We start from the raw sequence: 83,133 nt of genomic DNA on the forward strand, positions 1-83,133 counted from the left end.
CCTTATAGAGCAGCGACTAATAACAAAGGGGTGCTAAACGGTATTGACCCTATATTATTAGCCACAGGTAATGATTGGAGAGCCGTAGAAGCAGGCATACACAGCTATGCTAGCGCCTCTGGAAGTTATAGTTCTATTACTAAATGGAGAGCAAAAGGAGATACACTAGAGGGAACTTTAATAGCTCCTATTGTTGTGGGAACAGTGGGAGGGGTAACGCGTTTACACCCTATGGCCAAAATGAGTTTACAAATTTTAAAAATATCTTCTTCGGAAGAACTATCCAAAGTTTGTGCTGCCACAGGTTTGGTGCAAAATTTAGGAGCATTAAAAGCTTTAACTACAGAGGGGATTATTGAAGGGCATATGAAGTTACATATTAAAAATTTAGTAATGTCTGTGGCTGAAGTAGAAAAGTTAAATAGCAAAGAATCACAATTATTGCATAAAAATTTAGAAGAGTTGCTTATAAAAACTAAGCGTGTTTCGTTACAACATGCTAAAACACTTTTAAACGAAATTCGCTCTAGTTAATAAACCCGTTATTTTTTACAATAACCAACTTTGGAGTGAGTTATTTTTAACAACCTTAATAAATATTTAATAAATATTTATATTCCTAGTAAAACTTTTTTGTTAGGGGAGTACTTAGCTTTACAAGGTGGGCCTAGTTTATTAATAAATACACCCAAAGCTTTTGTGTTAAGCATTGCCTCCACCGGTGAGGCCTCTTTTTTTAAAAGAATTAGTTCTAAAAAAACACATCCTGCTTTTTTACTTCTAGAAGAGTACAGAAAAAGTCTTAGTGCTAATAAAGCCGTGGTGTTTAAAAAATTTTTAAAGAACTGTTATTTTAAAGACCCTTATAAAGCTAGTGGTGGTTTTGGTTGTTCTGGAGCAGAATTTTTGTCGGCATACATTATTACTAATTTACATAAAATGCTTTGTAAAGAAAAAGAAATTACTAAAACACAATGTACAAAGATATGGAATAATTTTTTAAGTGTAGAAAAAAAAGAATTTACAGCCTTTCATAAATTTAAAGAATTTACAAACTGGGGTAGTGGGTTTGATATACTGTCTCAATTACTAGGATCTATCGCCTCTATACAAGTTGTGGATAATACAAAAAATTTTTGTGTTACATATAAAAATTTTTCTTGGCCATTTTTAAAATATAATTTTGCAATATTGAAAAGCCAAAATAAAATAAACACTCATGAACATTTATCTCAATTGTCTGCCGAAAAATTAAATATTTTGGTAAAAAAATTAAAACCTATAGTAGAAAAAGGGATTAGCTCTATACAGGCTTCCAGTATAGATGATTTTTTATCCGCAGTGCATTTACAACAAAGCCTTTTAGAACAAGAAGGTTTTGTGTGCTCCTCCTCTATAAATAAAATAAAAGCCTTTGGAAAGATAAAAGAAATTTTAGCTAGTAAATCTTGCGGTGCTTTGGGTGCAGACACTTTTTTAATCGTTTACGCCAAAGGGAATGAAAATTTAGTAAAAGAAAAAATAAAAATTAGCCAAAACTTATCTTCTTTATTGTGGGTGACAGAGGATTGTTTGTATGATGGTGTAAATTTAGAAATTAATAATAGCTAGTGCAAAGCTATATAAGAGTTATTAAAAAAAGAAATGAAGTACTATATAACAAGGTTATTAACTAATGGTAGATTTAAATAGTAAATATTCTCTATTAGAAAAAGCACCTTCTAATATTGCGTTAATTAAATATATGGGCAAGTTGCCAGGTACAGGCAATTTACCTGCAAACCCTTCTTTGTCTTACACTTTAAATCATTTAACCACTTCTGTGGCGATAAAAGAAAATAAAACAAGTAATGTGGACAAGTGGGAAGCTTTAAATGCTCAATTTCAATTAACAAAAAAGGCTCAAGAAAAATTTTTAAAACATTGGCAATATTTAAAAAATTATTTTTCCATTAAAGGCAATTATACAATTTTTTCTGCTAATAATTTTCCCACTGCTTGCGGGTTAGCTAGTTCTGCCTCTAGTTTTGCAGCTTTAACAAAGGCAGCTTATAAATTGGCTTTAAATCAAGGCTCAGAAAAGTTAAGTGTAGCTCATTTAGCCAACTTAAGCAGAAAAGGCTCGGGCTCTTCTTGTCGCTCTTTACTTATGCCTTGGGTACAGTGGCAAGAAGCAGCAATTAAAACAGTGCCAACTCATGAAGATTATAAGGATATAAAACACAATGTTTTGTTAATTTCTACAAAAGAAAAAGAAGTAGGTTCTTCTGAGGCTCATCGCAGAGTTTTAAAACATTCTCATTTTTCAGAGAGAATAGAAAGATCAGAAAAACGATTTATTCAATTAAAACAATTATTACTTCAACCCAATCAATTTTTAGCGATAAAAGATCTTGTTTGGAAGGAATTTATGGATATGCACCAATTATTTGAAACTTGCCCTAAAGCTTTTTCTTACTTTACTCCCGTGGTAAGCTCTGTGTTAAACGATTTAAATGCTTTTATTACAAAAGAAAAAATAAATTTATGGGTTACTATGGATGCAGGCCCAAACATTCATTTATTGTATAAAGAAAAAGAAGAAGAAAGAATAAATATTTATTTAAGCCAATTAGTTAAACAATACGCAATAATGGATTTATTAACTTTAAATAGAGAAAAAAATGTTTGAAATTACCACTTATAGTAAATGTATTATTACAGGAGAGCATTCGGTATTAAGAGGTAAATCGGCTATTTCTGTTCCTTTAAAAGATAAATTTTTAAAATTTATTTTTAAGCCGGGTGGAAAAAAATTAGATATTACTTTTAATTCTCATTCTAAAATAATGCAATTATTATTTAACAGTGTATTTAATGTTGTTTTAAGTAAAATTTCAGAAAAAGTGATGGACATAAAAGGTAAGCTTATTGTAGAAAGCACTTTGTCTTTTGGAGTGGGTCTTGGTAGTTCTGCAGCTTTATGTTCGGCGGTAAGCCTATGGTTAAAAGAATTAAAAGTAATTAACGAAGATCAAGTTTTTAACTTTGCAAAATCTTTAGAAGATTCTTTTCATGGATCCAGTAGTGGGGTAGATATTGCAGCGTCTTTATCGAATGCAACTATTTTGTTTAATATGGATTCTGGTTTTAAAAAAATTACTTTTAAAAGTTCTCCTTTTTTAGCTTTAAGTAATTCTGAGTCAAAAGGCTCTACTAAAAAAGCAGTATTACAAGTGCAAAATTGGATCAAAAATAATCACAAAATATCTATAACTACCGATAATGAAATGCAAAAGGCTACAGATTTAATTTTAAAAACAAAAAACTTAAGCAAAGCACAGTCTATTCCTTTTTTTATAGAAGCTTTTCAATTATCCACAAAAGCCTTTAATCGATGGGGCTTAATCACTCCAGAGCTAAAAAAACATATATCAGAGGTAAAAGCCATGGGCGCAATAGCCACAAAACCTAGTGGAGCAGGTTTAGGAGGTTGTGTATTAAGTTTGTGGAAGACAAAACCTAAAGATAAAAGCCTAAGTCTAATTAAAATGTAAGTAGTAATTGTATTTATTAAAAGCTATTTTAAATATTCTGAATTTATTGCTTTTAATTGACTATCTAGATGATATAAAATGGGTTCCCCAGTAGGAATGTTTAAGTTTAGCAAATCTTTTTCACTTAAATCTTCTAAATGTTGAATAAGTGCTCTTAAACTATTGCCATGAGCTACTATTAAAACCGTTTTATTTTTTTTAATTTGTGTTGCAATATTAGTATCCCAAAATGATAGAACTCTATCTTGAGTGTCTTTTAAAGATTCTCCTAAAACAGGAGTTTTTATTTCTTGATATTGTGGCAAACCTTTAAAAGTATTTTCTTTTAGCAGGGGAGGAGTTGTCTTATAACTTCTTCTCCATATATGAACCTGTTCTTCTCCATATTTTTTTCTAGCCTCATCTTTATTCATTCCTTGTAAAGACCCATAATGCCTTTCATTAAGTTTCCAAGTTTTTTGAATGGGTAGATAGCACATATCCATAGCCTCTAAAGTATACCAAAGGGTTTTTATGGATCGTTTTAAGATCGAGCAATAGGCTAAATCAAAGTGTAAATGATGTTTTTTAAGTGTATTTCCCGCAGCTTTGGCTTGCTCTATACCTAGAGGGCTTAAATTAATATCTTCCCATCCAGTAAAACGGTTTTCTTTATTCCATAAACTTTGTCCATGGCGAAGTAAAACCAATTTGTAAGAACTGTTCATAGTATCACTCGTTTTATAGGCAAACCCTTGTATTCTCTGTACCACAACTTGTGTCTTCACAAAAGGGGTCACCCTCTACAGTACATGTTGTACTTTTACTGCTCTGGTCTTCTTTTATATCTTTGTTTACTAAATTTAGGGCTTTATTTATTTGTTTGTATAAACTAGTAATTTTAATTACTCCCTCTCCAGAGCAATTGTTTTCTTTAAGGCAAGTGTTTACCACATAACAAGAATTTTTTGAATTATAAGTGTAATCTGTTTCTCCTCTCGCTAATATGCCTTCTACTTCGTTAGTTTTTGAATGGAAAACAGGAGAGCCAGAGTTGCCTTGAAAGGTGTCTAAATTGGCTAAAAAATATGTATTTTCTACTTGAGAAACCTTTGCTCCTTTTTGTGTAATTTTTAAAGGAAGCCCTGAAGGATGCCCTATAACAAAAACACTAGTATCCTTTTGTATTTCCTTAATTTTACGAATTTTAAGAGGTTGTCTATCCGTTACTGGGCGGTCTAATTTAATAATACTATAATCTGTAATGCTTTCTTCGCGAGATATTAATTTATCACAAGAGTACATCGAGCTTGAGGAAATTTGTATTGTTGTTTGCCCTTTTTTAGTTAGTTTGTAATCAAAAACAAATTGTGTGTCTTCGCAATCAAATTGGCTAGTAATGCAATGCCCAGCCGACATAACTAATTGGGGAGCAATTAAAAAACCAGTACAAAAAGCACCAGTGGGTTGAGCTAAATATTTTTCTGTAGAGCATAATTGGTAACTTTCTTCTAAAGTTTCTGCATCAATATCAAATAATGTTTCTGTAGCATTGGTAGACAGTAAAGAGGCTGTACTAAATAAAGCAACAGTAGACAAAGAAAGATCTTTAATTGTTTTATTTTTAACTTCATAAAATTCTTTTCGGTTATCTTTACCGTAAACCACTTTTGGTTTAAGAATATTTAGTGCGTTTTTAGAATTTTTAGCAAAAGAAAGATTTAAGTTAAAAAAGTTTACAAACAAAAAAAACAGTATAAAGCGAAGCATTATTCCTCCTTGAATAATTGGATTTAAAAAAATTTTGTTGTAAACGTCATAATGCAACTTGTTTTACAACAATAGCATTTTCTTAATTGAGTGAAAAAATTTTTTAAAAAACCCTGACCAAAAAAAGCCGTAAGGCTAGAATTATAAATATAGCTTTAAAGGCTTAAGGCTGGTTTTTGCCATCCATAAAAAAATAAATAGGTAGTATTGTTTACATCAGTTAAAAATGTAAAGCTTCTCCGTGAGGTGTTTGGTCTACTAGTTGGTTATTTTGTACTATAATAGATCCATTAATAATGGTATGCACTGGCCAACCTTTAATATTTTTATTTACAAAGGGAGAAGGCGCCAATGATACTAAAAACTTTTCTGATAAACGGTTTTCTTTTTTTAAATCCACTAAACTAAGGTCTGCGTCAAAGCCAGGAAATAGTAAACCTTTGTTTTGTATATTATAGCGCAGACTAGGGTGAAAGCTCATTAGTTGCACTAATTTTAAAAAAGACATTTTTTTTTGATTAATAGCATTAAGCAACAAAGGGATACTGGTTTGCACTCCAGGAATTCCAGAAGGAGAAGAGGGGTATTTTTCTTGTTTTTCACTGATGCTGTGCGGGGCGTGGTCTGACCCAATAATATAAATTTGATCATTTTGAATAGCTTTCCACAAAGCATCTTGATGCTTTTTATCTCTAATGGGAGGGTTCATTTGTGCAATAGACCCAAACTGTTTGTAACAATCTGGAGAGTTTAGTGTTAAGTGTTGTGGAGTAGCCTCTAAGGTAATTAATTTAGGATATTTTTTTTGCACAGCTTTTATAAATAGTAATTCTTCTTTTGTACTAATATGAAGAATGTGTATAGACCGTTTGTTTTTGATAGCCAAGGTTACAATACGCTTTGTTGCAATAAGAGCTGTTTGTTCATCTCTTAAGTAAGGATGGTGTAATGGGGTTAATTGATCTTTGGGTATTAAGTTTTTTCGTTGTTTTAATCGTTGCTCATCTTCGGCATGAATAGCTACTGTTTTTTTTCCATTTTGCAATACTTGATTTAAATAGCGTTCATCATCTAAAAGAAGGTCTCCTGTGGAAGAACCCATAAAAATTTTAATTCCACAGCAGTGTTTTAACTGTTCTAGTTTTTTTAAATGCATGGAATTTTCTGCAGTAGCTCCTAAAAACAAACCATAGTTACAAAAACTTTGCCCTTTAATTGTTGCTAATTTTTGGTTAAAGGAAGTTTCGTCGGTGGTGGAAGGTTTAGTGTTAGGCATATCTAAAACACTAGTAATGCCTCCTAGCACTGCGCCTAAACTACCATTTTTAAAACCTTCTTTGTAATCAAGCCCAGGGGTTCTAAAATGCACTTGAGTATCTATAAACCCAGGGCTAATGTGCAAGTGTTTTGCATCTAAAGTTTTTTTGGCTTTAGTAGAAGAAAAAGAACCAATGTCTATAATCTTTTTACCTTGAATTAAAATATCTAACTTTTCTAATTTCCAATTTTTACTTTTTGGATGTTGAATAGCTAAGGTGCCATTTTTTATTAAAAGATCTGGTTGCATAGTATTAATTAGAGTTTAATTGTTTATATATTTTAAGTTCTTGAATAATTCTATATAAAATAATTTTCTCTTCTATAAAATTACTAGAAAGGTTAACTTCTTCACTAAAAAAATTTTTTTTATTTTTAATTTGTTTCTCTATACTTATTGTTGTTGTTTTATTTTTTAAATTTTTTTTCAAATAAATACGAATTTTATATAAAGGTTTTTGATTTTTTATAGAAGGGTCTTTCCAAATACTATTTAACCTAATCCATGGAGTAAAAACAAATCCTTTTTCATAATTAGAAGTGCTAACAGGGTATTTTTGAATGGACTGTTGAGTAACTTTCCATAAAATAGCATAATCTTCTGCAAAGATCTTTTTAATTTTTTTTTGTGCAGTTACAGACGGCGGTTTTTGAGGTGCTAAGGTACAAGAAAAAATAAAAAAACCAAAAAAGCTAAGTGCAGATAAAAAACTTAGCTTCCTTAGATATTTAAAAAAGCTCTTGAAAACTACGGGTAGCATGGCTAGGTGTATGGGATTGGCCAGTTGTGGCTAAAAAAATAATTTGCAAAGCATATCGTTTGTTTGTATCTTTTTTAAAATTATTAACAAAATCAGTATTAAAAGTATTGGTCCAATTAGATACTCCAACCTCTTCTAATACTTTGGTTGTTAAAATTTTATGTTTTTTATTTTTATCCATAAAAATTTCTTTTATTTCTACTAGTTGTAATACACTAGAGTGAGGTTTGAAGTCTGCACTCATTTTCGGTGGATTTAAATGAATAGAATTTTTGTTAACTTTAGGTGTCTTAAGTAGAGGTAAAAATTTTAAATCTACTTTTCCACTAGTAGCTTGTTGTAAAGCAATACTCATTTTTTTAGCAGTTAAAAATTTAGACTGTGTTTTTACAGAAATTTTTAATGGGTTAATGCGAGCCATGACTGTATATAAATCTTCGTATTTTAGCATCTCGAAATTTTCTATATTTAAATTTTCGAAAAGCAATTTTGGTGTTTGCGTATTTAAACGATCGTCTTCAACTTCTTCGTCGGGTTTATTCGTTAATAGACCAAGTACACTTTTATTTAAACCTTCTTTAGGAATTACTAATGTTGACCCAGAAGAGGTATAGCGTTTTATATCAAAAGGAAGATATTGACCTTGTTTTTCCAGTAAAGAGAATAATAAAATTTCTTGAAAAGATGTATTGGTATTAGTAGTAACCTGAAGACTTCCATTTATAGTTTTTTTAGATAAATCAAAATCTATGTTTTCGTCCTTTTTTTTAGTAAAAGATTTTTCTTGAGAAGCATAGGCTTTAAATTTAAATAAATTAGCTAAAGAAATAAAACTACTTCCTCCTTGAATTTCATTAATAGCGGCTTTTAAAGGAAATTGTCCATGCAAAGTATGGGCAATATACTTTTTCTTTTTTGGAGCAGTAAATTCATAGTTTTCTTTTTTTAATCGTACAGAAATCCAGTAGCGCTCTGTTTGTTCTGGCAAACTTACATTAGAAGGCACTTTGGCTTTAGAAAAAGAAGGTACAGAAACTATTTTAGGACTAAAAAAATTAGCAGCAGTAATGTTCCATAGTTCTGTTAAATTGAAACTAAATAAAGTTAAGCCAAAATCAATTAATCCGTCTCGTCGTACATTAGAAAAATTAAGAGCCTTTCCTTTTAAAACATTTTCATTAAAGGTTTTCTTAGTTAAAAAAATAACAAGATGATTTTGTTTTTCCGAAATACCCAAAAGTGTTTTTGTTATAAAGTTTGGAGCAGAAACAACTAGCGTCCATGGAGCATAAATGGACGATGGAATTTCTTTTGTAACCATTCCTTTAGAATCAGAGATTAATTTTTTGTTTATTGTTTTTTGTTTATTGTGAACTATAACAACGGCATTCTTAATAGGTTGTTTAGCATTATCTAGAATTTGCCATTGCAAAGTGGTGCCAGCAAATGCGGTTATAGAATTAATTAAAAAAGTATAAATAAAAACACTGGTATAAAGTAATGCAGATTTCATAGTAGTCTCCTTATAGGTTCACCAGAACCAGTCTTAAGTACAGCCTAATTAAGCCTTAATTCTTTGTCAAAAAATATTATAAGTATTTTGCTTTTATAAAAGAATAGAGCCAAGGAAGTGTCTTTTTATACAACGCGTTACAGTTGTTTAAAATATAAGGGATTTAATAAGGAAATAATGCTTTTTTTCTTTTTTTATTTATTAAAATAGCTATCTTTTCGTTGAATTGATTTGTATTTAATTGCATAACTAAAGCTATATCTTGATGGAGAAGTATCATTTTTTTATCAAGACTTTGTGGCGAGGTAGCTCAGGTGGTTAGAGCAGCGGAATCATAATCCGCGTGTCGGGGGTTCAAGTCCCTCTCTCGCTACCATTTTTTATACAATATTTTTTTTTGAATTATACCTTTAAAGTGCAAGCGCAATTTTAAAGTGCAAACGCAATTTTAAAGTGCAAACGCACCTAGTCTTTACATTATCTTGACGCTTAACCTGTTTCTTTTCTAGAATTTAGTACATTACAAATTTTACAAAAGAAGGTTATGTGTATTTTTTACTATTATTATTTGCATTTTTTCCAGTTCACGCAGAAGCCATTGGCTTACTTCCTGGGTTACCAGGAAAAAAGTTGCCCAGTTTTGATCAAAATTTTTCCTGCATCGATTCTTATAAAGCAAAATCTTACATCAAAGAATACAACATTGATGTAGAATCTTTTGGAGGTTTAGAATTATGCGATAACCAAGTAGAAACAAAAAAATTATTTAATGATTTAAAAATTATCGAAGAAGGGTATTTTTCTGGAAGTACAACCAATACATTTATCCGTGATTTTGTAAAAGCTTCTGAATATGACTACTGGATGAAAACAATGACAAAAGGAATAAGAAGAGGTCATGATATTCCTTATGCTACCGCTTATAACAGAGGTGGTTATTTTACTATGCAAAATGGGTGGAGTAAATTATCCACTCTAGGAAGGGTTGGAACCATTATTCATGAAGCTCGTCATACTGCTGGATATGGACATCGTGCTTGCAACCATGGACCCTATAGCGAAAGTCAGCTTTCCGGCTGTGATGCTTCTGTGGAAGAAGGGGGTAGCCACGGCGTAGAAATGGAATACTATTCTCGCGTAGTACTGCGAGGACAAAATTTTCACCCCGCATACACTAGCATGGCTAGGTTAATGAACTTAGCTCGCGCCAATTTTGTTTTTAATAAATATCCAATGAAACAAAAAGAAGCTTTATTGGTGTTAACAGACAAAAAAGCTGTAGTTTTAAAAGACAATAATAAACGCGATATTGCTTTATCAAAAGAAATGTTATCAAAGTCTAATTCGTTGCAATTAAAGCGAAGTTCTTTTGGAGCTACTTTAGTGGGAGAAAAAATCGCATTAGCTTTTGATTTGTATTCTTGGGCCAAAAATTTACAAACGGATTTATTAGAAGATGTTTATTCTTATTATAAAATGTTAAAGCAAAATAGAAGCTTTCGTATTATAGATTTAGAAGAAGTGGATTTTGGTAAAGTAAGACATTTAGTGGCTTTAACAGACAATAATGAATTAAAATTTTATAATTTTCCAAAAGGCGAATGGTTTTCTGGAACTTCTATTCCTGCAAAGGCCACTTTAAAAACCGTAAGCCCTGAAGGGAAAAAGGGATTATTTGTAGTAACTAAAGAAGGGTTGGTTTACCCTGTGGACCACGCTTCTTTGCGATTAAAACCGGCTTTGCCTAACAAATGGCCCGCAGATGTAAAAACCTATGGTTTATGGAATGCAACACTTTTAGAATTAAGAAAAGATCAAAGGATGTATGAAGCTAAATCGGGAACTCCTTTTACTGAGTTAAATGCTTCGAAAAAAATTATAGATTTTGTAAAAGTGCCTTTATACAATGCTTTTGATTTATAAAAAAAATATTTTTGTAAAGTAATATATTAAGTAACGAGGGTTGTATTTTTAAAAGTATAAATAAAAGTCTTTTTTTTGTTATTGCCGTAGGGGTTTTGTATTTTTTTAACCATTATTTTTTTAAAAAAAACAATACCTATTCCTCTAAAATACAAAAAGTATTTTTAAAGCAAAAAAAGCATACAACTTCTGTGGCAAAAGGCAAAAAACCTTTTACCTCTTTATCAAAAAGACTAAAGGCAAATAAACTAAAGCCAAGCAAATTAACTTTTGTAAAAAATCTTTTGCAAACAGAGTCTGTTCGTATGGGAAGTATAGAGCCCCATCCTAAAAGGCGATTAGAGCATTTAAAAAAACAATCCTTGTTGTTAAAGGAGGCCGATTTTGCTTATTTATTTAAAGAAGTTAGTAATACGCAATCCAATGGTGATCGTCGATTTTTAAGCGTATATTTATTATCTTTATCGCAAAATAGTAAAGCCAAACCGTATTTAGAAAAAATCATTTCTGCCTCTATTAATCAAAAAATAGCAGCTCCACGCTTATACGAGCAGGAGTTAGTTATAAAAATGCACGCTATTAAGGGGTTTTTGCCCATAATAAAGGCAGAAGGCAGTTATCAGGCCCAAGCCAAACAGTTGCTACAACGGCAAGAAAATCCTTTTTTGGTAAAATTTATTCGTAATTTACTGTAAAAAAAGGGGTTTTTCTCGTAAATCTGTTTAAAATATAGACAGTTATACTGGTACTTTTGTATGAAATTGACTACAACCACTATCATAATTGCTTTATTTCTGTATAACTATAAGTAATTATTTGTTTTTTACTTAAATAAAAATTTTGGTATCATTTTTGCTTTATGGATTGTGTAAATAAGTTTATTAAGTGAATTTGTGTAAAGGGGAAAATATGAAAATTTATAAACGAAATCTATATTTTTTTAGTCTAATGACTATTGTAAGTTTATTAGTAACTAGCAAGCTTTATGCTTTAGAATCAAAATCGCTAGATAATGAAGTAGAATTCAGCGCACAAGAAAATAGTAAATCTAAGAAAAAACAATCTGCAGAACTTGCTAGTGATAATAGCTATAACTCTCAACCGGTTGTTGAGGTGACAGCCAAAGCTGTAGTAAAGTCTGAAGCAGATAGAATATATGATCGTCGTTCAGAAGAAGAAATGAAGACAATTAACAGAATTAACGAACAGTTGGAAAAAGAGAGACTGGAGGCAGAAAAGCGTAGATCAGAAAGAATACGAAAAAAATTATTTGGTGAGCCTGCAGCTCCGGCAGCAACTCCTCCAGCAGTGAAACCTGCTCCTCAAAATAATTCTCGATTAAGAGCTATTGAAAATAGTTTATCAGATATTAAAACCAATTTATTTAATCAAGAGTTTGATAAAATAGAACAAAACAGTGGTAAGTATGTGGGATTGGATTTAGGAACTGGTAAGTATGCTGTAGAGAGTAGTCCTGATGTAATAACCAAAAGTGCTTTTGGTATTAGCACGGGTATGCGTGTAGAAGATAATCCTTTTATTACTTTAGAGGGTCATTTTGTACTTTCTGAGCACCAATATGCAACAAATTCTAATAATGGTTCAAATAATTACTTCCCTCAAGCTAAGCAATACAATGCAGGCTTAGCTTTAAAATATGATATTATTCCGTTTGTAATTACTCCGCGATTAGGGGGTACTGTAGATTATACTTTCCGCCAATACTCTATGGGAAGTTCTTATAGAGATAATTCAAAAAAGTTAGATACGCATTCTGTGGATGTAGGTTTAATTGCTGGTGGTTATATTCAAGTCTCTAAATATTTAGGAATTGAAATTAGTTATAGACAAATGATGAATGTATCCACTAGTGCTAGAGACAGTAAATATCGCCCTAGGGGTGGTAGTGTTGTAGGTAATAATACTGTAACTTTACTAGATAAGTCTTCTTATGGAATATTTATGCTTTCTATACAAATGGGTTTTAGATAATATTTAAAAACATAGAAAGCTTGCTTTTTTAGTAAGCTTTTGTTAGAAGAGAGGTGTAAAGAGAGCTTTTTAGCTCTCTTTTGTGTTTTTAAAAGGGCAATTTAAAGCATTTTTGAATATTTAAGCAAGAGATTATTTTAAGTATGGAAACTTCCACTGATATAAAACAATTAGATACAATGGAAACCTTAGTAAAAGAGGTTGTAGAAAGAAAGGGCTGTATTTTTTACGCTTTAGAACAGTTTCGTAGAGGCCAGAGTTTAATTTTAAGAGTATTTATTGATCATAAAGAAGGCATTAATGTAGATCATTGCGAAAGCGTTTCGCAAGCTTTAAGTTTACAGCTAGATGTTGCTGACTTTATAAGTCAGGCTTATGAATTAGAAGTTTCTAGTCCAGGATTAGATAGAAAGCTAATAGAGCCGTGGCATTTTAATAAAGTGGTGGGTCAGTCTATTAAAATAATTTGCGAAAAAGAAGCTAATAAAACCGCTAAGGTAAAGGCTACTCTTTTAAATGTAAGTAGCGATGGTGTTTGTTTAGATAAAGAGGGTTTTGAAGATGTTAAATGGAAACAAATAAAAAAAGCAAATTTAGTATATTAAGTAAAACGGAGGAAGGTTATGTCAGCAAGTGCAAATTTATTTTCTAATATTGGAAGATTAATTGATCAAATTCATAAGGATAAAGGCGTAGAACGCAATATCGTGGTGGATTCGATTATTCAAGGAGTGGGGGCAGCGATTCATAAAACCTACGGCACTTATCGTGATATTGAAGTTCAGTATAATGAAAAATCGGGTGAGGTAGAAATTTTTGAATTTAAAGAAGCTGTTCAAGATGCAGATTTTATTGATGAAGAAGTAGAAATTAAATTATCTAATGCGGTTAATTATGACCCCAATGCACAGGTGGGCGATTCGGTAGGGGTTAAAATTGAAATTAATGAATTAGGGCGAGTAGCGGCTCAGTTGGCTCGACAAGTGATTGTTCAAAAAGTGCGTAATGCAGAATCAGAAGTCATATTTGCCGAGTTTGAGCAAAGAAAAGGAGAAGTGGCTTCTGGTATTGTTCGTAGAGTGGAAAGAAGAACCGTAGTTGTAGATTTGGGAAGAACAGAGGCTTACATGCCTTATAGAGAACAAATTCAAGGCGAAATGTTTAAAGCGGGTGATCGAGTACAGGGTTATATTGCTGATGTTCGTTTAACTGGTCGTGGCCCTCAAATTATTATTTCTAGATCTCATAATGATTATTTGCGCAAATTATTTGAATCAGAAGTTCCTGAGGTTGCAGAAGGAATTATTGAAATCAAAGCCATTGCTCGTGACCCTGGTAACAGAGCTAAGGTGGCCGTTTACACAGCAGATTCTGCCATTGACCCTGTGGGTTCTTGTGTAGGGGTAAAAGGAAATCGTGTACAAAACATTACTCAAGAATTAAGAGGGGAAAAAATTGATATCATTTTATGGATAGATGATATTGCTCAATTTGTGTGTAAAGCTTTATCTCCTGCAGATATTACTAAAGTAGTTTTAGATGAAAATAATAATCAAATGGAAGTAATTGTTCCTGACGATCAACTTAGCTTAGCCATTGGAAGAAGAGGAATGAATGTTCGATTAGCTTCTCGATTAACAGAGTGGCATTTAGATATTTGTTCAGAGTCTCAATTATCGGCTAGAACCGCAGAAAGTTTAGTACAGCTAATGAGTTTAGATGTTTTATCAGACGAAGAAGCAAGGGTGTTAAATAATTCCGGTATTATTACTGTGGATATGTTAGCAGAATCCAATGTGGATATTATTACTAATCTATTGGAATTAGAAGATGATAAAAAGGCAAAAAAGATTTTAGATACGGCTATTAAATTTAAAGGTAAGTTTGCTAATTTAAGTGAATTAAAATTATCTGTTAAAGAAAGTTTGGGTAATCAAAGCTTAAAAAAATCTGCAGAAGATGTTTTAAAAGAAGAAATGAAAAATTTAGAAACTGCTCAAAAAGAAGAGAAAGCAGAGGAAAAATCTGAAGAAAAATCTGAAGAAAAAGTAGAAGAAAAAGTAGAAGAAGAAACTGCAGAAAAGTCAGAAGAAAAGTCAGAAGAAAAAGCAGAAGAGAAAGCAGAAAAAAAAGCAGAGTAAAGTAAATAGTCAGTAAAATTAGTATTTTAAAGTAGGAAAGGAGCAAGGTTTTGAAAGTTTTTGAATTAGCTAAAGAATTAGGTATAGAAACCCTAAGCTTAATGGATGAAATTAAATCAGCAGGTTTTGTAGTAAAAAACCATATGGTAGTCTTAGATGACCAGTTAATTTCTGATATTAAATCTTGGTTAAGTAAAAAATCAGAGACAGCATCTGCTAAAAAAAAGAAAAAAGTAACTAAAAAGAAAGCAGCTTCTAAAAAAGTAGTTACAAAAAAAACAACAAAGAAAGTCACAAAAAAAGTTACTAAAAAAAAGCTAACTAAACAATCGGTAAGTAGCAGCATTGAAAAACCCACAGTAAAGAAAAAAACACAAATAAAAAAAACGAATAAGATTTCTGCAGAAAAAGATTTAAAAGAAAATAAAATTATTTTAAGAAGAAAGTCAGAAGTGGTTATTAAACCACTAAATATAAATACAAAAGAAAGCACTTCTACAAGCATTATAGACAGTGATGTGAATAAAGAAAAATTCTCTGGGGCAAAGGTTTTAGGAAAAATAGATATTGCCAAAAAATCTACTACAAAATCACCTACTACAAATCAACCATCTTCTTACTCTGCGCGCTCAAGAGGTTTGCGGCCTGGGTTTTCGCCAGATAATTCTGTTCAATCTACGGTGCCTTCTGTAAATTCTTTTGATAAAAAAAGAGAAGTAAAAATAGTAAAAAAAGAAGTACCAAAAACCACTACTGGTTTGGGTGAGGTGCCTAAGTTTAGTGTTTCTGATTTTAGAAAAAGAGAAGTGGTATTTCCACAGCGCCGTAAAAAAATTCTTTCTCATAAAGACTTTAAAAAAACACTTATTACAGAAAGTAAAAGTTCAAAGCGGGTAGTAGAAATGGGAGCAGAAATTAATATTTCTAATTTAGCTGCTCAGCTTAATATAAAACCAGGAAAGTTAATTAAAGTTTTAATTAAAAATGGTATTGCAGCAAATATTAATATGAGTATTGATTTTGATACAGTTAGTTTAATTGTTCCAGAATTTAATTTTTCTGTAAGAGCTCATGTAAAATCTAAAGAAGATGTGTTATCGACTATTCTTACTACCGACTCCGCAGAGTCTGCGGCAAGACCTCCTATTGTTACAGTAATGGGGCATGTGGATCATGGAAAAACATCTTTATTAGATATTATTAGAAGCACTAAAGTTACAGAAAAAGAGGCTGGAGGAATTACTCAACATATTGGAGCCTACAAAGTAAAAACCTCTTCGGGGGCAGATATTACTTTTTTAGATACTCCTGGGCATGCGGCCTTTACAGCCATGCGAGCAAGAGGGGCTCAACTTACCGATATTGTTATTATTGTGGTAGCGGCAGACGATGGGGTTATGCCTCAAACTATTGAAGCTATTAATCATGCATTGGATGCTCAAGTTCCTATACTGGTTGCTATTAACAAAATAGATGCTCCAGGGGCTAATTTAGATAAAGTAAAAAAAGAATTATCAGAACATAATTTAGTATCTGAAGATTGGGGCGGAGAAAATATTTTTTGTGAAATATCGGCTTTAAAAAATATAGGAATTGATTCTTTATTAGATAGTTTAGCTTTAATGGCAGAAATGTTAGAGTTAAAAACTTTTCCTAAAAACTCTGGTCAGGGTGTGGTTATCGAAAACTTTTTATTAAAAGGTTTAGGTAATGTCGCTAATATTTTAGTAAAAGATGGTAGTGTTAAAGTGGGGGATTATTTAGTAGTAGATACCTTATGTGCTAAAGTTCGCCGCATATTAGATGATACAGGAAAAGTAATAAAAATAGCACAGGCTGGAGACCCTATTCAAATTACAGGCTTTGATTCAGGAGTGGGTATTGGCGAAACTTTTTATGTTTGTAAGACAGAAAAAGAGGCAAAATCTTTAATTGAAGCCATAGAAAATACAAAAACTAAAGAATTTAGCTCGTTGTATTCTTCTGATCCAGAAAGTGTTTTAGCTCAATTAGATAAAAATAAGATTACAGAATTAAAAGTAATTTTAAAAGCAGATGTTGGAGGAAGTTTAGAAGCAATTAAAGCGGCTTTAGAAAAAATGAAAACCGACGAAGTGGCTATTAAAATTTTACATTCAGGGGTGGGAGATGTTACAGAAAGCGATGTATTATTAGGAAGCACTACAGATGGTGTAAATATTATTGGTTTTAATGTAAAGGCAAACAGTGCTGGACAAAAATTAGCAAAAGAAAAAAATATAGAAGTAAAAATTTACAGTATTATTTATGAACTTTTAGATGATTTAAAAGAAAAATTAAGTGGGTTGTTAACTCCTGATAAAGTAGAAAAAATTATAGGACAAGCCGAGGTACGAGAAGTCTTTAGTGTGTCTAAGGTGGGAGTAATTGCTGGGTGTATGGTCACCGATGGAAAAGCAAAAAGAAATAATAAGGTTAGATTAGTAAGAGAAGGAAAAACCCTTTATGAGGGCGAAATGTCTAGTTTAAAACGATTTAAAGATGATGCTAAAGAAGTGGCTCAAGGTTATGAGTGTGGTATTGGTCTTAAAGATTTTAATGACATTAAAAGTGGAGATACTATGGAGTTATTTACCATGGAAGAAATTAAAAGAAAATTAGTTTTAGAACAATTGTAATTGGTGATTTTATAATGGGTGAACATCGTATTCAAAAAGTAAACAAAGAAGTTAAGCAATTAATTTCTAGTTATATTTCTCAAAATCTAGCTAGTCAATTTTCTGTAATTATATCTATAAATGTTGTTATAGTTTCTAGAGATTTAAGAACTGCTAAAATCTTTGTTTCTTTTTTAAATAAAGATTTAAATTTAAAACCTAAAGAAGAAAATCAACATATAGAAATTCTTCAAAAACATGCTGCCGAAATACAATTTTATATTAGCAAGCGTCTTAGGATGAAATTTAATCCTAAATTAACATTTTTTTTAGATGATAGTGTTCAACAGCAAATGTCTGTTCAAAATTTATTAGATTCTTTGTAAATTTTATGTCTATTTCCAAATATTCTGGTCTTTTATTAATAGATAAGCCTGTAGATTTAACCAGTCATGATGTGGTTTATAAAATACGAAAAAAGTATAAAGTTAAAGTAGGGCATTGTGGCACTTTAGACCCTTTTGCTTCTGGATTATTGGTTTTAGTATTAGGAGAAGCTACAAAAATTGCTTCTTATATTAGTTCAAACAATAAATACTATAACTGTGAAATCTTATTAGGACAAACTTCAGATACTTTAGATATTACAGGGGAGTGTAAAACCACTGCTTTGCAAAAAGAGTTATTATTTTCCGAAATGGATATAAAAAAAGCTATTAAAAAATTAACAGGAAAAATCTCTTTAGAAGTTCCGATGTATTCTGCAGTAAAAGTAAAAGGAAAAAAATTGTATGAATATGCAAGGGAAAATAAAAATTTAGAAAAAATTCCCATTAGAGAAATGAATTTTTTAGATGTGCAGTTTCTTTCTTATAAAGACAATATATTAAAAATCACTATGAAAGTGAGTTCTGGAACTTATGTTAGGGCGTGGGCTAAAGCTTTAGGAGAATATTTAAAAGTGGGAGGTTTAGTTAAAAGTTTACGACGCGTCACTTCTTCTCCGTACAATTTAAATCAAGCCATGGATTTGCCAACAGCTTTACATTTAAATCTATCTGAAAACAATAATGAAGACAGTTGGAACAAAGCCTTTATTCCCATAAATAAAACTTTATTAGAAATGGATAAAATTTTTTTCTCTAGCAAAGAAGCCCATTTATTAAAAAATGGCCAAATTCCTCATAGCGTGGAAAATGCCTTAGTGGTGGCTCAAAGGCAGGCCCAGAAATTAAAAGAAAGCCACCTGTATGTGTGTTTAAATAAAGACGAAGAGCTACTAGGTATTTTAGAAATAGCCATATCTGGTAAGCTGTCTATTAAGCGGATAATGGCTAATTAGTCTTTTTTTACCTCCTAGGGGCTAAAAAATAGTTTTCCTTGACGAAATACCCCTTGTTCAGTAACACTTTTTAAGTATTTTCAATAAGTTAAACAGAAAAAAAGACCATTATTTAGGAGACCGAATGCCGCTACAGAAAGAGATAAAAAAGAATATTATAAAGGAATTTAAAACTTCCACTTTAGATACAGGAAGTGAAAAAGTACAAGTGGCTTTATTAACTGGTCGAATTAAAATGTTAACAGAACATTTCAAAATACATAAAAAAGATAATCATGGTCAGAAGGGTTTAAAAACACTTATTAACCGTCGTAGTAAATTATTAAAATATATAAAATCTAAAAGCATCGAAAATTATACTAACCTAATTAAATCTTTAGGTTTAAGACGATAATAGTTCTTTACTGTAAAAGTATTCAATAAAAAAATAAAAAATAAAGGTAGTTATTTATGAAATCAGTGAGTTTTAATTTACAAGGTAAAGAGGTTATTTTAGAAACTGGCCGTTTGGCAAAACAATCCGACGGTGCTGTTTTAGTAAAGTGTGGAGATAGCCGAGTTTTAGTTACAGTAGTTTCTGATAAATCAGCATCTACAATGGATTTTTTTCCACTAACTGTTGAAGTACAAGAAAGATTTTACTCTGTAGGTAGAATTCCTGGTGGTTTTTTTAAACGAGAGGGGCGCCCCAGCGGTGACACTATTTTAAATTGTCGCTTAATTGATAGACCATTAAGACCATGTTTTCCTGATGGATATAAAAATCCTACACAAATTGTTTCTACGGTTTTAAGTAGTGATAATGAAACCTCCCTTACCAGTCTTGCTATTATCGGCGCATCTGCAGCTTTAAGTGTTAGTGATATTCCATTTAGTGGACCTGTGGCTGCAGTACAAATTGCTAGAATAGATAAAGAGTGGAAGTTAAACCCAAGCTCTAGCGCTTTAAAGAAAGCCGATTTAAGCTTGTTTGTGGCTGCTCGTAAAGAAGGTATTTTAATGGTTGAGGGTGAGGCTGACTTTGTTTCTGAGGCCGAAGTTTTAGAAGGTTTAAAATTTGCGTATAAAGAAATGGAAGTCATTTTTAAGGCGCAAGAAGATTTAACCACCCAAGCTAGCAAAGGGAAGAAGCGTAGCTTTACTGTAGAGGAAAAAAATGAAGAGTTTGCAAAAAAAGTAAAAGAGGTAGTAACTCCATTAATTAAAAAGGCCTTATCTTGTAAAGACAAAATGCAAAGGTATGCAAAATATGCAGAATTTAAGTCACAAGCCAAAACACAATTACTAGAAAATATTTCTGAAGATAAAGAAAAATTAGAAAAACAATTTTCTTCTGTATTTGAAGAAGTAAAATACACTATAGCTCGTAATATGATTTTAGAAGATGGCCAGCGTATAGATGGTCGTAATATGGTTACCGTTAGGCCTATTGATTGTATCGTGGGTGAATTACCTCGTGCTCATGGTTCTAGTGTATTTACCAGAGGCGAAACTCAAGTCTTAGCTGCTGTAACTTTAGGAACTCAAGATGACGAGCAACGATTAGAAAAGCTAGAAGGGCCCGCAACAAAGAAATTTATGCTGCATTATAATTTCCCTCCTTTTTGCGTTGGAGAAACGGGAAGATTGGGTGGACAAAGTCGTCGTGAAGTAGGGCATGGCATGCTGGCAGAACGCGCTTTACAAGCTATTATTCCAAAAGGAGATAATTTTCCTTACACCGTTCGCTTAGTTAGTGAAGTTTTAGAATCCAATGGCTCAAGCTCTATGGGAACAGTGTGCTCGGGCTCCTTGGCTTTAATGGACGCAGGGGTGCCTGTACATACTCCTATTGCAGGTATTGCTATGGGGTTAATTTCTGAAGGCGATAAAAATATTATTTTAACAGATATTTTAGGTGATGAAGATCATTTGGGTGATATGGACTTTAAAGTGGCAGGAAGTGCAACAGGTATTACGGCATTACAAATGGATATAAAAGTAGAAAGTTTAAGTTTTGCTATTTTAGAAAAAGCTTTAGCTCAGGCTAAAGATGGGCGTCTTCATATTTTAAAAGAAATGGAAAAGGCTTTGTCAGAACCTCGTAAAGAGTTTTCTATTCATGCTCCTAAACAAAAAAGTTTAAGAATTCCTGTTAAAAAAGTAAGAGATGTTATTGGTTCTGGTGGTAAGGTAATTCGCGGTATCATTGAAGCCACAGGAGCAAAAGTAGATATTGAAGACGATGGTTTGGTTACAGTGTTTGCTGTAGATAAAAACTCTTTAGATGCAGCCATAGAAATGATTGAATCTATTATAGCAGAGGTAGAAGTGGGTAAAACTTATCCTGGAAAAGTGTTAAAAATTACAGACTTTGGAGCTTTTGTTGAAGTTTTACCTAATACTAGCGGGCTTTTACATATTTCTGAGTTAGCTCATGAAAGAGTAAAAAAAGTAGAAGATATTTTGTCTGAAGGGGAAACTTTAGATGTAAAAGTCTTAGATGTAGATCATTCTGGAAGAATTAAATTAAGTCGCAAGGCTTTGTTAAATTCTTAAGTAGAAAAAATATAATAATAGATTTTTAAAAAATAGCATTTAGAGGTTAAAAATGAACTCTCACCCTTTAGTAAATGTAAAAGTGAAAACTTTAGAGCATTTTAAAGGAGAACTTCCCATTTATCATAGTTTATTAGCTAGTGGATTAGATGTTAGAGCGCAAATAAGCCAAGCATTGCTTGTTGCACCCTTAGATAGAGTTTTAGTTTCTACGGCTTTGTGTTTTGAAATTCCTTCTGCTTATGAAATTCAAGTTCGTTCTCGTAGTGGTTGGGCTTATAAAAAAGGCATTAGTGTTTTAAATAGTCCAGGAACTATTGATGCAGACTACAGAGGAGAATTAAAAATTATTTTAGTTAACTTATCTAATCAAGAGGTAAGTATTTCTCCTCAAGACAGAATTGCTCAGTTAATTTTAGCACCAGTGGTACAAATTAATTGGAAAATGGATACAAATCTTTCTGCGACACAAAGAGGAGAGAAAGGTTTTGGAAGTACTGGCTTATCTCATGACTAAAAGTATTTTTATAGTTATTTCTTTGTTTTCCATAGTGGTAACTGCTGCTCCAGCTAAAATTATTACAGAAACCGCTTTATATGAAAGCAATGATTTTGATGCAGATATTATTACTTATTTGCCTGCTAATAAAAATATTCAAGCTTCTAAAAGAATTTATAAAGGAAAGAGTTTTGGTAGTTTTCGAAAAGTAAAAATAAAAAAATCTACATACGGTTTTGTTTCTGATGTGGATATTAAATTATTAACAGAGTTAAAGCGTAGGAAAAAAAAATTAAAAAAAACATTAACACGATTTAAAAAAGAACAATTAGAAAGTAGGTATGTGTATATAAATAATTATATAGGCTTAGGTTTTTCTTTTAGTAGATTTACAGAAAAAAATATCGTTGATGAACAAAATAGAAATTCTCCTTTAACAGCTATTAACTTTCAGCTAATAGGGCCAGGAAGCCTAATCCCTAAACTACCTTTAAATTTTAATTTTTCTTATGCAAAATTGCCTTCTTATTATAAAGATCTTAATACTGATCAAACTAAATCTTTATCAGGTTATACTATGTTTGGAGACATTAGTTACCCCATTGCTCTTTCTGATTTAGATAATGTACTAATTTATTGGAGTATAGGTGCATCGTTTAGATTGGTGAAGGCTACTGTTTATAAACAAGAAATTTCTGGAAAATCCTTTCATAGTGTAAAAATGAACCATTTTTACTGGGGGAGCCTGTTAAGTGTTGGTGCTTTATGGGAGGTTTCTAAAAATTTGGCGGCTAAAATAGATGCCCGTTACCATTATAATGGTGGAGTTTTTTTTGAAGAGATGCAAACCACTTTATTATTTAAATACTAAGCGCTATGAAAGAAAACATTAAAATTTTATCCAATCAAACTGTTAATCAAATGGCCGCTGGCGAAGTGGTAGAAAGGCCTGCTCATTTAGTTAAAGAATTAATAGAAAATAGTTTAGACGCTAAAGCTACCTCTATTGAAGTGGTAATTGATGATGGTGGACAGTTTGTACAAGTTATAGATAATGGAGCAGGTATACAAAAAAATGATTTAGCTTTAGCACTAACTCCTCATGCCACCAATAAAATTAGCTGTATAGAAGACTTATGGAAATTACATTCTTTTGGTTTTAGAGGAGAAGCTTTAGCTAGCATTTCGTCTATTAGTGATTGCAAAGTGTCTTCTTTTTTTGAAGGACAAAAAAAGGCTTACAGTATTGATTCTAGTTTTGGAGCTATTTCTTCTCCGCAAATATCTGGAAATCAAATTGGAACCACGGTAGTTATTAAAAACTTATTTAAAAATTTACCAGCAAGATTAAAGTTTTTAAAATCACCCGCTGCAGAAGTTACTAAAATTAAAGCAATGTTTAAAGCTTTAGCTTTGTCTTATTCTAATGTCAGTTTTAAATTAAAAACAAAAAAAGAATTAGTATTTTTATTTTCTGCTCAAAAAAACTCAATAGATAGAGTGAAAGAGATTTTTAGTTTAGATTTTATTTATGAAGCCAACTATAAGGATGAAGAATTTACAGTGCAAGCCTGGTATGCTAGCCCAGAACATACACAAAAAACTAGTAAGCAAATTTGGATTTTTGTACAAGATCGGTGGGTAAAAGATAGAGCCTTACAAAAAGCCATTACCGATGCGTATCGGCAGTTTTTAATGCACGGCGAATATCCTATGGTGGTTTTAAAAGTATTTTGTAAACCCGAGGATATTGATATTAATATTCATCCTTCTAAAGCAGAAGTAAAATTTCAAAACCCTGGAGGAGCTTATAAAGCGGTTTTACGGGCGTTAAGATCTAGCATAGAACGGGCCCCTTGGTTGCAAGACATATTAAAAGATAAAGGAATGAGTACTGTGCAAGAAAGTTCTTTATATAGTAGTTCTAATTATTCTGTTAAAAAAAATTCACAAAAAATAGAAAATCTTTCTTTTAAAAGTGATAATTTTTTAAGTACCCAATATAATCAGTTACCAAAACATAATACGGTTGTTTTAGAATCAGAAACCAATTACGAACCTATCTCTGTAGATTGCAAAGACGATTACAAAAAAGATTTTGTAAAAGATTCTTCCAACTCCTTTAATAAAGATTCTAAAGAAAAACTTAAGTGGAAAAATTTACAAGTTTTAACACAGGTGGACTCTACTTATATTGTAACTCAATCTAATGAAGCTATTATTTTTATTGATCAACATGCAGCTCACGAAAGAGTTTTGTTTGAAAGGCTTTACAAAAATTGGAAAGCTTCGAAAATTGTTAGTCAAAATTTATTAATTCCCATAGAGCTAAAATTTTCTAAAGAAAAAAATCAATTACTATTTGAGTATAAAAACGATTTAAAAAAATTAGGAGTATTTTTAAAAAAAATAGATAATACAATCACTTTAGCGGCTGTACCTCAATTTATAAAAGAGTCTTCTATTTTGGAGGCTTTTTCTTTAATGTTAGAGGAGTTAGAAGAGCAATCAGATTCTTTTGTATTAGAGCAAAAAATTAGTCATATATTTGCTACAATGGCTTGCCATTCTGCCATTAGAGCTGGAAAAATTTTAAACATAGAGCAAATGAAAGATTTGTTAGTGCAGATGGATGAAAATCAATCTAGTTTTTGCCCTCATGGTAGGCCTGTGTTTGTAAAATATCCTTTTTCTAAATTAGAAAAAGATTTTGGTAGAACAGTATAATTATTTATATTGAAGTTAATGTGTATTATTACCTCGATATAATAAAAATTATTTTTTCCTAAAGTTAAGGAGTATGCAAAATCAATGAAGAAAACTATTTTTATTCTAGGTTCCACAGGAGTTGGAAAAAGTCATTTAGCTTTAAAAATTAGCAAACAATTAAATATCAGTGACACCTCCACAGCTATTGTTAATGCAGACAGCTTACAGTTTTATAAAAATTTAAATATTGGTACTGCTAAACCCACTCAAGAAGAGATGCTTTCTGTTCCTCATTTATTATTTGATTGTTTAAATTACCCAAAAGAAGCTACGGTGGCGTGGTATTATAATCATTTTTTTTCTAACATAGAACAGCATAACTATAAAAATTTTTTTATAGTAGGGGGTAGTGGTTTTTATATTCGTGCTTTAGAAAGTGGTTTGTATCCTAATTATGAAGTTAGTAGCCTCATTAAAAATAAATATGAAACAATGGGTAAAGAGAAAGGTGCTTTACATTTACATAAAATCTTAAAAGAAATAGACGCTAAAAGTGCCGATGCCATTCATGGCCAAGATACTTATAGGCTAGTAAGAGCCCTATCTGTAATAGAAGCTAGTGGAAAAAGCTTATCAGAAATTAAGGCTCAATTTGCCATAGAAAAAAAGGAATTTCCTTATCCATTTAAAAAAATAGCGTTATTTGTAGAAAGGGAAGAGCTTAAGAAAATCGTTTTAAAGCGTATCCAGTTTATGCTTAAATCTGGGTTTATTGAAGAGGTAGAAGATATATTAAAAAAAGGCCAAGCCCATTGGAAACCTCTGTCTAGTATTGGATATAAAGAGGTTCAAATGTATTTAAGGGGAGATCTAGATAAAAAGGGCCTTGAAGATTTAATATTAAGGTCCACTATGGCTTTGGCGAAGAGGCAAAGAACCTGGTTTAAAAAAGATAAAGATATCCAGTGGTTTCATGCCATTAATGAAATTAAGCAGGCTGAAAAAAGTATTTGTATTTTTTTACAAAAGGGTTAAATAAATAAATTATGCAAAAAGCATTTTTTCTTATTGTTGGACCTAGTGGAGTGGGCAAAACGTCTTTAATTAAGCGTCTTTTAGCGGATTTTCCTAATAAAATTTATGATACTATCACTTGTACTACGCGCTCTATGAGGCCTGGAGAGCAGGAAGGACAGCCTTATTACTTTTTAACAGACCAACGCTTTATGGAGTTAACCAAAGAGTCCTATTTTGCAGAGTGGGCTGTTGTGCATGGTTATAAGTATGGAACGCCTAAGGAAGAGCTAGAGAAAGCTTGGAAAAAAGGCTTTTTGATTATTATGGATATCGATATCCAGGGTGCTCAAACTTTAATGAAAAATTACGACTTGGTTAGCATTTTTATTCACCCCCCTCATATAGATTCTTTAATTAAGCGTTTAAATCAACGAGATGATGGAAAAGCGGCTAATTTAGAAAAGCGTATGGAAACGGCGATAAAAGAAATCGATTTGGCGCATAAATGTAGCTACGAAATCGTTAATGACAACTTAGAAGATGCCTATGCTCAGTTGAAAAAACTGGTTGAAGAATCGTTAAATAGGCTTTAAGGTATAATACAAATACTGATAATCAGAGGATTAAATTATGGCTCGTGTAACTGTTGAAGATTGTTTAGCTAAAATTCCTAACCGTTTTGCTTTAGTGGTTTTAGCAGCAAAAAGAGTAAGACAGATTTTAAAAGGAGCAGAGTTTACCGATGTGGCAGAGCCTAAAAATAAAGAAGTGGTTAACTCTTTAAGAGAAATTGCTGCTGAAAAAGTTTATAATAAAATTGACGAATCACAAGATGTTGCATCTAGGCAAATTGAGTCTGATTTAGTTTAGTCTACAAAGTTCAAAATTCTTTTTTTTTTTACCAATCTGACTAATTTTTGCCCTATTTTATGTTAAAAAGGCCTATTAGCTATGCATATTTATAATACTCACAGTAAGCGTAAAGAAGTTTTTCAGCCCTTACAAGAAGGGGTGGTTAAAATGTATATTTGCGGGCCTACGGTGTATAATTTTTTACACATAGGTAATTTTAGAGGCTTAATTTTTTTTAATACAGTGGCCTATTGGTTTAAGCATTTGGGTTTTAAAGTAGAATTTGTTTATAATTATACCGACATAGATGATAAAATCATTCAAGCTAGTATTGAAGAAAAAAAGACTCCTTTACAGTTATCCGAACATTACATTCAAGAATTTGAAAAAGATAAAAAGCAGTTAAAACTATCTTTTCAAGATATTCAACATCCTAAAGCTAGTGAGCATATAATTAATATGATTACTTTTATACAAAATTTAGAAAAGAAAGGTTTTGTGTATGTATTAAACGCAAGTTTGTATTTTTCTGTAAAAAATTATTTAAATTATGGGCAGCTAAGTGGCCGTAATTTAGAAGATAGTCAAATGGGAACTAGAGCTAAAACAGAAGAAGGAAAAAAACACCCTGCAGATTTTGTATTATGGAAGGCGTCTAAAGACGGTGAACCTTCATGGGATTACAAAAGCCTAAAAGATAATAAGATATATCCAGGACGGCCGGGGTGGCATATTGAATGCTCGGCCATGTCTAAAGCATTATTAGGAGAAGAGTTAGATATTCATGGAGGAGGAATAGATTTATTATTTCCCCATCATGAAAATGAAATTGCACAAAGTGAGTCGTGTAATGACAAAACTTTTGCTAAGTATTGGATGCATAACAATATGATTAATTTTGGTGACAAAAAAATGTCTAAATCTTTAGGGAATATCATATTAGGCAAAGATTTTATTAAAGAACACACAGGAGAAGTGCTAAAATTTTTAATGTTATCTGTTCATTACAGAAGCGAATTAAATTTTAATCAAAAAAGTATTGCTAGTGCAACTTATAACACGGCGAAATTTTATTCTGTATTAAATAAAGCAAATATTTTATTAGAAGGAAAGAAAGGGGATAGCAATCTTTTGTCCAAAGAAGATAAAGAGTTTTTTGCTACTACAGAAAAAAATATTACAGAAGCTTTTTATGATGATTTTAATACCCCTATGGTCTTTGCCGAATTATTTAAAATATTAAATGCTTTTCATGTAAAAACTTCTGAAGGAAAGCTAAAAGAAAAGCAAGCTTATGCTAACGCTTGTAAAACACTGCTTGTAAAAACAGGAAAATTTTTATCTTTATTTCAAGAAACTCCCAGTAGTTTTTTAACCGAATTGGATAATTTATTACTCAAAGAACAAAACTTAAACCCTAAAGATATTGATCAGTTAGTAGAACAAAGAACTACCGCGCGTAAAAATAAAGACTTTTCTTTGTCGGATAATTTACGAAAAGAATTGTTACAAAAAGGCATTCAGGTTCAAGATTTAGCCAATGGCACTAGTATTTGGGAAGTAAATAAAAATAGCGCAAAATAGAAAGTAAACAGTGCTTTAAAACCTATTTTAGTGTATTTTTAAACAGGTATGCCTAAAAATAACTTTAAATTACATTCTGAGTATAAGCCAGCAGGCGATCAAGTTAAAGCTATTAAACAAATTAATAGCAATATTAAATCCAATATCAAAGAGCAAACTTTATTAGGGGTAACGGGGTCAGGTAAAACCTTTACCATGGCTAATATTATAGAAAAAACAAATATTCCTAGTTTAATTTTAGCTCCCAATAAAACTTTAGCAGCACAATTGTATGAAGAATTTAAAAATCTATTTCCCGAAAATGCCGTGGAGTATTTTGTGTCTTATTATGATTATTATCAACCAGAAGCCTATATGCCTACTAGAGATTTATTTATAGAAAAAGACTCTAGTATTAATGAACAAATTGATTTAATGAGACACTCTGCAACCCATTCTTTATTGGCAAGAAGAGATGTTTTAATTATTTCTAGTGTATCTTGTATTTATGGTTTAGGTTCTCCTGAAGTTTACGAAGATATGGTTGTACAATTAGAAGTTAATCAAAAATATAATCGCAACGATTTTTTAAAAGAACTTATTCGTATTCAATATAACCGTTCAGATAATGATTTTCATCGAGGAACTTTTAGAGTTAGGGGAGATGTGGTGGATGTATTTCTTCCTTATGACGATCAAAAAGTTGTGCGTGTAGAATTTTTTGGCGATTTTATTGAAAGTTTATCTTTGGTAGCTGTTTTTGGAGGAAAATTGGTTAAAGAGTTAGACAAAGTTGCTATTTACCCAGCCTCTCACCATGTAACCAATGAAGAGAAAACTAAAAAGGCTAAAAAAACTATTGAAGAAGAGCTAAAAACAAGAATTAAATTTTATAAAGAACAAATGCACTATACAGAAATGGATCGTATTGAAAAAAGAACAGAATATGATTTAGAACTTATGCAAGAAATGGGTTTTTGTCCGGGAATAGAAAATTATTCTAGGCACTTTACTGGTAGAAAAGAAGGAGAAGCTCCTCCTACATTACTAGAGTACTTTCCTAAAGATTTTTTGTGCATTATTGATGAAAGCCATGTAACAGTTCCTCAAATTGGAGGAATGTATAGAGGGGATAGAAGTCGTAAAGAGACTTTAGTAAACTACGGGTTTCGACTACCTTCGGCCTTAGACAACAGGCCTTTGCATTTTACCGAATTTAAAAATTTAACTAATAAAGTGATTTATGTTTCCGCAACGCCGGGAAATTATGAACTAGAGCAAAGTAACGATAAAATTATTCAACAAGTAATTAGGCCTACGGGTTTATTAGACCCTGCAGTAGAGGTGAGGCCTGCTAGTAACCAAATAGACAACTTGCTAGAAGTTATTAAAGACATTATTAAAAAAAAAGAAAGAGTATTGGTAACCACTTTAACGAAAAAAAGTTCAGAATCTTTACAAGCTTATTATGAAAACCAAGGTTTAAAAGTAAAGTATTTACATAGTGAAATTAAAACAGTAGAGAGAACAGAAATTATTAGAGAACTACGCTTAGGGGTTTTTGATGTACTTATTGGCATTAATTTATTAAGAGAAGGTTTAGATATTCCTGAGGTAAGTTTGGTAGCCATTTTAGATGCTGATAAAGAAGGCTTTTTACGATCAGAACGTTCGTTGATTCAAATCATCGGAAGAGCAGCTAGAAATATAAATGGTAAAGTAATTTTGTATGCAGATACTATTACCAAATCTATGAAAAAAGCTATGGAAGAAACGCAGCGCCGTCGTCATATTCAAGAACGCTATAATGTAAAAAATAATATTACTCCAAAAGGAATAACAAAAGCGGTAGGAAAAAGTTTATTAGACATGTACGCTAGTATTTCTTCACAAGAGTATGCAAATACGAAAGCCGTTCAATCGGTGTCTGAAATGCATAAAAAATACGAAGTAAATACGGATTTAAAAAACACCTCCAATGCAAAAATTTTAAAACAGATAGTTAAGGATAAGAAAAAATTAAAAATACAGATGCAGCAAGCCTCAAAGCATTTGGAATTTGAAGAGGCGGCTTTATTAAGAGACCAGATTAAAAAGTTAGAAGTATTAGAATTAAAAATTTTAGAATAATTCTATTTAAAATACGAGTGACTATTGCAATAAGTTATATATATTCACACTTGTATAGAAAAGGATACAATATATAAGGAGTAGTAATGTCCCCTAGAGTTCGTGAAATTTTGTCATGGTATAATTCTGAAAACCCAGGTGTTTTAAATAACTTAGCTAGATTATTTAATCAAGGAGAACTGTCTGGTACAGGAAAATTAGTGATTTTACCTGTGGACCAAGGCTTTGAACATGGGCCCGTTCGTAGTTTTTCTAATAATCCAGATGCTTATGACCCTGATTATCACTTTGGATTGGCTATTGAGGCGGGTTTAAGCGCCTATGCCGCTCCTTTAGGCTTTTTACAAGCTTCTAGCCCTCGTTTTGCTGGCGAAATTCCTTTAATTTTAAAAATGAATAATTCAGAAAGTTTATGGAGTGATGCAACAGCACCCATTCCTGCTATTACAGCCTCTGTGGATGATGCGTTACAATTGGGCTGTGTGGGCATAGGTTTGACCATTTATCCAGGCAGTGCAGATCGTAAGCAAATGTATGAAGAGGTTGCAGACATTTCTAAACAAGCCCGTGATAAGGGTTTAGTGGTGGTTATTTGGTCTTATGCTAGAGGTGAAGCTATTTCCAAACCTGGCGAAACTGCTATTGATGTTATTGCTTACGCGGCTCACATTGCCGCCCAATTGGGAGCACATATTATTAAAGTAAAACCTCCCACAGAACATATAGAGCAAGAAGCCGCCAAAAAAATGTATATAAAAAATGCTATAAAAATATCCTCTTTAGAAGATAGGGTTAAGCATGTTTTAGATTCTAGCTTTAACCAAAAGCGTATTGTTATTTTCAGTGGAGGGGAAGCAAAATCTGTGGAAGATATTTTAGCAGAAATTCAATCTTTGGCCTCGGGAGGAAGTTTTGGAAGTATTATGGGAAGAAATGCATTTCAAAGACCAAAAAGTGAAGCTTTAAGTTTATTAAAAAATATAATAAATATTTATAAAGGAAAATAAATTAGTAATCAGTAAAAGGTAAGAGAACTATGAAAGAAAATCCGTTAAAACTAGAGAAGCAAAAAAAATTACAAAGGCTAAAAGAAGCAGGCATTAATGCTTTTCCTCATAATTTTTCTAAAACCCATATGACTAAAGCGGTTTTTGATAAATATAGTGATATTCAAACAGGAGAGTCTTTACCAGAGGTGCGATTAGTGGTTGCAGGCCGAGTAATGACTAAAAGAGATATGGGAAAGGCTGCGTTTTTTACTATTCAAGACGATAGTGGAAAAATTCAAATCTATATAAAAGTTACAGAATTAGAAAGCAGTCTAGCCACCAATTTAGATTCTGAAAAACAGCAATTGAGTTTTAAAAACTTAGACATTGGCGATATTGTGGGTATTGAAGGCTATCCTTTTAAGACAAAAAAAGGAGAACTTTCTGTTCGTGCTAAAAGTTTTCAAATTTTATGTAAAAGCTTAGAACCTCTTCCAGAAAAATTTCACGGTTTAACAGATATAGAATTAAAATACCGTTACAGACATTTAGATTTAATTATGAATGAAGAATCTAAAGCGGTTTTTAAAACTAGATCTAAAATTATTAAAGAAGTAAGAAACTTTTTAGATAGTCGTGGTTTTTTAGAAGTAGAAACTCCAGTGCTACAACCTATTTATGGAGGGGCTGCAGCAAAACCGTTTTCTACTCACCATAAAACATTAGATATGGAATTATTTTTAAAAATTAGTCCAGAATTATATTTAAAGCGATTAGTTGTTGGTGGTTTTGAAAAAGTTTATGAAATTGGTAAAAATTTTCGTAATGAAGGAATGGACAGAACTCATAACCCAGAGTTTACCATGTTAGAATATTATGAGGCTTACACCGATTATAATGATCAGATGAAGCAATTTGAAGAACTAGTTAGCACTGTGGTAAAAAATATTACGGGTAGTTATAAAGTTATGTTTCAAGATAAAGAAATTGATTTTACTCCTCCATGGGCAAAACTAACCGTTTATGATGGTATTAAAAAATATGCTAAATTTAATCCTGAAGATTTAAGTGATAAAGAGTTATTTGCAAAAATAAAATCTTTAGGTAGTGATTTAAAACCAAATATGTCGCGAGGACATATGATTATGGAAGCTTTCGAGTTAACTGCAGAAGAGCATTTATGGCAACCCACTTTTATTATGGATTTTCCTAAATCGGTTTCGCCTTTAACAAAAACTCACCGTAGTAAAAAAGATGTGGTCGAGCGTTTTGAACCAATGGTGGCTTGTATGGAATTAGGTAATGCTTATACCGAGTTAAACGACCCCGAAGACCAATTGGCTAGATTAAAAGAGCAAGAAGCTTCTCGTGTAGTTGATGACGAAGCCCAACCTATGGATAAAGATTTTTTACACGCTATTGAAGTGGGAATGCCTCCCACAGGTGGAGTGGGTATTGGTATTGAAAGACTGGTTATGTTAATTACTGGTCAAAGTAGTATTCGTGATATTTTACTTTTCCCTACTATGAAAAAAAACTCTTAAAAAAAGTATTTGTTAAAAAACTATAATGGCTAAATTGTATGCAGACACTAACCTTCAGTATATAAAAGGGGTAGGTCCTAAAACTGCAGAAGCGTTTTATGAAAAAGGCATTACCAATTTAGAAGAGCTTTTACAATTTTATCCAAGAACTTATGAAGACAATAGAATTGCTACCAAAATTTCTAGTTTAAAATCGGGTTCTAGAGTTTCTTTAATTGCAGAAATTTATAGTATTCAATCTAGTTCTCATTCGCGTAGGCATGAACTCGTAATTCAAGATAGTACGGGGCGTATTAGTTGTTCTTTTTTTAGACTACCTTACAGAGGCTATTTTAATCAATTTCAAAGAGGTTTTAAAGTTAAAGTCAGTGGAGTAGTTAGTCTTTATAGGGGCAGTTTGCAATTTAATCATCCACAATTATCTTTATTGAAAAAAGGAGAAGTGTTAGAAGATAAACTTATTTCTGTTTACCCCGAGCTAAGCATATCGGCTATGAAAGTGCGGGCCATTGTAAGCTCAGCTCTTACAGCTTTTAATAATAACGAAAATACGATTGAGTTAAAAGAAGTATTTCCACCATGGCTGCTTAAGCAGTTTACTATTTTGGGTTTAGAAGAAACTTTACTAAATATTCATCAACCCAATATCAAAGAAGCAGAAAGTTTTTTACATTTTAAAACGCCTTATCAAAAACGAATTATTTTTGAAGAGTTTTTTTATTTGCAATTACACTTAGCTTTAAGAAAATATGGTTTTGTAGAGAAAAAAGTAATTACTATGAAGAAAAAACCAGAGCTGGTTTCTGCTTTTTTAAAATCTTTAGGCTTTGAATTAACCCATGCACAAGCTGTAGCCTTTAAGGAAATGGAATTAGATTTATATGGGCAAAAAGTTATGCACCGTTTATTACAAGGCGATGTAGGTAGTGGAAAAACACTAGTGGCTTTGTTGTCTGTGTTAACAGTAGTTGCCAATGGGTATCAAGCGGTTTTAATGGTTCCCACAGAAGTTTTAGCTAAGCAACATTTTAAAACGGCTTTTACTGTATTAAATAATTTAGGTTTTAAAACGGTTTTATTAACGGGAAGTATAAAAGCGAAAGAAAGAAAACCCATTTTAGAAGGCCTAGCCAATGGCGAAATTTCTTTTTGTATTGGAACTCATGCCGTTATTCAAGATAGCGTTGTGTTTAAAAATTTAGCCTTAGTTATTGTTGATGAACAACATAGGTTTGGGGTTGACCAAAGAAATAAATTGTATGCTAAAGGTAATAACCCCCATTTTTTAGTAATGACGGCCACTCCCATACCAAGAACATTATCTATGACGGTTTATGGTGATTTAGACACCTCTATATTAAATGAAAAGCCTAAAGGAAGACAGCCAATTGTTACTCGAGCTATATATGAAAATAAAAAAGAAAAAGTATGGGAATTTGTTTTAAAACAAATTAAGCAAGGCAGACAGGCTTATATTATTTATCCACTAGTTGAAGAAAGTGAAAAAATAGATTTACAAAATGTTACCGATGCTTATAAAAAATTAAAAACTATTTTTCCTAAATCTATAAATTTGGGATTGTTGCACGGAAGAATGAAGTCAGAAGAAAAAGAGCTGGTAATGCAACAGTTCGAAGATAAAGAAATAGATATTTTAGTGTCTACCACAGTTATTGAGGTGGGAATAGATGTAGCCAATGCTAATATTATTGTGATTGAAAATGCAGAAAGGTTTGGTTTGGCACAATTGCACCAATTAAGAGGAAGAGTGGGAAGGGGCAAGCATAAAAGCTATTGTGTGTTAATTTCTTCTTTTAAGTCTTCTAAAGAATCTTTTGAACGAACGCGCATTTTAGAAAATTCTGATGATGGATTTTTTATAGCCGAAGAAGATTTACATTTAAGAGGCCCTGGGGATTTATCTGGCCTTCGACAATCTGGACTTCCTGATTTTAAAATGGCTAATATATTTCGTGATACTTTAATTTTAAAAGAAGCTAGATCTGCAGCTTTCGAGCTAGTAAATAAAGATCCTCATTTAGAGTCTTTAGAAAATAAAAATTTAAAACAAGCTTATAAAAAGCACTCCAAAAATTTTATAGCTTAGCGAAAGTGCAAAGGGTAGCGAATCCAAAAATTTTTGCTTTTACTAAAAGAGAAATGCATTTTTTTAAAAACAGATAATGCACAGCGTTGCAAGTAAGTATTTAAATTAGAAGAAATAATAGAGGTTTCTATAATTTTAGCATTAATTATATGAAGATTAACTAACATTTTTCCAGTGGGTTTAATATTTTTTCGTAAAGCATTAGCTTGGCAATATAAAAAGTATTTTTTGTACTTTTTTATTAAATGAAAAAATGGCTCTTCTGTTTTTTTTTGCGTTATTAAATTATTAATAGGCGATTTTTTTAAAATATTAGAGTGTGTTACTAATTGAATAGATTTTTTTAATTGAGGCTTTGTTTTCCATTTTGATAGTAACACAAGGTTATTGTTATAAATAACCGTAGATTTTGAATTTATCTTTTTCGATCTAACTTTAAAATTTCCTTTTTTTAAAATAATAGAAAGATTTTGTTTCTTTAGTTTTTTTATTAAAATATGGCTATTTGGATAAATTTCAATACTTTCTTTTGTAGAAAAATATAGTTTTGCAGAACTACCATTTCCAGTTTGTACTAAAATATTTTTATAAAAAGTATTTTTCGAGGGGGTTATCAGTGTATTATTAATTAAAACATAACCTTTAAAGTTAATAACTTTAGCGAAAAATAATTTTTTTTGGAAAATAGATTTTTTAAAAGAATAAATAAATTCTTTTTTTACAAAAACAATAGCTAATAGTACAATAAAAAAAAGTAAAAGAATAAAAAAAAGCGACTTATTTTGTTTTGCTTTTGGCATCTTTTTTATTAATAGGTGCTTTCTTATTCAAAGAAGTTTGTTCTTGTGTATTGGTTTTTGAGGTTTTGTACTTATCTAGCAAACTCGTTTCTTGGTGGCCAACTAAATAGGTTAAAATTAAACTAGTTCCTGCTAAAAAAACGCTTAACCATTTAGTGGTGCTGCTTAAAAAGTTACTGGCTCCAGAAGCTCCAAAAACAGACTTTGATTGCCCAGCAAGGCCATCTAAAGCTCCTCCTTTAGAGTCTTGTAATAAAATAAATACAATTAAAAATATCGCTAAAATAACATGAATAACTACAAAAAATGAAATCATAATAAAACCTTTAAATTAATACTATAATAGTTTTATGTAGTAGGGGTTTATTAGTCAAATCTTTCATTGCTTTTTTTAGTAATGCGACTAAAAATACACCTAATTCTTTAAAGATAAATAAAATTTAAGGGAAGCTTTGTTATGGCGTTTATTGTATTTGAAGGTTTAGATGGTTCTGGAAAAAGCACTTTATTGAACCAGCTAAAAACCTATGTCGAAAATCAAGGCATTAGTGTTATTCAGACCCATGAGCCAGGGGGGAGTGTTTTTGGTGAAAAAATTAGAGATATTTTATTAAGTACCAGTAAAGACTCTATTCCTGTGCCTAGAGCCGAATTGTTACTCTACCAAGCCTCGAGAGCTCAATTGGTAGAAACAACAATTAAGCCAGCCTTAGCTAAAAATCAGTGGGTTTTGTGCGATCGTTACACAGCTAGCTCTTTAGCTTTTCAATGTGGGGCAAGAGGTATTGATGAGTCCTTAGTAAGTTGGCTCAATTCTTACGCAACGCAAAATTTAGAACCAGATTGGTATATATTATTAGATTTAAGTATTGAAGACAGTGAAAAGCGAAGAGGGGTTAGAGGGCGTGATTTAGACAGAATGGAGCAAGAAAAGGCAGATTTTCATCAAAATGTTAGAAATACTTATCTATCCATAGCAAAATCACAAAAAAATTGGATTACTTTAGATGCCTCTTTGGGCAAGCAGGAGTTATGGGAAGATTTATTAAAGCAATTACAAGTAAGAAAGGTACTTTCTTAACAATACAAAAGGTATTAGTAATAGCTAATTATTTTTTAAGGTAGGTTATCTAGTGAAGTCGAATTTATTTTACAATATTAAAGGGCAAGATAAGGCCAAAGACTTTTTAAGTAAAGCATGGAAAAACCATCGTCTTTCGTCTTCTTTATTATTTTATGGTCCTGATTCTGTAGGTAAGAAGTTAACCGCTTATGCCTTGTCTCAAGCTTTATTATGCACCTCCTCTAACAAAGACGCCGATTTATTATCTGCAGCCTGTGGTCATTGTACTTCTTGCAAAGAGGTAAAAGAAAAACGATCTCCTTATGTTTTAGAAATACAACCGGTAAATAACAGTATTAAAGTAGAACAAAGCACAGAGGTTGTATCTTTTTTAAATTTAAAAGTAGAATCTAATGCACGGATAATTATTATTGATGAGGCTCAGTATTTAAATGTTCAAAGCTCTAATAAGTTGTTAAAAACTTTAGAGGAGTTGTCTGAAAATAATTATATTATTTTATTAAGCCCTTCTGTAAAAAGTTTATTAAGTACAATTAGTTCAAGGTTAAGTAAAATCGCTTTTTGTTCTTTAAAAAAAAATGTATTTTTTTCTATTATAAAAGAAGAGCCCACAGAGTTAAATTTTTTTAATTATAACTTAAAAGACTATAAAAAATGGAATGAAATTTTAGAAGATCAAGCTTTAAAGGAAAGTATAAATTTTTGGACACTCTTTTTAAAAAAAGACAAAAAGCTTTTTTCTTTTATTTCTAAAAATTTATCTAAAAAAGACAAGATAGAAACTTTTATTTATATTAGTAAAACCCTTTTATTAGATAAAATAAAATTAAACACACTGCGTGTGTCACAGCTTAATGAGCTTTTTAGCTCTTTTGCTGCGGAAAATTGTATTTATCTACTAGACTTGTTATTGAACTTAGAAAAAGATATAAAAAACAATATAAATCCTTTACTAAGTTTAGAAAATTTTTGCATACAGGCTATAAAATAAATTAATTTTTAAGGAAAATATGTGGATTGATACTCATACTCATTTAGATAGTTTAGAAAGTGTTGAAGAGGCAGTTAAAAATGCAGAATTAAATAAAGTCAGTAAAATTATTACTATTGGAACAGGTAAAAACGATCATTTTAAAGTTTTAGAACTGTCTAAAAAATACAAAAATGTATATTGCACCTTAGGAGTGCATCCCCATGAAGCAGAAAACTTTGATCCAGAAACAGAAAGTTTTATGTTAAGTCATTTAACAGATCCTAAAGTAGTGGGTGTGGGAGAAATTGGTTTAGATTATTATTATGACAATGCACCCAAAGAGTTACAAAAAGAGGTTTTTAAAAGGCAATTGCAAATAGCAAAAGATTTTAATTTACCTGTAGAAATTCATGCTAGAGAGGCAGAAGATGATATAGTAGCTTTATTAACAGAATTTAAAGGGCAAGTTTCTGGAATTATACATTGTTTTTCGGGAAGTCAAAATTTTGCCAACGAAGTTTTGTCATTAGGATATAATTTGTCTATTAGTGGCATTGTTACTTTTAAAAAAGCCGATCAATTAAGAGATATTGTAAAAAACACACCGGTAGATAGACTACATATAGAAACCGATGCTCCTTATTTAACTCCCATTCCTTTTAGAGGTAAAAAGAATCAGCCTTCTTATGTTGTTTATGTAGCCGAAAAAGTGGCAGAAATAAAAAATCTAAGTCTTGACGAGTTGTCTAAACAATTACAAAAAAATACACATTCATTATTTAAAAAAATAAAAGAAGGAGAATAGTTATGAAAAAAATAAAAGTAGGAATTAATGGCTTTGGAAGAATTGGAAGAGTTTTTTTTCGCCAAGCTTTTGATAATATAGAAATAGTAGGGATTAATGATTTGTGTTCTGCCGAGTTATCTGCTCATTTATTAAAGTATGATAGTGCCCATGGAGTTTGGGAAAAAAATGTAAAAGTGGAAAATAATAATTTAGTAGTAGATGGTCAAAGCATTGCTCTTTCGCAACATAGAAATCCTGCCGATATTCCATGGAAGAAGTGGGGAGTAGATATTGTTGTCGAATGCACTGGAATTTTTAAAACCAAAGAGGATTTTAGTAAACATTTATTAGCTGGTGCAAAAAAAGTGATTGTTTCCGCTCCTGCACCAGGGGTGGATTGCACTATAGTTTATGGGGTAAATCATAAAGATTATGAAAAAGATAAACACAATATTTTAAGTAATGCTTCTTGCACAACTAATTGCTTAGCTCCTTTAGTTAAAGTTTTAGATGAAGCTTTTGGTATTGATTTTGGTATGATGACTACCATTCATTCTTATACCAATGACCAAAATATATTAGATGCCCCTCATAGCGATTTTAGAAGAGCTCGAGCGGGGGCTTTGTCTATGATTCCTACTAGTACTGGAGCCGCCAAGGCGGTAACTAAAGTATTACCGCATTTAAAGGGAAAAATTGATGGTTTAGCAGTAAGAGTACCCACAGCCAATGTCAGTTTGGTAGATTTTGTAATGCGTGCTAAACAAACAATGACTAAAGATAAAGTGTTATCTGTTGTTAAAGAGGCCGCCAGTGGTTCTTTACAGTCTATTTTATCTTATGAAACCAAACAGTTAGTTAGTTCAGATTTTAATGGAAGTCTTTATAGTTCTATTGTGGATATGGACTCTGTTATGATTTTGGAAGATAAAACTTTAAAAATTTTATCGTGGTATGATAATGAAAATGGATTTTCTGCTCGAATGTTAGATTTAGTAAATTATATTGGAAAAGAATATGCTTAATTTAAAAAAAATAAAAAAACTATCTGACTTAAAATGGAAAGGGGAGAGAGTTTTTTTGCGTTTAGATTTAAATGTACCCATTAAGGGAGAAAAGATTTTAGATCTTAGTAGAATTAAAGCGGCCTTGCCGAGCATTGAGTACTTACATGCTAATGGTGCTCAAATTATTATTGGTTCTCACTTAGGTCGACCAAAAAATAATAAAGAATATAGTTTAGCTCCAGTAGCAGAAGCTTTAGGAAACTTACTTAATAAAGAAATCATTTTAATAGAAGACCCCTTAAGTGATACAGCAAAATTTTTATTACCTAGTGTAAAAAAAAACCAAATTATTATGTTAGAAAATTTGCGTTACATACCTGGCGAAACAAAAAATAAACCAGATTTGCAAAAAGTATTGTCTAAATATATTACAGCCTATGTTAATGATGCTTTTGGAGTTTGTCACAGAGTGCACTCTAGTGTTAATGATGTGCCAAAACATTTTAAAAAAAAAGCTGTGGGTTTTTTAATTGAAAAAGAAATCCAATCTTTAGATTCTATTTTATATAGCAAAAAAAAAATGTTATTAGCTTTAGGAGGCTCTAAAGTTAGTGATAAAATTGCTTTAATTGAGGCTTTTATTGATAAAGCAGATACGCTTCTTATAGGAGGAGCTATGGCCTATCCTTTTTTAAAAGCTCAGGGCAAAGAGGTGGGAGAATCGTTTTTAGAGCAATCTTGTGTTAATACGGCTAGAAAAATTTTAAAGCGTTTTCAAGTAAAAAATAAAAATATCATATTACCCTCTGACCATAGAGTAGTTTCTGATATTGATAATTTAAAAAGTCTTAAAGTAGTTACAGAAATTCCCTCTTCTAAAATGGCTATTGATATTGGCCCTGCAACTTCAATGGCTTTTGAAAATGCTTTAAAATCGATGGATCAAGTTTTATGGAATGGGCCTTTTGGTATGTTTGAAACAAAAGAATATTCTAAAGGAACAATGAATTTTGCAAAAGCTTTGTCTAAATCCACAGCCACTAGTTTTGTTGGAGGTGGTGATTCTTCTTCAGCAATCCATCAATCGGGATTTGCCGATAGTATTTTTCATGTTTCCACGGGGGGAGCAGCATTTTTAGAGTATATAGAAAAAGAGACTTTACCAGGTTTAGAAGCTTTAATTTAACTTATTAGGGATACTATGATTTTTGCAGCCAATTGGAAGCTAAATAAAACCTCTAAAGAAATGGAAGTATTTTTTTCTACTTTTTTAAAATCAAATATTTTAAAAAAAGCTTTGCAAGATAAAAAAAAAATAATCTTTTTTCCTCAAGCTTTATTATCAGCAGGCTTATCACAGATATTTAATCAATTTTTAAATGATAATCCCCTTTTGGTAAAAGATCATCTTTCGTGGGGGTTACAAAATACTTTTTACCATAATGAAGGGGCTTTTACTGGAGAAAATTCTGCATTAACTATGAAAGAAATGGGAGGACAATTTTCTTTAGTAGGACATAGTGAAAGAAGAAGTTTATTTAAAGAAACTAACAAAGAGGTTTCTAAAAAATTAGTATTATTACAACAGCTAGGTGTTGTTCCCATACTATGTTTTGGAGAATCTTTAGAGCTAAGGCAAAGCGGTGAGTATAAAGACTTTATTTTACAACAACTCAAAGAATCTTTATTGTCTGTAGATTTATCAAAACGAATTATTTTAGCTTATGAGCCAATTTGGGCTATTGGAACAGGAAAGCAAGCTTCTACTGAAGATATTCAAGAAATAGGAACTTTAATTAAAGAAAAATTTCCTAAATTAGAATTGTTATATGGTGGCAGTGTAAAACCTTCTAATGTAAAAGCCATTGTTAATCAAAAAGAAATTAGTGGAGTATTAGTAGGAGGGGCTAGTTTAGATCCTCAAGTGTTTTTAGAGCTAATTTCTTCTTGCTATAACAGTTAATAGAAATTCTCTAACATAGCTAATAATTGATCGTAAACCATAAATTGGCTTACAGAATGAGTTAGTCTAGATTTATACCCTGGTTTTTCTGCATAGCCAGGCATTTCTGCGATAATATTTTTTCCTTCTAAAGGTTTTAAGTGCAACCTTTCTAATAAACGATTATTTTTTATTAAAGACATTGTTGAAATGTTTTGATTATAAACATCTAGTTGAAAATTAATAGTATCTTGTAAATTTTTAAATTTTCGTAATCGAACTGTTTTACTTTTGCAAACTCGACCCATACTTTTTGCATTAAACTTTTTCTTAGGGGTAATTTGTGTACCAAATAAATTATTTAAAGTATAACTGGCTCTAGATTGTCCCATATGGCTTTCCTCTTTAGCTTGTCCTAAAAATAGGCTGGGAGGGGTAACATCCACAGAAGCAATTAAAGCCACTAACAGTAAATTGGGATTATTAATATAAGCAATTCTTCGCAACCAATTTTTATAAGCCAAACGCTTAATGTAAAGCGCTTTTTCTGAAGTTAAATTATATTTTGTTAAATTAACTACATCTATATAATTTTGTTCTTTTTTACTTATGGTATCTGAAAAAATAGAAAAATCGAGGTCAAAATTAGCTTCCGTATTTTTTTTTATCAGTAAAGGGGAGTTTTGTAAGCTTTCTAAAGATTTAATATTACTAAAAAAGAATCGTGATTTCTTAAAATACTTTACTTTTCTAGTAATCATATACTTCTTGTAATCATCTAGTGTTAACTTATGTAAATTATTTTTTAAAATATTCAGTAAAGAAAATCTTTGTTTAAGTATTTGTGCATTAGCATAAATAATATTGGGTAATAAAGTATTTATAAAAATTTGCTTTCTTTCTGTTTTAGAATAATCCACAAATTGAGCATTATTTTCTTTAGAACAAGAAATTTTCAATGCTTTCTTGGATAAAGAATTATTCGATGTTAAGTTAACTAAGATTTTTGGGGCGTAACTTTTGCTAAATTTCTGTGTTTTTGAATTAATAGTTTTTCTATAGATTAAATAATCCTCTAAATCAGAAGAGGATGATTGAATGTGGTTTACTGTTGTTAGTTCAAAAAGTAAGCTTCCTGTTAAACTTATACCGAATAAACCAAGAATAAAAAAAGAAAATGCTCTTTTTTCTGTCCATTTCATGAAAATCTCCTTCCTTTTATCTGTTGATACTAATTAATCGGTAAAATGTCGCAAAAATTCTGTAATCTTTACTGGTCAGTAGGTATTTTTTGTCTATTTAATAAACACTATGTAAAAAGTAATAGGTTTCTGATTTAGTATGGACAGAAGAGCGTATTGTAGTTAAAAAGCAGATATGTTTAAATTTATCTTTTTTAGTATTTTTATGACTATGTCTGGCCTTGTACAAGCTTCTGGGTTTAGTAATTTAGAAATAGAAGAGCTTAATAATGATGCAAATAACTCTCAAAAAGCAGAAGTTGTAATTATTATTAATGAAGGAGATAGAACCCAGGCTAATCCAGAGGGGCAAACCCTATCTTTATATAATTCGGGTGAATTTGTAGATATATATGATGTATCCACAGCTAGTAATTCTATAAAAACCCCCACAGTAGGCAAAAAATATATAGCGCAAACACCCCATGGGTTTTATAGACCTAAGAAAGTATATAATGAATATTCTTCTTATACTTTTTATGGTGCTAGTATGAAATACGCTATTTTTTTTAATAATGGCATTGCTATTCATGCTTCAGAACATCTTAAACAGCTAGGTACTAGGGCATCGGGCGGTTGCATTCGTTTAGAAGAAAGTGCAGCAGAAATAGTAAATGCAAGCATTCTTTCCACAGGAAGTACAAGTGACCAAATGGCATCAGAAGATTTTTGTAATTCTAAAGGCGAAAATTGCCATGAGCGTTCTTTGTATCTCAATAGAGTAAAATTACCAAATATTAGCTATAAAACAGGTTCAAATACTTCTCAAAAAATTTGGACTTATGATACTTTAATAGTAGTAAAACCAGGAAATTAATTAAAAAAATTTTTAGTTATTTCTTTTGCGCAGCTTTAAATGATTACAAATAATTTATTATTTCTTTTTTTATAGAAGAAAATTCTTTTAAATTATCCACAGAGCCTTGTGCGAAATCTGCTCTTCCGCCACCTCGCCCACCCATTTTAGCAGACATTTTTTTTAAAAGGTCACCAGCATGCAAATGAGAGCTTAAATTTTTAGTTAAACCCACAATAATGGTTTTATTTTTTGAAGAACTACTTTTAGCAATTAATATAATCAAAGCCGTTTTTAATTTTTCACGAAGCTGGTCAGTTAGTTTTTTTAAAACATCTTTTTCTTGTATGTCTACTTGTTCCATCACTAAAGAAAATTCTAAAGTTTTTAGTTGTATTTTTTCTGCTTTCAGTAAAAGCGATTCAATATCAATTTGTGTGTATTGTGAATTTTTAATGGATTTATTTAGCTTCTTGTTATCCTCTTTTAATTGCAAAACATGATCTAAAATAGACTCTTTATCATTAACATTTAGTAGTTGTTTAACTAATTTATTTTCTAAAATATTTTGATTAGCAAATGCAATAGCCGTATCTCCTGTTAAAGCTTCTATTCTACGAATGCCCGAGCTTAAACTACTTTCTGATAAAATTTTAAAAAATTGTATTTCTCCAGTATTTTGTACATGGGTTCCTCCACAAAGCTCATGTGACTTTTCACCAAGTTTAATAGAAGTAACCTTATCTGTATATTTTTCTCCAAAAAGTGCTGTAATACCATTTTTTATAGCCTCCTCATAAGAAGAAGTTTGTGTAATTTTTTGGGAGCACAAGCTAATTTCATAATTAATATGATGTTCCACAAGATTCACTTCTTTTTTCGACAAGGCTTTGTTATGAGAAAAATCAAACCTTAGTTTTTCTTCTGTCACTAGAGAACCAGATTGATTAACATGACTACCTAATACTGTTTTTAAAGCAGAATGCAAAAGGTGAGTAGCAGAGTGATTTTTTTCTATGGCCTTGCGAAGTGCTTTGTTGAGTACAATATTTATTATGCTTTTTTTGCTTAGAGTTCCTTTTTCTACTTTTATAAAGTGAATAAAAATCTCTTGTTCTTTTTGGCAGTGAGTAATATTTACTTGTAAAAGTGCTTGGTCATCTAAATTTACAGCAGTAGCTTTATCACTAATTTGTCCACCACCTTCAGGATAAACACAACTTTTATCTACAATAAAAAAACCTTCTTCGCCGGCTTTTAAACAATCCACTTCTTTAGTTCCATTGGATAAATATAATACAGAAGCTTTGCAGTCTAAATTAGAATGAATTAAAGATTCTGTTTTTCCATATTGTGATAAAATTTGAGAGCTAACTGTTGTTAAATAAGTTTGTTCAATAGAAAATTGCTTTGTTTTTCCAGATGTTTTTGATAAATTTTTTGCCTTTAGTAATTCTTTTTCAAATCCAATTTTATCTACACTTAATCCTTTTTCTTGTAAAATTAAAGAACTTAAGTCAATAGGAAAACCATAGGTATCATAAAGTTTAAAAGCCTGCTTTCCGTCTAAAGAAGTAAGGCCTTTGTTAGACATTTTTTTAATTTCTTGTTCCAATAAAAATAAGCCTTGGTCTAAAGTTCTTAAAAATTGTGTTTCTTCTGTTTGAATAGTATTTAAAATATGTTGTTGTTGCATTTGTAATTCTGGATAAATGCCTTTCATAGAATCAACTAAACTATTAGATAAGCTGCTAAACAGATTTTCATTATCACTAAGAGAATGGGCAAATCGAATAGCTCTTCTCATAATTCGTCTTAAAACATAACCTCTTCCTTCACTTTTTGGCATAACTCCATCTTGAATTAAAAAACTGGCAGCCCGGATATGGTCTGCCAAAACACAAAAGCTAACATTAATTTGTTTTTGCTGATTTTTTTCTTTTAAAGAAGAAAACGCAGTTAAATCTTTACAATACTCTTTTCCAGATATTTTCGATATTGTACTTAGTAGTGGTGAAAAAATATCTGTGTGATAGTTATTAATTTCCCCTTGTAAAATACTACTTAATCTTTCCAGCCCCATACCAGTATCTACACAAGGTTTTTTTAAAGGAGTTAGTACTTTGTTTTCTTCAAAGTATTGCATAAAAACTAAATTCCATACCTCTACAAAGCGATCTCCTTCGCCTCCTACCACTTGTTCTGGGCCAGAAAAGTGTTCGGCACCTAAATCATAGTAAATTTCTGTACATGGACCGCAAGGGCCAGTGTCTCCCATTCTCCAAAAATTATCCTTTTCTCCAAAATAAAATATTTTATCTTTTGGAATATTTTCTTGTTTATGCCATATTTCTGCTGTTTCTTGATCGTCTTTAAAAACAGAAATATATAATCGATTTTTATCTAACCCTAATGTTTGTGTTAAAAATTCCCAAGACCATTTTATGGCTTCTTGTTTAAAGTAATCTCCAAAAGAAAAATTACCAAGCATTTCAAAAAAAGTATGATGTCTAGCTGTGTGTCCTACATTGTCTAGATCATTATGTTTTCCCCCAGCTCTTATACATTTTTGTATACTAACAGCTCTGTTATGAGTGGGTTTCTCTATGCCTAAAAAAATATTCTTAAAAGGATTCATTCCTGCATTAGTAAAAAGCAGGCTAGGGTCATTGTGTGGTATTAATGAAGAGCTTTTAAATTCCTTATGATTTTTTTCATTAAAAAATTGAATAAATTTATTACGAATGTCAAAGGAGTTCATATACACCTTGGTTAATTATAGTATAAAATCGTCGTTGGTATTTTTTTTAGAAAATTTTAGTTTAAATTCATTAGCATTAGTTGACATTTTTTTGGCTTCTTCAAAATCAATTAAATCTTTATCTAGTAGCTCAAATAAACTTTGATTAAAAGTTTTTGACCCATAAGTTGCAGCATGCTCTTCCATACTACTTTCTAACTCAAATAAACGATTTTCTAAAATTAATTCTTGTACTCGAGAATTATTAATTAAAATTTCTGTAGCAGGAACTACGCCCGATTTATCTTTCTTCTTACAAAGTCTTAAACTAATAATAGCTTTTAAATTATGCGCTAATATAGTGGTGATATAATTTTGTTTTTCTTTTGGAAATTCTGATAATATACGAGTAATACTATCTTTAGCACTAGTGCTATGAATAGAGGCTAATACTAAGTGCCCGGTAGAAGAGGCAGTAAGTGCAATCTCTATGCTTTCCATATCTCTTAATTCTCCTATAAAAAGCACATCAGGATCTTGTCTTAAGGCCGATCTAAGACCCATTTTAAAGCTTTGTACATCTGTACCCACTTCTCTTTGGGTAATAATACTTTTATAATCACGAATTAAATATTCAATAGGATTTTCTAAAGTTAATATATGTTTATTTTTATTGTGATTAATATGATTAAGCATGGAAACTAAGGTAGAAGTTTTACCCGATCCCGTAGCACCAGTAACCAAAATCAAACCTCTTTCTTTTAAGGCAATTTTTTCTAAAAGAGAAGGTAATTGCAATTCAGAGATGCTGGGAATTTTAAAATTTACTAAACGAAATACTATTCGAGTGCTACCTCTTTGTTTGGTTAAACTAACTCTAAAACGGCCCACTTGAGGTAAGCTATAGGCGATGTCTAAATCAAAACCTTTTTCAAAGCTTTTTTGATCTTTTGGTTGACTAATAATTTCCATAATTTTTATCATGTCTTCAGAGGTCAATTTTGTTGCACTAGCATTTATTTTTTGCAACTTTCCGTGTTTACGTATAATAGGAGGCATGCCCACTTTTAAGTGAATATCACTGGCGCTTTTTTTTATGGCTTCTTTTAATATTTCTTGAATATTCATTGGCTTTATTGTAGAGGTTTTTATTAGAAATGAAAGATAAATTTATAAAAAAAAATAAAAAATTACCGTATTTTATAGTAACTCTGGGAGGAGTTGGAAACTTACCAAAAGCACCAGGAACTTGGGGTTCCTTAGTGGCTTTACCTAGTATTTTTTATTTATCTTCTCAAAGCTGGGTTATGCAAATTACTTTTATTTTACTTTTATTTTTACTGTCATTGGTGTTTATTAAAAAGTATTTAGTTTCTAGTCATTGCCCTAACCAAGATCCTAAAGAGGTGGTGATAGATGAATTTTTAGGTATGCATATCGCCGTATTAGGTTTCCCTTTCCATTTTTCGCTAATAGCTACAGCTTTTCTTTTATTCCGCTGTTTGGATATAATAAAACCTTTTCCCATTGGTTTTGTGGATAAAAATATAAAGGGTGCTTTTGGCATTTTATTGGATGATATTTTAGCAGCCTTAGTGACATGGAGTATATTAAGGGTAGTATTTTTTAAGTTGCAAATTTTTACTTAATAAAAAATAAGGAGCGTCATGTCAAATTCTATGGATTTTATAATTTCTTACTTTTTGACTCATAGTTTAACAATTAGTTGTGCAGAAAGCTGTACAGGTGGCTTGGTATCTGACAAACTAATACAAAGGTCTGGGGCTTCTAAGTATTTTAAAGGCTCTGTTGTGGCTTATAGTAAAGCAGTAAAACAAAGCTTTTTATCAGTGTCTGACCTACTTATAGAAGAAAAAGGCATAATTAGTGCCGAGGTAGCGATGGCGATGGCTGTAAGCTGTAAGGAAAATTTTTCCACAGATTGGGCCTTAAGCAGTACAGGTTTTGCAGAAAGTACTATTATCGGAGGAAAAACGCAAAAACCAATTGTTTATATAGGTGTGGTTGGCCCCAATGTTGAAGAGACTCTAGTGTGTAAGTTTGATAAAGAGTCTCGCAACCAAGTTAGACAGCAAAGTGTTATAAGAGCCTTTGATTTTTTAAGTGAATGTATAAAAAACAAAACAAAATAGGAGAAAAGTATGGCAAAAGACAAAGTGGTAGAAACAGGAGTAAAAAATAATCCAAAAGCAAGAGCTTTAGATTTAGCAATTGAGTCTATTGAAAAGCAATTTGGTAAAGGTTCCATCATGAAACTAGGTGGAAAAAATATTAATACCGATATTCCTGTAATAAGTACTGGGGTGTTAAGTTTAGACTTAGCTTTAGGTGCTGGTGGTTTACCAAAAGGAAGAATTGTCGAAGTTTATGGACAAGAAAGTTCTGGAAAAACCACTTTAGCTTTATCTACTATTGCTCAAGCACAAAAAATGGGTGGTACAGTAGCTTTTGTAGATGCAGAGCATGCTTTAGATGTAAATTATGCAAAAAAATTAGGAGTTAACATTGATGAAATGCTAATTTCTCAACCCGACACAGGAGAGCAAGCTTTAGAAATTACAGAAACTTTAGTTCGTTCCGGAGCAGTGGATGTATTAGTTATTGATTCTGTGGCTGCTTTAACTCCTAAGGCCGAAATTGAAGGAGATATGGGTGATAGCCATATGGGTTTGCAAGCGCGGTTAATGTCACAAGCTTTAAGAAAATTAACAGCTATTACTAAAAGAAGTAACACGTTAGTGATTTTTATTAATCAGTTAAGAATGAAAATTGGTGTGGTTTTTGGTAATCCCGAAGTAACGACTGGTGGTAATGCATTAAAATTTTATTCCACTATTCGTTTAGAAGTTCGCCGTTCTACTTTATTAAAAAATGGTGAAGATGTGTATGGTAACCAAATTAAAGTTAAAGTGGTTAAAAATAAAATTGCACCTCCTTTTGCAAAAGTAGAGTTTGATTTACTATATGCAGAAGGTTTATCTGCAGAGGCTGATGTTTTAGACTTATCAGTAGCCAATAGGTTAATTGTAAAATCGGGATCTTGGTACAGTTTAAATGATAAGAAAATTGGTCAAGGACGAGAGCAAGCACGAGTATTTTTAAAAGAAAATCCTAAGGTTTTCTCTGCTTTAAGAGAAAAGATTTTAGCTATTAAAGGTGTTGGCAAAAAAACGGAAACTACTAAACATTAGTTTTTAGATTCTGTTAAAAAAAACACGGGCTAATTTAAGCTCTCTTGCTCAGGCATCCCTTTGGGGTGAGTCGCAGGAGAGATTAAATTAGCCCGTTTTTTTTATACCACGCATTTTATTTTTTAAAATAATTTTCAATGGTTTTAAAGCTTTTGGGAGGAATTCTTACTGCATAACTTTCAACATAATGGGGAATGCGAAATTGTTTTAATTCAGGATTAATTTTTTTTAAATAAGAGCTATGAACATTTAAACTATTGGCTAAATTTTTTAAAGAAGTACCTCCAGCTATAGAAATATAGTTAAACTTCTTTTGTTTGGGTGAAGTGATTTTAATGTTCATACCGTAAAGGTGGGATTGTTGTAATACTAAGCTGACAGCGATTAGTTTAGGAATATAATTTTTTGTTTCTTTAGGAAAATCGGGTTTATTAATAAGTTCCCAGTAATTAGTGGTTTTATACTTTTTTATAAATCGGCCTAAGCGATTTTCTCCCATATTATAAGCAGCTAAAGCTAATTCCCATTTTTTAAATCGCTTGTACAAAATTTTAAGATAATTTAAGGCAGCAATAGTACTTTTATGAATATTTTTTCTTTCATCGAGCCAATGGCTCACTTTCAAATTAAAACGCTTAGCTGTTGGTTTCATAAATTGCCAGTAACCTACAGCACCAGCAGAGCTATGAGCATGAACATAAAAACCACTTTCTATCATTGGTAAATAAGCTAGCACCAAAGGAAGATTATTTTTTTTAATACTTTTTTCAATAAAATAAAAATACTTTCGACTATTACCTGTCCAATTTTGAATAATTTTTTTCCCTCTATTACTAGTAAAAAAAGTAATCCATTTTTTTATATTAGGATCTTGCGGTATGGAGAATCCATAAAAATTCTCTCTATAGTTATTGGTATTTTGAAATAAAAAAGGGCTTTTTTTAGCTAATACATTATTTAGGCAAAGTAAGTTAAAAATCGATATAAAAAGGAGAGGTTTTTTTAAGTACTGCCAGTATTTAAACAACATATAATTTATGTTAAGTAGTTTTTGGTATTTTAGCTAATAAATTAGTATCTATCTTGTTTTGCCTTGACTTTTGAATAGTTGTTTAATAGATTGCGTCAATTACAAATTACCACTTTTTTTTATAGGGTGAGTAAGCGATTAATCTTTAAACAGGATGTTGAAGTTGAAAAAAGGGAAGTTAATCTTAACTCGTCGGCAAGGCGAGGGTCTATCCATAGGCAATAATATCATTATCGAAGTTCTACAAATTAAAGGTAAGCAAGTGCGGTTAGGCATTCAGGCATCCAAAGATGTTTCTATTATTAGAAGCGAACTAATGGAAGGTGACATGTTAGATAATGGCATAAGCTCTGAAAAAGAAAACACTAAGTAATCAACTATGCGCCGCTACAGTTTAGAAGAAAAACACCTTAATTTACTAGAGAAGCTCATTATTTTAGAAGAGCAAAATTTTCATCACATTTGTGAAGTTTGTAGAAATAAAAAAGGGTCTAAGTTTGAGGTTTTAATTAAAAGTAAAGCCTATTTAGTTGAAATTACTAATATTTTTAAAAAAAAAGCCACAGCTGTTATCTTAGAAGAAAGAGAAATTGTAGCCTTAAAAAAACCATTTTTGCATTTGGTTTTAAGTATGCCTAAATTTTCTGTTTTTGAATCTATTTTGGAAAAAAGTGTAGAAATGGGAATTTCTGAAATTCATTTACTATCTACCACTAATAGTTTTGTTAAATCAGCCAGTAAAATTAGTGTTGGAAAATACCATCGATGGCAAAAAATCATGTCTGGGGCTATGAGTCAGTCAGCAAGATCGAGTCCCTTAATTATTCACCCACTGTCTAGTAGAGAAGAGGTAGTTTCTAGGCTAAAACAACAAGCCATTCCAGGGATTGTGGCTTATGTTAATGCCACTAAAACTTTTTCGTCTGTAATAAGCCCTTTAAAAACCCCTGTGCAGGAAAGCTTAGCTATGTATATTGGCTCTGAAGGGGGTTTTACGCAACAGGACATTAATTTTTTTAGATCGCAAAATATACTCGACTTTTCTCTAGGAGAGCAGGTGTTAAAAGTAGAGACCGCTTGTTTATTTCTTATAAGCTTAGTAAAATATCAATTACAAGGTCTTTAAATAGATAGTGTTTATAGGAGTAATATGATTGATTTTAATCAATTGCATAAAATAGCTAATGAATTAGAAGAGTTCTCCTCCAAAGCTTTGAGTAAAACCCCGAGCATTAAACCAAAGGCTATATCGAGTGGAACTTTACTTTATTCTACTACAGAGCCAGAGTTTTCTTTTTCCAATCAAGAATTTATTCACTTTCCAAAAAATAGTCAAAAAAAGGTTAAAAAAAATTGGCCTTCTTCTCCTTCAGTGGAATTTTTTTCTTCGCCAGGGGTTATTCAAGCAGAGAAAAAAGAATTAAAGCAAGTGCAGTTAGAGAAGAAACAACCACTCAATACAATAGATTATTCTATTTCTATAGATAATTTAAATGCACATACGTTATTAAATAGTATGGATAATTTTTCTTCACTAAAAACAGAAGAAGAGGCAGATTCTAAAAAAAATAACAACTTCCATTCAGCCCAAGCTAATACTTTAGAGTGCAATCAAACTTTAAAAAACATAGGCTTTATATCTATTGAAGATAGACAGGAAGAATATAAAAAAAATAAAAAAGAAACATTAAGCGTACAAAGCCCTATAAATCAACAATTAAATACTAATAAAATAATACAGCCTCAAGCTTTTACTTATTTATACAACGAAGTAAGTTTTGGTTTTTCTGCATTTATTTTAGATTTACTATTTAATTTCTCTGTTTTTGCTTTAATAAATTTTATGTATAAAATGCTTTTTTCAGGAAATTTACTGCAATTTTCTACTTTAAAGTTTCTTTTTATTTTTAGTCTTATTTTTCAAGTATCTACCTTTATTCAAAGAGTTATTTTTAAAAAAACCTTTGGTGAATGGTATACAAATGTACAAATAGGTACAGATAAACAACAGTTTGATATTTTATACTCTCTTTCTTTGTTTTGGAGGTCATTTATGACTTTATGCACAGGAGTGGTTATATTTCCCGTCTTATCTTTTTTTATCAATAAAGATTTAATGTACTATTTAACTGATTTACAAACTTTTAAAAAAAATAACAATTAGGTTTTAATTCTTGTCTAATGTTAAGTTAAAAGCCACTACTGACATTCCCAATCCTAATAAATATATTCAATTATTAGAGGGTAGTTTTAGTAATTATGCTTTTAGTGAAAAAAGAGTAATTGAAAATAAAGGTGTTTGGCGAAAAAATATTTTTCAAGTAACAGAAAATACTCCTTTAGATTTAGAAATCGGTATTGGTAATGGTTTTCACTTTGCTTATTACGCTAATAAACATTCTACTCGTTGTCTTGTGGGATTAGAAATAAAATTTAAACCTTTAATTCAGTCTATTCAAAGAGCATTAAAAAACAATGCTAAAAATATGAGAGTAGCAAGATATAATGCCTGTTTTGTAGAAGATTTATTTTCTAATGAAGAGGTTAATAATGTTATTATTCATCACCCAGACCCATGGTTAAAGAAAAAACAGCATAAACATAGATTAATACAAAAAAATTTTTTAGATAAATTATTTTTGTTACAAAAAAAACAATCTTTTTTAGAGATTAAAACAGACAGTTTAGATTATTTTGAATGGATATATAAAGCTGTTAAAAAAACAAAATATAGTATTGTAGAGATAAGTTATGATTTACACCACTCTCCTTACAAAGAAGACAACTTTACAACATACTTTGAAACTATTTTTTTAAAAAAATCTCAAGCTATTTATTGGTTAAAGGCTATTAAATTATAGCTAAAAAATAGGATAATTACCATTAATGTTTAGTAATCTATTTTTTATTCTATATTGATAATTTAAATATTTAAACCAATGCTCTTTAGCTAACGGATTTAATATACAAAGAATAGAAGAAGACAATGTTAGTGGATAATCTATATTTACAGAATAGTATTGTAAATTCCATAATGCTTTTTCTATACTATAAGTATCACAGTACACGGTAGATAGTTTATCACTTTTTTCCGTAGTACTTTCTGTTAAAAAAAGAAAATTAAAGCTATATAAGAACAAAGACATCAAGCTGCTAAAGGGAGATCGGTAAATGTATTTGCGATCTACATGAATGCCAAAAATCACACTAAATAAAGAATCTAACTGATTAGTAATATTTAAAAATATACTGGTAATACAATAAGCAATAGAACTTTTGTAACTACCTTTAGTCTTAATATGAGATAAACCTAAAGTTAAGTAAGCTTCTAAAAGGGAAGGGGTAGAATCATTTAAAAGCTTTTCTGATATAAACAATTGTCTATTATTTTTAGAAATAGAATAAGTAGTTAGTAAGAAAAAATCTACCTGAGAAACATAAATATTTGGAGGAGATATGTTTAACATCTTGCTAATTTTCAGAACTTTTTTTTTAAGGAAAAAAGGGTCTATTCCTTGAATTAGTGAGGCCTTAAAAATTTTTATAACAGCACTTTTAGAATAAAAATAATAGAAAATAATAAAGGAAAAAATAATAAGAAAAAAAATAACTATTCCCGTAATAGAGGCGTAGTAAAAAAAGGCTAAGCTGCTTAAAAAATAAGTAACTAAATATAGTCCTTTTTTCAAATAAAATAAAAAATAACTTGTCATAACTATTATAGATTAGATATCATATTTTATAAAAAATGACTAGCGTTATCTGAGTGTTATTGAGAGTAATAAAGAGTAATAAAGAGGGGTTAGGATGAACAACAACGATGAAAATTGTACCATAAATACAGAGTGGATTCCTGTTTTATTTCAAGAACTATCTAAATTAATTGTTGGGCAAAAAGAAATGCTAGAAGCTATTTTAATGGGAGTTCTGTCCGAAGGGCATGTGTTAATAGAAGGTCTTCCTGGTTTAGCAAAAACTTTAAGTATTTCTACTTTTTCTAAAACTCTATCTTTAGCTTTTCAAAGAATTCAATTTACACCAGATTTATTGCCTTCAGATATTATTGGTACTATGATTTTTAATCCTAACACAGGGGATTTTAATGTTAAAAAAGGTCCTGTATTTAGTAATATTGTTTTAGCTGATGAAATTAACAGAGCTTCTGCAAAAGTGCAAAGTGCCTTGCTAGAAGCTATGGCAGAAAAACAAGTAAGTATTGGTAGCAAAACTTATCCATTAGAAACACCGTTTTTAGTATTAGCTACTCAAAATCCTATTGAGCAAGAAGGAACTTTTGAATTACCAGAGGCTCAACTAGATCGTTTTTTATTTAAAGTAAAAGTAAATTATCCAAGCAAAGAAGAAGAGTTACAAATTTTAGAAAAAATAAATGATTTTCAAAGCATTGATATTCAACCTATTTTAAGTCAACAAAAATTACTAGAAGCAAGAAAACAAGTAAGAGAAATTCATATCGATGAAAATTTAAAAAAATATATTGTAGATTTAGTAATGACTACTCGTAGTTTAAAAGAATATGGGTTAAAGAAATTGGAACATTTAGTAAAGGTGGGAGTGTCTCCTCGAGCGACTTTAGGCATAGCCACAGCAGCTAAGGCACAGGCTTTTTTAAAAGGTCGTAATTATGTAAATTTAGATGATATTAAGGTAGTAGCTTATTTAGTATTAAGGCATAGATTAATTTTAACCTATGAAGCAGAGGCTGAAAATATAAATACAGATTCTATTATTACAGAAATTTTAGCCAATACAAACATTTAAATTATAATAAGCATTTATGTTATATAAATCACCTATACCTTCTGATGTTTATCGTTATGTTAAGCAATTAGAAATTAAAACTAGAAAACTAGTTCAAGGAAATTTTTCTGGTTTGTACACCTCCTCTTTAAAAGGTAATGGAATTAACTTTTCTGGATTTCGCGAATATGTTTACGGTGATGATACTCGAAATATTTCTTGGCCACTAACAGCTAGAACAGGAAAAACCTATTTAAAAGAATTTGAAGAAGAAAGAGAGCTACAAGTTATTTTATTAGTAGATATTAGTTCATCTATGAATTTTGGATCTAATAGTATGAAAAAAGAAATAAGTGCTTATCTAAGTGCTTTATTAGCATTTACGGCTATAAAAAATAAAGATAAGGTTGGGTTATTACTTTTTTCCGATGAAGTAGAGCATTTTATAAAACCACAAAAAAACAAACAAACCGTATATGATATTCTTTTTAAAATTTTATCTAATAAAAATATTCAAAAAAAAACTTCATTAAAAAGCAGTGTAAAATTTTTACAAAATGTTTTAAATAAAAAAGCACATATTTTTATTTTAAGTGATTTTGATTTTTTTTTACAAGAAGAAAAAGTTTTGCAAACATTATCGTCTAAGCATGAAGTGTTTGCAATACATATTCGAGATCAATGGGAAAGAGAGCTTCCTAACATTAATGCAATATTAAGATTTTCTAATTTAGAGAGTGAAACAGATTCGCAAGAAGTAATTTTTGATTGTAGCTCTGTAGAGAGTTGTAAAAAATATAAAGAATTGGTTGCTAAAAAAGAGCTTCTTATTAAAGCACAGTTAAAAAAAAGCAATATCCCTAAAATATTAGTTGAGTCAGACCAAAAGTGGGCATTGCCTATTATTAATTTTTTTAATCAATAATTTATAATATAGAGCGAAATATGATTGCATTACAGTGTTATTTTTTTAAAAAAAAGCAGAATTTAACAGTAGGGGATATTCAAACTGTATTTTGTCCATTAAAGGTAAAAGAAAAAAATATTTTAAAAGATAAAAAAGATTTTTTCTTTAATGCGAAATATCCAATACCTTTATTAAATTATCAATTAGTTTTACTTCAAAAACCAATAGTTAAGCAAGATGTATTATCTTTATCAGTTACCTCTTATATTCCAGGAGTTTTTAAAAATGTAAATCCAATATTAAAATTAGAAAAAAATCAGTTTTTATTATCTGGTTTAAATTGGAAAGTAAAGAGTGTTTTACAAAAGCAATCTAAAACACAAAGCTACTATGGTCCTATAGTTGAGCCTAATTCGCTAAATGTTTTATATATAAGTATAGTTTTTTTTAGCTTATTTATATGTTACGGGTTATATTTTTTAGTTAGCAGGTATAAATATAAAAAAATACAGAAACAAGAGATAATTAAGTATAAAAAAACTATATCTCCATATAACGAATACCATAAATCTATAAGGGCAATGTCTTTAAAATCTGACGATTTTTTTGTTGAATTAAAAAATGCTTTTTATGTTTTTTTAACACGAACAACAGAAATTCCTTTCTTTCAATATTCTTTAACAAGGCTTAAAAAAGCAATAAAAAGCAACAAACAGCTTTCTTTACAGTTACAAAATAATTTACTTTTTTTAGTAGAAGACTTAACTTTGACTTCTAGTAAAATAAATTTAGAAAAAAAACAATCTATATTAAATAAATTAAATAAAATAGTAGATCAAATTGAGGAAGTTTTATGATTGTTTGGTCACAGCCTTATTTTTTTTACTTTTTAATTATATGGATGCTATTAATTATAATTTCTTATATTTTTAAATTTAAAACTAGTAAAACAGGATTTTCTAATTTAGATACTTTCAAAAAAATAAAACCTAGTTTAAGGGTAAGGCTGTTATTTTTACCTACATTTTTAAAATACGCCGCTTTATTTTTTGTTATTATTTCTTTAGCTCGTCCACAATTAGAAAAAGTAGATAAAAATAGATGGACTAAAGGTTTAGAAATTATTTTAGCTTTAGATATTTCGGAATCTATGAATATTCCCGATTTGCAACCTACAAGATTACAGGCTGCAAAAAAGATTTTAAACGATTTTATTCAATGGAGAAAGTCAGATAAAATGGGCTTATTAGTATTTTCTGGTGCTTCGTATATGCATGTCCCTTTAACTTTAGATCATAAATTACTTTTAGGACAATTAGAAAAAGTAAAAACATTAAAATATATTAAACAGGGGACAGCTATAGGTGTAGCTTTAGCTAGTGCTATTGATAAATTACGATTACGAAAATTGAAAAGCAAAATTATTATTTTAATTACAGATGGAGAAAATAATACAGGAGAAATAAGTCCACTATTGGCTTTACAATTGGCTAAAAAATACAATATTAAAATTTATACTGTAGGCATTGGAAGGCAAGGCCGAAGTAAAATCCCTATTTCAAGAAAAAATATTTTTGGACAAACAGTAACAAGATATCAGTTTATAGACAGTAAAGTAAATGAAAAATTATTAAAGCAAATAGCTAAAGAAACAAAGGCAAATTTTTATTTAGCAGAGAGTAATAAAACCTTGTTAAATGTTTTTAAAAATATTTCTCTTTTAGAGACTAGTAAAATAAAAAACAATCAATATTTTGAATATAAAGAAAAGTTTTATGATTATTTAATATGGGCTATTATTCTTTATTGTATAGCCTTACTATTAGAATGGGGAGGGTTAAGAATTTATTCTTAAAAAAATATGTTTAGCTGGGATAATTTTACTGCTTTTTATTTGTTTATTCCTATTTTGATTGTTGGAATATATTTATTTATTTTTTATCAAAAAAATAAAAAGGCTTTTGAGAAGGAAATGAAACATAATATTTTTTCTTTTCTACAAAAAACAAAACAAAATAAAAATTATTTAAAAATTACTTTTCAATGTATAGCTTTATTAAGCTTAATTTTAGCCTATGCAGGGCCACAGCTAAGCAATAAATATAAAACTAATAAACAAAAAGTAACAGAAATTATTTTTTTAATAGATGTTTCTACTAGTATGCTAGCAGAAGATTTAGGCATTAGTCGTTTATTGTTTGTTAAAAAAGAAGTTTCTAAGTTTTTAACAAAACTAGATGGGCAAAGAGTAGGCTTAGTGGTCTTTGCAAAAGATGCAAAAATTATTTCTCCTTTAACTACAGATATAGATAGTTTAAAGCTATATTTAAAATCTTTAAGTACAAAAAGTGTTCCTAGGCAGGGTACAGAAATTTCTTATGCCTTAAAAATAGCCCAATCCTTATTTTCAGAGTCAAAAAACACAGATAAAGCTATTGTTTTAGTTTCTGATGGAGAATTACATGAAAAAGAAATTAAAAAGCAGGCTATTACTTTAAATAAAAAACACTTATGGATTTTTTCTGTAGGAGTGGGAAGAAATCAGGCAGTGCCTATACCTTTAAAAAATGAAAAAGGCGAAAAAATAGATTATAAAAGAAACTCTAGGGGCGAGTTAGTTTTAACACAGTTTAATAACGCAAGTTTAAAAAAGTTATCTAAGTTAGTTAATGGAAAGTATTATCACCTTAGTTTTACTTCTAATAGTTTTGATAATATTTTTATAGATTTAAAAAATTTAAAAAGCAAAATAACAAAATTATCGTATCAGCGTATTTATACCCCTTTGTTTTCCTATTTTTTATTCATAGTTTTTATTTTTTTAATTTTGGATATTACATTTTCTTGGTTTTTTTTAAAAAAAGGAAAAAGTAATGTATAAGCTTATTTTTTTAACAGTATTATTAAGTTCTTGTGATTTTTTCTCTAAAAAATATAATCATTTTTATCCTAATGATACTAAAAAAATATTAATCAACCTGCAAAACAAGCAATTAAGTAAGGCTAAAAAAAATGTTATAAGGGCTTATGCAAAAAAGCCACTATCTTTAATTTCTTACTTTAACTTAGCTTATATTTTATCTCAAGATAGCAGCATGCAAACCTCTAAAAACAGTAGTATACAAGTTTCTCAAGATAGCAGCATGCAAACCTTTAAAGAGGAGGAGAACAACCCATTTAATTTATCATCATCCATTTATAAATACATTTTAAGACAAGCAGAAGGAAATAGGAAGGTTGCTTCATCAATTCTTTTTTTTAGTTTTTTTAATTTAGCTATTTTACATCAAAAGCATAATTATTTTAATAAAGCATTATATTTTTATCAAAAAGCCTTAGAGGTAAAAAATATAGATTCTGATAAAAAAAAGCAAGTAAAAGTAAATATAGAATTATTTTTTAAAAACAAAAACAAAGAGAAAAAGGGAAACAAAGAGAAAAACAAAGAGAAAGAGAAAAAAGGCAAAGATAAAAACAATAAAAATTCAAAAAACACAAATAAAAAGCAATCTCAGCAAAAAAAACCAAAACCTTCTTCTGACCCCAAAGATAAAAATAAACAAGATAATAAAAAGCAAGAACAAATAAAAAAAGACACCTCAAAAAAAGACACCTCTTCTAAAAATTTAAAAAATAAAAATAAATCCGATTTAAGCGAACAAAAAATAGAACAAATTTTAAAAAATATTCGTTTACAAGAGCAACATGTGTATGAAAAAATGCAAAATAAGAATCAAAAAAAAGGAGGCTTCAGTGAAAAAGATTGGTAAATATTTATTGTTTATTATAGTTATTAATCTTTATTTTACCCCTAGTATTTATGCTAAAAACAATCTTAGTGTAAAATCTCAGCTATCTAGCAAAGTGGTAGGTATTGAAGAAGATTTTACCTATTCGTTAATTATCCAATCATCTAAGTCTATTTCATCAAAAACAGAATTGCCAAATTGGCCAAAAAACATTGAATTTTCTCATTCGTCTAATTCTGAACAAACAAGTGTAAACATAATTAATGGTAATGTATCTACTACAAGAATTAAAAAAATTTCTTATACTTTAAAAGCCAAAAAATTAGGTTGGATACTTTTGCCTAGTATAAAAATTGTAGCCAACAATACCACTTACAAAACCAAAGCGGTAAAAATACAAGTGGTTAAAGAGCCTCAAGCTCGCAGAAAAAACTCTAGAAATCCTTTTGATACTTTAAATTCTTTTTTTGATGATAGTTTTCCTTTTAAGCAGAAAAAAAGAACTTTTAATAAAACAGATATTTTTGTTAAACTAGAATTAGATAAAAAAATTCTCTTTTTATCTGAACAAGTGGTATTAAGGTGGTTTTTGTATACAAGGGCTTCTGTTTCTGGAGTAGATTTACAACAATTGCCTAAATTAAAATCGTTTTGGAAAAAAGATTTACAAAGTTTACAAGATAGAAGACAAACCTCTAAAGAAGTAACTATAAATAATAAAATTTATCAAAAGCATTTATTGTTTTCTTACCTTGTCTCTCCTTTAAAGTTAGGGCAATTAAATATTGATCCTTTAATAGTTGATCTACAAGTTTTTAACAGAGCAAGTTTTGGTTTTAACTCTTCTGTGCTTCGCCGTAGCTCTAATGTAAAAAAAATAAAAGTGATAAAGTTACCAGATAGACCTAAACAAGGTACTTTTTCAGGGGCTGTGGGAGAATTTCAACTCAGTGACCAAGTAAAAACAGCTAAAATTGAACAAGGAAAAGCTTTTGTATGGGAGGTAACTATACAAGGCATAGGAAATTTAGATGCTTTTAATTTTGATAATTTAAAGTTAGACAAAAATTTAGAGTTGTATGATATTCAAGAAAAAATTAATTTTTTTGCATCGGGTATCAGTAAAAAAAAGATAGAACTATTAGTTATTCCTAAAGTGGCAGGCAGTATTGCTTTACCTATTATTCGGTTTACTGCCTTCAATCCACATACAAAAGTCTATTATACTTTATTAAGTCAAAAAAAAAATATCTTAGTAAAAAAGAACCTTGGTTATTTAGCTCCTAAAGTAAAAAATTCTGTTCTTTTAAGTAAAAAAACAAAAAATATAATCGAAAAAAAAAATGATGTTGTTAAAAAATCATTTAAAACAAAAATAGGTAAATTAGAAAATAAAAACAAAATAAAAACATATAATAAATACTTTATTCTTTCTTTTTTATTGTTGCTATTTTTTTTCTTACTTTGGATTTTATACTGTAAGATTAAAAATAAGGAAAAAAGCAATTTATTAAATTTAAAAAGTAAATTTTTAGAAATAGAAAAAAATATTTTACCTATTGATGAAAAAAAGGCAGCTAGAGCTTTAATAGACTTAACTTATTGGGTAGTAGAAAAGTCTAAGAATAAAAAATATAATTTTTTATCTTTAAATAAAATGATTAATGAATTGCCGTTGGCTTATCAAAGCCAATATGGGCCAGATTTAAAAAGAATTTTGATGCTATGTGAAACAATAGCCTTTTCTAAAAAAGTACCGGTGGCCTTAAAAAAGCAATTGAACGAGATATCTGCTAAATTATACTTTTATTTACAAATACTGTTGAAGTATAACCCATGATGTATAATAATGAATTAATCACTTTGAGGATATATGTATAGGTATTTTTTTTTATTAGTATTTTTTATTTTTAAAGTAAATAGCGCTTTAGCTTTAGATAAAGTAACTTATTATGCTAATAAAAATCAGTTAACCTATAACTTAACCCCAGAAGAAGAAGAAGTTATAACAAAATTAACTAACATTCAAAATTTATATCTAAATAAAAATGCTAAGGCTTGTTTAAAGGCAATAAACAAGTGGAAAGCTCCAGAAAATATAGCTCCTTGGATTTATATTAAAAAATTAAAATGTATTAAGCTATTTTCAAAAAATAATAGAGTTTATTTATACAAAAAAAATATAGGCTATCCTAATATTTGGAAATTAAATAAGCCCGTTAGGTTAGAGTTAGTCAAAGCACTAAAAAATGCCATTTATTTTATAATTAAGGTGTCTTTAAAAAAAGGAAAAGTAGGTGAAGTCGAAAAGCTATTGCAAAATATAAATACAAGTATCTTTTTTTCCTCTAATAAAGAAAAAACATATTTATTTTATATTAAAGCAAGAATTTTTTATAATAAAAAAAACTCTTTATTAGCTAAAAGTTTTTTAAATAATAGTTTTTATTATCACAGAAATAGCTCAAAAAGAAAATACCCTTTTTCTTTGTCTGCGTTTAGAGGAAAATATTTTATAAAATTTATTGATAAAAAAGCAAAAGCTAAAAGAAAAAAAAATATTTTTTATTACCCAATGGAATTAAAGGCTTTTAATCAGTTAAAGGAAAAGTCTAGAAGCTCTAAAATATTTTTTAATAAGCACATTCAATATTTACAGATGTATCATGGCTCAATAAGAAGCCGTAAAGTTAATAGAACACTACTATTAGCTTACTTAGCATTACCCAAAAGTAAGCAAAACTCCTTTGAAGTTTTAAAAAAAGTTTCTAAGCTAAAGTGTGTTTTTTTGAACAAGTGGGTTGGTAAGTTATTTTATAAAGCCAAGTATAAAGATATTGCTTATCTTTATACAAATGCTAATCCGTGTGAATGGAAAGGGGATAATTATTTTCGTATAGCGGCTGGATATTATTATCAAGCAAGCTACGACGACGCTGAAGTTTTGTTTAAAAAACTTCCTAAAACATATTCGGGTCACAATATTATCCCAAGGTCTATGTTATTTTTAAGTTTTTTATATATAAAAAAAAATCAATATAATTCTGCAATTAAAGTGTTAAAAAAACTGGTAAGATTACCAAAAAATAATTTTCATTTACAGGCATACTATTTTTTGTATTTTTTGCATAAAAAACAAAATAATTCTTATAAAGCAAAATTTTATTACAAACAATTATTACGAAAATATCCTTTAACTTACTATTCTTTAAAATTAAAATTTTTAGATAAATCTTTACCTTCTTTTTTTACCAATAAAACTAAAAAAAGAGATAAATGGACTATTTATTTAGATAAACCAGAAAGTCAGTCATGGCAAAAAGTAAAATTATTATTAAAGGCAGGATGGCTTAAAGAATCTCGATTGGAGTTAAAAGCGTGGAACTTACCAACATTATCTTCTGGAGTGTTTGTTTATACTTATTTATTAAGCCAGGCGCATAATTTTTTATCGGCTATTAAATTACTATACTATTTATGGGAAGAGGATAGAAGTGTACATCGTAAGTCTTTACTAAAGCTATTATTCCCCCATTTTTTTAAATCTTTGGTGGAAGAATATGCAGTTAAAAACCATTTAGAGCCTAGTGTAGTATTTGCACTTATTCGGCAAGAAAGTGGGTTTAAGGTGGATGCCCATAGTTTGGCAAATGCTTATGGGTTAATGCAGATGATTATATCTACAGCTAATGAAGTAAAGAAGCTATTAGGGATAAGAAAGAAGTCAGTATCCAAAAGAGAGTTATTTGAAGCAAAGACGAATATTCGCTATGGAACTAGGCACTTACGGCAATTATTAAAGGCATGGGGTGGTCATCTTCCATTATCTTTGGCTTCTTATAATGTAGGATATGGTAATTTATCGAAATGGATCAAGTCTAGAGGCCCCTCTTTTAAGATAGAGAACAATTCTAAGCTTTTAAACGAGATATGGTTTGATGAGCTGCCCTGGGTAGAGACCAGTTTTTATATTAAGGCCATTTTACGCAACCAATTCTTATACAAAGGTCTGTACGGAAAGGCTTTAATAAAGTGATTTTTTTTAAAACTATTCTTGATAGTTTTTATACTATGAGCTTATAATAGATTTATTATGATTAAGTTTATCTTTTTAAGCCTTTTTATTGTATCTTGTTCGTATTCGCCCTTTTCTAAAACGACGCTGAATCCTAAAAGTCGTAAGATAGTAGAGCAGGATTTAAAAGACCTTCCTTTTGGGAAAATACCCGTTCAAATTAATAAGTATGTTTTAAAATGGATTTATTATTATCAAGGTCGTGGGCGCAAACATATGCGCCGTTATTTAGCAAGATCCAGTCGTTACCAATTTTTAATGCAATCTTTATTAAAAGAAGACTCGGTACCTATTGATTTAATTTATGTGCCTTTAATCGAATCGGGTTTTACCTCGCATGCTTATAGTCATGCTAGCGCTGTGGGGTATTGGCAATTTATTAGAGGGACAGCTACTAGTTATGGATTAAGAGTGGATGGTTATGTTGATGATAGAAAAGACCCTGTGTTATCTACAAAAGCAGCTATTAAATATTTTAAAACTTTACATAATATGTTTGGTGATTGGTATTTGGTTTTAGCCGCTTATAATTCGGGAGAAAATCGCATAAAAAGATATATAAAAAAATATAAAGTTAAAGAATATTGGACTTTTGTAAGAAGAAAAATTTTACCTCGAGAGACTCGTAATTATGTACCTAAATTTTTAGCAGCATTGCTTATTGCCAAAAATCCAAAAATGTATGGATTTCATAATATAAAATATCAAAAGCCTTTTTCTTCTGATTATATTACCGTTAAAAAATCCATTAGTTTAAAGTTATTGTCTAAAGAAATGAAAATTTCTTTTTCTAAATTGAAAAAATTAAACCCTAGATATTTAACCGACTGGGTTCCTGTAAAAAAAGGATCGAAAATTGCTGTTAGAGTTCCAACTTCTCTAAAATCTTTAGCTTTTAAAAGTTTACCTAAAAGTTATTCTAACAAGCCTTTTTTAACTTTTAGTTATTATTTTTATTATAGAGTTAAAAAAGGGGATAATTTAAGTTATATTGCAAAAAAATTCCGTTCTCGAGTGTCTTCTTTAAGACGGTTAAACCGTTTAAAAAGAAAGAATTTCTTACGCATTGGGCAGAAGTTAAAAATTCGTCGTCGTACTAGAGTAGAACACTTAGGCAGCAATCTTATAAAACGAAATAAAACGACTAATAAAAGAGCTGTATCTAGTATAAAAAAGTTGCGAAAAAGAAAAAAAATATCTACTAAGCGAATCTTAAGAAAACGATTAGCGAAATTAAAAAAACATCGTAAAATTTACAAAATAAAAAGAGGGGATACTATTTCCCATATTGCTAAAAAATTTCGTATTTCTATTAAAAAACTGAAAAGAAAAAACAGATTAAGTTCTAATTATAAAATTTTTTCTGGTGGATATTTAATAATTCCAAAATAAAAATAGATTTATAAAGGACAAGCTTTTTCTATTTGCTTTGCAATAGTAAAAAATATCTTAGCAATTTCGTGTTCAGGGTAAGCTTCTACAAAACTTTGACCTGCCTCTGCACTTAATCCAATATATGGGTGAAAAGGAACTTCTGCTAATTTTACTAATTTTTCTGTTTTTAAAAAATGTTCTAAGTCTCCCTTAGGAAATAGCTGTATTTTTTCCATATCTGGGTTTTGAGGATATAAGTAAGACATATTCTCTAATAAACCCAAATGAAAAACATTTAATTGTTTCCACATGGATATTGCTCTTTTTGCATCAATAAGAGATAAGTTTTGGGGTGTAGTTACAGTAATCGCTGCAGAAATATTTACTTTTTGAGAAATAGTTAAAGGCACATCTCCTGTTCCTGGTGGTAGATCTATCAGTAAATAATCTAAATCTCCCCAACAAACATCGGTAAACAGTTGAGAAATAGCTTTAAACAGCATAGGCCCTCGCCATACAACCGCTTCGCCTTCTTCTATTAATAACCCCATACTCATGCATTGAATATTATGCCTTTTTAAGGGAATGAGTTGTTTTTCTTTAGTGAGCTCGGGTCGATAAGTTTCCCCTCCCATAATTTTTACTAAACTAGGGCCATAAATATCTGCATCTAGTAAGCCCACTTTATGGTTTTTGCCTAAAGCAATACTAATATTAGCAGAAAGGGTACTTTTTCCCACGCCTCCTTTGCCAGAACCTATTAAAATAATATGTTTAATATTAGGTAAAGAAAGTTTAGGGGAGCTTTGATTAGCATTTGTCATAAAAACCTTTATGGATTTTTTGTAAAAAGAGAGTTCTTCTATATATAAAAAAGAAGTGCTTTTAAGTCTAGTACTTTTCTAGTTTAATTTCATCTAGAGGTTGATCATCGCTAAGCCTTACTTTATCATTTCTATATGAAGAAAAATACCTTATCTGATTTATCGACTTTAGTTTCTCTATGTAAGCAAAGAGGCTATATTTATCCAAGCAGTGAAATTTATGGAGGTTTAAATTCTTGTTGGGATTATGGCCCCTTAGGAGTAAATTTAAAAAGAAATATTAAAGCCGCTTGGTGGAAGGAAATGACTTATCGTGAAGAGGTAGTGGGGCTAGATGCATCGATTTTAATGCATCCTCAAGTTTGGAAAGCTTCTGGCCATATTGATGGATTTTCTGACTCTTTGGTAGATTGTAAAGATTGTAAAAATCGTTTTCGTTTAGACCATGCTTTATTAAAAGATAATAAAAAAACTTGCCCTAAATGTGGGTCTTTTTCTCTTACAGAGTCCAGACAATTTAATTTAATGTTTAAAACTAATATGGGGCCTGTGGAAGAAGAAGGGTCGCAAGTTTTTTTAAGACCAGAAACAGCACAGGGAATTTTTGTAAATTTTGATAATGTACAAAAATCCACTAGAAAAAAACTTCCTTTTGGAATTGCTCAAATTGGAAAATCTTTTCGTAATGAAATTACACCAGGAAATTTTATTTTTAGAACAAGAGAGTTTGAGCAAATGGAAATGCAGTACTTTGTAAATCCAAAAGAAGATGAAAGGCATTTTGATTTTTGGAAAAAAGAAAGAATGGAATTTTGCAAAAACTTAGGGATAAAAGAAAGTCATTTACGATTTACTCCTCATGGGCAAGGGGAACTAGCTCATTATGCAAAAGCGGCTTTCGATATTGAATATAAATTTCCTTTTGGTTGGCAAGAAATAGAAGGTATTCATAATCGTTCTGATTTTGATTTAAAACAACATCAAAAGTTTAGTGGTAAAAAATTAGAATACTTTGATGATACCACTCAAGAAAAATTTTTGCCTTTTGTTATAGAAACCGCCATTGGTTGTGACAGATTATGCTTAGCCATTTTATGTGATGCTTACACAGAAGAAATAAAAACACTAGATAATGGCAAAGAGGATAAGCGTGTATATTTAAATTTGCATCACTCCTTGGCTCCTTATAAATTAGCTATTTTACCTTTATCTAAAAAAGAAGAATTAACAAAAATAGCTAAACAGTTGTATGCCGACTTATCCAAAAAATACCCCATAGACTATGATGATAGAGGTAGCATTGGTAAACGCTACCGTAGGCAAGACGAAATAGGAACTCCATTATGTATTACTGTAGATTTTGATAGTTTAGAAGATTCTGCCATCACTATTAGACGCTTAGACACTATGGAGCAAACAAGAGTCGATTTAAGCCAAGTTATGAGCTATATGGACCGTCTTTTTGCTATATAGTGGTAGTTTTTTAATCAGAAATTATTTCTCTCTAAAAAATTAATAAAAAGTTGTTTGTTTTTTAAAAATAGAGTAATAATTTAAAAAGTATAAAAAAAAGGAAATTATATGTTTAAGTCATTATTGCTGAGTTTAATTTTTTTATTAGCCATTTCTTCTTGCAAAACTTTTAAAGGGAATATTGAGGTAAAACGCTCTCTTCCTATTACAATTATACAAGACGATCCATTTTCTGATGATGAAAATGGTGATGAAGATACCGAAGAATTACATTTAACTTTAAAACCTGGTGTTTATACTACAGAATTAAATTTCTCTGGAAAAAAAAACTTATCATTAGATATTAATGTAGGAAATGAAGAATACACTATAGACGCTTATTTAAACAAAGAAATTAATAATATTTCTAAAAAAGGAGTTCATAAAATAACTCTAACTGCAAAAGAATTAAATCAATCTTGGGGCTTAAAAGGTACAGTTAAAACAAAAGTTTTTAGGGGAGATTTAATACAATCTAACGAAAGTTGTTCAGTTAGCTATCGTTATTTGGAATGTTACCCTAGAGGTGATTACAAAAAGCACAAAAAGCGCGTTCGAGACAGATATAGAAATTGCAAGTGGTTTTATGATATTGAGTATGGCAACAGAGATGTAGAATATTATAATCAAACGAAAACTTATGATATAAATACTGACATTATCTCTGCAAAGTCTAATGCAGAAGCTACTGCTAAGCTAGAAAATATTTTAGGCACTTACACGGCGCAAAGACAAGAAAATACTAGAATTTATCAATATCAAAGTTGTTGTTATGATTATCGAAAGCGTTGCATAAGTTCTAGCGATAGAAGATACAGAAGACGATATAGAAGAAGGTATTAATACAGGTTGTAAAACAATGAGTTCTGATTTCAGTAAAACCGTTCATGATGTTATAATTATAGGTTCAGGCCCTGCTGGTTATACAGCCGCCATTTATGCTGCAAGAGCCAATTTAAAGCCTTTATTATTTGAAGGGGAAGAATCTGGAGGACAATTAATGACCACCACCGATGTGGAAAATTTTCCAGGGTTTCCTAAAGGCATTATGGGTCCCGAGTTAATGGAAGCTATTGGCGATCAAGCTCGTCGTTTTGGAACGCAAATTTTAAGTCAAAATATAACTAAAGTAGATTTTTCTAAAAGTCCTTTTTCTGTATTTGTAAAAGATAAAGAATATAAAGGAAACACGGTTATTATTTCCACAGGCGCTTCGGCCAAGTATTTGGGTTTAGAAAGTGAAAAAACCTTTTTAGGAAAAGGAGTTTCTGCTTGTGCCACTTGTGATGCTGCTTTTTTTAGAGACCAAGTGGTATGTGTTATTGGGGGAGGAGATTCTGCAATGGAAGAGGCAGTATTTTTAACTCGATTTGCTAAAAAAGTATATCTTCTTAATAGAAGTGATAAATTAAGAGCCTCTAAAATTATGGCAGATAGAGCTAAAAATAATGAAAAAATTGAAATTATTATGAACACTACCATGACCGAAGTTTTAGGAAAAGATGTGGTTAGTTCTATTACTATTCAAAATATTAAAACCAAAGAAAAAAGTAATTTAGTAGTAGATGGTGTATTTTTAGCCATTGGGCATACACCAAACACCACTATTTTTAAAGATCAAATTAAATTAGATCCAGTTGGTTATATTATTACCGAACCAGACAGCACTAAAACCTCTGTAAAAGGAGTTTTTGCTTGTGGAGATGTGCAAGACACTAAGTATAGACAAGCCATTACTGCCGCAGGTACAGGATGTATGTCTGCTTTAGAAAGCGAAAAATTTTTAGAATCTAAAGCAAAGTAATATTTTTTAAAGAGTTTTAGGGATAGCAGATAATAAATCTTGTGTATATTTTTGTTGAGGTTGTTTGTAAATAGCTTCAGAAGTATTATATTCTACAAATTTACCATTTTTCATAACTGCAATATTATCAGAAATAAATTTAATTACTCCAAGGTCATGGGAGATAAAAATATAAGTTAATTTTAGTTCTTCTTGTAAGTCTAACAATAAATTTAAAATTTGCGCTTGTATGGATACATCTAGGGCAGAAACCGACTCATCACAAACAATAAATTCTGGTTGCACAGCAAGTGCTCTTGCAATGCAGATTCTTTGTCTTTGTCCTCCAGAAAATTCATGAGGGTAGCGATTCATTACATTGGCTGGTAAATTCATTCTTTCTAAAAGAGATTCTGTTTTTTTAATTCTTTCGTTTCTGGTACCCAAATCATGAATAATCATAGGTTCCATAATAGCAGAACCAATAGTCATTCTTGGGTTTAATGAAGCATAAGGGTCTTGAAAGATAATTTGAATTTTTTTTCTCATATCTCTCATTTCTTTTTTATTTAAGTTAGTAATATTTTTTCCGTAAAATAAAATTTCTCCAGAAGTTGGCTCAGTTAATCGTAAAATAGTTCTTCCTAATGTGGTTTTTCCACAACCCGATTCTCCCACTAAACCTAAAGTTTCATTTTTAGAAACTTTAAAGCTAATATCATCTACAGCTTTTACCCAAGAAGAGGGTTTTCCAAATATATTTTTTTTTAGCGGAAAATATTTATGCAAATTATTTACTTCTAGTAGCGTTTTATTAAACACTTTTGATTGTAAGGGTTTTTGCACCTCTTCTACTTTTTGAGTAGAATTAACATTATTTAAAAAATCTTCCACTGTAGGCAGTCGGCGACAAGTTTTTTCTAAGGTAGGTCGGCAAGCTAATAAACCCTTAGTATAATTTTGTTGAGGGTTTAAAAAAATATCTTTTGTGTTTCCTTGTTCTACGATTTTACCACGATGCATAACACTAATGCTATCAGCAATATTAGCAATAACTCCCAAGTCATGAGTAATAAATAACATACTCATATTATATTTTTCTTTTAAATTTAATAGTAAATCTAAAATTTGTTTTTGAATTGTAACATCTAAGGCAGTAGTGGGTTCATCGGCAATTAATAGTTCTGGTTTACTAGCAATAGCCATGGCAATCATAATTCGTTGTCTTTGTCCGCCACTCATTTCGTGAGGGTAAGAACCAACTCTTTGTTTAGGATTAGGTATCCCTACTTGGTCCATTAAATCCATAGAGTATTCTAAAGCCTCTTTTTTATTAAGCCCTTGGTGTAAAATAACCGATTCAGAAATTTGATCGCCCACAGTAAACACAGGATTAAGACTAGTCATAGGTTCTTGAAAAATCATAGAAATTTTATTACCACGAATAGACCGCATTTCTTTTTCTGATTTTTTTAAAAGATTTTCTCCTTTAAAAAAAATTTCTCCATTGGTAATTTCTCCTGGAGGAGAGGGGATAAGGCCCATAATACTAAGTGCAGAAATACTTTTTCCAGACCCCGATTCGCCAACCATTCCCATGGTTTTTCCTTCAGGAATAGAAAAGGAAACATCATTTACGGCCTTAATATAGTTTTCACTAGTTTTAAATGCTACTTCTAAATTTTTAACAACAATAGTATTTTCTTTTGATGGCATAATTGCTTCTCCTACTCTTTAATAGTATAGGGAAGTAGTTTATTTTTACAAGTAAATTACTAATAAACAAAGGAACTTATGAGGGAAGAAAATAGTGCGCAAATAAATTATATGAATAGTATTTTTGGAAAAGAAATGGATACTCAATCTAGTATTCGAGAAGCTTTAAAAAAAGATAATAAAACAAGAATTCATATTAGTCCCTATGAAGCACAAATTTTATCTTTTTTTGTTAAGTTTTCTGGAGCAAAAAGGATTTTAGAAATTGGATCTTTATATGGATATTCTACTTTTTGTTTAGCTCATGCAGCAGGAAGGAACTCTAGTGTTTACGCTTGCGAAAAGTGCCCAAAAAATATTAGTAAAGCTAAAGAATTAATGAAAGGCACAGAAGAACTAAATAGAATTCAATGGTATTCTGGCGAAGCATTGCCTCATTTAGACGACTTTTCTAAAGAAGAAGATTTTGATTTAATTTTTATTGATGCAGATAAATCTAACTACAATAATTATAGAAAATGGGCAGTAAAACACCTTAAAACCAAAGGTTTGCTTATAGCTGACAATAGTTTTCTTTTTGGCTCAGTGTATCATGAACCTAGAGATAATACGGCGCATAAACACCATCAAGTAATGGTAGATTTCAATAATGATTTAAGTAACTTAAAGCTTTTTAACTCTATGATTATCCCCACATTTGAGGGCTTAACAGTGGCTCAAAAAATATAAAAACCCTGCATTTTTTTGCAATGCATAATGAATAAAAGACCATAATTTGAAACTATGCCCGTAAGCCAGACCGAAGTCTGGTTTACAAATTTAACAAAAGGTTTACTGATGTTCAAAATAGTTTCTTGGTTTAGCATTATAGTATTAGGTATAGCTATTAATTCTAACGTAGCTTTTTCTCAAAAATTAACTAAAGAACAAAGGTTACTAGATTTTCATTATTTAGTTTCTCATATTAAATCCTCTTATGGACCTTTAGAGTATAAAACTAAAAATAGAATTGTTAATATAAACAAGCTTATTAAAAAATTTCGAAAAAAAGTAGCTAAAGCAAAAACTAATGGTGAGTTTTATTACACTATTAGAGAATTTACTTCTAGCTTTCGAGATGGTCACTTTTCTACTAGAATTCCTACATCATATAGAGCCAGCTTACCTTTGCGTACTGAGTGGGTAAACGGAAAAATTTTAGTACAATTGGCTCTTCCTGTACCTGGTAATATTCAGTTAAGCCCTGGTGATGAAATTTTAAAATTTAACAACAAGCCAGTAAAAAAGGTACTAAGACAATTAAAAAAATATATAGGTTCAGGTTCTAAACAAACAGAAACTCGTTGGGCAGCATGGTTGCTAACTATTAGACCAGGCTCTTTGTTACCAGTACCTGTTAATAATAAAGTAATATTGCGTGTAAAATTAAAATCCTCTGGAAAAATAGTAAATGTTAATAGAAAATGGAAATTTTCTGGAGAATTTTTAGATGAAAATAAAAAGTTTGGAAAAAAATCTAAAAATTTACAAAATTTTAGCGGTAATCAATCTGTAGTATTTAATCCCATTGAAAATTTATCTATATCAGATAGTTTCGATTCTTTACTAAAAGAAGACTCGTTTGCAGAAGTAACTTATGCATGTAGCCCTAGTACTCGTATTGCTATACCAGCAGATGCTACGGTAATTATGAAAGAGCCTTTTGTAGCTTATTATTACCCTACAAAAAAAGGAAATGTAGGCTATTTAAGAATCCCTCATTATTCCTTTGGAGAGCAGTCTAAACAGGTTTTTGCTAACTATGCTTATGCTGTTAGTGAACTAGAAAAAAACACAGTAGCCTTAGTTATTGACCAAGATCATAACTGTGGTGGAAGTGTAACCTTTTTAGGAGATATGTTTGGACTATTTATAGACAGACCTGTAAACAATGCTTTATTTCGATTAGTGGCTAATAAGAGCGTTTATATCTCTTTAAAAAGTTATGTAGAAAGAGCTAGCCCTAATGTAATAGGTTTCTCTATTTGGAAGCATTTTCTAGCTCAAGTAAAAACCGCTTGGTTAGGAAATAAGTATTTAACAGATAAAATTTCTTTACAAAAAATTTATCCAAATGCAGAAGCTAGATATACAAAACCTATTACTGTATTAACCGATGAACTTTCTGGTTCTGGAGGAGATGCTTTCCCAGCTTTAATGCAAGGTTATAATCGTGCAACGATTTTGGGAACAAAAACTTCTGGTTTAGGTGGTTCTGTAGCCTCTATTCCTAATTTACCTTTTTCTCAAATATCGGTAAGATTAACACAAACTTTATTTTATCACCCTAATGGACAAGAAATTGAAAATAATGGTGTAAATCCAGATGTACCTTATACTATAACAGACAAAGATTTTATTAATAAATATCTAGATTATAGAACTTTTTATACACAAAAAACATTAGATTTATTGTAATATATTACCTTTACTAATAATCTTCATTGCTAAGAAATAGCCAAGTGTGAAAACTTGGCTATTTTTTCTTTATTTGCTTAAAATACAAATCATGTTAGTTTAATAATGTATAGAAAATCAATGACTTAGATATATATATAAAATTGGTAGTAAAAGTTAAAAAGAGTAATTTATGTTTACAATTCAAGCTTGGGGAAAAACCGATATAGGTTCTGTTCGTAAAGAAAATCAAGATGCTATTTTAATAGATAAGAAACTTAATTTGTATGCAGTGGCCGACGGAATGGGGGGGTATAAAGGAGGGGCTTTAGCCTCTAAAATAGCTACTGAAGAATTATATTCTTTTTTAGATGGTAATAAAACATCTTTAAAAGAATCTAATATTTCTCACTATATTCAAAAAGCCTATTCACAGGCCAATACATCAATTTATTCTACAGCTCAAAAAAAAGAAGGATTTACGGGTATGGGAACAACTATGGTAAGTTGCCTTGCTTTTGATAATACTTTTTATATTGCTAATGTGGGAGATTCTAGAGCCTATTTATTTAGAGATAATTTATTATGGCAAATAACTAAAGACCATTCCTTAGCAGAAGAAAGTTTAAGGATGGGGCAATCTATTGATAATATTAATGCTAACATTATTACTCGCAGTGTGGGCTATGCTTCTGAGGTTATAGTAGACGTTATTGAAAGACCTTTGCAAAATGGAGATTATATTTTGTTATGCTCTGATGGATTAAATAAAATGATTTCTGATGAAGAATTAGCAGAGTTATTAAAAACAAGAAACAATAAAACTATAGCCAAAGATTTAGTACAATTGTCTAACAAAAGAAGAAGTATTGATAATGTGTCTGTATTATGGATTGAAATAAAGCTTAATAAATCTTAATAAAAGATTTTTGCATATCTATGGAAAATAACAAAAAATTTACACTAATTTTAACTAGTAATAACTCTGACAAAACACGCTCTTGGCAATTGTCTTCTACTTTATTACAATTTTTAAGTTTAATTTTAGGTATTCTTGTAATTTTATTATTTTCTTTTTTTATAGATTATTTTTCTTTATTAATTAAAACAGGTAATTTAAAAAAGCTAACAATAGAAAACCGATTATTAAAAAAACAGATGTCTCAACTAAATGTTGAAGCCAAAAAAATAAGAAATTATTTAGATAGAATACAAACTTATACAAAAAAACTAAAACTAATATCTAATATCACTGATGATAAAAGGGTTTTGGAGCTATCCTTAAAAGACACTAAAGTGTTTCCAGATAATAATGTACTCAATAAAAAAGATTTTTTGTTATCTGATAATACACGCTTATTTTCAGACCCATTATTAGAAGATAAACAATTACATTTATATGAAAAATTATCAGAAAAGTTACTGGATCTTAATAAAAAAAGCGCATTAGTAGAAAATAATGCTTTAAATATCTATGAAAACTTATGGGATAAAACAGAATTTTTAGCAGCTACTCCAAACATTGCTCCTGTAAAGGGATGGCAAAGTTCTACTTTTGGCTATAGAAGAAATCCAGTTACAGGAAGAATAGCATTGCACAAAGGTTTAGACTTTGTAGCTCCTCCTGGTACTCCTGTTTGGGCTTCGGCCGAAGGGATCGTTTCTCATGTGGGTTATGATTTAGGCTATGGTAAATTAGTAATTTTAGATCATGGTTATGGGGTAAAAAGCTATTATGCTCATAATTCGCAAATACTTACTAAATTAGGGGCTAAAGTTAAACGATGGGATGTTATATCCGCTGTGGGCAACACAGGCTCTTCCACAGGAGCTCATTTACATTATGAAATTAGAGTTAAAGGAATTCCTGTGGATCCTAGCAATTATATATTGGATAATATTTATTAAAAATGACTAGTATATTTTGATGATAAAAAAACAACTATTAGCTAAATTACAAGAATTATCTTTACAGCCTAAATTTAGCTTAGGACAAAATTTTTTAATTAGTCAAAATGTAGTAGAGTTAATTATTTCTAAAATAAATACTATATTAAAACAGTCTTCATTAATAGAAATTGGACCAGGTTTAGGGGCTTTAACTAATCATTTATTAAATTATGACGACTATACAGTAATCGAATTAGATCGTGATTTAGCTAAATATTGGAAATCTAAAGAAGTAAAAGTTATAGAAGCAGATGCTTTACAGTTAGATTGGAAGAGTTTAAATATAAAAGGCAATGCCGTTTTAGTGAGTAACTTACCTTATCAAATTTCTTCTAGATTATTTATTGATCGAAGTTTAGGACCTTTAAATATTCAACACATGTTGCTTATGTTTCAAAAAGAAGTGGCACAAAGAATTACAGCCTCTATAGACAGCAAAGCTTATGGAATACTTTCTGTAATTGGGCAATTAGTATGGGATATTAATAAATTGTGTGATGTGTCACCTCAAGAGTTTTATCCAGCTCCTAAGGTTGCGGGAAGAGTTTTGTATTTTTCTAGAAAGTCTTTAGCTTTAGAAAAAGCTTTTTTTCTATTTGTAAAGCAAGCCTTTTCGCAAAGAAGAAAAATGCTGGTAAAAAATCTTTCTTCTTTTTTGTCTGTAGATGAGATAGTATCTATTACAGGTAGTAAAACAAAAAGGGCAGAAAATGTTAGCCCCGAAGAGTTTTATTCTCTTTATAATTTGTATAAGTCTAGTAAGTAAAAGGTTTTGTATGGGTATTAAGATTATTGTAAATAATAAAAAAGCTTTTCATAATTATCATATTTTAGAAAAATATGAAGCCGGTTTGGTTCTTACAGGCAGTGAAGTTAAATCTTTAGCATTAGGTGAGGTTAATTTAAAAGACTCTTATGTTGTTTTTAAAAATAACGAAGCTTTTTTACAAAAAGCGCATATTAATGTATATAAATTTAGTAGTTATAATAATCATGAGCCAGAGCGATTACGAAAATTATTATTAAGTCGATTAGAATTAAATAAAATTCAACAAACAATGAAAGAAAAATCTTTAAGTTGTATCCCTTTAAAACTCTATTTTTCTAAATCTTTAATAAAATTAGAAATTGCTTTAGCTAAAGGAAAAAAGATGCACGATAAAAGAGCCGATTTAAAACAAAAATCTTTAAAAAGAGAAATCGATCAGCATTTTAAAAAATAAAGCTGCTTTAAAGCCATAAAAGTAATTTAAAAATTGAAAATAAAGAGTTTAAAAAAATAAGAATAAAAATAAAACACCTATTTTTCAATCCACAAGGTTTATTATGAGTGAAGAATTACGATTATCTAAATTAATGACAATAAAAGGAATTTGTTCTAGGCGTGAAGCCGATTTTTGTATACAAAATGCATGGGTTTTAGTAGATGGCCATATTGTAAATACTTTGGGTACAAAAGTAAAAGATACTGTTGATGTACAGCTAACTCCTGAGGGAAAAGCCTATATTGATAAAAAAATTAGTGTAATTTTAAACAAGCCCATAGGTTATGTGTCTAGCCAACCAGAAAAAAATTATTCTACAGCTAGTGAATTGTTGTTACCAAAAAACCGTTATTCCCGATTCGAAGAAGGTAAGGCTTTAAGTAAAGAGGATTTATCTTCTTTGGCTCCTGTGGGTAGGTTAGATATTGAATCCAAAGGCTTGTTAGTTTTAAGCCAAGATGGAAGACTTACCAAAAGCATTATTGGGCCTTCTGCTTCGGTGGAAAAAGAATATTTAGTACGAGTCGAGGGCGAAGTCACTGAAGAGGCTTTAGACTTATTACATAAAGGTTTGTATTTAGATGGTCAGCCTTTAAAGCCGGTTAAAATTATGGAAATAGAAGAAAATTTATTAAAAATGGTTTTAATTGAAGGTCGTAAAAGACAAATACGACGAATGTGTGAGTTGGTAAAACTGCAAGTTACAGGGTTAAAACGGGTTAGAATTGGTAGTTTAATGTTAGCCGACCTACCAGAAGGGCAGTGGCGATTACTGTCCCATGACGAAAAGTTAAAATTTTTAAAGTAACGAACCTACAAAGCAACGCGCCTGCAAAGTGTTTTATATCTAATACTATTTTCTATTTCGACGACTTTTTTGTATTTTAACTTTGCTTTTTGTAACGGTTCTTTTTTTACTCTCTTTAATAGGGCCTAGTCTTTTTTCTCGAGTGGGTCTATTTTTAAGATTTCTTCTTTTAGATACAGGTTTAGTTGTTAAATCAGTATTAAATTTTTTCACCTCTTTTATAGGTGTAAATATTTTATCCACTTGTTGAGGGGTTAGGTAAGTAAATTGTCCCTGAGGAAGCTTTCCTAATTTTAAGTTTCCAATAGCAATTCTTTTTAAGCGTTGTATGCGGTAACCTAGCTTGCTTAACATTCGGCGCAGCATTCTATTTTTTCCCTCATTAATTTGAATTTGCACCCAGCTATATTTAGTTTTTTTATCATTTCTAGAGTATTGTTTTACAGTATGAACATGATTAGCTTTTAACCTACCAATATCTGAGGGAATACCGTTTAGCAGTTTTGCTTTATGAGTAGCACTTATGGGTTTATCTATTTTTATTAAATAAGTTTTAGTAACTTTAAATTGAGGGTGAATAATTTTTTGTGAAAATTCGCCATCATTGGTCATAAGTAAAAGCCCTTCAGAGCTCCAATCTAATCGGCCCACAGGGAATACTCGACTTTTTAATTGTGGAAAAAATTGTGCCACATGGGCTCTTTTGGTTTCTCCATCACTCATACTAGTTAAAACTTGGGCTGGTTTATAAAACATAATATAAATATTATGCCGAGGCAGTTTTAATAAAACCTTTTTATGAAAAACTTTATCTTGGGAGGGGGTTACTTGTGTAGATAAATTGGTAATAATTTTTCCATTAATTCGGATTTCTTTATTAATAATTAATTCTTCTGATTTTCTACGACTTAAAAGGGTGGTTTGTGCTATAAATTGATTTAAGCGCATTTTTTGATGTATAGATTTTTTTGTTTGATCTATAGCACTAGGTTTTATATGTTTGGCTTTTTTTAATGCACGCAGCTTTAGTTGATCGGTTTTTTTAGAATGTGCAATTTTTTTAGTACCAGACACGGTGTTTGCAGACACTGTTTTTGCAGGCACTGTTTTTGAAAAAGCCTTTTTTGTAGATATTGTTTTTATAGATGTTTTTTTTCGCATTTTGTACTTAAATATTTAGTTAAAATTTATATTAGTGTTTAGCTTTTTTACTGAACAATGTATACCTTGTATTTTTTTTAAATCAAAAAATTTTTCTATATTATCTAAATGTTTGCCAAGTAGCTCTATTTTGCACAAAGGCAGTTTAGTAAAAGAATTAGTAATCTTATAGGTATGCCCAGAAACTACTAAACCTGTAAAAAGCTGTAAATTGTCTTTAAAAAAAATAATCGCTTCTAAAGAGGATATTTGAATATATTGAAGGTGGTTGGTTTCTAAGTTTGCAGTATAATCGTATTGTAAAGAGCTGATAGCTGGTAAGTTTTGCAAATAAGGAGGTTTTAAAAAAAACAGGTTAGTGTAAATATTTACCTCTTTTTTATTACAGGGATGAGTAAAAACCTTTAAGCATCTATTATGCTTTATTAACTTTTGAAATTCGTAAATTTTTTTATCTCTATTATTTAAAAGTACAGAAGCATTTTTATTATCTTGTGTATTGCGATTAAAAGCATTTTTTATTTCTTTACAATATTCTAAAAAGTTATCAGAATTTTTTACATAAACTAACTCTTTTTCAGTCATTTTTTTTATAAGTGAAGAAAAAGAAAATCTTTTTAAATCTAAACAAAGAGTGTCTTGCAGTAAAATAATATTTTCTTTCCAAAAAGAAAAGTGTAAATTTTTTAAAAAAAATTTTTGCACTATTGTAAAGTTAAATTCTTCTTCTTTTTTATGAAATAAATTTAAATAGTTATAAAAGCTAAGACGAGCAATATTTTTGCTTACTTCTAAACTTTTTAAATGCTGTAATATATCTTGTACTAAAATCATTTTATTTCTTATTTAATAATTTAATTAAACGCTTTTTTACTTTTTTAGCATTTTCAAAGCCTGTTAAGCGTAGTTGGTTTTGCAAAACTCCTGTTTTAGAAAAAAATAAAACTGTTGGCAAACCTAGCACATTGTATTTTTTTTGTAACTGTAAAACCATTGGGTTTTCATGGGTGGCATCTATTTGCAACCATGTAAATTGTGATTTTATTTCTTGTATAGCTTTTGAACCAAAAACTTTTGCATTAAGTTCTAAACAGGATAAACACCAGTCTGCATAAAAATCTAAAACAATAGGTTTGTTGTTTTTTAAAGCCACTTGAAAAGCAGAAGAAGAGTAAGGAGACCAAAGTTTATGCCCCTTAGAAACATTAGGGTTTACTTTATTTATTAGAGGAGATAAAAGAGGGTAAGAAAAATAAAAAGAGCCCAAAAGAAAGCCTATTCCTAAAATAATTTTTGATCCTTGCATTATTTTTGGTTTTTGCAAATATTTTTTAATCCAACTGCCTCCAGTTAGGCTAACAATAATTAAACTAAAAGTTAAACCTTGAGCTAAAACAAATAACAAAGCAAAACCTAATAAAGCATCTTGTGATGTAGCTACAAAACTTAAAACTCCTAATAATACGGGCCCAATACAAGGCGAAGCAATTAAGCCAGCAACAAGCCCTGAAAGAAAAACAGTTAGTATATTAGTGCTTTTTTTAAAGCTATATTTTTGAAAAATATTTAATGGACCATTAATAGAAAATAATCCAAATAAACTCATGGCAGAAATAAAGAAAATCAAAGCAAAGATAAATTGCACATAAGGGTTGGCAAGCACACTACCAAATAAACTTCCTGTAAGAGCGGCTAACACTCCCATAAAAGCATAAGTTAAAGAAATTCCCAAAGAATAAGCTAATGTGGTTAGTAATTTTTGCTTTAAACTTTTATGTTCTTGTATCCCAATAATACCTAAAGTGATAGGTATCATGGGTAAAATGCAGGGAGTAAAACTCATTAACAAACCGGTAATAAATAAAATAATTAGCAAAACTCCCCAGTTTTTAGAAGTCAAAATAGAGTTCATTTTTTTTAGTAAAATGTTTTCATCTAACTGCCTAAAGCACTGAAAAGAAAAAAAGTGAGTATCACATATAAAGGCATTGTTGTTGGATAAGGCTGTGCTTTTTAAAACATTACTAGCTTTATTAATTGGAGCGATTAAATGCTTTACTGTTATGTATAATTTTTTTGTTTGTTTTAAATAACAAACCGTTTTTGTACAAATTTGGTATTTTATATATAAAGGTATTTTTTTTAAATCTTTAGGCCAATCTTTAATGTTTTCGTAAGTAAATGACAAAGTGCTTTTTCCGCTGGTAACGGCTTTTGTCATTTTACTAAAGGGGTCTTGTATGTGGTAGGTGGGATTTACTTTTGGAGCAGAAAACAGCAGCCAAGGTTTTGCAGTTAAGCGAAAGGCTTTAATATAGGCTTTGTAGCCCGACTTTAAATTTAATTGTAGTTGAATGCTTCCATTACCGCTATTGCTAATAAAGGGAGTTAAAATTTTAAAGTGAGGTTGGTAGTGATAATTTTCGGAAAATGCATTATTACTAAAAAAGCTAGTGATTAATAAAAAAAAGAAGAGTTTTAATTTCAATATATATTTTCCTATTTTCATATTGTTGTAACTTTTATTTATTTAAAATTGGATTACAAAACATAACCCTAGCTTTTGCTATAAGTATATTGCTTATTAAATTAAAGTACAGTAAAAGTCTTTATAAACAAACCTTTAACTGGGTTATTTATAGTAAAAAATAGAGACTATTTATAAGAAAAATAATAAGGAAGCTATGGATGTAAAAAAAACCCCTTTGTATGACTTACACTTAAAACATAATGGAAAAATGTTAAACTTTGCGGGTTGGCTTCTTCCTGTGGAGTTTGAGGGAATAACCAAAGAACATTTACAAGTGCGATCTTTTGGAGGCTTGTTTGATGTTTCTCATATGGGGGAGTTTTTTGTAAAAGGCGAACAGGCTTTAAAAACTTTAGAGCATTTGTGTTCTAAAAGTGTTGAAAAGTTAAAAAAAAACGAAGCACAATATAATCTTTTAATTAATAAAAATGGCGGAATTGTTGATGACATTATCATTTATTGCTTAGAGGAAAAGGCTAATTACTTGTTGTGTGTAAATGCAGCCAATATAGAAAAGGATTGGAAGTTTATTAGTGAAAACAATTGTGGTGCCACTGTTAGTAATGAAAGTCAGCAGTGGGCTCAAATTGCGGTACAAGGGCCTAAGGCTTTCGCACTTTTAAAGCTTTTAGGTATTGAAGAGGCAAAGCCTTTTAAAATGCAGTGGGTTAGTTGGAATAACACCGATTTATTATTTGCCAGCACAGGGTATACGGGCGAAAAAGGTGGCGAAATTTTTGTCAAAACCGAGTTTGCAGCCAGCTTGTGGCAAAAGCTATTAGAGTGGGGAGGGGCCTTGGGTATTAAGCCCGTTGGTTTAGGGGCTAGGGATACTTTACGCCTCGAAAAAGCTTATCCTTTGTATGGTAATGAGCTTAATGAGCAGGTTAACCCTTATCAGGCGAGGCTATCTTGGGTGGTTTCTAAAGATAAAGAATTTTTGGGTAAAACTAGTATGTTAAAAGAAAAAGCTAAAGGCTTTAATAAGTATTTAGTGGGAATTCAACTAGAGGACAGGGGTATTGCTCGTAGCTCGTACTTAGTGCTTAATCAGCAAGGCGAAGAGATTGGCCAATTAAGCAGTGGAACTTACTCTCCTAGTTTGTCTAAATCCATAGCTATGGGCTTTGTAAAAACCGAGTATAAAGACCCAGGGCAAGAGGTTTGGGTGCAGGTTCGGTCTAAAAAACTTTTAGCCAAAGTGGTAAAATTACCTTTTTTTTAAAATAGAAGTATGATAGTAAAATAAGAGACTTAAGCTTAGGTTTTTTGCTGAAAGTAGGGTTTGTTAAGCCATTAATTGTTATTTGAGGAGTAAGTAATGAAATATGTTCCAGAAGAGAATTATTACACTAAAGATCACGAATGGGCTTATGCCGACGAAAACCTAGTAACCATTGGTATTACCGAGTACGCACAATCGGCTTTGGGAGAGGTAGTGTATTTAGATTTACCCGATGTGGGGCAAAGAGTGGTGAAAGAAGAAAGTTTTGGAGTGGTGGAAAGTGTAAAAGCCATGAACGATTTAATTGCTCCTGTTTCGGGTATTGTTATTGAAGTTAATGACATACTTTTAAATAATTTAGATAGCCTAAATGATGACCCTATGAATACGGGTTGGTTAGTAAAAGTGGAAATTGATAATGAAAAAGAATTGCTTCACTTATTAAAAGCTGCTGACTATAAAAAAATAATTGATAAAAAGAAAAAATAAGTTAGCATAAATAAGTTAGTTAAGCCTGTGTGGTGGAATTGGCAGACACGCTAGATTTAGGATCTAGTGCCGTGAGGCGTGTGGGTTCGAGTCCCTCC

At 30.4% G+C, this 83,133-nt stretch carries 77 protein-coding genes and 2 tRNA genes; 62 read left to right on the forward strand and 17 right to left on the reverse strand.

All coding sequences use genetic code 11. The features are described from left to right. The 4 genes from HAW63_04590 to HAW63_04605 all read left to right on the forward strand — a co-directional run. On the forward strand, positions 1-534 hold a 534-nt coding region (locus tag HAW63_04590; GenBank protein ID MBE8163246.1), incomplete at its 5' end, for a hydroxymethylglutaryl-CoA reductase, degradative. A gap of 99 nt (positions 535-633) precedes the next feature. Beyond that, positions 634-1,611 (forward strand): hypothetical protein, encoded by a 978-nt coding sequence (locus HAW63_04595; GenBank protein ID MBE8163247.1) that lies wholly within the window; start codon positions 634-636, stop codon positions 1,609-1,611. A gap of 64 nt (positions 1,612-1,675) precedes the next feature. Then, the gene (gene mvaD, locus HAW63_04600) at positions 1,676-2,671 is read left to right on the forward strand and encodes a diphosphomevalonate decarboxylase (protein MBE8163248.1); all 996 of its coding nucleotides are present in this window, start codon (positions 1,676-1,678) and stop codon (positions 2,669-2,671) included. Next, positions 2,664-3,536: a hypothetical protein gene (locus tag HAW63_04605; GenBank protein MBE8163249.1), complete on the forward strand. Its 873-nt coding sequence runs from the start codon at positions 2,664-2,666 to the stop codon at positions 3,534-3,536. The genes mvaD and HAW63_04605 overlap by 8 nt, the downstream gene beginning before the upstream one ends. 23 nt (positions 3,537-3,559) lie before the next feature. Here the strand turns inward: HAW63_04605 and gpmA are convergent, their stop codons facing one another. The 5 genes from gpmA to HAW63_04630 all read right to left on the reverse strand — a co-directional run bounded on the left by gpmA (position 3,560) and on the right by HAW63_04630 (position 8,876). After that, positions 3,560-4,243, reverse strand: a complete 684-nt coding sequence (gene gpmA, locus HAW63_04610; protein MBE8163250.1) for a 2,3-diphosphoglycerate-dependent phosphoglycerate mutase — start codon at positions 4,241-4,243, stop codon at positions 3,560-3,562. Positions 4,244-4,256: 13 nt separating this feature from the next. After that, positions 4,257-5,285 carry a trypsin-like peptidase domain-containing protein gene (locus HAW63_04615; GenBank protein ID MBE8163251.1) on the reverse strand — a complete coding sequence of 343 codons (1,029 nt, stop codon included), beginning with the start codon at positions 5,283-5,285 and terminating at the stop codon, positions 4,257-4,259. A gap of 220 nt (positions 5,286-5,505) precedes the next feature. Beyond that, the gene (locus HAW63_04620; protein MBE8163252.1) at positions 5,506-6,852 is read right to left on the reverse strand and encodes a dihydroorotase; all 1,347 of its coding nucleotides are present in this window, start codon (positions 6,850-6,852) and stop codon (positions 5,506-5,508) included. A 4-nt stretch (positions 6,853-6,856) separates the two neighbouring features. Then, positions 6,857-7,363: a hypothetical protein gene (locus HAW63_04625; GenBank protein MBE8163253.1), complete on the reverse strand. Its 507-nt coding sequence runs from the start codon at positions 7,361-7,363 to the stop codon at positions 6,857-6,859. Continuing rightward, complete coding sequence (locus HAW63_04630) at positions 7,332-8,876, reverse strand: hypothetical protein (GenBank protein ID MBE8163254.1); 1,545 nt, start codon at positions 8,874-8,876, stop codon at positions 7,332-7,334. The genes HAW63_04625 and HAW63_04630 overlap by 32 nt, the downstream gene beginning before the upstream one ends. Before the next feature lie 299 nt (positions 8,877-9,175). Between HAW63_04630 and HAW63_04635 the strand changes: the two genes are divergently transcribed. From HAW63_04635 to recG, 22 genes are all read left to right on the forward strand, one after another. Continuing rightward, positions 9,176-9,252, forward strand: a tRNA-Met gene (locus tag HAW63_04635). A gap of 170 nt (positions 9,253-9,422) precedes the next feature. Then, positions 9,423-10,799 carry a hypothetical protein gene (locus HAW63_04640; protein ID MBE8163255.1) on the forward strand — a complete coding sequence of 459 codons (1,377 nt, stop codon included), beginning with the start codon at positions 9,423-9,425 and terminating at the stop codon, positions 10,797-10,799. Between the two features lie 95 nt (positions 10,800-10,894). Next, positions 10,895-11,494 (forward strand): hypothetical protein, encoded by a 600-nt coding sequence (locus tag HAW63_04645; protein ID MBE8163256.1) that lies wholly within the window; start codon positions 10,895-10,897, stop codon positions 11,492-11,494. A 214-nt stretch (positions 11,495-11,708) separates the two neighbouring features. Next, on the forward strand, positions 11,709-12,791 hold the full coding sequence (locus tag HAW63_04650) for a hypothetical protein (GenBank protein ID MBE8163257.1): 1,083 nt from the start codon (positions 11,709-11,711) through the stop codon (positions 12,789-12,791). A 143-nt stretch (positions 12,792-12,934) separates the two neighbouring features. Next, positions 12,935-13,396: a ribosome maturation factor RimP gene (locus HAW63_04655; GenBank protein ID MBE8163258.1), complete on the forward strand. Its 462-nt coding sequence runs from the start codon at positions 12,935-12,937 to the stop codon at positions 13,394-13,396. Between the two features lie 18 nt (positions 13,397-13,414). Continuing rightward, positions 13,415-14,932: a transcription termination/antitermination protein NusA gene (gene nusA, locus HAW63_04660; protein MBE8163259.1), complete on the forward strand. Its 1,518-nt coding sequence runs from the start codon at positions 13,415-13,417 to the stop codon at positions 14,930-14,932. Between the two features lie 50 nt (positions 14,933-14,982). Next, positions 14,983-17,589 (forward strand): translation initiation factor IF-2, encoded by a 2,607-nt coding sequence (infB, locus tag HAW63_04665; GenBank protein ID MBE8163260.1) that lies wholly within the window; start codon positions 14,983-14,985, stop codon positions 17,587-17,589. Between the two features lie 14 nt (positions 17,590-17,603). After that, the gene (rbfA, locus tag HAW63_04670; protein ID MBE8163261.1) at positions 17,604-17,954 is read left to right on the forward strand and encodes a 30S ribosome-binding factor RbfA; all 351 of its coding nucleotides are present in this window, start codon (positions 17,604-17,606) and stop codon (positions 17,952-17,954) included. A gap of 5 nt (positions 17,955-17,959) precedes the next feature. After that, positions 17,960-18,910 (forward strand): tRNA pseudouridine(55) synthase TruB, encoded by a 951-nt coding sequence (gene truB / locus HAW63_04675; protein ID MBE8163262.1) that lies wholly within the window; start codon positions 17,960-17,962, stop codon positions 18,908-18,910. A gap of 124 nt (positions 18,911-19,034) precedes the next feature. Beyond that, entirely contained in the window at positions 19,035-19,304 is a 270-nt protein-coding gene (gene rpsO, locus HAW63_04680; GenBank protein ID MBE8163263.1) for a 30S ribosomal protein S15, read from the forward strand. Between the two features lie 56 nt (positions 19,305-19,360). Next, positions 19,361-21,448: a polyribonucleotide nucleotidyltransferase gene (pnp, locus tag HAW63_04685; GenBank protein MBE8163264.1), complete on the forward strand. Its 2,088-nt coding sequence runs from the start codon at positions 19,361-19,363 to the stop codon at positions 21,446-21,448. A 52-nt stretch (positions 21,449-21,500) separates the two neighbouring features. Continuing rightward, positions 21,501-21,965, forward strand: a complete 465-nt coding sequence (gene dut / locus HAW63_04690; protein ID MBE8163265.1) for a dUTP diphosphatase — start codon at positions 21,501-21,503, stop codon at positions 21,963-21,965. Continuing rightward, on the forward strand, positions 21,958-22,818 hold the full coding sequence (locus HAW63_04695; GenBank protein ID MBE8163266.1) for a hypothetical protein: 861 nt from the start codon (positions 21,958-21,960) through the stop codon (positions 22,816-22,818). The genes dut and HAW63_04695 overlap by 8 nt, the downstream gene beginning before the upstream one ends. Before the next feature lie 5 nt (positions 22,819-22,823). Next, entirely contained in the window at positions 22,824-24,674 is a 1,851-nt protein-coding gene (gene mutL, locus HAW63_04700) for a DNA mismatch repair endonuclease MutL (GenBank protein ID MBE8163267.1), read from the forward strand. 84 nt (positions 24,675-24,758) lie between these two features. Then, a complete protein-coding gene (miaA, locus tag HAW63_04705) occupies positions 24,759-25,691 on the forward strand; it encodes a tRNA (adenosine(37)-N6)-dimethylallyltransferase MiaA (GenBank protein MBE8163268.1) in 933 nt (310 codons plus the stop codon). 11 nt (positions 25,692-25,702) lie between these two features. Next, the gene (gmk, locus tag HAW63_04710) at positions 25,703-26,266 is read left to right on the forward strand and encodes a guanylate kinase (GenBank protein ID MBE8163269.1); all 564 of its coding nucleotides are present in this window, start codon (positions 25,703-25,705) and stop codon (positions 26,264-26,266) included. 37 nt (positions 26,267-26,303) lie between these two features. Further along, entirely contained in the window at positions 26,304-26,543 is a 240-nt protein-coding gene (locus tag HAW63_04715) for a DNA-directed RNA polymerase subunit omega (GenBank protein ID MBE8163270.1), read from the forward strand. A gap of 81 nt (positions 26,544-26,624) precedes the next feature. Further along, entirely contained in the window at positions 26,625-28,109 is a 1,485-nt protein-coding gene (locus HAW63_04720; protein MBE8163271.1) for a cysteine--tRNA ligase, read from the forward strand. A gap of 48 nt (positions 28,110-28,157) precedes the next feature. Beyond that, on the forward strand, positions 28,158-30,218 hold the full coding sequence (gene uvrB / locus HAW63_04725) for an excinuclease ABC subunit UvrB (protein MBE8163272.1): 2,061 nt from the start codon (positions 28,158-28,160) through the stop codon (positions 30,216-30,218). 86 nt (positions 30,219-30,304) lie between these two features. Beyond that, entirely contained in the window at positions 30,305-31,225 is a 921-nt protein-coding gene (locus HAW63_04730) for a class I fructose-bisphosphate aldolase (protein ID MBE8163273.1), read from the forward strand. A gap of 29 nt (positions 31,226-31,254) precedes the next feature. Continuing rightward, on the forward strand, positions 31,255-32,751 hold the full coding sequence (gene lysS, locus HAW63_04735; GenBank protein MBE8163274.1) for a lysine--tRNA ligase: 1,497 nt from the start codon (positions 31,255-31,257) through the stop codon (positions 32,749-32,751). 25 nt (positions 32,752-32,776) lie between these two features. After that, positions 32,777-34,858 carry an ATP-dependent DNA helicase RecG gene (gene recG, locus HAW63_04740; GenBank protein ID MBE8163275.1) on the forward strand — a complete coding sequence of 694 codons (2,082 nt, stop codon included), beginning with the start codon at positions 32,777-32,779 and terminating at the stop codon, positions 34,856-34,858. Here recG and HAW63_04745 read toward each other — a convergent pair. Together HAW63_04745 and secG are read right to left on the reverse strand one after the other, a co-directional pair. Next, positions 34,855-35,658: a hypothetical protein gene (locus tag HAW63_04745; GenBank protein MBE8163276.1), complete on the reverse strand. Its 804-nt coding sequence runs from the start codon at positions 35,656-35,658 to the stop codon at positions 34,855-34,857. The genes recG and HAW63_04745 overlap by 4 nt on opposite strands. After that, entirely contained in the window at positions 35,636-35,974 is a 339-nt protein-coding gene (secG, locus tag HAW63_04750) for a preprotein translocase subunit SecG (GenBank protein MBE8163277.1), read from the reverse strand. The genes HAW63_04745 and secG overlap by 23 nt, the downstream gene beginning before the upstream one ends. A gap of 141 nt (positions 35,975-36,115) precedes the next feature. On the opposite strand from secG, the gene tmk reads away from it, so the two are divergent. The 6 genes from tmk to HAW63_04780 are packed head-to-tail and all read left to right on the forward strand — an operon-like array spanning position 36,116 to position 41,472. After that, a complete protein-coding gene (gene tmk / locus HAW63_04755) occupies positions 36,116-36,739 on the forward strand; it encodes a dTMP kinase (protein MBE8163278.1) in 624 nt (207 codons plus the stop codon). A gap of 52 nt (positions 36,740-36,791) precedes the next feature. Beyond that, positions 36,792-37,733 carry an AAA family ATPase gene (locus HAW63_04760; GenBank protein ID MBE8163279.1) on the forward strand — a complete coding sequence of 314 codons (942 nt, stop codon included), beginning with the start codon at positions 36,792-36,794 and terminating at the stop codon, positions 37,731-37,733. A 19-nt stretch (positions 37,734-37,752) separates the two neighbouring features. Next, on the forward strand, positions 37,753-38,520 hold the full coding sequence (locus HAW63_04765; GenBank protein MBE8163280.1) for a TatD family hydrolase: 768 nt from the start codon (positions 37,753-37,755) through the stop codon (positions 38,518-38,520). 2 nt (positions 38,521-38,522) lie between these two features. Then, positions 38,523-39,527, forward strand: a complete 1,005-nt coding sequence (gene gap / locus HAW63_04770; GenBank protein MBE8163281.1) for a type I glyceraldehyde-3-phosphate dehydrogenase — start codon at positions 38,523-38,525, stop codon at positions 39,525-39,527. Continuing rightward, a complete protein-coding gene (locus tag HAW63_04775; GenBank protein MBE8163282.1) occupies positions 39,520-40,695 on the forward strand; it encodes a phosphoglycerate kinase in 1,176 nt (391 codons plus the stop codon). Before gap ends, HAW63_04775 begins: the two co-directional genes overlap by 8 nt. Before the next feature lie 15 nt (positions 40,696-40,710). Continuing rightward, entirely contained in the window at positions 40,711-41,472 is a 762-nt protein-coding gene (locus HAW63_04780; GenBank protein ID MBE8163283.1) for a triosephosphate isomerase, read from the forward strand. Here HAW63_04780 and HAW63_04785 read toward each other — a convergent pair. Continuing rightward, complete coding sequence (locus tag HAW63_04785) at positions 41,469-42,653, reverse strand: hypothetical protein (protein MBE8163284.1); 1,185 nt, start codon at positions 42,651-42,653, stop codon at positions 41,469-41,471. The genes HAW63_04780 and HAW63_04785 overlap by 4 nt on opposite strands. A gap of 175 nt (positions 42,654-42,828) precedes the next feature. On the opposite strand from HAW63_04785, the gene HAW63_04790 reads away from it, so the two are divergent. Further along, positions 42,829-43,509 carry a L,D-transpeptidase gene (locus HAW63_04790; GenBank protein MBE8163285.1) on the forward strand — a complete coding sequence of 227 codons (681 nt, stop codon included), beginning with the start codon at positions 42,829-42,831 and terminating at the stop codon, positions 43,507-43,509. A gap of 43 nt (positions 43,510-43,552) precedes the next feature. Here HAW63_04790 and alaS read toward each other — a convergent pair whose 3' ends face one another. Both alaS and HAW63_04800 read right to left on the reverse strand, forming a co-directional pair. Then, a complete protein-coding gene (alaS, locus tag HAW63_04795) occupies positions 43,553-46,249 on the reverse strand; it encodes an alanine--tRNA ligase (protein MBE8163286.1) in 2,697 nt (898 codons plus the stop codon). Positions 46,250-46,264: 15 nt separating this feature from the next. Further along, a complete protein-coding gene (locus tag HAW63_04800; protein MBE8163287.1) occupies positions 46,265-47,356 on the reverse strand; it encodes a PilT/PilU family type 4a pilus ATPase in 1,092 nt (363 codons plus the stop codon). 29 nt (positions 47,357-47,385) lie between these two features. On the opposite strand from HAW63_04800, the gene HAW63_04805 reads away from it, so the two are divergent. The 3 genes from HAW63_04805 to recA are packed head-to-tail and all read left to right on the forward strand — an operon-like array spanning position 47,386 to position 49,440. Further along, on the forward strand, positions 47,386-47,877 hold the full coding sequence (locus HAW63_04805; protein MBE8163288.1) for a phosphatidylglycerophosphatase A: 492 nt from the start codon (positions 47,386-47,388) through the stop codon (positions 47,875-47,877). Between the two features lie 18 nt (positions 47,878-47,895). After that, the gene (locus HAW63_04810) at positions 47,896-48,381 is read left to right on the forward strand and encodes a CinA family protein (GenBank protein ID MBE8163289.1); all 486 of its coding nucleotides are present in this window, start codon (positions 47,896-47,898) and stop codon (positions 48,379-48,381) included. A gap of 9 nt (positions 48,382-48,390) precedes the next feature. Next, complete coding sequence (gene recA / locus HAW63_04815) at positions 48,391-49,440, forward strand: recombinase RecA (protein MBE8163290.1); 1,050 nt, start codon at positions 48,391-48,393, stop codon at positions 49,438-49,440. 115 nt (positions 49,441-49,555) lie between these two features. Here recA and HAW63_04820 read toward each other — a convergent pair whose 3' ends face one another. Further along, positions 49,556-50,470, reverse strand: coding sequence for a lytic transglycosylase domain-containing protein (locus HAW63_04820; protein ID MBE8163291.1), 915 nt, complete (start codon positions 50,468-50,470; stop codon positions 49,556-49,558). Positions 50,471-50,624: 154 nt separating this feature from the next. Here HAW63_04820 and HAW63_04825 point away from each other — a divergent pair, with 154 nt between their 5' ends. From HAW63_04825 to trmB, 4 genes are read left to right on the forward strand one after another with little or no spacing between them, the layout of a single operon-like run. Further along, complete coding sequence (locus HAW63_04825) at positions 50,625-50,843, forward strand: carbon storage regulator (GenBank protein ID MBE8163292.1); 219 nt, start codon at positions 50,625-50,627, stop codon at positions 50,841-50,843. Positions 50,844-50,849: 6 nt separating this feature from the next. Further along, complete coding sequence (locus tag HAW63_04830; GenBank protein ID MBE8163293.1) at positions 50,850-51,596, forward strand: 16S rRNA (uracil(1498)-N(3))-methyltransferase; 747 nt, start codon at positions 50,850-50,852, stop codon at positions 51,594-51,596. Positions 51,597-51,620: 24 nt separating this feature from the next. After that, positions 51,621-52,634: a hypothetical protein gene (locus tag HAW63_04835; protein MBE8163294.1), complete on the forward strand. Its 1,014-nt coding sequence runs from the start codon at positions 51,621-51,623 to the stop codon at positions 52,632-52,634. Between the two features lie 10 nt (positions 52,635-52,644). Next, positions 52,645-53,331 (forward strand): tRNA (guanosine(46)-N7)-methyltransferase TrmB, encoded by a 687-nt coding sequence (gene trmB / locus HAW63_04840; GenBank protein ID MBE8163295.1) that lies wholly within the window; start codon positions 52,645-52,647, stop codon positions 53,329-53,331. Here the strand turns inward: trmB and HAW63_04845 are convergent, their stop codons facing one another. Continuing rightward, positions 53,332-53,937, reverse strand: coding sequence for a hypothetical protein (locus tag HAW63_04845; protein MBE8163296.1), 606 nt, complete (start codon positions 53,935-53,937; stop codon positions 53,332-53,334). Positions 53,938-54,277: 340 nt separating this feature from the next. Between HAW63_04845 and HAW63_04850 the strand changes: the two genes are divergently transcribed. From HAW63_04850 to HAW63_04890, 9 genes are all read left to right on the forward strand, one after another. Further along, entirely contained in the window at positions 54,278-55,252 is a 975-nt protein-coding gene (locus HAW63_04850; protein MBE8163297.1) for a MoxR family ATPase, read from the forward strand. A gap of 16 nt (positions 55,253-55,268) precedes the next feature. Further along, positions 55,269-56,156 (forward strand): DUF58 domain-containing protein, encoded by an 888-nt coding sequence (locus tag HAW63_04855; protein MBE8163298.1) that lies wholly within the window; start codon positions 55,269-55,271, stop codon positions 56,154-56,156. Positions 56,157-56,176: 20 nt separating this feature from the next. Continuing rightward, the gene (locus tag HAW63_04860; GenBank protein ID MBE8163299.1) at positions 56,177-56,995 is read left to right on the forward strand and encodes a hypothetical protein; all 819 of its coding nucleotides are present in this window, start codon (positions 56,177-56,179) and stop codon (positions 56,993-56,995) included. After that, complete coding sequence (locus tag HAW63_04865) at positions 56,992-57,993, forward strand: VWA domain-containing protein (GenBank protein ID MBE8163300.1); 1,002 nt, start codon at positions 56,992-56,994, stop codon at positions 57,991-57,993. The genes HAW63_04860 and HAW63_04865 overlap by 4 nt, the downstream gene beginning before the upstream one ends. Before the next feature lie 117 nt (positions 57,994-58,110). Beyond that, positions 58,111-59,019 carry a VWA domain-containing protein gene (locus HAW63_04870; GenBank protein ID MBE8163301.1) on the forward strand — a complete coding sequence of 303 codons (909 nt, stop codon included), beginning with the start codon at positions 58,111-58,113 and terminating at the stop codon, positions 59,017-59,019. Further along, positions 59,012-59,908: a hypothetical protein gene (locus tag HAW63_04875; GenBank protein MBE8163302.1), complete on the forward strand. Its 897-nt coding sequence runs from the start codon at positions 59,012-59,014 to the stop codon at positions 59,906-59,908. The genes HAW63_04870 and HAW63_04875 overlap by 8 nt, the downstream gene beginning before the upstream one ends. Beyond that, positions 59,892-61,727 (forward strand): protein BatD, encoded by a 1,836-nt coding sequence (locus HAW63_04880; protein ID MBE8163303.1) that lies wholly within the window; start codon positions 59,892-59,894, stop codon positions 61,725-61,727. The genes HAW63_04875 and HAW63_04880 overlap by 17 nt, the downstream gene beginning before the upstream one ends. Before the next feature lie 33 nt (positions 61,728-61,760). Next, positions 61,761-63,923 carry a transglycosylase SLT domain-containing protein gene (locus HAW63_04885; protein ID MBE8163304.1) on the forward strand — a complete coding sequence of 721 codons (2,163 nt, stop codon included), beginning with the start codon at positions 61,761-61,763 and terminating at the stop codon, positions 63,921-63,923. Positions 63,924-63,980: 57 nt separating this feature from the next. Then, positions 63,981-65,354 carry a LysM peptidoglycan-binding domain-containing protein gene (locus HAW63_04890; GenBank protein ID MBE8163305.1) on the forward strand — a complete coding sequence of 458 codons (1,374 nt, stop codon included), beginning with the start codon at positions 63,981-63,983 and terminating at the stop codon, positions 65,352-65,354. Positions 65,355-65,362: 8 nt separating this feature from the next. Here the strand turns inward: HAW63_04890 and HAW63_04895 are convergent, their stop codons facing one another. Further along, on the reverse strand, positions 65,363-66,160 hold the full coding sequence (locus HAW63_04895) for an Mrp/NBP35 family ATP-binding protein (protein MBE8163306.1): 798 nt from the start codon (positions 66,158-66,160) through the stop codon (positions 65,363-65,365). A 135-nt stretch (positions 66,161-66,295) separates the two neighbouring features. On the opposite strand from HAW63_04895, the gene HAW63_04900 reads away from it, so the two are divergent. From HAW63_04900 to trxB, 3 genes are all read left to right on the forward strand, one after another. After that, positions 66,296-67,633 (forward strand): glycine--tRNA ligase, encoded by a 1,338-nt coding sequence (locus HAW63_04900; protein ID MBE8163307.1) that lies wholly within the window; start codon positions 66,296-66,298, stop codon positions 67,631-67,633. A 108-nt stretch (positions 67,634-67,741) separates the two neighbouring features. Then, positions 67,742-68,515 carry a hypothetical protein gene (locus HAW63_04905; protein MBE8163308.1) on the forward strand — a complete coding sequence of 258 codons (774 nt, stop codon included), beginning with the start codon at positions 67,742-67,744 and terminating at the stop codon, positions 68,513-68,515. A gap of 16 nt (positions 68,516-68,531) precedes the next feature. Continuing rightward, entirely contained in the window at positions 68,532-69,476 is a 945-nt protein-coding gene (gene trxB / locus HAW63_04910; protein ID MBE8163309.1) for a thioredoxin-disulfide reductase, read from the forward strand. A 6-nt stretch (positions 69,477-69,482) separates the two neighbouring features. On the opposite strand, the gene HAW63_04915 is transcribed toward trxB, so the two are convergent. Continuing rightward, on the reverse strand, positions 69,483-71,171 hold the full coding sequence (locus HAW63_04915) for an ABC transporter ATP-binding protein (GenBank protein ID MBE8163310.1): 1,689 nt from the start codon (positions 71,169-71,171) through the stop codon (positions 69,483-69,485). A gap of 78 nt (positions 71,172-71,249) precedes the next feature. Between HAW63_04915 and HAW63_04920 the strand changes: the two genes are divergently transcribed. The 7 genes from HAW63_04920 to HAW63_04950 all read left to right on the forward strand — a co-directional run bounded on the left by HAW63_04920 (position 71,250) and on the right by HAW63_04950 (position 77,630). Further along, on the forward strand, positions 71,250-71,900 hold the full coding sequence (locus HAW63_04920) for a hypothetical protein (protein MBE8163311.1): 651 nt from the start codon (positions 71,250-71,252) through the stop codon (positions 71,898-71,900). A 108-nt stretch (positions 71,901-72,008) separates the two neighbouring features. Next, complete coding sequence (locus HAW63_04925) at positions 72,009-73,628, forward strand: protease-like activity factor CPAF (protein MBE8163312.1); 1,620 nt, start codon at positions 72,009-72,011, stop codon at positions 73,626-73,628. A gap of 172 nt (positions 73,629-73,800) precedes the next feature. Next, positions 73,801-74,526, forward strand: coding sequence for a serine/threonine-protein phosphatase (locus HAW63_04930; protein MBE8163313.1), 726 nt, complete (start codon positions 73,801-73,803; stop codon positions 74,524-74,526). Positions 74,527-74,546: 20 nt separating this feature from the next. Next, positions 74,547-75,515, forward strand: a complete 969-nt coding sequence (locus HAW63_04935) for a peptidoglycan DD-metalloendopeptidase family protein (protein MBE8163314.1) — start codon at positions 74,547-74,549, stop codon at positions 75,513-75,515. Between the two features lie 19 nt (positions 75,516-75,534). Then, positions 75,535-76,323: a ribosomal RNA small subunit methyltransferase A gene (gene rsmA, locus HAW63_04940; GenBank protein MBE8163315.1), complete on the forward strand. Its 789-nt coding sequence runs from the start codon at positions 75,535-75,537 to the stop codon at positions 76,321-76,323. Between the two features lie 10 nt (positions 76,324-76,333). Continuing rightward, a complete protein-coding gene (gene smpB, locus HAW63_04945; GenBank protein ID MBE8163316.1) occupies positions 76,334-76,780 on the forward strand; it encodes an SsrA-binding protein SmpB in 447 nt (148 codons plus the stop codon). Between the two features lie 133 nt (positions 76,781-76,913). Then, positions 76,914-77,630 (forward strand): rRNA pseudouridine synthase, encoded by a 717-nt coding sequence (locus tag HAW63_04950; protein MBE8163317.1) that lies wholly within the window; start codon positions 76,914-76,916, stop codon positions 77,628-77,630. A 45-nt stretch (positions 77,631-77,675) separates the two neighbouring features. Here HAW63_04950 and HAW63_04955 read toward each other — a convergent pair whose 3' ends face one another. The 3 genes from HAW63_04955 to HAW63_04965 are packed head-to-tail and all read right to left on the reverse strand — an operon-like array spanning position 77,676 to position 81,300. Then, positions 77,676-78,791 carry an rRNA pseudouridine synthase gene (locus HAW63_04955; GenBank protein MBE8163318.1) on the reverse strand — a complete coding sequence of 372 codons (1,116 nt, stop codon included), beginning with the start codon at positions 78,789-78,791 and terminating at the stop codon, positions 77,676-77,678. A gap of 15 nt (positions 78,792-78,806) precedes the next feature. After that, on the reverse strand, positions 78,807-79,625 hold the full coding sequence (locus HAW63_04960; GenBank protein ID MBE8163319.1) for a hypothetical protein: 819 nt from the start codon (positions 79,623-79,625) through the stop codon (positions 78,807-78,809). A 1-nt stretch (position 79,626) separates the two neighbouring features. Continuing rightward, on the reverse strand, positions 79,627-81,300 hold the full coding sequence (locus HAW63_04965) for a thioredoxin fold domain-containing protein (GenBank protein MBE8163320.1): 1,674 nt from the start codon (positions 81,298-81,300) through the stop codon (positions 79,627-79,629). Positions 81,301-81,475: 175 nt separating this feature from the next. On the opposite strand from HAW63_04965, the gene gcvT reads away from it, so the two are divergent. From gcvT to HAW63_04980, 3 genes are all read left to right on the forward strand, one after another. Further along, a complete protein-coding gene (gene gcvT / locus HAW63_04970) occupies positions 81,476-82,546 on the forward strand; it encodes a glycine cleavage system aminomethyltransferase GcvT (protein ID MBE8163321.1) in 1,071 nt (356 codons plus the stop codon). Between the two features lie 96 nt (positions 82,547-82,642). Then, positions 82,643-83,035: a glycine cleavage system protein GcvH gene (gene gcvH, locus HAW63_04975; GenBank protein MBE8163322.1), complete on the forward strand. Its 393-nt coding sequence runs from the start codon at positions 82,643-82,645 to the stop codon at positions 83,033-83,035. Between the two features lie 31 nt (positions 83,036-83,066). Beyond that, positions 83,067-83,133: transfer RNA gene (locus HAW63_04980), tRNA-Leu, on the forward strand.

It is taken from the genome of Pseudobdellovibrionaceae bacterium (assembly GCA_015163855.1).
Taxonomy (GTDB): domain Bacteria; phylum Bdellovibrionota; class Bdellovibrionia; order Bdellovibrionales; family UBA1609; genus JAAOIH01.

Excerpts from the sequence above, each read along its gene's own strand:
- alaS (MBE8163286.1), bottom strand. The coding sequence starts at position 46,249 with ATGAACTCCTTTGACATTCGTAATAAATTTATTCAATTTTTTAATGAA.
- HAW63_04925 (MBE8163312.1), top strand. The coding sequence starts at position 72,009 with ATGTTCAAAATAGTTTCTTGGTTTAGCATTATAGTATTAGGTATAGCT.
- HAW63_04890 (MBE8163305.1), top strand. The coding sequence starts at position 63,981 with ATGATTAAGTTTATCTTTTTAAGCCTTTTTATTGTATCTTGTTCGTAT.
- HAW63_04695 (MBE8163266.1), top strand. The coding sequence starts at position 21,958 with ATGACTAAAAGTATTTTTATAGTTATTTCTTTGTTTTCCATAGTGGTA.
- HAW63_04895 (MBE8163306.1), bottom strand. The coding sequence starts at position 66,160 with ATGACAAATGCTAATCAAAGCTCCCCTAAACTTTCTTTACCTAATATT.
- HAW63_04935 (MBE8163314.1), top strand. The coding sequence starts at position 74,547 with ATGGAAAATAACAAAAAATTTACACTAATTTTAACTAGTAATAACTCT.
- HAW63_04900 (MBE8163307.1), top strand. The coding sequence starts at position 66,296 with ATGAAGAAAAATACCTTATCTGATTTATCGACTTTAGTTTCTCTATGT.
- HAW63_04915 (MBE8163310.1), bottom strand. The coding sequence starts at position 71,171 with ATGCCATCAAAAGAAAATACTATTGTTGTTAAAAATTTAGAAGTAGCA.
- HAW63_04655 (MBE8163258.1), top strand. The coding sequence starts at position 12,935 with ATGGAAACTTCCACTGATATAAAACAATTAGATACAATGGAAACCTTA.
- gpmA (MBE8163250.1), bottom strand. The coding sequence starts at position 4,243 with ATGAACAGTTCTTACAAATTGGTTTTACTTCGCCATGGACAAAGTTTA.
- HAW63_04865 (MBE8163300.1), top strand. The coding sequence starts at position 56,992 with ATGATTGTTTGGTCACAGCCTTATTTTTTTTACTTTTTAATTATATGG.
- gmk (MBE8163269.1), top strand. The coding sequence starts at position 25,703 with ATGCAAAAAGCATTTTTTCTTATTGTTGGACCTAGTGGAGTGGGCAAA.
- dut (MBE8163265.1), top strand. The coding sequence starts at position 21,501 with ATGAACTCTCACCCTTTAGTAAATGTAAAAGTGAAAACTTTAGAGCAT.
- HAW63_04850 (MBE8163297.1), top strand. The coding sequence starts at position 54,278 with ATGAACAACAACGATGAAAATTGTACCATAAATACAGAGTGGATTCCT.
- mvaD (MBE8163248.1), top strand. The coding sequence starts at position 1,676 with ATGGTAGATTTAAATAGTAAATATTCTCTATTAGAAAAAGCACCTTCT.
- HAW63_04960 (MBE8163319.1), bottom strand. The coding sequence starts at position 79,625 with ATGATTTTAGTACAAGATATATTACAGCATTTAAAAAGTTTAGAAGTA.
- HAW63_04720 (MBE8163271.1), top strand. The coding sequence starts at position 26,625 with ATGCATATTTATAATACTCACAGTAAGCGTAAAGAAGTTTTTCAGCCC.
- HAW63_04780 (MBE8163283.1), top strand. The coding sequence starts at position 40,711 with ATGATTTTTGCAGCCAATTGGAAGCTAAATAAAACCTCTAAAGAAATG.
- HAW63_04870 (MBE8163301.1), top strand. The coding sequence starts at position 58,111 with ATGAAACATAATATTTTTTCTTTTCTACAAAAAACAAAACAAAATAAA.
- nusA (MBE8163259.1), top strand. The coding sequence starts at position 13,415 with ATGTCAGCAAGTGCAAATTTATTTTCTAATATTGGAAGATTAATTGAT.
- mutL (MBE8163267.1), top strand. The coding sequence starts at position 22,824 with ATGAAAGAAAACATTAAAATTTTATCCAATCAAACTGTTAATCAAATG.
- pnp (MBE8163264.1), top strand. The coding sequence starts at position 19,361 with ATGAAATCAGTGAGTTTTAATTTACAAGGTAAAGAGGTTATTTTAGAA.
- miaA (MBE8163268.1), top strand. The coding sequence starts at position 24,759 with ATGAAGAAAACTATTTTTATTCTAGGTTCCACAGGAGTTGGAAAAAGT.
- HAW63_04715 (MBE8163270.1), top strand. The coding sequence starts at position 26,304 with ATGGCTCGTGTAACTGTTGAAGATTGTTTAGCTAAAATTCCTAACCGT.
- HAW63_04790 (MBE8163285.1), top strand. The coding sequence starts at position 42,829 with ATGTTTAAATTTATCTTTTTTAGTATTTTTATGACTATGTCTGGCCTT.
- recG (MBE8163275.1), top strand. The coding sequence starts at position 32,777 with ATGGCTAAATTGTATGCAGACACTAACCTTCAGTATATAAAAGGGGTA.
- gcvT (MBE8163321.1), top strand. The coding sequence starts at position 81,476 with ATGGATGTAAAAAAAACCCCTTTGTATGACTTACACTTAAAACATAAT.
- HAW63_04855 (MBE8163298.1), top strand. The coding sequence starts at position 55,269 with ATGTTATATAAATCACCTATACCTTCTGATGTTTATCGTTATGTTAAG.
- gcvH (MBE8163322.1), top strand. The coding sequence starts at position 82,643 with ATGAAATATGTTCCAGAAGAGAATTATTACACTAAAGATCACGAATGG.
- HAW63_04620 (MBE8163252.1), bottom strand. The coding sequence starts at position 6,852 with ATGCAACCAGATCTTTTAATAAAAAATGGCACCTTAGCTATTCAACAT.
- recA (MBE8163290.1), top strand. The coding sequence starts at position 48,391 with ATGGCAAAAGACAAAGTGGTAGAAACAGGAGTAAAAAATAATCCAAAA.
- HAW63_04775 (MBE8163282.1), top strand. The coding sequence starts at position 39,520 with ATGCTTAATTTAAAAAAAATAAAAAAACTATCTGACTTAAAATGGAAA.
- HAW63_04785 (MBE8163284.1), bottom strand. The coding sequence starts at position 42,653 with ATGAAATGGACAGAAAAAAGAGCATTTTCTTTTTTTATTCTTGGTTTA.
- HAW63_04885 (MBE8163304.1), top strand. The coding sequence starts at position 61,761 with ATGTATAGGTATTTTTTTTTATTAGTATTTTTTATTTTTAAAGTAAAT.
- smpB (MBE8163316.1), top strand. The coding sequence starts at position 76,334 with ATGGGTATTAAGATTATTGTAAATAATAAAAAAGCTTTTCATAATTAT.
- HAW63_04845 (MBE8163296.1), bottom strand. The coding sequence starts at position 53,937 with ATGTTAAACATATCTCCTCCAAATATTTATGTTTCTCAGGTAGATTTT.
- HAW63_04730 (MBE8163273.1), top strand. The coding sequence starts at position 30,305 with ATGTCCCCTAGAGTTCGTGAAATTTTGTCATGGTATAATTCTGAAAAC.
- HAW63_04650 (MBE8163257.1), top strand. The coding sequence starts at position 11,709 with ATGAAAATTTATAAACGAAATCTATATTTTTTTAGTCTAATGACTATT.
- rsmA (MBE8163315.1), top strand. The coding sequence starts at position 75,535 with ATGATAAAAAAACAACTATTAGCTAAATTACAAGAATTATCTTTACAG.
- HAW63_04830 (MBE8163293.1), top strand. The coding sequence starts at position 50,850 with ATGCGCCGCTACAGTTTAGAAGAAAAACACCTTAATTTACTAGAGAAG.
- HAW63_04825 (MBE8163292.1), top strand. The coding sequence starts at position 50,625 with ATGTTGAAGTTGAAAAAAGGGAAGTTAATCTTAACTCGTCGGCAAGGC.
- HAW63_04875 (MBE8163302.1), top strand. The coding sequence starts at position 59,012 with ATGTATAAGCTTATTTTTTTAACAGTATTATTAAGTTCTTGTGATTTT.
- lysS (MBE8163274.1), top strand. The coding sequence starts at position 31,255 with ATGAAAGAAAATCCGTTAAAACTAGAGAAGCAAAAAAAATTACAAAGG.
- HAW63_04955 (MBE8163318.1), bottom strand. The coding sequence starts at position 78,791 with ATGCGAAAAAAAACATCTATAAAAACAATATCTACAAAAAAGGCTTTT.
- uvrB (MBE8163272.1), top strand. The coding sequence starts at position 28,158 with ATGCCTAAAAATAACTTTAAATTACATTCTGAGTATAAGCCAGCAGGC.
- HAW63_04860 (MBE8163299.1), top strand. The coding sequence starts at position 56,177 with ATGATTGCATTACAGTGTTATTTTTTTAAAAAAAAGCAGAATTTAACA.
- HAW63_04965 (MBE8163320.1), bottom strand. The coding sequence starts at position 81,300 with ATGAAAATAGGAAAATATATATTGAAATTAAAACTCTTCTTTTTTTTA.
- tmk (MBE8163278.1), top strand. The coding sequence starts at position 36,116 with ATGGCGTTTATTGTATTTGAAGGTTTAGATGGTTCTGGAAAAAGCACT.
- truB (MBE8163262.1), top strand. The coding sequence starts at position 17,960 with ATGTCTATTTCCAAATATTCTGGTCTTTTATTAATAGATAAGCCTGTA.
- trxB (MBE8163309.1), top strand. The coding sequence starts at position 68,532 with ATGAGTTCTGATTTCAGTAAAACCGTTCATGATGTTATAATTATAGGT.
- HAW63_04630 (MBE8163254.1), bottom strand. The coding sequence starts at position 8,876 with ATGAAATCTGCATTACTTTATACCAGTGTTTTTATTTATACTTTTTTA.
- HAW63_04605 (MBE8163249.1), top strand. The coding sequence starts at position 2,664 with ATGTTTGAAATTACCACTTATAGTAAATGTATTATTACAGGAGAGCAT.
- HAW63_04765 (MBE8163280.1), top strand. The coding sequence starts at position 37,753 with ATGTGGATTGATACTCATACTCATTTAGATAGTTTAGAAAGTGTTGAA.
- gap (MBE8163281.1), top strand. The coding sequence starts at position 38,523 with ATGAAAAAAATAAAAGTAGGAATTAATGGCTTTGGAAGAATTGGAAGA.
- HAW63_04810 (MBE8163289.1), top strand. The coding sequence starts at position 47,896 with ATGTCAAATTCTATGGATTTTATAATTTCTTACTTTTTGACTCATAGT.
- HAW63_04920 (MBE8163311.1), top strand. The coding sequence starts at position 71,250 with ATGAGGGAAGAAAATAGTGCGCAAATAAATTATATGAATAGTATTTTT.
- HAW63_04625 (MBE8163253.1), bottom strand. The coding sequence starts at position 7,363 with ATGCTACCCGTAGTTTTCAAGAGCTTTTTTAAATATCTAAGGAAGCTA.
- HAW63_04835 (MBE8163294.1), top strand. The coding sequence starts at position 51,621 with ATGATTGATTTTAATCAATTGCATAAAATAGCTAATGAATTAGAAGAG.
- HAW63_04930 (MBE8163313.1), top strand. The coding sequence starts at position 73,801 with ATGTTTACAATTCAAGCTTGGGGAAAAACCGATATAGGTTCTGTTCGT.
- rbfA (MBE8163261.1), top strand. The coding sequence starts at position 17,604 with ATGGGTGAACATCGTATTCAAAAAGTAAACAAAGAAGTTAAGCAATTA.
- rpsO (MBE8163263.1), top strand. The coding sequence starts at position 19,035 with ATGCCGCTACAGAAAGAGATAAAAAAGAATATTATAAAGGAATTTAAA.
- HAW63_04745 (MBE8163276.1), bottom strand. The coding sequence starts at position 35,658 with ATGCCAAAAGCAAAACAAAATAAGTCGCTTTTTTTTATTCTTTTACTT.
- secG (MBE8163277.1), bottom strand. The coding sequence starts at position 35,974 with ATGATTTCATTTTTTGTAGTTATTCATGTTATTTTAGCGATATTTTTA.
- HAW63_04950 (MBE8163317.1), top strand. The coding sequence starts at position 76,914 with ATGACAATAAAAGGAATTTGTTCTAGGCGTGAAGCCGATTTTTGTATA.
- HAW63_04805 (MBE8163288.1), top strand. The coding sequence starts at position 47,386 with ATGAAAGATAAATTTATAAAAAAAAATAAAAAATTACCGTATTTTATA.
- HAW63_04820 (MBE8163291.1), bottom strand. The coding sequence starts at position 50,470 with ATGTTGTTTAAATACTGGCAGTACTTAAAAAAACCTCTCCTTTTTATA.
- HAW63_04800 (MBE8163287.1), bottom strand. The coding sequence starts at position 47,356 with ATGAATATTCAAGAAATATTAAAAGAAGCCATAAAAAAAAGCGCCAGT.
- HAW63_04905 (MBE8163308.1), top strand. The coding sequence starts at position 67,742 with ATGTTTAAGTCATTATTGCTGAGTTTAATTTTTTTATTAGCCATTTCT.
- HAW63_04615 (MBE8163251.1), bottom strand. The coding sequence starts at position 5,285 with ATGCTTCGCTTTATACTGTTTTTTTTGTTTGTAAACTTTTTTAACTTA.